This window comes from Thioalkalivibrio sp. ALE14 (assembly GCF_000376845.1).
In the GTDB taxonomy this organism is placed as follows: domain Bacteria; phylum Pseudomonadota; class Gammaproteobacteria; order Ectothiorhodospirales; family Ectothiorhodospiraceae; genus Thioalkalivibrio.
This window is the reverse complement of sequence record NZ_AQXY01000026.1, coordinates 1-115343: the sequence shown is the minus strand read 5'-3', so window position 1 is coordinate 115343 and position 115343 is coordinate 1. Positions and strand designations below refer to the sequence as shown.

Here is a 115343-nt window from a genome sequence, read left to right as displayed (position 1 = left end):
TCGCCGATGACAAGCGCCTCGATAGCGGCCTGGAAGCGCTCGACGAAGGCGTCCGCGATGGATTCCTCCACGATGAAGCGCTTGGCGGCGATACAGGTCTCGCCGTTGTTCTGGAAGCGCCCGCGGACCGCCTGCTCCACCGTGTGATCGAGATCGGCGTCCGCCAGCACAACGAAGGCATCCGAGCCACCGAGTTCCAGCACCGAGGACTTGAGCGCCTTGCCGGCGGCCGCACCCACCGCACGCCCGGCGCCCTCGGACCCGGTCAGGCTGACACCCTGCAAACGGCTATCCGAGATGATGCCTTCCACCGCCTCGGAGCCAACCGGCAGGTTGCGGAACACGCCTTCGGGAAAACCGGCCGCCATGAACACCCGCTCCAGATGCTCGGCGCAGCCGGGCACGTTGGAGGCATGCTTGAGCAGCACGGTATTGCCGGCCAGGGTGGCCGGGATCGCCTGGCGAAAGGCCTGCCAGTAGGGAAAGTTCCAGGGCATCACCAGCAGCACGGTCCCCAGTGGCTGCCAGGCAATGAACGAGCGGCTCGCATCCGAGGCGACCATGGTGTCCTGCAGAAAATCCGGGCCGTGCTCGGCGTAGTACTCGCAGGCGTTGGCGCACTTGTCGACCTCGGCGCGCGCCTCGGCCAGCCGCTTGCCCATCTCGCGGGTGGCGGTTTCCGCGAGCGCCTCTCGTTCCTTGCGCAGGACCCCTGCCAGGTCGCGCAGGCGGGCGGCGCGCTCCGCGACCGGGCGCGCGGCCCAGTCCGGGGCCGCGCTGGCGGCGCGAGCCAATGCCGCTTCCAGGGCATCCCGATCCATACGCGGATAGCGCGCGAGTGTCTCGCCGGTGGCGGGATTGATCGCGGTGAGTTCGGTCATATCGGTGCCTCGGCGTCAGGGCCCGGAATCCGGGCTTGTTTGAACAATGCAGGTCACCCGAGTATAAGACGTCCCGCACTCGCTTTCGGAAGGACCTTGCCACCATGTCGATCGATTCGATTCGCAATGTCTGCCTGCTGGGCGGCACGGGCTTCGTCGGCCATCACATCATCCGCCGACTGATTGACCGCGGCCTGAAGGTCCGCGTTCTCTCCCGCCGCCCGCATCGCCACCGTGATCTCCTGGTCAACCCCGAGGTGGATCTGGTCGAGGGCAGCGCCCATGACCCCGCCACCCTGGAACGCGTGTTCGCGGGGCAGGACGCGGTGATCAACCTGGTCGGCATCCTCAACGAGCGCGGGCACAATGGAGCCGGCTTCCGTGCGGCCCATACCGAACTGACCGAAAAGGCCCTGGCCGCCGCCGAGGCGCAGGGCGTGCGCCGCTTCCTGCAGATGAGCGCGCTCAAGGCGGACATGGACGACGCCCCCAGCCACTACCTGCGCAGCAAGGGCGCGGCGGAGCAGGCGGTGTTCGCCAGCGAATCCCTGGCGGTCACGGTCTTTCGCCCATCCGTGATCTTCGGGCCCGAGGACTCCTTCCTGAACCGCTTCGCCACGCTGCTGAAGTTCTCCCCGGTCATGCCGCTCGCCCGTGCCCGGGCACGTTTTGCCCCGGTGTTCGTGGGCGACGTGGCGGAGCACTTCGTCGAGGCACTGGAAGACCATGACACTATCGGTCAGGGCTTCGAGCTGTGCGGGCCGAAGACCTACACCCTGGCCGAGCTGGTGCGCTATGTCGGGCGCGCCTCCGGTCACCGGCGCCCGGTGATCGGCCTGCCCGACTGGGCCGGCAAGCTCCAGGCCAGCCTGCTCGAGTTCGTGCCCGGCAAGCCGCTGTCGCGCGACAACTTCGCCTCGCTGACCATCGACTCCGTCTGCGACGGCGAGCAGCAGCTGCCCTGCCCGACCCGACTCGAATCCATCGCCCCCGGCTACCTGGGTGGCGGCGGCGCCGGACGCGAGGCCCGCATGCAGGTACTGCGAACCCTCAACCGCGGATCGGGCCGCGGCTGACCCGGATCGCGAACCCGGGGCCGCCATGCAGACCTATCTCGTCGGCGGTGCGGTTCGCGACCGCCTGCTGGGGCGCCCGTTCACGGAGCGCGACTACGTCGTCGTCGGCGCCACCCCCGAGGCGATGGAGGCGGCGGGCTTTCGCCCGGTCGGGCGCGACTTTCCCGTCTTCCTGCATCCCGAGACCCACGAGGAATACGCGCTGGCGCGCACCGAGCGCAAGACCGCGCGGGGCTATCACGGCTTCCAGTTCAACGCCTCGCCCGAGGTCACCCTGGAAGACGACCTCGAACGCCGCGATCTCACCATCAACGCGATGGCCGAGGACACCGACGGCCGCCTGATCGACCCCTATGGCGGGCAGGATGACCTGGAAGCCCGCCGGCTGCGCCATGTCGCCCCCGCCTTTGCCGAGGATCCGGTGCGCCTGCTGCGGGTGGCCCGGTTCGCCGCCCAGCTCGCGCCCTGGGACTTCGAGGTGGCCCCTGACACGCTGACGCTGATGCAGGAGCTCGTCACCTCCGGCGAGGTCGACGCCCTGGTGCCCGAGCGCGTCTGGGCCGAGTGCGAGAAGGCCCTGAAGAGTCCGGCCCCGCGGCGCTTCCTCGAGGTCCTGCGCGAGGCCGGGGCGCTCGCCATCCTGTTTCCGGAGATCGCGCGGCTGTTCGGTGTCCCCCAGCCCGAGCGCTACCACCCGGAGATCGACACCGGCGTGCACACCCTGATGGTCCTGGACCAGGCGACCCGGCTGTCCGATGCACCCGAGGTCCGTTTCGCCGCGCTGGTACATGACCTCGGCAAGGGCACGACCGATCCGGCCATCCTGCCCAGTCACCACGGGCACGAGGAACGCGGGGTGGACTTGATCCGGGCCCTGGCCGAACGCCTGCGCGTGCCCAACCGCTACCGCGACCTCGCGGTGCGCGTGGCGCGCTACCACGGGCTGGTGCATCGCGTGTTCGAACTGCGCCCGAAGACGGTGATGAAGCTGGTCGACGGACTGGACGCACTGCGACGGCCCGAGAACGTCGAGCCCTTCCTGCTCGCGGTGGAGGCGGACTTCCGCGGGCGCACCGGCTGGGAAGACAAGCCGTACCCGCAGGCCGACGCGGTGCGCCACGCGGTGGCCGCCGCGCAGGCCGTACAGCCGCAGGCCCTGATGGCCGAGGGCTACAAGGGCAAGGCCCTGGGCGAGGCGTTGCAGCGCGAGCGCATCCGAGCCATTGCCGAGGCCCTCGCGGACAACCCCGAACTGTAGGAGCCCAGCCTCTGGGCGATGGGGCCTGCCCAACACCCAATCGCCGAGAGGCTCGGCTCCTACGCGGGGCCGGAGCGTGGGAGCCTGCTCGCAGGCGAAGCCCCCGCCAAAGCCGGACACGGGCAGGGGCATTCGCCTGCAAGCAGGCTCCTACGGGGACTCGGCGAGCACCGCCCCCCGTGGGCGATGGGGCCTGTCCGACATCCGATCGCTCAGAGGGCTGAGCTCCTACTTGCCTGTTTCGGCGCGCGAACGTACTCTTTCGCGGCTGTCGAGCGTACTGAGGAAACCGCGATGGATTACGCCAAGGCCCGGATCAACATGGTCGAGCAGCAGGTCCGCCCCTGGGACGTGCTGGATACTCGTGTTCTGGATGTGATGGAAACGCTGCCGCGTGAACGCTTCATGCCCGAGCCCTACCAGGCCCTGGCGTACGCCGATTCCGAGATCCCGCTGGGGCACGGCGAGAATACCCTGCCGCCGGTGGTGGTCGGCCGCCTGCTGCAGGCCGTGTCGCCGCAGCCCACCGAGACCGTGCTCGAGATCGGCACCGGTTCCGGCTACGTGACCGCCGGCCTGGCGCACCTGGCCGCCCAGGTCGACAGCATCGAGCGTATCGACGAGCTGCGCCTGGCCGCGCGCAACCGCCTGACGGACCTGGGCCTCGATAACGCCCACCTGCGTACCGCCACGGTGACCCGGGACTGGACCCCGCCGCGCCCGCGCTATGACGCGATCATCCTGACCGGCGCGATGACCGAATACGAAGATTTCCTCGAGCCGTACCTGACCCTGGGCGGTCGGCTGTTCGTGATCACCGGCGACGGCCCGATCATGGAGGCGCAGCTCATTACCCGCACCACCGAGGACGACTGCCTCCACGAGGGCCTGTTCGAGACCCGCGTGAAGCCGCTGGTCGGCTTCGAGCCCAGACCCGCCTTCGAATTCTGAGCCCGCCCGGGCATCCCACGCCCAAACCGGCTCTGATAGGATAGGCTTTTCCTAATATCCTCCGGAGCCGCGTCCATGAACCGTCTGCCGTCGCTTCTCGCCGCCGCCGGGCTGGCCCTTTCGATCTCGGCGCCCGCCGCTGCCTCCAGCCTGATGGAGGTCTACGAGCGGGCGGCCGCGGAAGACGCCGAACTGCGCACCGCCGAGGCGGAGTACCGCAGCGTGCTGGAGAATCGCCCGATCGCGCGCTCCGCCCTGCTGCCGCAGATCTCCGGCCAGGCCGAGGCGGGCGCGTTCTACCGTGACGACCGCAACCAGCCGGGCAGCCTCGATGGGCGCCAGACCAGCTTCGGCGTCAACCTCTCCCAGAGCCTCTACGACCGTCGCAACTACATCGAGCTGGCGCAGGTGGATCTCGAGATCGCGCGTGCCGAGGCCGAGCTGGATGCCGCTCGCCAGGACCTGATCCTGCGTGTCGCCCAGGCCTATTTCGACGTACTGATCGCACAGGAGACCGTCGCCTTCCGTGAAGCCGAAGTCGAGGCGATCGAGCGCCAGCTGGAACAGACCCAGCGCCGCTTCGATGTCGGCCTGGTCGCCCGTACCGACGTCACCGAAGCCCAGGCCCAGCGCGACATCGCCGAGGCCGAGCGCATCGCCGCCGCGAACCAGCTGGACCTGACCCGCGAGCAGCTCGCGGTGATCACCAACACCTACTGGGACGAGCTGGACATGCTGCGCGACGAGGCCGAGCTGACCCCGCCGGACCCGGCCGATCCGCAGGCCTGGGTCGATATCGCGCTCGCCAACAACCTGGAACTGGCCGCCCAGCGCCTGAGCACGGAAACCGCCCGCGAACAGATCCAGCGCCAGCGCGCCGAGGGCCTGCCGCGGCTCAACCTGAACGCCTCGGTGCGCGAGAACCGCTACCACGGCCTGGATGTACCAGCTGATGCCAGAGGCGCCTTCTTCGAGGGCACCGACGCCCAGGTCGGCGTGCAACTGGAGATCCCGCTCTACACCGGCGGGCGCGTCAGCGCCCTGACCCGCCAGGCCCGCGAGGACTTCCAGGCCGCGCAGGAAGGCCAGTCGCTGGTGGAGCGCCGCACCACTCAGGACACCCGCAGCGCCTACCTGTCGGTGATCTCCAACAACTCGCGGGTGCGCGCGCTGGAGCAGGCACTGGTTTCGACCCAGTCCGCGTTCGAGGCGGCCGAGGCCGGCTTCGAGGTCGGTACCCGCACCCAGGTGGACGTCCTGCTCGCCCTGCGCGAGGTCTTCCGCGCCGAACGCGACTACGCCGAGGCCCGCTACGGCTTCCTCGGCGAGTCGCTGCGCCTGCAGCGCGCGGCCGGTCGCCTGAGCGTAGCCGACCTCGAGGCCATCGACGACCTGCTGGAGTAATGTCCGCCTCCGCCACGCATAACCCACGGGCCCGCTGCGAGCGGGCGCGCTCGCGCCTGGTCCTGATCGACCTGCAGGAACGCCTGCTGGCCGCGATGCCCGAGGCGGCCCGTGCCGAGGTCGAGCGCAATGCCGCGCGCCTGATCGAGGCGGCGCGCAAGCTCGGCATCCCGATCGAGGTATCGCGCCAGTATCCCAAAGGCCTCGGCGAGGTCACCGCCCCCCTGCAGCAGGCGCTGGACGGCAAGGGCGCGGTCACCGACAAGACGGCTTTCTCCTGCTGCGCCGAACCCGACCTGCACACCCGCCTGACCCGCGGCGACCAGATCATCCTGACCGGCGCGGAGACCCACATCTGCGTGACCCAGACGGCACTGGAACTGCTGGAGGTGGGCGTGACCGTGTTCGTGGTCGAGGACGGAGTCTGCTCGCGCGACACCGGGCGCAAGCACAACGGGCTGGAGCGCCTGCGCGCCGCCGGCGCCATCATCACCAACCACGAATCGGTGCTGTTCGAATGGCTGCGCGACGCGGCCGATCCGCAGTTCCGCGAACTGAGCCAGTTGATCCGCTAATCACGAACCGGGAGACACGCAGGGATGCGCATGCTTGGAAACATTTTGCTGGGCTTGTGGTTGATCCTGTTCGGCCTGCGCGGTCTGCTGGGGCTGCAGTTCCAGTACGACCACTACGTCATCAGTGGCCTGGCGGTGATCGCCGGTATCCTGTTCATCCTGCGTCGCTAGGGAAATGCCATGCGCCTAAGCCCCGACGAATACCGCAACCAGGAGCACCGCCGCATCACCCTGCTGGGGATGTCCGGTGTCGGCAAGACGCGCCTGTCCAACATGCTTCGGCGCGAGGACTGGTTCCATTATTCGGGCGATTACCGCATCGGAACGCGCTATCTGAGCGAGCCGATCCTGGACAACATCAAGGCTCAGGCAATGGCGGTGCCGTTCCTGCGCGACCTGCTGCGCTCGGACTCGATCCAGATCATCAACAACATCACGGTGGACAACCTCCATCCGGTGGCAAGCTTCCTCGGCAAGCTTGGCAACCCGGAGCAGGGCGGCCTGCCGCTGACCGAATTCAAGCGCCGCCAGACCCTGCACCACGAGGCCGAGGTGCAGGCGATGCTCGACGTGCCGGACTTCATCCACAAGGCGCAGACGCTGTTCGGCTATCCGCACTTCGTCAACGACGCCGGCGGCTCGGTCTGCGAACTGGACAGCCCCGGCGTGCTGGAGACGCTCGCCGAGCACACCCTGATCCTGTACATCAAGGCGACCGACGAGGACGAGCGCCAGCTGATCGAGCGCGCCGAACAAGACCCCAAGCCGCTGTACTACCGCGAGGCCTTCCTCGACCAGCAGCTGGCCGAATACATGCGCGACGAGGGGCTGGACTACGTCGCCCAGATCGACCCCGACGCGTTTGTGCGCTGGGTCTTCTCGCGGCTGTTCCGTGCCCGCCTGCCACGTTACGAGGCGATCGCCGAGAGTCACGGCTACACCATCAGCACCACGGAACTGGCGCGGGTGCGCAACGCGGCCGACTTCGACGACCTGGTCTGCATGGCCCTGGAGCGGGAGGCGCGTCTGTAATGCCACTTGTCGCCTACTCAGACCTGCCCACCTTTGCCCGCCTGAAAAGCGAGGGCGAGACCGTACTGCCCAGCGACTTCGCGCAGCAGCAGGAGATCCGCGCCCTGCACATCGGGCTGCTGAACATGATGCCGGACGCGGCCCTGGCGGCCACCGAGCGCCAGTTCTTCCGCCTGATCGGCGAGAGCAACCAGATCGCACAGTTCTACATCCACCCGTTCACCCTGCCGCAGCTCAAGCGCGGGCCGAAGGGGCGCGATCACGTCAAGCAGTACTACGAGGACTTCGAGGACCTGAAGCAGGAGGGCCTCGACGCGCTGATCATCACCGGCGCCAACGTGACCCAACCGGACCTGGCACTCGAGCCCTTCTGGGAGCCGCTGGCCGAGGTGGTCGACTGGGCCTGGGAGAACGTGACCTCCACGCTGTGCTCCTGCCTGGCGACCCACGCCGTGCTGCAGGCGCGCTACGGCGAGCACCGCGTGCACATGGGCGAGAAGCTGTGGGGCGTATTCCCCCACCGGGTGGTGGACCGCGGCCATCCGCTGGTCACTGGCGTGAACACCCGCTTCGATGTGCCGCACTCGCGCTACAACGATGTCTCGCGTGAACAGTTCGAACGCCACGGCCTGCGCGTCCTGGTGGAAAGCGAGCAGTCCGGCATCCATCTGGGGGCCTCGCCGGACGGCTTTCGCATGGTCTTCTTCCAGGGCCATCCGGAGTACGACTCGATCAGCCTGCTCAAGGAGTACAAGCGCGAGGTCGTGCGCTACATCCAGGGCGAACGCGAGACCTACCCGCCGCTGCCGGAAAACTACCTGCTGCCCCAGGCCGCCGCGATCCTCGACGAGCACCGCGAACATGTGGAAACCGCAGTGGAACACTGCACCGAGATCCCGGCCCTGCCCGAAGCACTGCTGCTGGATCGCCTGGACAACACCTGGCACGACACGGCACTGGCGGTGATGAACAACTGGCTGGGCGCGGTCTACCAGCTCACTAACCTCGACCGCCGAAAGCAGTTCCGCGACAGCGTGGACCCGAGCGACCCGCTGGCCGGACGCCGGTAGAACGTCACACCGGGCCCGCCCCCGTCATTGCGGGGCCGGAGGCGCCGTGGCAATCGCCTTCCAGAACCACCGGATCCCGCCGCACTGCCAGCATCTGGAGGTTGCCACGTCGCCTTCGGCTCCTCGCAATGACGGGGGCAACGCAACGGAAGAACGCCATGACCGAGAGTGATCCGGACAAGCTGCCGCGCCCGATTATCGGACTGTACGAAACCATTGCCGGCGACGAGGACGCCCGCGTCTGCAAGGACATCCCGGAGAACGCCTGTCGCGCCCAGCCGGTCAATTTCCTTGTCCACCTGATCTCGAACACCCTAAGCAAGATTGGCGACGAGCTCGCCTCGGCCCGGCTGGTCCTGGCCTGGCTGCTGGGCGCCCTGGGGGCCCCGGCCGCCTTCGCGGGCTTCCTGGTGCCGATCCGCGAATCCGGCTCCCTTCTGCCACAACTATTCGTGGCCGCGTCCATCCGCCGCCGGGCCATCCGCAAGGGCTTCTGGGTCCTCGGCAGCGTGCTCTCGGGGCTGGCGGTGGCCGGCATGGCCATCGTCGCGCTGACCCTGGAGGGCGTCGCAGCTGGCTGGGCGATCCTCGGGCTGCTGGTGGTCTTCGCCCTGTCGCGCGGGATCAATTCGGTCGCCTCCAAGGACGTACTGGGCAAGACCATCGCCAAGCACCAGCGCGGGACCGTGATGGGCTACGCCGCATCACTGGCCGGCTTCTTCACCCTGGGCCTGGGCATCTACCTCACGCTGGCGAACCTGGAAGAAGTCGGCATCGGCGTCTTCGTCGCCCTGCTGGCCGCCTCGGCCGGGGCCTGGTGGGTGGCCGCCGCGACCTTCACGCGGCTGCGCGAGGACCCGGGCTCCACCGAGGGCGGGGGCAACGCGGTTACCGAAGCGATCCGGTCGATGCGCCTGCTGTGGACCGACCGGGCCTTCGGTCACTTCGTACTGACCCGCGCCCTGCTGATGAGCACCGCACTGGCACTGCCGTTCTACGTCCTGCTCGCGGAGGACGCCACCGCCGGCGATCTCGGCACCCTCGGGCTGCTGATCCTGGCCAGTGGCCTGGCCTCCGCGGTCAGCGCCCCGGTCTGGGGACGCCTGTCCGACCGCTCCGCGCGCTGGGTGCTGATCCTGTCCGGGCTGCTCGCCGCCGGGCTCGGCATTGCGGTCGCGCTGAGCGTCTGGTTCGCACCGGTCGATACGGACCATGCGCTGGTTCCCGGCGGCTGGGTCTATGCGGCGCTGTTCTTCCTGCTCGGGGTCAGCCATGCCGGCGTGCGCCTGGGGCGCAAGACGTACCTGGTCGACATGGCGACCCAGGAAACCCGGGCGGCGTTCACTGCGGTCAGCAACACGGTGATTGGTGGCTTGCTGCTGATCGGGGGGCTGTTCGGGCTGCTGGCGCAGCTGGCGGGCACCGAAGTCGCGATCTTCGTGCTCGCGCTGATGAGCCTGGCCGGCGCTCTGAGCGCCTGGTTCATGGGCGAGGCCTGACGCCCGTCCCTCTCTCGCCCTCGCCCCCAGCGAGGCATGCTTTGCGATTCCGTTTTTGCGTGACTCCGGCCCGTCGCCTGCCTCGTGGTGGCTGGTCCCGGTTCGTCATATGGTGTTTACGGTGGCTTCGGTCCACATACTGCCGAGCGCTGACTCGCCAGCGCGCCGCGAGGTCCTTTCTTGCTTGCCCAAGAAAGGACCCAAAGAAGGGCACCCGGATTTCGCCCGGGAACCTTGCTCCAGGGCCCTCGGGCCGGCGGCGCTGAACTCGCTACGCTGCGCTTCGCTCAGACATCCAGCGCCTTCTCCCGGCCCGAGAGCCCTTCCGCAAGGGGCTCCATACGGGAGGCGAAGTTCAAGACAGAAGGTATTCCGACCCCGCGACACCACAACGGCCCTGCCGCCTGAAAGCCCCCGGCGCCCGCACCGCGGGCGCGGCACGCAACGGCCGAAGGCCGAGCGTGCCCAAGATGCTCGAAGACCTAGCCTTCATCCACTGGCAAGACCATCGGGACGGCCGTTGTCTTGACCTTGATCCCCCCGTTGTCGTCGCGCCGAGTGGAGAGGGTTTTCGCGGGATCAGAGGCGCTGGATGTCTGAGCGGAGCCGAAGGCGCAGCGAGTTCAGCGCCGCCCGCGAAAACCCTCGGAGCGAGGGAAACCCCGGCCCGCGCAGCGGGCCGGGGTCGCGGCAGTCGGGCGTGTTTCTTGGGTACTTCTTTGCACGAGCAAAGAAGTACCTCGCGGTGCGCTCGCGAGTGAGCGCGTGGCAGGCGGCGGACCGAAGCCACCGCAAACACCGAACGGTGAACCAGGACCAGCCACCACAAGGCAGGCGGCCGGACGAAGGCACCAGCACGCCGCAACGCGCCAAGGTGATAGTCTTGGCGCCCGCTACAACACTCGCTCGCGACCGGAACTCGAATGGCACTCCTCACCCTGCGCAACATCCACCTGGCCTACGGCATGGCCGCCCTCCTCGACGGCGTCGAAATGAGCCTGGAGCCCGGCGAACGCGTCGCCATTGCCGGGCGCAACGGCGAAGGCAAATCCACGCTGCTCAAGGTCATCAACAGCGACGCCCAGGCCGATTCGGGCGAGATCACCCGCCAGGACGGCCTGACCACCGCCTACCTGACCCAGGAGCTTCCCCCCGGGATCGAGGGCACCGTGTTCGACGTCGTCGCCGAAGGCCTGGGCGAGGCCGGGCGCCTGCTGGAACGCTTCCACCACCTGAGCCAGGCCGCGGCCAGTGGTGACATGGAGGCACTGGACAAGATGGGGCCCGTGCAGTCGCAACTGGACGCGATCGATGGCTGGAGCCTGCAGAACCGGGTGGAAACCACCATCTCGCGCCTGAGCCTGGACCCCGAGGCGGAGTTCGCGGCGTTGTCGGGCGGGCTCAAACGCCGGGTCTGGCTGGCACGCGAGCTGGTGCAGCGTCCGCAACTGCTGCTGCTCGACGAGCCGACCAACCACCTGGACGTCGCCGCGATCCGCTGGCTCGAGGAATTCCTGATCGAGAGCGGCCTGACCGTGGTCTTCATCAGCCATGATCGCCAGTTCATGGAGAGTGTGGCCACGCGCATCCTGGAGCTGGATCGCGGCAAGCTGTACGAACACCCGCCGTCGATCGAGGCCTTCCGCGAGCGCCAGGCTGAACGCCTGGAGACCGAGGCGACCCAGCGTGCGGAATTCGACCGCAAGCTGGCGCAGGAAGAGGCCTGGGTTCGCCAGGGCATCAAGGCCCGGCGCACCCGCAACGAAGGGCGTGTACGGGCCTTGCAGGCCTTGCGCAAGAAGCGCGCGGAGCGGCGCGAGCGCAGCGGCCAGGTCAAGATGAAGCTGAGTCCGGAACAGCGGTCCGGGCGACTGGTGATCGAGGCGGAACACGCCGATTTCGGCTACGACCAGCCGATCGTGCGCGACGTGAACCTGCTGCTGCAGCGGGGCGACGCCCTGGGCATCGTCGGTCCCAACGGGGCCGGCAAAACGACCCTGCTGCGAGGCCTGCTCGGGCAGCTGGAACCACTGGCCGGCAGCGTGAAGCTGGGCACCCAGCTGGAGATCGCCTATTTCGACCAGGCCCGTGCGCGCCTCGACGAGGACACCACGGTGCAGGACGCGGTCGGCGAGGGCCGCGACCGGGTCATGGTCAACGGCGAGAGCCGCCATATCCTGTCCTACCTGGAAGACTTCCTGTTCCCGCCGTCGCGTTCCCGCCAGCCCGTATCGGCGCTGTCCGGAGGCGAGCGCAACCGGTTGCTGCTGGCGAAGCTGTTCCTGCGCCCGGCCAACCTGCTGGTGCTCGACGAGCCCACCAATGACCTCGACGTCGAGACCCTGGAGCTGCTGGAGCAGCTCCTGATCGAGTACACCGGGACGGTCATCGTGGTCAGCCACGACCGGTCGTTTCTGGACAACGTCGCGACCTCCACCCTGGTCCTGCCGGGCGACGGGTCGGTGGAGGAGTTCGTGGGCGGCTGGTCGGATCTGCCCGAGCGCGTGACCCGCCGGCTGCTGGAGGGCGAATCCTCCGCACCTGCGGAACGCGCGCCCGCAGCAAAGCCTGCCGCGCCCGCCGCCGAACCCGAGGCTGCATCAGCCGCCCCGCGCAAGCTCTCCTACAAGGACGCCCGCGAGCTGGAGGCCCTGCCGGCACAAATCGAATCCCTGGAACAGGAACAACAGGCCCTGACCACGTCGATGACCGAGCCGGAGGCCCTGCGCGACGGTGAACGCATGCGCGAGCTGCAGGCTCGCCTCGAGACGGTCGAGTCGGAACTGGCTCGGTGCTACCAACGCTGGGAGCAGCTGGAATCTGACTGAGCCCCGTCACGTCTACAATCCAATCGGGTTTCCGGGGATCAGGGAGACAATGTACGGATTCACGCTGGGACCCTGCGTTTTCCTGGACCTCGGGCAGTGGGCAGCGGTACTTCCGCCCGCCCCTGCTGGATTGCCGGGACGCAACGTGGAACCGGGGAACCCGGCATACCCACTCCCAAAATGATGAAACGCACGGGGCGGGCGTACGCGCGCAAATGGATCCGTGTTCCATTTGCGCTCAACTCTGCCCGAGGCTTGCCGTAACAGGGGTTGAATAGCCACCTTTCGGGCCAGCAGCACTTGTGACTGCGGCCGGTTCCAGAAGCGCCCGTCACAAGGCGCGCAGAAGGAGTCATCGCATGCTGGACAAACTCTCCATCCGGGGACTGTTGATCGCCGGCTTCGGGCTGGTCGTCGCGATCCTGATCATCAACTCCCTGCTGGCGCTGCGCGCGATGAGCACGGGCAGCCAGGGCGTCGAACAACTGACCCAGGCGGATTACCCGGCGGTCGCCCGCGTCAATGATGTCGAGCAACTGCTGCAGGAGAGTGCAGCTTTTCTCGGCTTCTATCTGATGAGCGAGGAGCAGTCGCATCGTGACGCCTGGCAGAACGCGATGCGCGACCTCGATGCCGCCACGCGGGCGCTGAACGAAGACGCGGTGATCGCGGCCGACGAGGAGCTCGCCGCCAGCGCCACCGAGGTACGCCGCCTGGTGGACCAGTTCGCCAGCTTCGAGGAGCGCCTGATCGAGGTGGCCGAGGACGCGGCCGCGAACATGCCGGCCCTCGCGATCGCCAATGCCCGGGCCAACCCCGCCAGCCGCGAGATGACCCAGCAGACCAACATGATGATCAGTGCCGAGATGGGCCTGCCGCGGTTTCAGCGCTCATGGGACCGCATCGATACGCTGCACGAGCTGCGCATGTCGGTGATCCAGGTCACCTCCAACCTGCGTGGCTTCATCGCCTTCCGTGACGCCGCCTTCCGCGAGAACGTCCGCCTGTTCTCGACCCGGACCAACGACATCACCGCACAATTGATGGACCAGTTCGACGACCTGGACTTCGAGCAGCAGATCGCGCTCGAGGACTTCCAGGGCGCACTCGACACCCAGAATTCCGCCCTGGATGACCTGATCGAGATCCACGGCAGCGAACAGGCCCTGCAGGACGCCTACCTGATCCGTACCGAGATCGGCCCGCTGCTGGTCGAGGCCCGTGACCACCTGCAGGGGCTCAGCGAGCGCATCACTGCCCGTGCCGAACGCAGCGCCGCCGCGCTGACCGCCGACATGCGCACCACCCAGACCACCCAGGGCGTACTGGCCCTGATCGGGGTGATCCTGGGCCTGGCCGGTGCGGTGTTCATCATCCTGGTCGTGCGCCGCGCCCTGGCCCACTCCACCGCGGCCCTTGAGGAGATCGCCGACGGCGATGGGGATCTGAGCCGCCGCCTGGACGAGAACGGCCTGATCGAGACCGCGCAGCTCGGCCGCGCCTTCAACCGCTTCACCGACAAGATCGCCCAGGCCATCGGCAATGCCCGAGGCAGCACCGAGACGCTGAACCGGGCCACCGAGAACCTGAACCAGGAGGCCTACGAGGCCCGCGAGGCGGTGTCGCGCCAACGTGACGAGACCGAGCGCGTCGCCACTGCGATCAACGAGCTGCAAAGCAGTGCCGAGGAGATCGCACGTAACACCGATGCAACCTCCCAGGCCGGCCAGGAGGCCGGGGATGCAGTGAACAATGGCTCCGAAGTCATGGAGAAGAACATCACCTCGATGTCGTCCCTGCTCGGCACAGTCGAACAGGCTGCCGGCACCGTGGCCAAGCTGGGCGAGGACTCCAAGCAGATCGGGACCATCCTCGAGGTGATCCGCGGCGTGGCCGAGCAGACCAATCTGCTCGCCCTGAACGCCGCCATCGAGGCCGCCCGCGCCGGCGAACACGGCCGCGGCTTCGCGGTGGTCGCCGACGAGGTGCGCAAGCTCGCGACCCGCACCCAGGAGTCCACCGACGAGATCGAGACCATGATCTCGCGCCTGCAGTCCGCCACCGACAGTGCGGTCAAGGCCATGCAGCACGGCCAGGACGAGGCCGAGACCACGATGGAACACACCGCCGAGGTGAATGGCGCCCTGCAGCAGATCCGTCAGTCCGTCACCACCATCGTGGAGATGACCGAGCAAATCGCCGTGGCGTCACGCCAGCAGAGCACCGTGGTCGAGGACATCAACCGCAACATCGTGCAGATCTCCGACGAGGCGGATCAGTCGGCGAACACCGCCGACCGCGTCAGCGCCGCCTCCGACGAACTCAAGCAGGTGGAGAAGGAGATCCAGCAGGCGCTGGCCCAGTTCCGGCTCTGATCCGGGCTACAACCCACGGACCTCCAGCCAGGCCCGGGCGGCGCGGCGCAGCCTGCGGGTGACGCCGCGCCGCCCGGACACCCCCAGCTCGCGCGCCAGCCGGTGCCAGTCGATCGGCGCGGCCAAGCAGCTCGCAAGCAACCGGCCCTCCGGATCCTCCGGCGGTGCCGCCGCCAATTGCCGAAGGAGGACCGGAAGTGCCCATTCCAGGGGCCGTGTACGGCGGGCAAAGGCGCGGACCTCCTCTCGATCCGCCACCCGATCGACCGGCGATAAAGGACCGTCCGCGCCCCCCTCTTGATGGCCGAGCCAATCGTTCACCATGGCCGCAGTGAGGTGCGGAAGAAAGCGCGGATGCCAGACCGGCCAGTCGTTCCGGAAGGCCTCCAGTATCGGTTCCAGTCGGCGCTGCAATCGGGGCGCGATCGCACGCAGCACCACCCCGCTGACCTGGCCACTGGCCGCATCCGGCTGGATACCGACGCGCACAAGACCATAGCCGGCACGCTGCCAGAGGCGCAGCAACGCCGGCTGCAGACCGAAGCTGGCACCTAGCAATCCGATGCCTTCGGTCTGCGCCCGGTCCGCCACCGCGCGCAACAGACGGCGCCCCAGGCCCAGGGCCTGCCACTGGGGGTGCACCGCAATGCGCTGGATGCGCCAGGCCCGTTCCGCCGCCAGGTCAAAGTCACCCCGGGCCGCCAGGGTGCAGGGCAGGAAGTGCCCCTGCGGCCGACGTTCGCCGGCCCATACCCCCTCGGCCACGGCCGGTTCCAGACCGGCCTCCTCCTGGATCAGGGCCACGCCGAACAGCGCCCCGTCGACCGCCCCCTCCATGCACAACACCCGCACACCCGGGTCGTCCAGCCAGCGCGCAAGATCCGAGGGCCGGGTGCGATAGTGCGCATCCGCCAGCAGGCCCATCACAGCCTCCAGGGCCTGCGGCAAATCCGCCAGGGCCGCCCCAGTCGTCCAGCGCAGGCGGACAGCCTGGGCGGCCGGGGTCGTGCTTTCCGCCTCCAGCAGGAACAGCCGATTGAGCCAGTCCTCCAGTGGATCTCCCGGCGCCCAGCGCACCGGGGTCGCCATGGCCTGCACCCGCACCTGGAAACCGGCCGCCTCCAGGGTCGGCAGGGCGCGCAGACGGAAGCCCTGCCCGCTGCCCTCGAACCCACCCGTCGTAGTCGACAACACCAGGCGGCGCGCGCGCCGAGCCAGACGCAGCAGGCGCTCCACCGGCAGATTCGCCGCCTCGTCGATGATCAGGGTATCCACGGGCTCGGGCGCTGCCAGCAGCACATCGGGTGCCCGGTAGAGGTGTTCCGGCGTGTCGATGCAGTGGCGGGCGCGCGCTAGCAGGGCGTCCACGGCCCGTGGACTCGGTGCCGTCAGCGTGATCGCGGGCCCCCCATGTCGGAGTGTCCCGCCGAGGAACTCGCCCAGGAGGGTCGACTTGCCGCGACCGCGCGGGGCGATCAGCGCCAGGCATTCGTCGGCACCAAGATGCGCGAGACGATCCAGCGCCGCAGCCTGATCCGGCGTCCACGCAAAGGCGGGCGCCGGACGGGCCGGCACCTCGGGCAATCGCTCCGTCAATGCGGGCGCCTGCACCCACGCCTCGGCCAGCGCCGTCCGCCAGCGCCGGGCGAACGCGCCAGCACCGGTGACCCCGTCGAGGAGGACCAGGGCGCCACCGCCGCGGAGCAACCCGGCCGCCGTGACCAGCGCGTCCACGTGGAGCGGGTCCCCGGCCTCGAACACCAGGGCCTGCACTTCGTGACCCAGCCAGTGCCCGGCCTGTGCCGGCGCTACGTGTGGTAGCCCCTCGGGGGCATGGCGCCCCACCCATAGTACCGGGCCCCGGACCGCGGCGGCCCGGAGCCAGGTCTCCGCGGCATGGCGAGCCCCCGGATCGGCCGGCAGGCGGTAGAGCGAACGCGCCTCCATCTCAGCCCCTCACCGAGGTCGAACTACGCATGGGGAAAGCGGGCTTGTGGGGACGATTTATTCACAATCTCCTCCAAGTACCCATAGTGGGCTTGACCGGGGTACCCGTCATCATTGCCCCCTGATTCAATCTTCGTATCTTCCTGTGCAATTGCTTTCCTGACTAGCAACGACGTTCAGCCAATCGCAGGGCCTGTTCGCGCCCGGGTCGGCCGCAACCAGCCGCGGCAGGGTGCGATCGAGCGCAGCGAAACGCACCAGGCCCGCGCCCATTGTGAACCCCTGATGCGTTTCGCTGCGCTCAACGGCACCCTACGATCAGGCAACTGGCTGAACCTCGTTGCTAATCAGTAATGCTTTTGACCTGGCCCTTCTTCGTGCCTTCGTACGCTTCGTGGTAGACAATCCAGACATTCAGAATCTCAAGGGAGAGCGATATGCAGAACGGCCATTTTGGTTCGGCACTCGTGACCGGGAACTCCAGCGGGCTGGGCCTGGGGGTGACCCGGGTGCTGCTGGAACGCGGCGCCAATGTCTATGGCATGAGCCGGCGCGGCTGCCCCGAGGCCGGGGTCAGTGGTGACGAACAGGTGGACCTGAGCGACTTCACCGCCACGCAGACCGCGATGGAACGCCTGCTCGAGGGTGTCGAGTCGCTGGACCTGGTAGTGCTCAACGCGGGACTCCTGGGCCACATGCAGCGCATGCAGGACGCGCCGATGGACGAGCTGCGCCTGCTGATGGACGTGAACACCTTTGCCAACAAGGTGATCCTCGACGCGCTGCTGAAGCACCGCGTACGCGTCGGCCAGATCATCGCCATCTCCTCCGGCGCCTCGGTATCGGGGCACGCGGGCTGGAGCGGCTATTCGCTGTCCAAGGCGGCGCTGAACATGATGATGCAGCTCTACGCCCACGAATTCCCCGAGGAGACGGCGATCAACGCCTTCGCCCCGGGCCTGGTCGACACCGCGATGCAGGACTACCTGTGCGAGGAAGCCGACCGCGAGAGCTTCCCGGTCCTCCAGCGCCTGAAGGCCGCTCGCGGCACGCAGGACATGCCCGGCCCCGAGGACGCCGCACGCGCGATCCTCGACGTCCTGCCGCGCCTGCACCAGACCACCCGCGGCAGCTTCGTCGACATCCGCCAGCTCTGACCCCCCCTTCCGGTTGCACCACGAAGCCGGTCAAGGGCGATTCACAGGAAGACGCGAAGGCAGGAAGGGTCCTTGGGTGTGGGTACTGGCATGGAATCGGGGCATGCCCGGACCGTCAGCCCCGCCCTGTACGCTCCGACCCGATCCCGCTTCGAATCTTCGCGTCTTCCTGTCACAGGCCCTTGCCCTTCTTCGTGTCTTCGTGCGCTTCGTGGTGAATCTCCCGGCATGCGGAAAATCCGCGTCGCAGCGCCAAAAAAACTTCATGGAGGGGCGTTGGATTTTGCCCGGGATGGGGCGTATAGTCGAAGTCGTGATTCGTGGTTGAGCGACAACACTAGGAAGTTTCTAGTTTCTGAACCAGTGCTCCCGTTGATCTGTTGGCAGCATGCCACGAACACATTTGTTAGTTACATGAAGAGGTTACAAGTTGTGAATACTGGTGTTGTGAAGTGGTTCAACGAGAGCAAGGGTTTCGGTTTCATCACCCCCGATGATGGCGGCAAGGACGTGTTCGTCCATTTCTCCGCGATCAACGGTTCGGGTTTCAAGACCCTGGCCGAAGGTCAGAAGGTCTCCTTTGAAATCCAGGAAACCGCCAAGGGCCTGGCCGCCGGGGAAGTGACCGCCATCTAAGGCGCCACTCTCCAGGCTGACGGCTCCTTCGTTGGACCGTCCGAAAAGGCCGCCTCCGGGCGGCCTTTTTCGTGCCCGGCGTCCTGGATTCACCACGAAGCAGATCGAAAGCCATTTACAGGAAGACGCGAAGACAGGAAGGGTTATTGGGTTCGGGTACTGGCTGAGGGCCCGCGGCATGCCCGGACCGTCAGCCCTACCCTGTACGCCCCACCCCAATCCCTCTTCCAATCTTCGCGTCTTCCTGTGAAACGCTTTTGATCTAGCCCGTGCTCGTGGTGGAGGCTGCAGTCCGGCGCGGGTGATTCAAGTACACTGCGGGGCTTTGGCTGCTCCCGCACGCGATGAACCGCCTGTTTCGCTCCACCGCCGTCGTCAGTGGCATGACCATGATCTCCCGGATCATGGGCTATCTGCGCGACATGGTGCTGGCGGTCACCTTCGGCGCCGGGCCGGCGACCGACGCCTTCTTCGTCGCCTTTCGCATCCCCAATTTCCTGCGCCGGCTGTTCGCCGAGGGGGCCTTCAACCAGGCCTTCGTGCCGGTGTTCGCGGAGTTTCGCGAGAAGCGCGGGCGCGAGGCCCTGCGGGATCTGCTGGACCACACCGCCGGCACCCTGATGACCGTCGTCACCGTGGTGACCCTGATCGGGGTCCTGGCCGCGCCGGCGCTGATCTGGGTATTCGCCCCGGGCCTGGGCACCCAGGAGGCCGGGCGCGAGGACCTGGCCGCCACCATGCTGCGGATCACCTTCCCCTACCTGCTGTTCATCTCGCTGACCGCAATGGCGGCCGGCATCCTCAACAGCATCGGGCGCTTCGCGGTGCCGGCGTTTACCCCGGTGTTCCTGAACCTGGCCCTGATCGGGGCCGCGCTGTGGCTGGCTCCGATGTTCGAGGAACCGATCATGGCCCTGGCCTGGGGCGTATTCATCGCCGGGGCGTTGCAGCTCGCCTTCCAGATCCCGTTCCTGTTGCGTGCCGGCCTGCTGCCGCGGCCGCGCTTCCGGCGCGCCCACGAGGGCGTGCGCCGCATCGTCAAGCTGATGCTGCCAGCAATCCTCGGGACCTCGGTGGTCCAGATCAACCTGCTGGTGGACACCCTGATCGCGTCGTTCCTGGTCGCCGGTTCGATCTCCTGGCTGTACTTCGGTGACCGCTTCGTGGAGCTCCCACTGGCCCTGTTCGGTATCGCCATCGGCACAGTGATCCTTCCGCGCCTGGCGCGGCAGTACAACCTGGCGGACCCGGCGGCCTTCAACCGCACCCTGGACTGGGCCCTGCGCCTGGCGATGCTGGTGGCACTGCCCTCCATGGTCGGGCTGGTCGTGCTCGCCGTGCCGATCCTCGCCACGCTGATCCAGTATCAGGCCTTCACCCAGTTCGATACCTACATGACCGCGATGGCGCTGGCCGCCTACGCCCTGGGCCTGCCCGGGTTCATCCTGATCAAGGTCCTGGCGCCCGGCTTTTTCGCCCGCCAGGATACGAAGACCCCGGTGAAGATCGCGATCATCGCCATGCTCTGGAACATGGTGCTGAACGGCGCCTTCGTGCTGCCGTGGTATCTCTCCGGCACCCCGGGGGCGCACGCCGGGCTCGCGCTGGCCACCGCGGCCTCGGCCTACATCAACGCCGGGCTGCTCTACCGCGGGCTGATCCGCGAGGGCATCTACCAGCCGGGACCCGGCCTGCGCCGGCTGCGCCTGGGGCTGCCGCTGGGGCTTGCCGCGATGATCGGCGTGCTGGTCTGGCTCTCGCCGGAGTTCGGGCAGTGGACCGAGTGGTCCATCGATACGCGCCTGCAGGCGCTCGCGGGGTTGATCCTCGCCGGAACCGCGACGCTGGCCGCCACGCTTTGGCTGGCCGGGCTGCGGCCGCACCACCTGCTGCTGCGCGAGTCCGCGGATCACGCGGATCAATGATGTCCGGGATGGCCACGGCGGGTTATACTCGCGGTTTTGCGCGGGATCGGGGCAATGCGGCTGATACGCGGCCTGGGGCCGGCCGACAGCAAGGCGTTCGAGGCGGCCGGCCTGCACGGCGCGGTGGTGACCATTGGCAACTTTGATGGTCTGCATCGTGGCCATCAGGCTGTTCTGGGGCGCCTGCTCGAGGCGGCGCAGGATCACCAGGCGCCGGCGCTCCTGATGACCTTCGAACCGCTGCCGCGCGAGTACTTCGGCGCGCACACGCAGGCCCCGGCGGCCCCCGGGCGCCTCCAGCGTCTGCGCGACCGTCTGGTGACCCTGAGCGACAGCGCCCTGGACGCTGCCTGGATCCTGCGCTTCGACGCACACCTGGCCGGGCTTTCGGCCGATGCCTTCATGGAGGAGGTCCTCTACCGGCGGCTGGGTGCCCGGCATGTGCTGGTCGGCGACGACTTCCGCTTCGGCCGCGGGCGCGAGGGGGACCAGGCCGCCCTGCAGACCGCTGGCCGACGCCTGGGCTTTACCGTGGAATCCACCCCGACGGTGCGCGATGCCGAAGGCCGCATCAGCAGCACGCGGGTGCGCTCCGCCGCCGTCGCCGGGGACTTCGCCCGGGTGACCGAGCTGCTCGGCCGGCCCTACCGCCTGCACGGCCGGGTCGCGCATGGCGACAAACGCGGGCGCACCATCGGCTTCCCCACCGCGAACCTGCGCCTGGGGCCCTGGCCGCTGGCGCTGCGCGGGGTGTACTCCGGCTGGCTGCGACGCGCCTCCGGCGAGTCCCTGCCGGCGGTCGCCAATATCGGCTGGCGCCCAACCGTGGACGGCACCGAACAGCGCCTGGAGGCCCACGTGCTCGAGGGCCAGCCCGACCTGTACGGCGAGGCCGTGTGCTTCGAGCCGGTCGCGCAGGTGCGCGGCGAACAACGCTTCGAGGGCCTGGAGGCGCTGCGCGCACAGATCGCGCGCGACGTCGACGCGGCCCGCATGCAACTCTCCGAACTCGACTGAAACCGGCCCGCAGGGCCGATCCGGAACTCGCTCATGGCACGCAAACCGGCACCGCCGAATCCCTACAAGGACACCCTCAACCTGCCCGAGACGGCCTTCCCCATGCGCGCCGGCCTGGCGACGCGGGAGCCCGAATGGCTGGAGGCCTGGAAGGCCGAGGACCGCTACCAGCGCCTGCGCGAGCACTGTGCCGGGCGGCCGCGCTTCGTGCTGGCGGACGGCCCGCCCTACGCCAACGGCTCGATCCATGTCGGCCACGCGGTCAACAAGATCCTCAAGGACGTGATCGTGAAGAGCCGCACCCTGGCCGGCTTTGATGCGCCCTACGTGCCCGGCTGGGACTGCCACGGCCTGCCGATCGAGCTGAAGGTGGAACAGAACCTGGGCAAGGCCGGGCGCGACGTGGATGCCGCGACCTTCCGCAAGGCCTGCCGGGAATACGCCCAGGAACAGGTGGACGGCCAGAGTGCGGACTTCCAGCGCCTGGGCGTGCTGGGCGACTGGGACAATCCCTACCTGACCATGAACTATCAGGTGGAGGCGGACACCGTCCGCGCGCTGGGCACCATCTTCAAGCGCGGCCACGTGCAGATGGGCGAGAAGCCGGTGCACTGGTGCGTGGACTGCGGCTCGGCCCTGGCCGAGGCCGAGGTCGAGTACGAGGACAAGATCTCGCAGGCGATCGACGTGCGCTTCCGAGTGGTCGACGACATCGACTTCCTGCGCCGCTTCGACGGCATCGACGGCTCGCGCGGCCCGATCAGCGTGGTGATCTGGACCACCACGCCGTGGACCCTGCCGGCCAACCAGGCGGTGGCCCTGCACCCGGAACTGGACTACGCGCTGGTGGAGCTGGAGCACGAGCGCATCCTGCTGGCGGAGGACCTGGTCGAGGACTGCCTCGCACGCTACTCCCTGGGCGAAGGCAAGATCGTCGCCCGGGCCAAGGGCCAGGCGCTGGAAGGCCTGATGCTGCGCCACCCGTTCCTGGAGCGCGACGTTCCCCTGATCCTGGGCGATCACGTGACCACCGAGACCGGTACCGGGGCGGTGCACACCGCCCCCGGCCACGGCCAGGAGGACTACGCGGTCGGGCTGCAGTACAGCCTGCCAGTAGAAAATCCGGTGGGCCCGGACGGCCGCTTCCTCCCGGACACCCCGCATTTCGCCGGCGAGAACGTGCATCAGGCCAACGGCCACGTGATCGACGTGCTGAAGGAACACGGCGCGCTGATCGTGGCGGTGAAGTTCGAGCACAGCTACCCGCACTGCTGGCGCCACAAGACGCCGATCATCTTCCGCGCGACCCCACAGTGGTTCATCAGCATGGATCGCGCGGAGCTGCGCGCCGACGCGCTGAAGGCGATCGCCGACACCCAATGGATGCCGAGTTGGGGCCAGGCGCGTATCCACGGCATGGTGGTGAACCGCCCGGACTGGTGCATCTCGCGCCAACGCAACTGGGGCGTGCCGATCCCGTTCTTCGTGCACAAGGAGACCAACCGCCTCCATCCCCATACCCCGGAGCTGGTCGAGAAGGTCGCGCAGCGCATCGAGCGTGACGGTATCGAGGCCTGGTTCCAGCTGGACCCGAAGGAGTTGCTGGGCGACAAGGCCGATGACTACGTGAAGCTGAACGACACCCTCGACGTCTGGTTCGACTCCGGCGTGCTCCACTCCACGGTCGTGGAGAAGCGCCCGGAGCTGGGCGAGCTTCCGGTGGACCTGTTCCTGGAGGGCTCCGACCAGCACCGCGGCTGGTTCCAGTCCAGCCTGCTGACCAGCGTGGCCATGCGCGGCGAGGCGCCCTACAAGGCGGTGCTGACCCACGGCTTCACCGTGGACGAGAAGGGCGAGAAGATGTCCAAGTCGCGCGGCAACGTGGTCGCGCCGCAGGAGGTCGTCTCCACCCTGGGCGCGGATATCCTGCGCCTGTGGGTCGCGGCCACCGACTTCTCCGGCGAGATGGCGATCTCCAAGGACATCCTCGACCGCACCGCCGATGCCTACCGCCGCATCCGCAACACCACGCGCTTCCTGCTGGGCAACCTGAACGGCTTCGAGCCGGCCGAGCACGCCCTGCCGCTGGACGAGCTGCTGCCGCTGGATCGCTGGATCGTCGCCCGCGCGCTGCAGGTGCAGGGCCAGGTGACGAAGGCCTACGACGACTACCTGTTCCACCAGATCTACCAGCGCGTGCACAACTTCTGCTCGGTGGAGCTGGGCAGCTTCTACCTGGACGTGATCAAGGATCGCCAGTACACCACGCAGGCCGACTCGCACGCCCGTCGCTCGGCACAGACCGCGCTGTACCACGTGGCGGAGGCCCTGACGCGCTGGGTCGCCCCGATCCTGACCTTCACCGCCGAGGAGATCTGGGAACTGCTGCCGGGCGAGCGCCCGGACAGCGTGCTGTTCGCGACCTGGTACGAGGGGCTGGCCCCGTTGCCGGAGGACGCGACCTTCTCCGATGGAGACTGGGACCGCATCCTGGAGGTGCGGACCCATGTCGCCCGCGCGCTGGAACTGGCACGCAACGAACAGGGGATTGGCGCCTCGCTGAACGCCGAGATCGACCTGCACCTGCCGGCCGGCTCGACCATCCGGTCCCTGCTCGAGCGCCTGGGCAATGAACTGCGCTTCGTGCTGATCACCTCGGAGGCCCGCCTGGCCGACGGCGCCGCACCGGAAGGCGCGCATGCCGCCGAGCTGAACGACGGCACGGCGCTGGGCATCGTGGTGCACAAGAGCGAACAGCCCAAGTGCGTACGCTGCTGGCACCGCCGCACGGATGTCGGCGAACACGCGCAGCATCCGGAACTGTGCGGGCGCTGCGTCAGCAACGTGGAAGGTCCGGGCGAGACCCGGCGTTTCGCCTGATGCGACTTCGCGGTTCCGGCCTCGGCCCCGGGCTGCTGATTGCCGCGATCATCGTGGTCGCGGACCAGGTCACCAAGGTCTGGGCGGAGCATGCCCTGACGCTGTTCGCGCCGGTCGAGGTGACCAGCTTTTTCAACCTGTCGCTGGTATACAACCCCGGCGCGGCCTTCAGCTTCCTGGCCGGCGCCGGGGACTGGGGCCGCTGGCTGCTGACCGGCATCGCCGTGGTGATCGGGCTGCTGATCGCCTTCTGGCTGGCCCGCCTGCCGCGCGGCGCGTGGTGGTCGGTCACAGCTCTGGGCCTGGTGCTGGGCGGCGCCATCGGCAACCTGATCGACCGCGTGCGCTACGGCGCGGTGGTGGATTTTCTCGACTTTCACTGGGCGGGCTACCACTGGCCGGCCTTCAACGTGGCGGACATGGCCATCGTGGTGGGGGCGGTCACGCTGATCGTGGCGACCTTCATCGAGGGTGACCACCGCCACCCCGAAGACAAGCACTGAATACGGGAGCACGCATGACCACGGCCACCAAGGGCGCGCACATCGAGATGCACTATCGCCTGATCCTCGAAAACGGCTATGTCGTGGACGGGACCGGCGACGAACCCATCACCCTGGAGATCGGCTCCGGCGAGATCCTGCCGGGACTGGAAGACCTGCTGGTCGGACTGGAGGCCGGCGACCACCGGGAATTTGCGATCGAGGCCGGCGTCATGTTCCCGTTTCGGGATCAGGCGGCGGTGCAGCAGATGCCGCGCTCGCAGTTCCCGGATGACCTGCCGCTGGAAGTGGACTACATCTACGAGTTCAACAGCCCGTCCGGCGACGCCGTGCCCGGGCGCATCGAGGCGGTGGAGGACGACACCGTGACAGTGGATTTCAATCACCCGCTGGCGGGGCAGCACTTCACCTTCGAGGTGGATGTGATATCCGTACGGGAACCCCAGTAGGTCGCGACCGACCGCAGGAGAACACCATGAGCATGCAGGCCCAGCTCGCCAATCCGCGCGGTTTCTGCGCCGGTGTCGAACGCGCCATCGAGATCGTGGAACGCGCCCTGGAGATCTACGGCGCGCCGCTGTATGTGCGCCACGAGGTCGTGCACAACCGCCACGTGGTCGGGCGCCTGACCGATGCCGGCGTGAAGTTTGTCGAAGAGCTCGACGAAGTGCCCGATGGCCAGGTGGTGATCTTCTCCGCCCACGGCGTGCCGAAACGCGTGCAGCAGGAGGCCGAGGAACGCGGCCTGACGGTATTCGACGCGACCTGCCCGCTGGTCACCAAGGTGCACCTGGAGGTGGCTCGCTACGCCCGCGAGGGCCGCGAGGTGGTACTGATCGGCCACGCCGGACACCCCGAGGTCGAGGGCACCATGGGTCAGTTCGACGATTCGCAGGGCGGCTGCATGATGCTCGTGGAGACCATCGCGGACGTTGAAAGCCTGGAAGTGGCAAACCCCGACCGCCTGGCCTTCGTCTCCCAGACCACGCTGTCGATGGACGACACCGCCGGGATCATCGATGCCCTCACCGGGCGCTTCCCGAAGATCGAAGGCCCGCGCAAGATGGACATCTGCTACGCCACCCAGAACCGCCAGGACGCGGTGAAGGACCTGGCGAAGCAGTGTGACCTGCTGCTGGTGGTCGGCTCGAAAAACAGCTCGAACTCCAACCGCTTGAGCGAGATCGGTGCCCGCATGGGCGTGGCTTCCTACCTGGTGGACGGCGCCGCCGACATCGACCCGGCCTGGCTGGAAGGCAAGAACCGCATCGGCGTCACCGCCGGCGCCTCGGCCCCGGAGGTCCTGGTCAACGAGGTCCTCGACTACCTCCGCGGGCACGGCGTCGACACCATCTCCGAACTCGCCGGCCGCGAAGAGACCATCACCTTCTCCATCCCCTCCGGCCTGCGCCGCGAATCCGCCTGAAAGGGCTGCTTACAGGAAGGCCAGAAGATTTGAAGAAAAACTGGATTGGGGCGCACCGCACACACCCGCCGTTGCTGGCATATCCCCGAATGTCAGGGATTCCACACCCAAAAACCCTTCCTGTCTTCCCAACTTCCTGTTAACCGCCCTTGACCTTGCTCGGGATTATGAAACGACATGGATGATCGACCGCGTTTTCGGCTGAGCATTCGCTGCCCTGATCAGCACGGGATCGTGGCGCGCATTGCGAACGCGATCGCCAACACCGACGGCTGGATCACCGAGGCGGCACAGCACACGGATGCCGAGGCCGGCTGGTTCTTCATGCGCTGGGTGTTCTCGCTGCCCGTCGATGCCGAGCCCGCCCTGCGCGAACGCCTGGACGAACTGGCCCTCGATCTCGGCATGGACTGGTGGCTGGCCGCGGCCGAAACCCGGCCCCGGGTCGTGCTGATGGTCTCGCGCGAGCCGCACTGCCTCAGCGACCTGCTGGCGCGCTGGAGCAACGGTGAACTGCCGATGGAAATCCCGGCGATCCTCTCCAACCACCACGATCTGGAACCGCTGGCCAAGTGCTACGGCATCCCATTCGAGCACATCCCGGTGCCGCGCGAGGAACGCGAGGCGGCGTTCGCCACCCTGCAGGATCGCCTGGCCGAACTCGCACCCGATGCCATCGTGCTGGCGCGCTACATGCAGATCCTGCCGCCCACGCTCTGCGACGAATACCCCGAGCGCATCCTGAACATCCACCACAGCTTCCTGCCATCGTTCGTCGGCGCCCGGCCCTACCACCAGGCCTTCGCCCGCGGCGTGAAGCTGATCGGTGCCACATGTCACTACGTCACCGAAGACCTCGACGCCGGCCCGATCATCGAGCAGGACGTGACCCGCATCCGCCATGACGACGGCGTGCAGGACCTGATCCGCAAGGGCCGCGACGTCGAACGCTGGGTCCTCGCCCGCGGCCTGCGCTACCACCTCGAGGGCCGCGTCCTCACTCACGGCAACAAGACCATCGTCTTCAACTGAGGCGGCACCGGTTAACGCCACCGCCGTTCACCACCCTCCCCGCCTAACGCATCGCCCCCACGGCCGGAAGCGCCTGGCCTAGACTCGAATCATCGATCGGCGGGGGTGGCCCATGAACAGCACGACAAGCACGCGATCCGGCCTTTTGACCCTGCGCCGCCCGGCGCGTACCCGGCAGCGGAAAGGGAGGACGCTAAAACTGCTGGCCACAGCGAGTCTTCTGACCCTGCTGGCAGCCCAGCAGCCGGCCGCTGCCGACGGGCTCCCCGACACCATCGAGCGCATCAAGCCCTCGGTGGTCAGCATCGCGACCCACCAGCCCTCGCGTAGCCCGCGCGCCCAGTACATCGCCACCGGCTTCGCCGTTGGCGACGGGACCCTGGTCGTCACCAATCACCATGTGATCCCGGCGTCACTCGACCACGAGAACCGCGAACAGCTCGTGGTGGTCAGCGGCGAAGGTCGCAACACCTCCCTTCACAGCGCGGAAGTCGTGGCACATTCGGCGAACGACGACCTAGCCCTGTTGCGGATTGCCGGCGACCCGCTGCCCCCCTTGCAGCTGGGATCGTCGGATGCGGTGCGCGAGGGCGAACAGCTCGCGTTCACGGGCTACCCGATCGCCATGGTCCTGGGCACCTACCCGGCGTCCCATCGCGCCAGCGTGGCGGCGCGCACGCCCATGGCCATCACCGCACGCCGCTCGAGCGAACTGAGCGAGGCTCGCATCCGGCAACTGCGCGACGGCGCGCCCATGGTGTTTCAGCTGGACGCCACCGCCTACCCCGGAAACAGCGGAAGCCCCCTCTACCGCATCGACAGCGGCCAAGTCGTGGGCGTAATCAACCAGGTCTTCGTGCAGGGCGGACGCGAGGCCGCGGTCGGCCATCCGAGCGGCATCAGCTACGCCGTGCCGGCCGACCGCATTCGTCCGCTGCTGGCGAACGTCCGGGAGTAGCCCGATCCACACCCCCGCACCCCGCCAACCCGATACGGAAGAGGCCATCCCCATGGCAGTGGCCCCTTCCGACGGCACCCGCGTCTATCGTCAGATTCACATCGACGTGGCCCGCAATGCCACGGACGACTTCAACCCGTTCCATGACGGCGACAAGTGGGCGCGCATCCGTGGCAATCCGTTCGGCGGGCCGATCGTGCTTGGCTTCCAGCTGGAGTGCCTCGCCGAGGCGCTAGTCACCCGGACGCGCCTGGCCGAGGGTGAGACCGACAACGCGGAACCATTGCCGTTCCGGGACTACCAGTTCACTTTTGCTGACGCCCTGCGCGTGGACGAGCCGTTCACCACAGAGGTGAAGCCCACGAGGCGGCGGCCGGACGAGGCGGGGCGCGAGCAGCCATCCAATCGCATCGTGATGCGCAAGGACAGTGGGCTGGTGCTGCTCGGCCACGTGCGCGACACGTTCGCGCCCCGGGCACTACCCGAGGAGGTACTGGCCCTTCCCGCGAATGGCGACCTCGATCAACTCGAGGATCGGTGCGTGCTGCCGGGCAACGGGTGGTTCCACAAGCGCAAGTTCATGGCCAACAGCAATGCGAAGAACCTGCTGTCGGGTTCACTGGTACGCCAGGCGGACTACTTCGACGAGCTGGAGGACCGCATCAACTTTCCGGACATGTTTCCGGCCGCGCTCATCTCCTGCGCCCTGCTTGAAAGGGCCCACGCCGACGGTCACGATTTCTACCGGGACCCGCTGGTTTACACGGCCCATCACATCAGCGTCGACCAGCGGCTCGCCCGCAGCCTGCGCAGTGCCGAGGCCCTGCACATCCTGGTGAGCCCGGCGGAACACCTCGAGACCGTGGACCGCGGGCTCGCCGGATCCGGCATGGCGCAACGGCGGTATCGCTGCTTCGGGATCCTCTCGGGCGCACGCACCCTTTTCCGCGGCGAACTACTCCTGGCCCCGCTTGCCGCTTTGGCAATGGAGCCGCCACCGGCCGCCTCGTGATACCGGCACACCCGGGTCCACCGCAATCATGCATCGGGCCTTTCCCGCTTGCCCTTGCGATGCTCCTTGATCGCCTTGCGCAGCAGATGCGGCACCAGCAGGTGCAAGGGCATGCGCAGATAGTGCGAGCGGACGTACAACAGCCAGCGCGCAACGCCCGACAGGCCTCCATCACAGCTCCAGTGGTGCGGTTTCAGACCACGGCGGAAGAGGGCATCCATCAAGGCGAGCAGAGGCAACGCCGGGCGCGCCGGCGCCAGGGCCCGGATCACCGAATCCGGAACCGGGGTTTGCAGGAACTCGTGCCCGTACCGAAGGGCGTAAAAGAGGGGGCGTGCCAGGTCCATCTCGAAGGCCCGTGCCGTCAGTCGCTCCCAGAAGGCCGGATCTTCATTCGCGAAATGACGCAGCAGTGCATCCAGATCCGCCAGATCGCGCAACCCGTTCTCCAGCTCGCCGTCGTGAAACAGGTGCGTCGCGCTGTGCAGGACCATGTCGACCGGAGCCGGAATGTACACACCGGGGTAACCCTCCAGCGGCAGCGCCGCCTGCCACAATAGGGCCGGATCGGGGTGCAACCGCGCCGTCGGCGGCAGGATCGTGTGGTGTACGTCCAGCACGCTTTTGCGCCGCATGTGCGTCAGCGGCGGCAGTTCATGCATCCACTGGCGGTAATATCGCTGGTCATAGGCATCGTATCCCTCGCAGACCCACCCCTGGACGAACAGGTGCTGTTCCGCCTGCTGGATCTGCGCCTTCGGGACCATGATGTCGACATCCGAGAACTGCCGCCCCCGTGCACAGGGCAGCCCGGCCATCACGTAGGCGGCCCCCTTCAGCAACATCACCGGGATCTGTTCCGGGGCCAGGGCCTCGTGGATCCGTGCCACTTCCCAGCGGACCATGACATGCTGGCGATCCGCCAGTACGCGGGCCGCATGCAGGTGCCGCCGCGGCGCCGGGGGCACGTCCGGCAAGGCCCCGGCATCCTCGATCAGGGCCTGCAACCGCCCCTCCAGGGAGGCGACCCGCGCCACCCGGACCAGCAAGTCCCAGTCCGCCGGCGACCGCTCACTGACCCCGGCCGGCTCGCGCAGAGTCGCGAGCATTTGTGCAAGCGCGGGGCGGGTCACGCGCCACCCTCCGGCAACCCGTTCAGCAGGCCCAGGGTGGCGTCCAGGTCCGCGTACTCCAGATTCAGGCACGCACTTTGTTCGATCAGGTCGGCCGCAGCCTCGAAGCCCGCCGCCCCCACCACGCTGTAGTTGAACGACGAGCCGACCAGCCGCTGCAACGCCTCGGCCGGGGCCAGCGGCTCCAGATGGTCACGCCCCCCGACGGCAAAGCGCGGAAACACCAGCCAGGCCGGCCGGGCCTGCTCGTCCATCCGCTCGATGCTTGGGTCCGGCGGCTTCAGGTGGGCCACCGTCCCCTTGCTGGTGTCGTACGAGGAGGGCCCGATGATTGCCTGCGGGTAGCGCTCGCGGATCAGATCAATGGCGGCATTCTTCAGACTGACCGGACGCGGCAACGCCACGAGCCGGCCGGTCTCCAGGGACAGCAGGGCGAACTCGTCCGACAACAACCGCCACCCCGAAAGCGCCAGCGCGGCGGTCAGGGTGCTCTTGCCCGCCCCGGGCTCGCCCGGCATCACCAGCGCCTGACCGTCGCGTTCCAGCACCGCCGCATGGATCATCAGGAAGTCATGGGCATGCTGGGCGATGCACCAGTTGAGGCCCCACTCGAACAGCGGGTAGGCATGGGCCAGCGGCAATGGCCGGAAGGGCGAACGCCCGTCAAGGAAGAAACGCGCCTGCGGTCGCCAGACCGCATGCAGGCCGGAGGAACGCGCGAGGGTGATGTGGAAGTCCGCAAACGGGGTGCCATCCGCCGGCAGCAGCTGGCGGTCATAGAACAAGGCCACGGAACGCTCGATGCGGTCCAGCCGCGAACGCAACCGCACCACGAACGGGCCCACCTGGATGGGAAGGCCGGCACCCCGCAACCCTGCCTTCAGGGTTTCCTGGCCCGTCACGCGCTCCGCGACTCCGGGGCGACCTGGATCAGGTAGTGCTGCCGCAACTGGGTCAGTCCCGCGTGCATCGCATCCTCCAGCTCCCCCTCGGCGGCTTCGTAACGCTGTTCAAGGTACTCGAACAGGGCCGTCGGCGTCATCGGCCCCTCTTGCAGGGCCTGGAAGAGCTCGGTGAGGGGCGGTTGCAGCACGTGTGTCTCGCCACAGCGCTGATCATAGACGACCACGGATTCGCCCCACGCCCGCACGTGAGCGACCGACAGCGAAATCAGTTCGAGGGGTTCTTCGAAAACGGACAAGTGCGCCTCGTGTACCGTGCGGTCAGGCGTATCCGGGGCAGCAGCGCCCCGGAGGTCAGCGAATGCCCTACTGGTTGGATGTGGTGGTCCGCACTTCCACGCATACGCCCAGTTCGTTGCGCGAGTAGCCATCCTCGCAATCGCCCTGGCTGTTGATCGGACAGAAGCGCTCGTTCATGTAGACGAAGACATTCTTCACCGCCGCGTACTTGTCCGCATCCTCGCGGGCCATGGAATAGGCCTTGATCACTTCGTCCACCGAGGCACCAAAGTCGATCGAGGTGCAGGCCGCGTTCAGGACCGCGCCCACCGCATGCCAGTCCAGCGAGCCACTGCACACGCCACTGGCCTGCAGCACCTCCATCAGCGACGGCGAGCCACTCAGGCATTCCGGCTTGTAGCCGAACACCGACTCGAAGGAGGTCGCGCCACCGGGATGCACCGTGGCATCGAAGCGGCGACACTGGTTGCCCGGCGGATTGGTCTCATGGCAGGTCCCCGGGGAGTAGCCGGTGCAGTCCCAGGCGAACCAGTTGTTCTTCCAGAAGCCCGGCGTGCAGCCATCGCCCTCGGTGCACTCGTGGTCGATATTGGAGACGTTGGCGGAGAAGATATTGCCCGACAGCGAACACTGCCCCTGTGCACCCCAGACCGACTTGGCGGGGAGGGACACCAGCATCGCGCCACCCAGACCGGCTGCGGTCAGGCGGCGCCGGCTCCGGCTACGGGGGGCCGACGACTCCGAGCCATGGTCCGCAGGGGTTCCGGACGCGTTTTCGCCCTTGCCCTTGAGGCCCTTGCCATCGTTGTGCTCGTGTTCGTCACTCATGCTTGACTGCTCCAGATCCGTACTCGGCGTTGCGCCATTCGCGCCGGAAAACCCGAAACCACCGCGACCGGCGAATTCTCGGGGGCACAATGCAATCAGACGCTTTCTACCAAGACTTAGCAAGCGTAATGCCACCGCTTCGAATAACGGGTAACTCACTGATATCGAGGGGCCGCCCGCCACACGAAACATCCAACGCGGATCCAGGCACCGACAAGTGCAAAATTTTCCGACAGCTCACGGCACGGGCGGCGCGTCACTCCTTGCGCATACGCAGGATGAACGAATGGCTTAGCCATGCCCCGGCGATCGGTAATGCCTGCAGGAACCCCCGGGTGCCCCGGTTCTCCAGGAGTGGCTGCAGGCGAGCCAGCCGACCGGGGGCCAGTGGCAGCCAGTACAGGTCACCGGGTACAAGACCCACGGACTCCGCGGTAGACCGGAGCGCGGCGGGATCGTCGTAGCGCAAATGCGGTGGGCGGCCCTGGCGATGGCGATGCCATTCGCGAGCCGCAGTGGGCAGACAGCGCAGGTTCAAGGCATCAACCCAGGCCTCGCCACCGGGACGCAGAACCCGGCGGATCTCGGCGAGCGCGGGTGCGGGATCGGACAACGCCTGCATGACACCGAAGCAGAGCACCCCGTCGAACGCCGCATCCGCCAATGGAAGATGGTTGATATCCGCCGCCAGCCAGGGGATCGCGGCATCGCTTCGAGCGCGCGCCTTCTGCAGGGATGGGGTTGAATAGTCGAGGCCCCACACCGCGTGACCCTGCGCCTGCAGCATCCGCGTGTAGGTGCCTGCGCCACAGCCGATATCCAGCCAGCGCCCGGGCGCCAGATCGGCGCTTCGCCACAGACGTTCGAACTGCCGCACGCGACTGTTCAGGCCGCTGTGCGTCCAGCCCGCGATGTCGGCATCATCCTCCAGGCTTGCCCCACGCTCGAGAAAGCGCTGGCGCCAGCGGCGCTCGAAGCCGGTGTCTTTCATGGCACAGCTCCAAGTGCTGTCGACACGCTCGGGCACCCTCTCATTCCTGGTCCTCGCTCACCTGGCCGATGAGTTCGGTCGCTGCGGTCAGTACATGATCGCGGGAAAACCCGGCGCGACTCATCTCGTCGTACAACGTGCGCGCCAGCAACCGGGCCACCCGCTCCGGGGCATGGGTAATCGGGCCCGTGGCCGCCCCCGGCTGACGCGCCAGCGCCAGCTGGGTAAAGCTGGTGCGCAACAGCCCCTTCAGGCGATGGACCAGAACCGACTGGGCCACAACCAGTGCCAGGATCGACGCCATGCGGAGGTCCTCCTGCGTCAGCCGCCGTCTCCCCTTGGGCGAGTCGATATTGATCACCCCCACCACTTCGGCCTCCAGCACGATCGGCACCGCGATGATGTCGACCGGGTCACCCCCGTTTTCACGCCACGCCATGCCGGCAAATTCGGATCGGTGAAGGTCGCGGATCAAGAACCCCTTGCCGGCACTCGCCACCCGGCCGGCAATGCCGCGCCCCAGAGGCTGGCGTTCGCCATAGGCCTGGCCGGGGAGCTGCCCGTGATGCGCCTGCACCCGCAGACGCGGTTCACCGGTCTCCGGGTCCTGCTTCAACAGCATGATCGAGCAGTGTTGGCAGCCCATGGCATGTCCCACCAGCGTGGCCAGCCCGGACAGCCCCTTTTCCAGGGACTCGGCCTCCTCCACAAAATGAGCCAGCTCCAGGAGCCGCTCGTCGAATGCATTAAAGGCCTCTTCCATCCCCCGGCCCCATGGCGGTGTCGTACCGCGAGGTTAACAGCCCGCCCCGGCACGGAATCCGGCCAGCGTTAGCCACGCAAGCAGCCGACCCTAACGCCACCGGGGGCCACTTGATGGTGGCAACTTGCGAGCCGCCACCCCCATAAACAGTACGAGATAGAACAACAGCGCGATCCGTGGCGAGAAGAACAGTGTGCTGAACAGACCAATGGACAGCGCCCCCGCCAGGGCAGCGGCCGAGGCCAGGGCCACCGCATCGCCGCGGAGGCCGCGGCGCAACAGGAACGCGAGGGCGGCCAGCGTCAGCCAGACAAAGGCGGCCACACCCAGCCAGCCCTGGTCGAAATAGAGCTCCAGCCACTGATTCTCGACGCGCCAGGGCCAGAGGTGATCCGTGGTGAAGTACCAGTGGCGGCCCAGGTGCCGGAAATCGCCATTGGCCACATATTCGCGACCGGCCGAACCCCGGATCTGCACCCTGTAAAATTCGACGACAGACTGCTGACGTGCGTCGACTGCCAGCGACAGCACGAGGCCGCGCTGGAATGGCCAGGGACGCGTCTCCATGGGATCCAGATCGAAGGCCCACTGGAAGCTCTGACGCCCACCATCGTCCAGCCGCATCCCCTCACTGCGACAGACGAAGGAATGGCGGATGGGCTTCTCGCAGATGAACACCCGGAATCCCGCAGGCCGGTCGCTGGCCGCCTCCACCGTTACGGTAAGGCGCCCGTCACGGGGCAGGCTCACGCGCTGATTCACGAACAGCGAATCGCCACCCCCGATCTGCAGGCGCGGCACATCACCCTCGTGGGTGAACGCCAGGTTCCCGGGTACGCGCCCGTCGCGGTTACCCGTGCGATAGTGCTCGGGGAAACGGCCGACACCCCGGCCCAGCAGTGGCGCCAGCGGCCCGGCACCGGGTAACTCGAGCGCGGCCCGCCAGTGATCCAGGCGACTGCCGAAGTCGCGTTCGATCTGACCCAGGCGCTGTTCGGCAAACCCGCCCAGCGTCGTGCCCGCGATCAGCGCAATCGCCACGACCGGCAACAGCACACCGGCCACCACGGCCCCGGCCGACCGCATGCGCCCATGCATTGCCGCCAGCAGCATCCCGGCCGCCAGCACCGCAACCGCCACCGCGAGTCCCAGATACCCGCCGCGCGAATAGGTCATCGCGACCGCATAGGCGGTCCCGACCGCCAGCACGGCCGATCCGGCGAGCAGTACGCCGGGGCGCTGCCGCCAGCACCAGACCAGGGCGAGCGGGAAGGCCAGCACCAGGAAGGTCTCGATGCTGGGGCCGCCCGCCTGCATCTCGGAGAACAGACCGGACAGGCGGTAGCCGCTGTCGAAATCCAGCAGCCCGGGATAGGTGATCCGCTCGCGCACCACGAAGGCCAGCTGCGCCAGCAGGGCGAGCCCCACGCCCGGGAGAAACCAGCGTGTCACCTGCTCCCGAACCGGAATGGGCGCCACGCGCAACACTGCCAGCAGCACCACCGCCCACAGCAGGCCCTTGGCGACCCGCAGGGCATTCCAGTCGTGGGCAAAGTGCACCGCTGCGCCGGGGTTCCAGCCTCCGGGCGGCCACAGGGCCAGCCCCAGGCCGATCAGGGTGGAGACGACCAGCAGCCCCAGTGGCCAGCGGATCCCGCGCGGCAGCAGCGATGCGCCCACATGCAGCGCATGGGGCCCTCGCCACAGGGCCACGGCCAGGGTCATCAACAGGAACAGATCCAGCTCGGAGACAAACAGACGCCCGTGGTAGAGGGTCAAGTCCAGCGTGGCCAGCACAACCGGGATCACGACCAGCCAGACCTGCAGACGCCAGGCCAGCAAGACGGCGTAGGCCAGCAACCCCGCGGCCAGCGCGACCGGCGCCACCGGCCAGGTCACCGCCGCCAGCACGGCCACCAGGGCCAGGAGACCGCCAAGGGCCTGGCGCAACCGTTGCAGAGAGCCCACGACCGAGCCTGGATCGCTTGGTCCCGGGGCAGCATTGCGGGGCTCGTCTCGCGACGCCATGGCCGGTTGCGCGACACCCGCCACGCTCGCGCGTTCCAACCACTGCAGCGAGGCGACCATGAACCCGGCCGCCAGCCCGGCCAGGACCAGGCTGGCCGGGTCCGGGCGGGCACCGTCCACAAACAGCTTGGCGGCCTCGACCGCCAGCGCCAGCGCAACCCCCGTGAGGACCGCCAGCAGGTTCAACGCGGCCGGTTGCAGTGGATGGCGCAACTGCCAGAGCCAGACCAGCCCCCCCAGGGGCGCGTACATGGCCAGGTGCAGCGCGGTACTGCGCAGGGCGTGGATCTCGTCCACGTGGTAGTGGTAATAGAAAGGCCACAGGTTCAGGTCGGCCCACTGCGCCCGGGCCGCCTCCCCGTCGGCGTGAAACGCACCGAAGCCGTGGTTGAGCGCGACCAGCAGCAAGGCGTAGGCAACGGTACCCGTCACAAGCAACGGCGTGGCGAACTGCTGCAGCGTTCGGATCACGCCATGGGGATGCGCGGGCAGGCGCCGGAACAGGACGAGGCCGATCCCCATCCCCAGCGCCCGCAGCAGCACGGAACGTCCTTCGGCAATCCCCGACAGGGTCACCAGGTTCAGCAGCTCCAGCAGGCCCGCCAGCAGCAGGACCAGGGGGATCCCGACCCCCAGCAGCGATGTCCCGCGCCGCTGCAGCCACAGCGCCAGGAGCAAACCGACCGGCACACTGACCACCACCTCCAGCGTCAGCCAGCTGATACAGCGAACGCCGCCAGTGCAGGCGCCGGCCGCCACCCACCAGCCCCAGGCATCCGATGCCAACCGGGCCCGCAACTCGTCCGCGGCCAGTACAAAGTCAAAGGGGACGAAGCCAACCAGCACGTAGACTGCGGCATAGACCACCAGACCGGCGGTCAAGGTCTGCGCGCCCGCGCCTTCCAGCACCTGCCGCCAGCGAACGAGCGGGTCTCGCAGGACCAGCCAGGCGAGCGAACCGGCCACGGCCCCGGAAAAATTACCGGCAATATCAGCGCCCGCAGGGTGGCGGTAGGGCAACCAGACCTGGAGGAATTCCACACTGGCCGTGACGGCCAGCCCCAACGCGGCCACGAAGACGAATGCGCCGCCGGCCAGCAGCCGGTTGCGGCGCCCGTGCGTCATCCATGCGGTCCAGAAGAATCCCAGCGGCAGGAACATCAGGGCATTGGCCATGAACTGCTGGCGGCCGCTGGTCCCGGGGCCGGTCAGGCTCATGGCGCGGTAGATCTCCCAGGCACGCTCCAGACTCATCGAGCCGAACTCGAACGGCAACAGCGTCAGATAGACCGCCGCCCCCAGCGACAACCAGGCCCACAGCGCACACGTGCGCAGGGACAGGGGTTCAGCTGCATTCACCATCGCATTCATGAGGGGCTCGGGGCGGAGGCCGGTTCATCACTGTATACCCGCCGGAACTCGCGAAGCAGTAGCATGCAGGGATCGCGAAACGCGTCACAAACCTTTACACCGACTCGGCCTGACGAGGAAGGGTGTCCAATTTAATTCTTCGAATTCATAAAGTTAAAAAACGATGGCACGCTTGGTGCTTGCCCACGGTCAGCCATGTCAACAAGGGAGTTACAGCATGAAACGACCGCTCATCATTGCTTTGGTCGCCGCGGGGGCGATGCTTGCGGGGCCCTCGGCTCAAGCCGCCTTCATCACCTATTTCGGGGAAGACCTGAACAATTCGGCAAACGTCCCGCTGTCGTCGACCCCCAATGCCGACGCAGCTGAAAGTTCTTTTCTCGGCTCACTCAGCGGGGTGGGAACCGAAGACTTCGAAAGCTTTGCCACGGGGACCAGTGCCCCCCTGAACCTCACCTTCCCTGGCTTCGGTGGGAGTTCGCTTAGCGCGACACTGACGGGGGACGGCCGCATCAAGACCGTTTCCGAGGGCAGCGCCTACTTCGGCCGCTATTCCGTCTCCGGCACCAACACCTGGCGTGCCAATGCGACCGGGGATGACGGGTTCGGCGTCGACTTTGGGCAGGACATCGCCGCGTTCGGGTTTTACGGGATCGACATCGGTGATTTCGGCGGGCAACTGCTGATCAATTTCAACTTGAGCTCGGGAGGCATCCACCAGGAAACCGTCCCGCACACCGTGGGATCCGGCGGGTCTACGGACGGCTCGGTCTTCTACTTTGGTGCCATTGCCACAAGTGAGGACTTCCTGTTCACTTCGCTCGACTTTGACCTGGTCGAAGGTCCGCAGACCGACATCTTCAGCTTCGACAACATGACCATCGGGGAACTCGAGCAAGTTACGCCAGTACCGACGCCCGGCACTCTAGTATTGTTTGCCAGCGGGCTGCTGGTTGCCGGATCGATGCTCTGGCGCCGCAAGCGGTCTGATAGCGGCAACTGAAACATCCATCACGAAGGTCTTCGACGGGCGCTGCACCACCCGTCGAAGATCATTTCGTCGCAAAACCGGGGCGACACCGAACGATGGATTCGGTGCCTCCCTGCGAATACATCCCGAACCGCGGTTACAAGCGCAGATCGGTCGATTCCCGCGGGAAGACCGATTTCACGTCGAAGATGACCGACTCCGGCCGGGCCAGTTCGCGGATCGCCTCGATTCCCATCTGCAGGAACTCGCGGTGCGGCACCGCCAAAATGATCGCATCGAACTGCCCCGGGTCCGGGGTCTCGGTCACCGGGGTAATCCCGTATTCGTGCTCGGCCTCGGTCGGGTCCACCCAGGGGTCGAAGACGGTCACATCGGCGTTGTAGCCGGCCAGGGTGGCGTGGATATCGATCACCCGGGTATTGCGCAGGTCCGGGCAGTTCTCCTTGAAGGTCAGCCCCATCACCAGGATTCGCGCCCCCACCGGGTTGATGCCCTTGCGCACCAGCGCCCGCACCGTGTTGTCCGCGATGTGGGCGCCCATGGAGTCATTCACACGCCGCCCGGCCAGGATCATCTCCGGGTGATGCCCCACCGCCTGCGCCTTGTGGGTCAGGTAGTACGGGTCCACGCCGATGCAGTGGCCGCCCACCAGCCCGGGGCGGAACGGCAGGAAGTTCCACTTGGTCCCGGCCGCCTTCAGCACGGCTTCCGTATCCAGCCCCAGGCGCTCGAACAGCAACGCCAGCTCGTTGATCAGCGCGATGTTCACATCACGCTGGGTGTTCTCGATCACCTTGGCGGCCTCGGCCACGCGGATACTCTCGGCCTTGTGCGTGCCGGCCGTGATGACCCGCGCGTACAGCGCGTCGACGAAATCGGCCACCTCCGGGGTGGAGCCCGAGGTGACCTTCATGATGGAGGTGACCCCGTGTTCCTTGTCGCCCGGGTTGATGCGCTCGGGGCTGTAGCCGGTAAAGAAGTCCTGGTTGTGCACCAGCCCGGACTCCGCCTCCAGGATCGGCACACAATCCTCCTCGGTCGCCCCCGGGTAGACGGTGGACTCGTAGATCACCGTGTCACCCGGCTTGAGCACCCGCCCGACACTGCGGCTGGCGCCCAGAAGCGGGCCCAGATCGGGGCGCTTGTGCTGATCGATCGGCGTCGGCACCGTCACCACGAACACGTTGCATTGGCGCATGACCTCCAGATCCGCCGTGTACGTCAGCTTCGGCGTGGCCGCGAGCTTGTCCGACTCCACCTCGCGCGTGCGGTCCACCCCGGCCTGCAGTTGCCGCACCCGTTCCGGGTCGATGTCGAACCCGTGTGTGGGCCAGTGATGTCCGAACTCCACGGCCAGTGGCAGGCCGACGTACCCCAGACCGATTACACCGATGGTGACTTCATCCAGCGCAGGAAGCGTGTGCATAAGATGTCCGTTCTCATAGCCAATGTGAGGGAGGGCCCCGGGCCGGATGCCACTCCGTGCTTGTACGTCGCCGCCGGCGCTTGCCGCCGGATCACCGACAGGGCGCGCAGCCGGGGACGCGCGGCCCGATCCCATCCACGCGCCCGGGGTTGGATCCCGGCGGCCCGCCATAGGCACCCCAGACCACCCGCTCGCGCAGACGGCCATTGTAGTCACGATTCGCACCCGCGACCGGGGCCGAACTCACGCTGCCCGCACGCTCGGGCAGAGCACCCTCGCGGGGATACAAATCCAGCGCATCCAGCCCGGCATCCGGGGCGACCAGATACCGGGCCGCATCCTCGCGCGACGCAGTGAAATTGTCGTCACCCGCGATACCCCCGGAGAGCTGCAGCGGGTCCCCGGCAAACACGGCATTGCCCGCGACTACCTGCCGGTAGGCACGGTCCGGCTCGTCCACGCGAATCCCGAAGCCAGTGGCCAGCACCGTGTTGTTCACGATGCGGACCGCGCGCGGCACGTGGTTGTGCGGGCGGATCACCATCGCGTCACCGGCATCGTTCACGAACAGGTTGTCGTGGAGCTCGATGTGGCCTTCGCCCTGGAACAACCGCTCATGCGGATTCTGATAAAACAGATTCCCGGCAATACGATACCGGTCCTCCGACCCCGGGCCGGTGGGCGGGAAATGCCCCACCAGCAGGTTGGGCCGTGCCCGTGCCCCGTCGCTTCCGCGCTCTACCTTGCTCAGCACGTTGTAGCAAATACGCGTCTCGTACGGTTGAGACGGCATCCCCGGGATCCCGTCGCGATCCGTCTGATGCTTGATCTGGATGTTGTACCCAAGGGTGCGGTGCACATGGTTGTGCTCGATCACGCCAGCAACAAACGGACTGGTCCCGTCCGGCTGCCCGAGATACATCCCGGTCCCCACATCGTGGATCTCGTTGTGCCGGATCACCCAGCCCCGGGCCGGTACCCGCGTGGTGATCCCCGTGTTGCCCTGCGAATGGTCGTAGTGGCGGATCGTCAGGTGCTCCAGCGTCACGTGATGGACCCCGTCGCCCCGCGCCTCCGCCACCACCCCGGCGACTGGCTCGCCCCCACCATCCAGAGTCAGATGCCGGATCACTACGTACTCGGCATCCACCAGACTGATCGTGTTCTCCCCGCGCCGCCCGTGCAGGATGGCAGGCTCCCCATCGGCCGGCCCGCTGATGACGATGGGCCGCTCCGGCGTCCCGCGCACCCCGCGCAGCCGCAGTGAACGCGGATAGTCACCCGCTTCCAGCCGCAACCAGTCGCCGGGCTCCAGCGCAGCCACCGCCGCCCGGTAATCCTCCGGCCCGGCCTGAACCACATTCCAGCCCTCATACGGCAGAGCAACGCCAGGACTCGCCGATACCGCCTCAGCGACGGTATCGGCCGCGGCCACCGGCACCCCAAGCAGCAAGACGCACGGTGCAAGCGTTGCGCAAAGCCACGGATGCGGTGCGTGCCCGAAGCGCCTCATCACCGTCCGTCACTGCCAGGAATCTGGATCAATGCAGCCCACCCCTCAATCGTCTATCAGGTCCAACGATGATCACTTCCCACCTGGTTGTCATGCACATGCCAGCATCCCGGACCTAACGAGCCATTCACGAAGGGCGCCGCGCGTTCCAGCCGAAACGATAAAGTGATTCGACAGGGATCCGGACCGGGCCGTCGAACCCGACAAGGATGCCGAGCCGCGCCCGTTGGCGTCGTCGCGAGCGGGTCCGCCCATGCGCCCACAGGATTTCTCGACAGCCCATGACTCCCCAACCGCAATGCGAAATCCTGTGCGTGGTCGGCGCACGGCCGAACTTCATGAAGATCGGCCCGGTCATGCGCGCCCTGACGGACGCCGGCATCACCGCCCAGCTCGTGCATACCGGCCAGCACTACGATCCGGCGATGAACGAGCGCTTCTTCACCGATCTGAACATCCCCTATCCGGACATCAACCTGGAGGTCGGTTCCTCCTCCCACGCCGTCCAGACCGCCGAGGTCATGAGCCGCTTCGAACCGGTACTGGACGAGCTGAATCCGCGGGCCGTTCTGGTCGTGGGCGATGTGAATTCCACCATCGCCTGCGCTCTGGTCGCAGCCAAGAAGGGCATCGGCGTCATCCACGTCGAGGCCGGCCTGCGCAGCTACGATCGACGCATGCCGGAAGAGATCAACCGGGTCCTGACCGACCAGATCTCCGATCTGCTGTTCACCACCGAAGGACACGCCATCGACAACCTCGCCCGCGAGGGGATCGATCGCGAGCGCGTCCACTTCGTCGGCAACGTGATGATCGACACCCAGCTCCACAACCTCGAGCGGGCCGTGCCCTGGGACGAATCCCTGCAATCCGCGGGTATCGACCCGGCGCGCTTCGCCCCGGATAGCGCCTACGGCGTGCTGACCCTGCACCGCCCCTCCAATGTCGACGAGCCAGCAATCCTCGAACGCCTGATCACCACCCTGGCGGGCATCGCCCGCGAGTTGCCTCTGATCTTTCCGCTGCACCCCCGTACCCGTGACCGGCTGCAGGCCTCCGGGCTGGAGCACCACCTGAACGAGTCGGCCATCGCGGTACTGCCGCCAGCGGGCTATCTGGAAATGCTCGGCCTGATGAAGGATGCGCGGGTGGTCCTCACCGACTCCGGCGGCATGCAGGAAGAAACCACCGCCCTGGGCGTGCCCTGCATCACCCTGCGGGAGAATACCGAGAGGCCCATCACCATCGACGAGGGCACCAATGTCCTGGTCGGCAACGATCCGGAACGTCTACAGGTCGCCTTCCGCGACGTCATGGATCATGGAGGCAAGAAGGGCCGCATCCCGCAGTACTGGGATGGCCGAGCCGGGGAGCGCATCGCGGCCGTCATCGCCCGGTGGCTGGGGCACGAGCCACGCGCCCGCGCCACGGGCTGACCACCATGCTACTGCGCTCGCTGCTGTCCCTGATGTCGCCCGGCGGCTCCCGCGCGCGCCTGTCCATCCTGATCTACCACCGCGTCCTGCCGGCGCCCGACCCACTGCTGCCCGGCGACCCACACGCCGATGACTTCCGCTGGCAGATGCGGCTCCTCGCGCGCTCCATGAACCCGCTTCCGCTGGAGGAAGCCGTGGACCGCCTGCGGGCCGGCACCCTGCCCGCCCGAGCGGTCAGCGTCACCTTCGACGACGGCTATGCCGACAACGCCGAGGTCGCCCTGCCCATCCTGCGTGAGGAGGGCGTCCCGGCCACCTTCTTCATCGCCACCGGGTATCTCGACGGCGGACGCATGTTCAACGACACCCTGATCGAGACCGTGCGCCACCTGCCGCCGGGACTCATCGATCTGACGCCGGAGGGCCTGGGACAGCGGCAGCTGGACACGATCGCCGACCGGCGGGAGTTGATCCGCGACCTGATCGGCCAGTTCAAGTACCAGCCCGCCGAGCAGCGCACGGCCGGCACCGAGGCACTGGCCGTGCGCTTCGGGCTGGACCTGCCAGACGACCTGATGATGACCCGCGCACAGGTCCGCGAACTGGCGGCGGCGGGCATGGGGATCGGCGGGCACACCGCCACCCACCCGATCTTGACCGAAGTGGATGCCGATACCGCGCGCACCGAGATCCAGCGCGGCAAGACCGATCTGGAAACCCTGCTGGACCGACCCCTGCGCCTGTTCGCCTACCCGAACGGCCGCCCGGACCGTGACTACGCCGCCGAACACGTCCAGATCGCGCGCGACTGCGGCTTCGATGCCGCCGTCTCCACCGCCGCCGGCGCCGCACGCACCGATTCCGACCCGTTCCAACTCCCGCGCTTCACGCCCTGGGACCGCACGCCCCTGCGCTTCGGCCTGCGCCTCGCCCGCAACCTCGCCGAACCCCGCGAGCGACGCGCCGCATGACCACCATAGCGGCCCGGATAACCACCTATTCGATCAGCTGCGCGATCGCGGCCACAAACGTTCCTAACAGGCCAAAGAACGGTGTATCGCGCCGAACGGATGGAGACAACCGAAAATGAGAATCCTTTTAGCGCTGAACCGCCTCTTCCTCCCTCAACGCTCAGGCGGGATCGAATCAAGTGTTCACGACTTAGCCAACGCACTCTATAAGCGAGGGACTCAATCGACCGTCCTTTCACGCCTTCGCGCGCTAGATGGCCATGGGATCAAGACCCTCTCGCGGCGCATCCTGCTCGGTGGTCGCCCACGTCCGGAACCGTTTGGAGCAGGATACAACGTCTTCAGGACGCCGATGATGACTCGAGACCTCCCCAACATACTAAAACAGGTGCATCCTGACATCGCACTCCTTCAAGGCACCGGACGCCTTGAATTAGGACGCGTACTCGAACACCTTGGCGTCCCAACCGCTCTCCATGTCCGCGACGTTGAATTCCGCGACTCGCACCTCCCCTTCAAGCCAGTCACAGTGATCGCCAATTCAAAATTCACTGCCTCTCGCTTTCAATATCATTTTAACCAACAATGCGTCGTGATACCGAATCTCTTCGACGCGAACGCATACCGTACACGCCGACGAGGCGAAAAAGTCGTATTCATAAACCCTGTCCAGAAAAAAGGTCTCGAAATTGCTATCGGACTCGCGAGAGATAACCCGAGCATACCTTTCCTCTTCGTTGAAGGCTGGCCTCAAAACAAACCAGCTCGCTTACAGTTGCTAGAACGCTTGAAACGACTTCCCAATGTTACTTTTTTGAAGCGGCAGAATGACATGCGGCCGGTATACGAATCTGCGCGTATAGTTTTGGTCCCAAGCCAGTGGGAAGAAGCTTGGGGGCGAGTAATCACCGAAGCGCAGTTTTCGGGTATTCCTGTTCTGGCTAGCGACACGGGGGGCATCCCAGAGGCCCTCGGACCCGGCGGCTTGCTCTTACCCCCCAGCGACCTCGACGCGTGGAATAGCGCACTCCGGAACGTCTGGGAGAACTCTCGTTACTGGGAAGCCTTGTCACTCGCTGCACTTGACTATTCGAAACGCCCCGAGCTGGATCCCGAGTTGATTACCCATAGGGTTATTGAAGTCTTAACACGTTCGATCGCGAAATAAGCGAAACATAACCTCATACCTAGTACATATAAAGACCCGCATTAGGGCCGCAAAATCGGTTTATAACTAGACAAGAGAAGAGGGCGATATGCAAGGGGACGACAGCTGGCTATACGGTTTCAGAAATCTAAGCTGGATCTTTGACGATGAGCTAGCAGAACAGCTCCCTCGCTCTTTTCAGATCATGTTGAGACTTTTTTGTTGGCAGCGCCTTTTAGGAGCCCACTATGTCCACCTAGGCCCCCTCCATTTTAATCTAGCATCGAGCATGTTTGGCCGAAAATCATTCCCATTAAGAATTGGTCAACTTAAGGTATGGCTCAATGCAGAAGACCCAAGAATGCTCGCTGTCCCGGGAGAGATTTAGAGAACTTCTATCACCGTCAAGCCCCCTTAAAAGAGAGCTTAAAATTGGCGACACATTTATCGACGTGGGAGCCAACCACGGGTCGTTCTCCCTTGCGGCGTCGGAGATAGTTGGAAAAACGGGCCTTGTTGTCGCGTTTGAACCGCAGCCAATACTCGCGGACCTGATAAAGAAGACCCTTTCGGAAAACGACTTAGCCCAAGAGAAGGTATTCCAATACGCCTGCGGGAACGCCGAAGAATGCCGTCAGATATTTGTACCAAGAGGGTCGTCAGGCCGTGCGAGTCTCTTTAAGGGGTACACCAAAGGCGAATTAGTAGAGTGCTCGGACATTAAGCTGGTGAAGCTTGACTCGGCGCTCGAAGGTTTCGATCTACCGGGCAACGTATTATTGAAGATAGACGTCGAAGGATCCGAGATGGATGCCCTTGCCGGAGCAAGGGAGACCATCGCGCGGTACCACCCCTTTATCTTAATGGAAATGAATGCGGGGGCAATAGAGGCGGCCGGAACATCTGCAGATTCGTTTATGGATTTTCTCAGTGGTTTTGGCTATACACGCTTCTACCGGTTGCAAGCGCCGCATGAGAGGTATCCTTTAGCTGAAATTAGGTCAAGAGCATCCTCGAAGAAGGATGACATTGTTGTATATTAGATTAAGGGTAAAAATGGGATGTGGTTGGATTGGCGTGCCTACGGTAAGGCTAGGAAAGTGGGCGATCATGGAGGGCCTAGAAAATCTTCAAAGGTGGGCGAACTAGCACAGGCTCCGCATGGACGCTCGACGCGTAGCCGGAAATGGTATCAGTGAGACGACAATCAACGATTATAGCGTGAAGACTGATAAGGTCGATGGCTTTTTGGCCACAATAGGCAAGGAATTAGCTTCAGTGGCGTCATCTCAATGCCTGCAATGTATTGCGCCGAACGACTGACACCTTTATTGCAGCTTGCCGCGAAGTGTAGGAGCAACCGAGAGTTTCGACGCCACATGACCACTCGAGTCCATATCACCGTCGATACGGAGTTTAGTATTGGGGGGACCTTTGCCGATCCGGAGAACCGGCGACCGGTCGGCGCTTCGTCCGTTTACTGCGAGCGCCATGGTCGCTCGGAGGGGCTGGGTTACCTGATGGAGACCCTGGAACAGCACGGCATCCGCGGCACCTTCTTTGTCGAGGCCCTGAACACCTGCTATTTCGGGGACGAGCCAATGGGGGGCATCGCACGCGAGATCGCGGCGCGCGGGCATGACGTGCAACTCCACCTGCACCCGTGCTGGACATACTTCGAACAGCCGAACTGGTCTCAACAGCTGCAGACGAATCCGCCGAACGATGACATCACCCGCCGCAGCGAGAACGAGCAGGTTCGCCTTATCGGGATGGGTCAGGAAACTTTCAACCGCTGGGGCCTTCCCACGCCCAAGGTTCTGCGTACCGGCGGGCTCAAGGTCGGGCTTGGCGTGTACGCGGCGATGCGCCGCTGTGGCATGACGATCGCCTCGAACATCGGCCTGGCAATCTACCGTCCGCACGAACGGGAGCTACAGTTGTTCGCCGGACATCACGATATCGACGGAGTCCGCGAGTTTCCCGTGACGACGTATGCGGACTTGCGCCTCCCGGGCCGGCGCCACTACAAGACCCTCACGGTCACGGGCTGCTCCTGGCCGGAGACCCGAACCGTCCTCAAAAAGGCCCGCGCGCAGGGGGTTTCGGATGTCGTGGTCCTGACCCACCCGTTCGAGTTCGTAAAGCATCAGGGGAGCGCGGCACGACCACCAAAGCTCGACCACGTCAATCGCCACCGCCTGGAACGGCTGTGCGCATTCGTCGCGGAAGAGCCCGGTCTGGAGGCGGCCTGCATGAGCACACTCGGAAACGAGCCGGCGGCCCCGCATGAAGACACGCTCGATGTCCCCGCCTACCGGGCTCTGGGGCGCATCCTCGTCAACCGCCTCAACCACGCCTCGGTCGGGGTGTGAGCATGGCCCGCTCCCCCAGCGCCACGGCGACCCACCAGAACGATCGTGCCCGCACAGCGAACTGGGTCCTGCGCCAGGCCTCGCCGGGCGAGACCTTCACGCCCCCGGCGCCGGGCACGATGATGGAGCATGACCCGGAGTGGCTGCTCGCCATACGGCACCCCGGCCACGGCAGCGTGCTGCTGGCCGAGCGGGACTCCCGCCAGTTACCCATCTATGTCCACGACGGGGCCCTCAGCTTCGTCCTCGGTGGCATGGCCCTGCGGCGCATCGAGATCCGCCGCCATGTACTCACCGGCAACCTGCCCGACTGGTCACAGAATGACCTGGTCGCCATCCTCGGCGAGTTGAGGGGCCTCCTGGACCACCGCAGCGTGGTCTTCCTGATCGGTGTGGTCGAAGGCGAACCTCTCTGGCAGGCGCTGCAATCGGCCGATCTTCGCCGCCGTTACCACGTGCTGCAAAGCGGCGAGACCGACACGCGCCGACTGGTGGACCTGCCAGAAACCTTCGATGAGTATCTCGGCTCGTTGCCACGCAAGGCCCGTCAGGACATCCGACGCAGTGAGCGGCGATTCAACGATGCCTTCGGCCAGGGAGCACGCCTGGACGTCTTCTCCGGACCGGAAGAGATCACGGCGTTCCTCGATTCCGTCGAGCCCGTATCCGCACGCACCTACCAGAGCCGTCTGCTTGGACTGGGGGTAAAACGGGGGCACTGGATTGAGCGAATGTTGCAGGCCGCCGCCGAACGCGGCTATGCGCGATGTTACGGCCTGTTTGTCGACCAGAAGCTGGTCGCCTGGCGAGTCGGTTTCGTCTTCCAGGGGACCTATTTCAGCCACCACATCGGCTACGACCCGGACTGGTCTGAATGGCACCCGGGCATTGTGCTGCAGGCTCGGACACTCCGGGACCTCTGTTCGCTGTCGCCGACCGTCCAGCGAATCGACATGCTACACGGGGACAACGCGGCGAAACGCAAACTCGCGAATCAGTCGCGCCGCGAAGGCAAGTTCTACCTGTTCCCACGAAACCTGCGGGGGACCCTCCTCTACACCTCACTGGGCAGCTTCAACAGGTTCTCTGACGCCCTCTCTGCGCTCGCCGCACGCCTGAAATTCAAGGACCGGATCCGGAGGGTTCTGCGGCGGGTTTGAGGCGCGTGACGCCGAACCCCCGCCGGCGGGTACCGGGGGTGGCGACAAGACGTCCGGACATGGTCGCGACAATGATTCCCACCGGCCGCCAACCTGCGCGCCGGAATGCCCGGCGAGAGGCAATGTTGGTGGAGCGGATATGGCAGTACGCGCGCCCGTAGCCTTCCCGAAACAGCGCCCCACAGGCATGCCGCAACAATGCCTGGGCATACCCATGGCCGCGCTCGGCATCCGGCGTGTACAGGAAGGAGACGAAGAAGGCGTCGTCTGGCAGGGAGAACCGCAACGGAATCGGCGTCGAGACATCGAACGCGCCGAATTGCACATTCAGCTGCGACACGATCCGGCCACCCATCTCCATGGCGTGGATGCGACCGCCCTCGCGCAACAAGCGCCGGGGTGACCGACCGGTGTGCCCCGCAATCACCTGGGCCTGATCCTCGGGCAGACCGTCGAAGGCGACCACATCACGAAACTGGTGATAACCCACGTCGGTTGACCCGCCGTGCGAGTTACCGTTGCCCGTGGCGTCCGCTCGCAGTTCGTAAAGCCAGTGAACCTGGATACCGGTCAGCCGTTTCAGCAACCACAGGGTGGACGCCTCGAACGTCATCGGTGACAGGCGCAGTCGGCGCACGAGCGATTACCTCTCAGCCTGTCGCGGTCGCCCGGGCGCGACGCTTGGCCCGCCCCTTGAGCCGAAGACGACTCAGGACAGCGCTGGCGAAACGCGACAGGTCCGTCACCGCCAGATGCGAGTACACAAGCGCCCGGTTGCGCCAGGACGGGCGCAACAGGTACACGTCGGCGCAATAGCGGGAGTCCTTCCCGAAAAGCGACTTGTGCGCCCCCTCACCCGGACTGAAATCGAAAAGGGCAAAGCGCCCCTCAAGGAACAATGCCTCCAGCACCAGCCACTGCAAGACCGTCCCGGGCGACAGGTCCGAGTACTCCTGCAAGTACCCGAGGAAGGCATAGCGCAGGATGCCGTCGTCAATTGGGCAGTACAGATAAGCAATGGGCTGCCCATCCAGGAACAGCAGGTAGCCCCGCACCCGCCCCTCGCGAGCGCGTTCCAACAGCTGCTTGACGAATCCCTTGCCGCCCGGCAGACCGGCGTCCAGCAATCGCTCCTGGTAGGTGCGGGCCGAGACCTCGCGGGCCAGGCGGTGAAACTCCTGGATCCCCTCCGGCGTATCGTATTGCCGCCAGTCCACGGTGCCATCGGAGGCCTCCGCCAGCTTGCGAACCTTGCGGCGCATGCTCGACCTCGACTTCGAGGAGAAACGCGACTGATAGGCCTCCCACCCGGTAGTCAGGTCAATGAAGTGGCGCTGGTACTGCCGGGGCACGAAGCGCAACCGCCCCCGAAACCGCGAGACACGAGGCAGAGGCGCCTCCACCGGCATGGAGCGGATCAGGCAGTCCTCGTCCGGTGCGGCCGCCAACACTTGCTCCGCATGCTCCGGCCGGATGTGCGTAAACGGGAGCTGCAGCACCTGCATCGTGCGCACCGGCTCCGCCAGTGTGCGATACCCGAAGCGGAAGGGCAGATACACCGTCTGCCGCGCCAGCGGCAATGCCGGGGGCTCAGCAGGTGCGGCAACGGCGCCGTTCACACCAGGATCTCCCCCGGTTCCGGATGACTCAGGAAGCGCGTCGGGCTGGCGGTATAGCCGTAGGCACCCGACTGGAAGACCACGACCAGATCCCCCACGTCGGCGCGGGCCAGCTCCATCTGCTGGGCCAGTACGTCCAGCGGCGTGCACAGCGGGCCCACCACGTTCACGACCTCGCGTTCGGTGCCTTGCACGCGATTGCCCACCACCACCGGATAATTCTTGCGAATCACCTGGCCAAAGTTGCCGGATGCAGCCAGGTGGTGGTGCAGGCCGCCATTAGTGACAAGAAAAACCTGGCCGCGCGACTCCTTGCGGTCCAGTACCTCGGCCACATAGATACCCGCCTCGCCCACCAGGTAGCGCCCCAGTTCGAGAATAATCTCCGCGTCCGGAAGCGCATCCCGTACCGCCGGCAAGCGCTCCGCCAGGTGTTCCGCGATGGGGCCGAGATCCAGCGACGGGTCACCCGGGAAATAGGGGATACCGAAGCCGCCGCCGATATTCAGCATCTCGACCGGCCCCGGCGCGGATTCGGCCAGGCGCAGGGCAAGCTCGAACGTCTGCCCTTGCGCCTCGACCAGCGTTTCGGGTCGCAGGTTCTGGGAACCCGAGAAGATGTGAAAGCCCCGGAAGTGCAGCCCCAGTTCGCCAATACGGGCCAGCAGATCGGGGACCCGTTCGGCATCGACGCCGAAGGCCTTCGGCCCACCACTCATGCGCATACCGGAGCTCTTCAGCTCGAAATCCGGGTTCACGCGGACGGCCACCTGCGGCAACCGGCCCGTGCGTTCGGCGATCAATCCGAGGCGCTCCAGTTCCGTCTCCGACTCCAGGTTGATCGTGATGCCGGACGCTACCGCCGCCTCCAGCTCCGGCACCGACTTGCCCGGCCCGGCAAAGCTGATCTCGTCCGGCGCAGTGCCCGTATCCAGAGCCACCTGCATCTCCCGCTGCGAGGCCACGTCGAGCCCGTCCACCAGACCCGCCATATGCTGCACCACAGCCGGCATCGGGTTGGCCTTGATCGCGTAATGGAGGGAGAGGCCGTCCGGCAGGTTGCTGCGCAGGTGCTCGACCCGGCGCCTCATCACGGCACGGTCGTAGGCATAAAAGGGGGTCTGGCCGACACGCGCGGCCAGATCGGGCAGCGAAATACCGCCGATCTGCAGACAGTCGTCCACTGTCGTGAACTGCTCCATCGCGCTGTGACCGGGACGGCTATCGTTCATGCCGGCACCCCCTCCCGAAACAGATCGCCGAATTCTTCAGCAAGCGCCTTGCGGTCGATCTTGCCGTTGGCGTTACGCGGCAGCGGCTCGGTGCGCAGCCCCACGTGCGCCGGCAGCATGAAGCCCGGCAGATGGGGACGAAGGGCGTTGAGCAAGTCGCCCTCACTCAAGCCCGGGGCCTGGGGCAGGGCCGCCAGCACGATGGCCTGACCCAGATCCGGGTGCTCCACCCCCAGCGCCGCGGCTTCCGCCACCAACCCCGTCGCATAGACCGCCTCTTCCACCTCGTTGGGACTCACGCGGTACCCCGAGGTCTTGATCATCTCGTCGCGGCGGCCCACGAAATACAGAAAACCGTCCTCGTCCATGCGCACGGTGTCGCCGGACCAAACCGCGACCTCGGGCAATGAGACACCGGACGGCTGGCCCGGCGCGGGACGGAAACGCCCCGCCGTGCGCTCCGGGTCGTTCCAGTACCCCATGGCGACCAGGGCGCCGCGATGGACCAGTTCGCCCGGCTCGCCGGGGGCGCAGGGGGTGCCGTCCTCGCGCACCACCTGGATCTCCGCATTGGGGATTGCCCGGCCCATGGAGCCGGGGCGCCTGTCGAGCTCCTCGGGCGGCAGATAGGTGGAACGAAATGCCTCGGTCAGACCGTACATCAGGTAGCAATCGGTGCGCGGAAGGCGCTCGCGCAGTGCGGCCAGCGTCTCCTTCGGCATCGCACCGCCGGAGTTGGTGAGATAGCGCAAGGAATGCTGCGCCTCCTCCGGCCAGTCAAGACGCGCAAGCTGAATCCAGAGCGGCGGGACGGCCGCCAAACCCGTGATGCCGTAGCGCGCCACCGCCCGGACCACATCGCGCGGCAGCAGATAGGTCAGCAATACGGCCTCGGCTCCGGTCCGGAAGGCGGTGGTCAGCTGGCTCAGTCCGTAGTCGAAGCTGAACGGCAGCACGGCGAGGATTCGATCGTCCGGCCGATTCTCCAGATAGGTCGACACACTCTGTGCGCCCGCAACCATGTTGCGGTGCGAGAGCACGACCCCCTTGGGGCGGCCGGTACTCCCGGAGGTGTAGAGGATCGCGGCCATGTCAGTATCGATCACCCGGTGCCCGGTCACTCCATCGCGATCCGGCGCGGCATCCCAGGCATCCACTCGGACATGCCCGACCTCGGCATCGCCCGAGTCCTGGCTCGGCTCCGGGCCCACCACCAGCACCGTATGCAGATCGGGGCACCCGGCGAGTGCCGCACGCAGTGCCGACAACCGATCCGTGGAGGTCACAAGGATGCGCACATTGCAGTCGCGCAGGATGTGCGCCACCTGCTCGGCCTTGAGCAACGGATTGACCGGCACGAAGACCCCGCCGGCTCGGGCAGCACCGAACAGGGCATGCACCGTCTCCGGACGCTTGTCCAGATAGACCGCCACGCGTTCCTGGCGCTCCAGGCCACAAGCCAGCAGGCGCGCCGCCGCATGGCCGATATTGGCCGCCAGCATCGCGTAGTCCTCCACGGTATCCCGATGACGCAGGGCCGGAGCGGCCGCCGCACGTTCGGCTTGCATCCATACGGAATCGTGCAGGAGAAAGGACATCTCGGCGCCCGGGGGTATCGGAATCTGACGGCTCGATCATACCTCAGGCACCTGCCGCTTCCGGCCGCGGCCCGGGCGCACCGTTAGTAGCCCGTTCGTCGGCCCGGGGTTACACCGGAGCGGCCGCGTGTAACATGCGACGAAACGGGCCATGAGCCAGCCCCTATCGCCTGACCCAGCCACAGCGGCGCGAGGTTCGAACTGCATGCGTGACTACCTGCTCGCCCTGATCGTCGTCGTGCTCGTGCCCCTGATCGTGCGCTACGCGTGGATCGGCATCCTGGCCTGGTTCTGGGTCGGACTCTTTGCGCCCCAGTGGCACACCTGGACGTTCATGCGCGGGGCGCCCCTGGCCACCTACTTCGGCGGGGCGACCCTGATCGCACTGTTCCTGGCCAAGGACCGGCAACCGTTCCCGTTCACCCGCGAGACGGTCATGCTGTTCGCGCTGGCGGCCTATTTCGCGATGACCAGCCACTTCGCGGTCAACTCGAGCGGGGCGTGGGACTTCTGGATCCACTTCATGAAGATCCTGCTGATCACTTTCATTACCCCGCTACTAATCTACGGCGAGCGCCGCATCGTGTGGCTATTGCTGGTCATCACCGCCTCGCTCGCCTTCTACGGGTTCAAGGGCGGCATCTTCGCCATCCAGACGGGCGGGGCCCACATGGTCCTCGGCCCCACCGGCTCGTACCTCTCCGGCAACACCTATATCGGGCTGGCCATGCTCATGGTCCTGCCCCTCATCCTGGCCTCCGCCCGGATGTTCCACCAGCGCTGGTCGGCCGACCTTGGCTTCGAGCTCCTAAGCCGCTTCTCGCGCCCGATCGGGTGGTTCCTCTACGGCGTCTTCTGGCTCACCGCCATCGCAATCCTGACCACTCACTCGCGAGGGGCATTCGTCGGCCTGCTCGCCATCGTACCCCTGCTCTTCTGGCACATGCACAAGAAGTGGCTGATGGTCCTCGTCGGTTTTTTCCTGGTGGTGGTGATGGGCGTTACCGCGCCGGAGCCACTGGTTGAACGCTGGCAAACAATCGAAACCTACGAGGAAGACCAGTCCGCCATGCAGCGCATCCAGTCCTGGGGAGTGGCCTGGAACATGGCGATGGAACGACCACTCACCGGCATGGGCTTCCGCAACACGGCCCTCGGTTATGACTGGTGGATTGGTTATGCCAATTTCGAAGGTGGCTGGCGCCACGTACTGTCCCCCCACAGCGTGTATTTTGGGCTCCTGGGTCAGCATGGATTTGGCGGCCTGGCCGTTTTTCTGCTGCTGATCGCCTTCACCTTTCACACGCTCAATCGGATCCGGCGAACGGCGCGCCAGCGGACCGGGGAGATCTGGCTGTCGGAATACGCCTGGGCCCTCCAGGTCGGGCTTGTGGGCTACCTGATATCCGGCATCTTCCTGGACGTCGCCTATTTCAACCTCCTGTACGCCTTTGTCGCCCTGGCCGTCATCATGCGCAGAGAACTGGAACAGGCCCCACAGCCCGCTACGGCTCCGGTCGCCAGCAGTCCGGTACAGCCGGAACCGTCCTCCTCCCCCGGCCCCGACCCGGTCAAGACGGGAAGCGACACGGTCATGTCGGGCACCCTCATGAGGCCGTCTTCACCCCGAAACTGATTCGGTTGTGGATGACGACATGATGGACCCCGCTCCCTCAGCCCACACGACGACCGCGCTGGAACAATGCCTCGATAGCCTGACCACTGCGCTACATGCCAACATCCAGCCTGGGGCAGGCCTCTACGATCCAGTGGACGAAACCCCTACGCCCGGGGACCACTACGGACAGACCGCGGCCGCGCTGGCACTCGCCCTCCAGGAGGGTCCCGATTCCGGGTTTTGGCGCCACCCCCTGGAGGCTTGGGAGGCCTTGCCGGCGCACCAGACAGGGCACGCCCCCTTCAACCGATTCCTCCTGAATCTGCTCGCAGAGCACCTCGAGCAATCCGGCGCACCGACAAGCGAGGCCTTGCACATTCGGCACCTGGCGCGACGGTGCAAGCTTTCACGCCGCTACCCCTCCAACAACTGGACCCTGCTGGCCCGACTCTGCGAGCTGCAGGAGGCCAGAGGAAACGCCAGAACCCGGGCACACGCCCGCCTGCGCGGGCTCCTTGACCGTTGGATAACCCCTTATGGGGCCTTCGTGGATTATCCGGCCCGCCCCGGCACACCAGCACGCGGGGCGACACCCACGGCCTATCACCACAAGGCACTGTTTGTCGCAGTCATGGCCTCCGAATACTCGGAGCCGGAAGTCTGGGAACCCCTCGTCAAGCCGTTCCTGCAGTGGAGCATGCAGAGCTGGGACGGGCACGGACACGTCGGTGGCCTAGGCCGCAGCAGCCACGCACTGTTTGGTGATGCATGCCTGGTCGCGAGCCTAATCCTGCTGGGGGCAGCACACCCGTCAGCACAATCGACCGCCGCCGGGCAGATGCTCCAGGGCATTCTGGAACGATGGATCGTCCAGACCCGCCCCAACGGCTTTATCGCACTGAACCCCGCCGATGCTGTTAACCCTGGAACCGGCTGCGACGCCTACATGCACCTCTCGGTCTACAATGCTTGGGCCGCCGCACTCGTCGCCTGGGCTCGCGCACGCGCCAGTCAGGCGGGACGCAGGCATCCAGGATTCGACCTTCAAGCCTTGAGTCCTTCTGCTTCACCCCACGATGCCAGCATTGCAGAGCAGTTCCGCGTGGGCGATCCCGACGCCACCTTTGCCCTCGTCTCCAGCCGCGGCCAGCCGCCCCAGGGGTTCAGCCGGAGCGAGGCGGAATTGCGATACGCTGGAGGCATACCGCTGCATCTCGCATGGAAGGGCCGCACCCTTTGCCCAGCGCCGGGTCGCGTGCCACGAAGCGCCCTAGAGGGGTGCCCGGCACTCGCGGGTTGGACCCCCATCTTCCAGGCCGGGGGGGCATTGTTCGCGCTGACCGACTTTGATCATTGCGAACACGAGCTACGGGACCGTACCGTGCGGATCTCGCTCTCCGGCCAGCCGCGGGCACTACTCCGCGCCCCGGCGACCGGCCTGAAGGAGCGGGCCATGGCCGCGCTGGACTGGCGCCTCCTCAATAGCGCTCTCGGCCACGGGGCGGCCCTAAACCGCCCCCGCCTGCACGACATCACGTGCCATATCTTGCTGACCATCCATCTGGACCAACCTCGCGTCGAACAACGACTAACCCTCGAACACACCGGGGACCGGCCGGTTCGGTACCTGAACCCGGGGGGTCACGCCGTCACCAGTGCGCCACTCGCGGAGTGCTCATTCCAGCACCTGGCGACAAGCGGTGCCGCGGCAGCACGCGCCGAGGAATGGCAGGAGGCCGCCATACCTTCCGCCATCCCGGACGCAACCGGTCGCTGCCAAAAACCAATGCAGCTTCCGAGCGGTGGGCATTCCACAGAGTGCGTCATCGTCTGGGAATTTGGTCCCGATCGGCGGCATGACACCACCGGCGAATGAAAACTCCACCTCCACTCTGACCGAGTGCGGCGGCCGAGAAGGCACGTCTCGAGTCAGCCGTGAAGAGGCGCCCTGAGTGAGCTTCGAGGCGACAGGCTGACCGACACTGGAATCCAGGAAGGTCCCGAACGGGATAACGGCCACGTGATCCACACCGGAATCCCGTGTCACCGCCGGCGCGGTGGCCGCCTGCGCGATAATCTGCAACCTGCCAATTCCCTGGATAGACTATTTGCGAGAATAGTCGCTTGACGGATTCAGCGTCTGCGCATGATGCGTTTGGTCAATCGCCACACCGAATTTCGCTGCCTCACGGCCCAGTCGCCGAGCCTTCCGGCTCCTGCGGCTCCTTGCCGGATAAACTCAGGTGCCTGCTGCCACCGCCGAAAACGTGGTAACACCTCATCCTCAATCAATATCAGCCAACGCTGCACGGTGGCCTCGCGGGAACCCACACGTGTGGCCGCCTCGGCACCATTGCGGACAAGCCCTTGCGCCCAATCGGGATTGTTCCGCACGTCCCGGAGGCTCTGCACAAGCTCTCCCTCGTTGCGGCAGCGCAAGAAATTCCGGCCTTCGACCCCTGCCTGCGTGTAGGCGGAGTCACAGCCCCCCACAAACACCGCGCCCGCAAGCCAAGCATTGAACATCTTAGTCGGGGGTTTCTCGTGATGTCTGCGGCAAGAGAAGTCCCGCAAGGCCACCGCGACGTCAATGTCACTGTAGTCGTGCCATTCCGAGCTGTCTTTCAGGCGAAACTCCAGCCCATGGGCCATGCATAACTGTTCCCACCATTCAGGTGGTCTGCAGAGATTTCGCGCAAGGCCAAAGAAACCGACGGTCCGAAAGCCGGTTCTTTGCGGGTCACGCGGGACCAGGCCCGGTTGAGGCCAGTGCGGCACCCAAAAGGCCCACCGACCGGCCTGTTTCTGGTTCTGCACCAAGGCTAGATTGGCCCACCGCGGGCGTAGTTGATCCGCATCGATGCTCACCTTGAATACATCCGGCCGGGGTGGCAGACAACGAATGTCCGCAGCCAGGCCGAAATTGACCACCCCTGCCCGATAATCACTCCCTGCACTGACGTCAATCCCGCATTGCCGAAGCTCGACCGCCGTTTGGGCAATCCAGGCCCATGAGCTGTTCCGGAACAGGTAGGGCTGGGCGTCAATGGATGCGCTGGCCGGCGAGTCGAGAAATTCCGATATTTCCCGAGGCCCCAGGAAGTGAACAGTATCAGGGTTCGCCCTTTCAGCGCCGCCGTTCATCGACCGTTCTGCGCAGAAGGATCCTGCCGTAAATACTGCGAGATGCCAAGGCTCGAGCAAACCTCTTCCAGGTCATAGTTATAGGTGAGGTCCTTGCTCAGATCGCGCCGTGCGTCATTGGGAGACTGCCTCTTGTAACGCGGATTGCCAATCCGAGTGCAGTGCCCTTCATGCAAGGGGCGTGCTTTGAGGGGAACGACATCGCCGCCATGCATTTCCTCCCAGATCAGAATGCCGACACCATGGTCCTGCATATATCGGTTTCGCTTGTTTCCCGGATCATCGGCTGGCGCATTGGGATGCTCGGCCGGGTGGCGCCACCACCCGCAACCGGCGTCATACTGCTGCTGACTGGCGACACGGGTCGTACACCCAATCAATTCCCAGTACCGACCGTAATGTCCCCGCATACGGCGAAGCCAACCCAACCGCAGGTCTACAGCCGCAGTCTGCCCGTCTCGGAGCACCTTGAACTGCTCAGCAAGCAACCGGAAAAGCGGCTCGCGGACCAAGAGATCCGAATGCCAGAAGGCCAGCCTGGGCGCAAAAAGCCAGGCGAACTCGAGCGGAAACATCATCGACATGCTCGGAAGATTCAAACCATCATTAAAATCGATCAATCGCGCGCCGTCGACCAGGGGCGGCGCGCCAACGCGCGGATCAAAACCTACGATGGGTGTCCATCCGACCGATGCCACCATCCGCTGCTGCACCAGGCACCACTCATCATCGACATTCCAGCAGAGCCAGGGATATTCGATATCGGCCAGCACCCGAGCCCATTCGGTGGATGCGAGTTCGGAGGCATGTTGCGCCTGCTCCTCCGTAATCCAGTGCCAACTCCCCTTGCCAACGTAAAACTTCCGGAGGGTTTCATCATCCATTTCACCGTTTCCCTCACCCATTTGATCGGGCATACCCCAACCCTCCCCGGCTTGTCACCACCCTGCGCCTCAAGAGCCTTGGAAAGAAACCAAAAGGCAGGAACTCAGGACCTTCCCCGCGACCATTGCGCGAGCAAGATACAGGACAAAGGGCTGATTAGCGGTTGCCGGATAGCCGGGTATTGGACCAGCACCTGTCACGAACTGCCCGCCCTTTCTCTTTTGATTTCCTGATACTCGCCAGACAGCTCATCCAGCAGTGGAGGCCAGTTCTCCTCAACCAGGCTGACACCTGTTCGATCAATCCACCGCAAGGGCCTGCTCTGCAAAAGGCGTGCAGGCGCGATCCCCAACCGTCTGAGCCAATATTTATTAAGGTGAGGCACCCAGTCGCGCGTACCCATACCCATATTAAAGGCGGCGCGATTTACCGCGCGAAGTATTCGGGCACCATTCCTTTTGAGACTCACGTTGGTGGCACTCCCGAGTGATTGCGATGGGGCCTCGTACTCCCAGTCATCAAAGACCTCGAGAACCTGCTCTGGCCGCTTGTCGTCTCCAAAGAGGTCTTCAAAAAAGGATACCGCCACTCTATTAAACGAATAACGCTCCATCTCTTCCAAAAACGGGGCATATCTGAATGCCGATACATCCACCTTCTCGTCGAAGAACTCGTCGAATGGCCTGCTGCCTCCCCGCTTCACGTACTGGAAGTAAAGACTGGGGATCATCGTTGCCGGATCCCTCAGTACGACCATGACGGAAGAACCCGGAAACGAATCGGAAAGGTGTTTAATCATCGCGTTCCTTCGCGAAGCATAGTCCTGTCCATAGGGGACTCCCGAGAAATCCTCGGAGGTCAGCAGCAAGCGGCCTCCGCGGACCCGGGCCCGCAACATCGCCAGGAGACTCGGATTCCACAGGACCTCAACATTGGTCAGCCGCGGGAACACGTATTTCTGGAGATAGGTGGAACCGGTCTTCCAGGGTCCCACATGAAATACCATCTGGCTGTTGTCTGTACTCATTCAGTGGCCCCGGTGTCCGAAGGGTCGTTTCTCGACGCGTTTACTACACGAAATGATGCGGCTGTCAGCATCAGGGATGAAGAGTCGAGCCGACAGCCGGGGCTGACAAAAGCGGACGCCGGTTCACGGCGCCCCAGCCTTCGCGCAGTGGTGTGCCGGAAGCGTTGAGCTGCCCGCTCACGCGGCACCGGCTGCCAACCTTTGAAACGAGTCACTCCTATTTGCAAGGTCTTCCCAACTCCCTGCGTCCACGAGTTGCCCCTGTTCGAGCACGAAGATACGGGCACAAGGCCGCACCGTACTTAGACGGTGGGCCACCAATAGGATTGTCTTTTGCCCCGACAAATTGTGCAGTGCATCCATTACCGCGCGTTCGGTGGCGTTATCCAGCGCACTGGTGGCCTCGTCGAAAAACAGCACCTCGGGATCGCGATAAAGCGCTCTGGCGATACCGATTCTCTGGCGCTGGCCGCCGGAGAGCCGGGTGCCCCGCTCGCCGATGATGGTGGCGTAACCCTTCGGGAGTTCCTGTACGACAAATTCATGCAGATTCGCCAGCCGGGCAGCTCGCTCGACGGCGTCCTGATCGATCCGGTGTTCCGGAACCCCCAGGGCGATGTTTGCAGCCACACTCTGATCTGCCAGAAAAATGTGCTGTGGCACGTAGCCCAGTGCCGCCTGCCACCGGCGGATGTTGGAACGTGTCAGCGGCTCGCCGTCGACAAGGATGCTTCCCTGGTTGGGTTCCAATAGCCCCAGCAGGAGGTCGACGAGCGTGCTCTTGCCCGCCCCGGAGGAACCCACAAATCCCACGGTGGTTCGTGCGGGGATCTCCAGCGAAACATCCTCGAGAGCCGGTTGTTCATGACCTGGGTAGTGATAGGAAAGGCCCTTCACCTCGATGGACCTGGCCGGAGCCAGTGGCTCCGGCCGATCATTACGACCGATCATGGGTGTGCTGTCGGGGCGGCTACCCAAGTCTTTCAAAATGTTGTCCAACGCCGCGGTATTGAAGCGAAGTGATGCGATCTGCTGGAAAATTTTCTGGAATGCGGGAATGAGTTGCCGGCCGGCAAGGGCGTAGAGACCGATCAGCGGCAGTGCCTGGGCCAACCCACCATCACCCGCCATCAGGTACAGCACCAGCAAAAGCACCCCGCCGAAGGCAATGGCCTCGATCGCATACTGAGGAAGATTTTGCAGCAGGGCTGCGTTCGCCTGGTGACTGGCAAAGCGCTTGGATGGATGGCGGTAGCGTTCCAGATAGTCGCGTTCCCGTCCCAGCAGGCGGATTTCCTTTGCGCCCGCAAAGGCCTCCGCCGCGGCCGTAAAGCGTTCGCGGTTCGCCTCCACGCGGTCCTCACCGATGCGGTTCAGCCAGGTGCGCGCCAGAACGTAAATGCCCCCGTAGACGCCGCCAAGGCTAACGGCCACGATCAGGGCCAGCCAGGGTTGCGCCGCGACCAACAGGCCGATGATGAAAAGAGCCAGCAGGCCCTGGCTGACCAATCGCAGCATCGGCAGTAAAGCGCCATTGATGGCCTGGGTCGTCTCCTGCAGGACAGTCTTGGCCAGGTCGCCGGAGTTGCGGTTGAGGAAGAACGTGAACGGTCGGCTGAGGTAGTCGCCCATCAGTCGCCGCGAAAGCTCGTACTGCTGCATGTGGGTGAACCGAGTGATGGCCCACTGGTTCAGAGCCTGGAGCGCGGTTCCGGTCACGAAGAGCACAAACGCCGCCACCCCCAGAAAGTACAGGAAGCTACTGGTGGACTCGAACCCCAGCCACTCGTACGCCATGCGCAGCATGTCGTTGTCATGGACCATGTTCGGGTCGGACAGTACTGCCAGAAACGGCATGACCGAGGCAATGCCCGCGGTCTGCATGAAGGCCGTGACGATCATGAGAATCACCAGAAGCCCGACCTTCCCGCGATCGCGGGGGTCCAGCAGGGCGTTCAGCTTTCGCAGGGTTTGAAGCATGGTTTCGCCGACCCGGATCCTTCATGCGAGGGGCCTTGGCGACCCACGGGGGAACCGCCATCAGGCAGCCGTTAGCCAAGCCTTGAGGCTGGCTTCTCGTTTCGATTGTACGAGATGAGGTGATCGCCGATGCTCTCGTTGAAGGCACCGTGGACGCGCGAGCAGACAACGGCGCGAATGGATGCTCAACGCGTGCCGACCGGAAGGTCCTGGAAGCCGCGTCGGCAAAGGGTTTTGAAGCAGAACGAGGGCCACAGCCATGCCAAACGCCGGGCTAACGAGGGGCGCGCTGACCGGCTTCCTGCGTTCGGTAGAACGATTCCCCGACCGCCCTGCGCTGGACGTGGAGGGCCGCGTGTTCACCTACCGCGAGCTATTCGAAGCGGGGGCGGATGTTGCTCATGCGCTGCAACAGGCCCTGAGTGCAGGCATACCGGCTCGGGTCGGTGTACTGGCGCAGCGCTCGCTGCCAATGTACCAGGGCATCCTGGGGGCCCTGATGGCCGGCCATACACTGGTCCCGCTGAATCCGGGCTTTCCCGCGGAACGCACGATCGCCATGGCCGAACAGGCCGAGCTGGCGGGCTTGCTGGTAGATCACCAGGGGCTGGAACGGCTCGATGAACTGCTGAGGGGCCTTTCCCGTCCACTCGCGATACTGCTGCCCGATGCGGAGCGGCTGGATGAGCTGAAAATGCGTTGGCCCCGGCACGACTTCCGGGTGATCGAGGATTCCCTCCGGCCAACGGAATGGGCGCCAGCGACCATATCTCCGGATGATCTGGCCTGCCTGTTCTTCACCTCCGGCAGCACCGGCGTTCCCAAGGGCGTGGGTGTCCTGCAAAGCAATGTGACGCGTTTTGTAGAGATGTCGCAGGAGCGCTACCGCGACTTCGGCATCAACGAGACGGACCGCTTCTCGCAGTTCTACGACATCACCTTCGATTCCTCAATGTTCGACCTCTACGTGTCGTGGGCGTTTGGTGCCTGCCTTTGCTGCCCCTCCGCGAAGGAATGGTTCAACCCCAACCGCTACATTGCGGACAAGGCTCTCACGGTGATCGACATCACCCCCTCGGCCGGGCACGGGATGAACCGTCGCAACGGATGGGCACCGGGACGCTTTCCGGACCTGCGCCTGTGCCGCTTTGGCGGCGAGGCCCTCTCGGCGGAGCTGGCCGAGGCGATGGCCGCCGCCGCACCCAATGCCTGGATCGACAATGCCTACGGGCCCACCGAGTGCACGGTGGATGCCTGCTTTTACCGCTGGGAGCCGGAGCAATCACCGACGGAATGCGAGCACGGAATGGCCCCGATCGGCTATCCGGGCAACCAGGTTGGACTGCGCGTGGCGGACGAGACCCTGCAGGAGGTGGCCATCGGCGCCGAGGGCGAGTTGTTGATCAGCGGGCCACAGGTGACCCCCGGCTACTGGAAGGACCCAGAGCGCACGGCGCAGGCCTTCGTGCATCTGGACGACGGGCGCGTGCACTACCGCACGGGGGACCTGGTGCGCCGACCGCCCCCAGGCGAACCGATCATCTTTCTCGGGCGCCTGGATCACCAGATCAAGATTGGCGGGGTGCGCATCGAACTCGGAGAAGTGGAAGCCGAACTACGCGAGGCCGCCGGCACGGACCAGGCCGTGGCCATTGGATGGCCACGAACGGAAAGCGGCGCCTCCGGCATCGTGGCCTTTGTGGTCGCGGAAGGAGTCGACGAGGCAGCCCTGCGCGACCGGCTCCGCCAGCGCCTGCCCGCCGTAATGGTCCCGCGAACCATCCACTCGCTGGACAACCTGCCGCTAAATGCGAACGGCAAGGTCGACCGCAAGGCGCTGATTTCGGACCTCGAAGAAACTGCAACACAGTAAGGGCACGCTACGACGGAGTCACCACGCCCGGCACCGCCAGGTATGTATGCCGCAAATGCGAGACCTCGAAGCCCTTGCGGAGGTGGTTTTGATAGGACGGGTCCGGTTTGTCCGGTGCACCCACGGCGGTATCGGTAATCACCGACGTACATCCATGCCGCGCCGCGTCCCTGAGGCAGGCGGAGAGGAGGGCCCCATGCAATCCACGGCCCCGATAGTCCGGGCGGGTTGCTTCCCAGCCGGCCCAGGCCGCGCCATTCCCGAGATACAACAGGCCGGTTGCCACAACCGTTCCATCGTCGAGCGCCAGCCACTGACGCCACTTGGGTGAACGCGGCAGCTCCGCCAGAAGCGCCTTTGCTTCCTGCGGCACTGAGAACGCATCCACCGCCAGCGCGGCGCCGGCATCCTGGTCTTCTGGCCGCCAGGGGCGAATCTCGAGATCGGTCTTCCCCTCGGGAACGTCGCTGCTGGACCGCGTCAGGACTGCAGATGCCGCTGCCCGGCGAATCTTGCGATCGCGTAACCATTGGGGGATGGGCTCGGGGCGGGCATGAGGGCTGAGTTCAATTGCCCAGGGAAGGTCATGCTCGGCGTACAGGGCGGCTAGTTCATCAATATGGCCCTCGGTTGCCGGGCCTGAAACGCCCAATCCCAACACCCGGTTAAAGACCAGCATCTTCTTCAGGGCCGGAGCGATCAGGGCAACATGCGTCCCGCAGCGGACCGCTCGAAAGCCCGGGATCCCCGCGCTTTCAGCTAGCTGCATCATGCTCTCGTAGGCTTCGGCCTCGACCAGCTCGGCCTGGGCGGAAGATGGATCTTCAGTCACGGAGCCTCCTCCTGTCTCCGGCTTGGGTCTTGCCGATGGCCCTTAATGCCGGGCCCGGCCCAATGCCTCACCGCGCCTTGCGTCTCCCTGTCAGACTCTTCCCGGCACTCAGGACCAGATAGGCCCAGGTGGACACGGACCAGGGGTCTCGAAGCGTCGATTGCAGGAACGACCGTGCCGCCAGCCTCGGGTCCCCCTCCCAGTAATGGTGATAGCCGAAACTGAAGCAGGTCTCGGCAAGGCGCCTGCGAATCGCGCCGCGTGACGTCTGCTCTCCGCCCGGGCCAACCCGACCCCAGCGGCCGAGCGTCTTGCGGACGACCTCGAATTCATAGTTCGTGTCGGGGTACTTGGTGATACAGCCCTCGCCATGAAGCCGGTAGAGAGCGGTCACGAGGTTCAGTTGGTGGATCTCGGTCAAGCGGGAAGCCCGCAGCCAGTAATCGTAGTCCTGGCCTCTCTTGAGTTCAGGGTCGAACTGCCCAACGCGTTCGACCAGATCGCGTCGCATCATGACCGTGATGGTGTGAGGCAGCGAACCGAAAAGCAGACGGTTGTACAGCCAGCCGGAACCGCGATCCAGAAGCGGTTTTCCGTCAGGGTTCATCGGGTGCGCTCCCTTGGCCGCATCGGGTTTCTGGAACGTGCCGGACGGATCAGGCTTCCAGTTATGCCAGGCCGTGAAGGTCATCCCGATCTCGGGATGCCGGTCCATGTGCTCCACCTGGGCCGCGACTTTGCCCGGGAGCCAGACATCATCGGAATCAATAAAGGCGATGTAGTCGCCCTGCGACTGTGCGATGCCGGCATTGCGGGCCACGGCCGCGCCCTGGTTCTGCTGGGTCAGCAACCTCAGGCGGTCGCCATACTCGCGCAGGATCTCGATCGTCCCGTCGGTCGAGCCATCATCCACCACGATCAACTCGACGTTGGGGTAGTCCTGGTCGAGGACACTGTCCACGGACTCGGCGATGTATGCGGCCGTGTTGTAGGCCGGCATGACGACCGACACCAGCGGCTTGTCGTCGTCCCGCGCCGTCATGACTCTGTGCCTTCCACCGGAAGACCCTGTACCCAGTCATGGGTCCAGTTCGCCACCTGATCGCGCCACTCGCGTCGGGAGAAGGTGTGGTTGGCAGCCGGTAGTTCCTGCAGGGTTACCCGCGGCTCCTGCAGCAGCCCGCTCCATGCCGGCGCATTGGTCGCCACATCGCGAAACTCGGCCGCGGTCAGGTCGTCGCCACTCAGGATCACGAGGATCGGTCCTTGAAAGCGCTTCCAGCCCGCGGCCATCCGCTCCGGCAGGGGGCCATGGTCCGTATCGGGGCCCATGTCCCGCAAATCCGAATTGGGGGCTTGGGGACGCAGGGCGGCCTTGGTCATGCCCGCGAGGGATTTCACCGAGTTCCACGGGTTCAGTCGCCCGCGCAGGGCCCCGTTCCAGAAGTCGCGACTGGCCAGGCGCTGAAGGTAGTAAGTCTTCAGGTAGGCTCGTGCCAGCCCGTCACTGGTTCGAACCCAGGGGTTTACCAGGACCAGGCCCGCCACCCGGTCATCGCGCCAGGCATAGAACAGGCCGGCGGAAGCAGCGCCACAAAGCCCCCAGATCACCACCTCGTGCATCCCCGACATCTCGGCCGAGAAAGTCTCCATGGCTGTCCGCAGGTCATCGTGGACCTCCTCGTAATCGCGCTGGGCGCCGGACGAATCCCCCATGCCGCGAAAATCGAAGCGGAACACGGGTATCCCCTGCGCCGCCAGGTGTCGAGCCAGGAGCAGGAACTGGCGGTGGCTGCCCACGCGGTACTGCGGCCCGCCCACGGCAATCAGCACACCACGCCGGGCGCCCTCCGCGCCGGGGTGCAGGATACCCAGCAGTTCCTCCTCCCCCACCCGGAAGACAACGGCACGCTCGCTCACGCCAGGGCCTCCAGGCACTGCGTGGTCGCCTCCAGCAATTGCGGCACCTCGATGATGTCCTGGGTGGACCAGAAGGCGTCGCCGCCCACGACCGTTGCGGTTACGGCCGCCCCCTCTTCGCGCCAGCGCTCGATCAGGCGTTCGGCCGCCGGCGGTAGCGGGGCATCATCCTGTGCCGCGATGTCGAACCAGGCAATGGATGCCGCGCGGGGCTGCTCCAGGCGGGCGGTGGCAAGGCGCTCGGCCAGGGTGGGCGCAAGCGTGTAGCCCGCCACTTCCAGTGCTTCGCCATCCCGCAGCCGCGAACGCAGATCACCTGTGGATTCCTTCTGCCCGCCCATCATGCCGGCGGCCATGCGCAGGCGGAGAAACTGGGTCAGGTGCTGTTCGCCATTGGTGACGGGCGCCCAGTAGATCGCGGCTGCGGCTTGTTCGGTCCGCGCGGCCAGGAAATCGCCTGCCAGCAGACATCCCGCGCGCAACCCCCAGACCACAAGCGGCGCCGGGCAGCAGGCTTCGAGGTGGTCGCTGCAGCGGGCGAGGTCGTCCAGCCAGAGATCCCAGTCGGCGTCGCCGAAGTCGCCGCCGCTGTCGCCGCATCCGTAGAGATCCGGGATCAGCACCGCGTACCCAGCCTGCGCCATGCGGCGGGCCTGCAGGTTCACCATGCGGCGGGACTTGTTGAGTTCTTCGGCCAGGGGCGGGACAAACAGGATCGCGCCCCGAACGGACGGACCATCCGGCCGATGCAGCACATGGAACACCGGCCCGGCCTTGCCTTCCAGGAACCCGGCTTCCATGACCGAGCTAGTCCAGCTTGGCGTCGATGAAATCGGCGAGGGTGCCGACCGTCTCGAAGGTCTCGGCGCTGACATCGTCGTCATCGATCACGATGTCGAAGTGGCTCTCGATCGCGGTGATCAGCGATACGACCGCCATGGAGTCCAGCTCGGGGACGCCGCCCAGCAGCGTGGTGTTGCGATCGAATTGCTGAGCGCGTCCATTCAGGCTCAGGGCACTGTCCAGCAGATTCCGGGTGTGATCGAGGGTCGACATATAAGGGTTCCTGAAGGCGGGTATCCGTGCCCGGCCGGGGATGCGGGTTAGCAGGCAGGTTACCGCATCTGCACAGGCTGTCCAGATCATCGCCGAGACGCCACGACTCCCGCGTGATCGGCTCGTTAACCCCCCGGATCCCGCACCCCCTCGAACACCCGACCCCGGACGTAGAATAACGACCAAAGACGGCACGGATCGCCGGGCCCACGCCCGGGTGCATACATCAACCAGCGTTTCCCTGGACCGACCAGGCAACAGGCGGACGGATGGCGGGACTTTGTGGATGGTTCGCGGTGAATGCCGCATCCCCGGGCGACGCCCTCGAGGCCCAGGGGGCGGCCCTTCCGGGGCTCGCCGGGGCGCCTGAATCCCGGTGTACGAACCGCCTGGGTGGCTGCCTGGTTCGGGGCGGCTCGACCGCACAGGAAGGGGACGTCATCGCCGCAATCGCCGGCCATCCGCAATGGCGCAAACCCTCACTGGCGGAACGCGCACGCGAACGCGACCCCGCGCAGGCCCTGCTGGAGGCCTGGCGACAACACGGCACCGGCCTGTTCGAACAGGTCAGCGGCGACTATGCGCTGGTCATCTTGGATGCCGGCCGGGGCCGGCTGGTGGCCGGCACCGATCGCCTGGGCCAGACACCGCTCCACTATGCACGGCTGAATGGCGGCGTGGCGTTTGGCACCAGTGCCGGGTGTGTGGCTGCCCACCCGGCAGTCGCTACCGAGGTGACCCGCGAGGGCCTCTACCACTACTGCTTCTTCCACATGCTTCCGGCCCCGGTCAGCCTGTTCGCCGGGCTGGAGAAACTGCCGGCCGCCCACTGCCTGACCCACAACGGCGACCGGGCCGAAGTAACCCGCTACTGGAGCCCGCGCTTCGAGGAAGACCGCAGCGCCACGCCCGAGGCCCTGGAAAAGGCCCTGCGCGAACACGTGCAAGCGGCAGTGGACCGCCGAGCGGACACGCCACACCCCGGCGCCTTCCTGAGCGGCGGCCTGGACAGTTCGACCGTCGCCGGAATGCTCGCCGGCAAACACCCCGGGGCGGACAGCTTCAGCATCGGCTTCGATGCCCCCGGTTACGACGAGATGGAGTATGCGCGCATCGCCGCACAGCACTTCGGCACCGAGGCCCACGAGTATTACGTGACGCCGGAGGACGTGGTCGAGGCCGTACCCCGGATCGCTCGCAGCTACGACGAGCCCTTCGGCAACTCCTCGGCGCTGCCGGCCTATTTCTGCGCGCGCATGGCGGCCGACGCCGGCATCACCCGGCTACTGGCTGGTGATGGCGGTGACGAACTCTTCGCCGGCAATGCGCGCTACGCCAAGCAAGGGGTGTTCGAACACTGGGGCCGGATTCCCGCGCCGCTGCGCCACCACCTGCTCGATCCATTGTTTACCCGGTTGCCGCGTGGACTGCCGCTGGCTGGCAAGGCCCGCAGCTACGTGGAGCAGGCCCGCATCCCGCTGCCGGACCGACTGCAGACCTACAACTACCTGCACCGCCTGGCGCCGGAGGCGATGTTCGAGCCGGAGTTTCTCGCGGCGGTGGACACCGAAGCACCCTGGGAACTCATGCGCCGGATCTATTCGGAGCCGGAATCGGCGTCGTCACTCAACCGCATGATGTACCTGGACTGGCAGCAGACCCTGGCCGACAACGACCTGCGCAAGGTCGCGGAGATGTGCCAGCTGGCCGGGGTGGACGTCGCCTTCCCGATGCTGGACGACGACCTGGTGGAGTTCTCCTGTCGCGTGCCGTCGGACCTCAAGCTGAAAAACGGCCGGCTGCGCCACTTCTACAAGGAGGCGCTCACCGGCTTTCTGCCCGACGCCATCATCGACAAGAAGAAACACGGCTTCGGCCTGCCATTCGGCGTCTGGATGCAGGAGCACGCCCCATTACAGGAACTCGCCTACGACAGCCTGCTGCGCCTGAAGGGCCGCGATTTCCTGCGCGACGACTTCATCGACGAGCTGATCCGCCTGCACCGCGAGGGGCATGCGGCCTATTACGGCGATTTCGTCTGGATCCTGATGATGCTCGACCTCTGGCTCGAGTCCCACCCTGCCGCGCGCTAGCCGCCTACGCTCGCTATTTGTTCACCACGAAGGGCACGAAGACACGAAGGAAGGGCAAGGGCGATTGCACCACGGAGGGCACAGAGGTCACGGAGAAAGGCAGGTCAAGGGCGGGCAACAGGAAGGCGGGAAGCGCGCGAAGGCTCAGGATGAAATAACTCGGGATCGACTGCTTGCGGCTCTCCCGGAAGTGGCGGATGCCATACCCCCGTCATCCGGGCCGTAGCGCCCCACACCTTCGTCCCGGCCGCAGCGAAGCAGGGAGCCGGGATCTCCCGCATAGAGGCCGACCCAAGCGCCCGACGCGCCCCCGTACCACCATCACGAATCTTCCCTTCTTCGTCGCTTCCTGTGAATTCGCCCTTCTTCGTGTCTTCGGGCGCTTCGTGGTCAATTGGTCCTTCCCTTCTCCGTGTCCTCTGTGCCCTCTGTGGTGCAAAAAATCCACTTCGGCACGGGGACCCGACATCACCCGGGGCGATCGGGGGCGGGGGCGCGGCACACGACGTGGCGGTGCTTGCCGTTGGGCTCCGGCGGGATGGCATCCACGACGTGGACCTCCACGTGGATCGTCTGGCCCAGTGCGGCGACGATCGCGTGGCGCAGTCGCGCCTCCGCCTCGGTCGGCAATGGGGCGACCAGGTTCAGCAGAACCTCCACACGATTTCGGTCGTGCTGAATGATCTTGTAGGCGCGCAGCCCGGGCAGGTCGCGCATCAGGTAGTTGAAACGGCTGCCGTGGACCCACGAGCCATCCGCCGCGATCAAGCCGTCGTTGGCGCGGCCGTCGATATCGCGTAGCAGCGGCAGGCCACGTCCGCAGGGGCAGGGCCGCGGGTCCAGCGCACCCCGGTCCCCGGTGCGATAGCGGATGAACGGGAACTCCGGCCCCGTCAGGTTGGTGACGACAATGTTCCCGGTCTCGCCGGCTGACACCGGTCGATCATCGTCGTCCAGGATTTCGACGATCAGGGCCTCGGCCGTGATGTGCATCCCGCCCGCCGGACACTCGCGGGCGATGAATCCCGCGTCGCGCGCGCCGTATTCGTTCGCTACCCCGCAGCCCATCACCTCGCCGATCACCTCGCGCCATTCCGGTCGCAACACCTCCGAGGTCGTGAACGCGACACGGATCCCGAGATCGTCCAGTCGTTGCCCCTGCTCGCGCGCCCGCCAGGCCACTCGGGACAGCGCCGACGGATAGCCGAACAGCATGCGCGGGCGGCGCTGGCGTATTTGCTCGATGATCCGGTCGAGCCGGTCCGGATTCAGGTCTCGCGCAGGGACCAGGTACGAACGGAACAGGCGATCGCGCCAGGCCCGTACGCGATTCTGGGCCTCGTTCTCGACGGCGGATCCCCACAGCACCAGTTCGCGGTCGCCCACATCCAGGCCCCACCAGCGCGTCGCCCGCCAGCGCGCGGCGATGTCCGTCCCGATGCGATCGGGGCCCAGCCAGAAGCTCAGCGGCTCGCCGGATGAACCGCTGGTGTGCTGCGATTCAAGGTGCCTCGCACCCTCCGCGCGCCACGCCGAACCCTGCTCGCGGATCAGTGCCTTGTCGGTGACCGGGAGGCGCTGGAGATCCGCGATGCCGGAGAAGTCCGAAGGGAATAAACCCCGTTGCGCAAACAACTCCCGGTAGAACGGCACCTGCCGCGCGACATTTTCCAGAAGCGCCTGCAAACGCTGCGCCTGCAGGACCCGCAGGGCCTCCGGGCTCCACCACTGGCTGGCCTCCAGGGCCCGCAAGTGGCGCACGGTCGGATGGCCCTTGAGCCGCTCCTGCAGGGGGAACAGGCCATGCGCTACCCATTGCGTATACAGCCCCATGTATCCGCCGATCAGTCGGACCGGGCGGCCCCGTGGGCCGTCGCGGCATCCGCGTCCGCGATCTGTTCGAAGGCCGCGACCAGCTCCGGGATCCGTGTCTCCCAGGCATTCGCCCGCGCATGCGCCAGGATGGCCTCGCGATCCCAGTCGCGTTCAAGCGCATCCTTGAGGGCATCGCGCAGTGCGTCATGGTCACCGTAGGGGACCACGATGCCGACCCGATCGGAGTTCACCACCTCCGCATTCCCCCCGACACGGGTCGTCACGATGGGCAGCCCGCAGGCGGAAGCCTCCAGGAAGACATTGGCCCAGCCCTCGAACCGGGTGGCCAGGACGAACACATCGCCCGACGAATAGACGTAGCGCAGATCGTCGGGCGCCACCTGCCCCAGGAACCACACCCGGTCCTCCAGACCCAGCGCCCGTACCTGCTCGCGCAACTCCGCCTCGTTGTTGCCCTCGGGGGTCGCGCCACCGGCAATCACCAGATGCAGGTCGGGCTCCGTTTGCAGTAATTCGGGCAGGGTCGCGATCACCCGGTGAAAACCCTTGCGCTCGGTCAGTCCGCCCACCGACACCAGGAAACGGCCTTCCTGCGGCAACCCCAGACGCCGCCGGGCCACAGCCCGGTCCTCGGGGTGGAAACGCGCCAGGTCCGCGCCGTTGCCGACCACCTGGACATGCCCCGGGGCCTGCCCCCAGGCAATGGCATCCTGGCGCAGCGAGTCCGCCACCGAGAACACTCGGGCGGCCCCGCTCATCGCCCGGGAGATCTGGCGCCGATGCAGGGCGCTGCCGGCGAAACGGGTCAGGCTGCCGCGCAGGGTGATGGTGTAGGGGCAGCGCAGCCAGCGCGCCAGCCAGCGGGCGGCCACGCCGTCGGGATACACAAAGTGCGCGTCGATTACGTCGAATCCGAAGTCACGCCGCAACCGCCGCATCAACCGGAAACTGCCCAGCGCCAGGAAGAGCCCGTCGGTCCACTTGAGCACGCCGGGGAAACAAAAAAACCGGGGGTGGTAGACCGCAATGCCGTCCTGCTCCTCGTAGCGCGGCAGCGGGGGGCGCGAATGCGGCCTGAGACGCCCGAGCAATCCCTGGAACGGAAACCACGGGGCCGGTGCCACGACGACCAGATCCAGGTGTCCGGCCACCCGCCGCATGCGTTCGCGCACGAACAGACCGAGGTTCGGCTGCGCGGCGTTCGGATAGACACGGGTGAAGACCACGAGCCGTGGACGTCGGCCCGGATGACGCCAATCACCGGGCATGGGCGGGCTCCACGACACCCCGCAGACGTTCGTAGATCGCCTGGTAGCGGGCCACACTCCTCGCCCAGGTGCGTTCCTGCTCGACAAAGCGGCGCCCCGCGGCGCGCACCGCATCCCATTCGGGCTCGCGGGCCAGGGTGTCCAGTACGGTGTTCGCCAGTGCCTCGGGATCATCGGCCGGAAACAGCCAGCCGGTCTCGCCGTTCCGGATCAGTTCCTGGTGGCCGCCCACGTCCGAGGCCACCAGCAGTCGCCCCTGGGCCATCGCCTCCAGCGGCTTGAGCGGGGTGACCAGTTCGGTCAGCCGCATCGAGTGCCGGGGGTACACGAGCAGGTCGACCAGGTCGTAGTAGCGCTGTACCTGGTCATGCGGCACACGGCCCGCAAAGACAACCTGATCTGCGATGCCCAGGCGCCGGGCCTGCTCCTGCAGGCGTTCCGCCTGCGGGCCGCCACCCACCAGCAGGATGCGCACATCGGGCGCCTGCTCGCGGATGCGCGGATACGCCTCCAGCAGCAGGTCCAGCCCCTCGTAGGCATAGAACGAGCCGATAAAGCCCAGCACCCGGGCATCGGCCAGCCCCAGTTGCGCCTTCAACTCCGCGTCCGGGGACCCGCCCAGACGGAAGGCCTCGGCATCCACGGCATTCGGGATCACGGTCACCCGGTCCTGCGGGATACCCCGGGCGACGATGTCCTGGCGCAGGCCTTCACAGATGGTGGTCACGTGATCCGCCCGGCGGAACACGTGCGTCTCGAAGCCGCGCGTCATGCGGTAACGCAGGCCGTGTTCGCGGCTGGTCCCGTGATCGACCGCGGCATCCTCCCAGAAGGCCCGGACTTCGTAGACCACCGGGATGCCGAGACGCCGGCCAACCCGCAGCGCCGGCAGCGCGTTGAGGACCGGGGAATGGGCATGAAGCACATCCGGCTGCACCTGCCGCGCCACGGCATCGAGGCGCCGGGTCAGGGCGCGCATCAACCCCCACTCGCCAAGTCCGGGGAGCTTTCCGGGGCGGTAGCGCGTGCGGTAGAAGTGCAGGCCGTCGACATCCTCCTCGTCCGCGTCCACCGCACCCTGCTTGGGGCTGGTCAGGTGAAACGTCTCCCAGCCGAGCCGGTGCTGCTCGCGCAGGATGGCGGCCGTGCGAAAGGTATACCCGCTGTGCAGCGGTATGGAGTGATCGAGCACGTGCAGGATCTTCATCATTACCCCCGCATCAGGCCGTTGATCGGGCCAGGAAGCCCTCGAACATCAGCAATGACCAAAGCGCCGGGCTGTGGTCGCGGGCGCCACTGGTGTGCTGGTCCACCAGGGTCTTGAGGTAGTCCATGTCGAAGATGCCGGAGTCGGCGATGCGCGGCCCCAGCACCTGCGCCTGCATGCGTTCGCGCAATGGGCCACGGAACCATTCGGCCACCGGCACGGCAAACCCCTTCTTGCGACGATAGAGGATCTCTTCCGGCAGGTAGGGCTCCATGGCCTTCTTGAAGACGTACTTGCCCTCCGCCCCATGCAACTTGAGCTCCGGCGGCAAGCCCGAGATCCACTCGACCAGCTGGTGGTCGAGGATCGGGACGCGCACCTCCAGCGCATGCGCCATGCTCGCGCGGTCGACCTTGGTCAGGATGTCGCCCGGCAGGTAGGTCTTCATGTCCAGGTACTGCACCAGCGACAACGGATGCTCGGTAGGCGCGCGCGCCGCATGCCGACGCAGGACCTCCACCGCGCTGTAGCCCTGAAGCGAGCGCCGGAATGCCGGCGAAAACAGATGCGCGCGCAGGTCGTCGCGCAGGATGGATACGCCCTGGAAATAGCCCTCCACCGAGTCCCGCGCCAGCGCCTGGAAGGTCGCCTTGGCGCGCAGCGGACGCGGGGCCCAGTCGGCCTTCGGATAGAGTTTCGCAAGGGTGCCGAACAGTGGTCGCCGCAGCCCGAGGGACAGGGGCGACCGCAGGCGTTCCTCGGCCAGGTGGTGGCGGTAGCGGCGGTACCCGGCGAGGTTCTCGTCGCCGCCGTCCCCGGAAAGCGCCACCACCACCTGCTGGCGCGCCTGTTCGCAGACGCGATAGGTCGGCAGCGCGGAACTGTCGGCAAACGGTTCGTCGTACAGCCCGCTCAGCCGATCCAGTAGCGCGAAGTCGTCGGGATCGACTTCCTGCGTGTGGTGATCGGTGTGGTAACGCTCGGCGACCATCCGCGCGTAGCGGGATTCGTCGTAGGCGGGATCGGCAAAGCCGATAGAACTGGTCCGGACCGGATCATCGGACAGCCCCGCCATCATCGCGACCACCGCGCTGGAGTCCACTCCGCCGGACAAAAACGCCCCCAGCGGAACATCGGCCACCATGCGGATATCCACCGCCTCCCGCAGGCGGGCGGTGAGTTCCTCGGCGGCGGTGTCGGCATCCGCCACCCCGTTGTCCGCGAAGGGCACATCCCAGTATTCGCGTGGCTCGGTCAGGTTGCCCTGGCCACGGCGCAGGGTCAGCGTATGGCCCGGCGGCAGCTTGTGCACGCCGCGGAAGATGCTGCGCGGCTCCGGCACATAGCCAAAGGCGAAATAGTCCTCCACCGCATGCGGATCCATCTCTCGCGGCATCCCTGGGTGCGCCATCAGCGCCTTGAGCTCCGAGCCGAAGATCAGGTGCCCGTCCGCCAGCGCGCTGTAGTACAGGGGCTTGATCCCCAGCCGGTCACGGGCCAGGAACAGGGTGTCGCGATTGCGATCCCAGACGGCGAAGGCAAACATGCCGCGAAAGCGCTGCACGCAGGCCTCGCCCCACTCTTCCCAGGCGTGCACGATCACCTCGGTATCACAATGGGAGCGGAACTGGTGCCCCGCCTGCTGCAGCTCGGTGGTCAGCTCGGGAAAGTTGTAGATCTCCCCGTTGTAGGTCACGACGACGGTTTCGTCCTCGTTGAACAGCGGCTGCTGCCCACTCGCGAGGTCGATGATCGAAAGGCGACGATGCGCCAGCCCCACGCCCGGCTCCAGGTGTACGCCACCCTCGTCCGGACCCCGGTGAAACTGGGTCTCGTTCATCGCCTCCAGCAGGGACCGGTTTACCGGTCGCCGGTCGCGCAGATCGAAGATGCCGGTGATGCCGCACATGTAGGGATCCTGATTGCTTCCTTGCCTGGGCTTCGATCGGATTCGGGCGAACTACGGCCCGGTCGACGCTGGGCGGCGCCGGCGGGCGGGCACCGGTTCGGGCCGGGACCCCTCACTCCATCACGGAAAATCCAGAATAAACGACAACCCCGCCACCGAGCGCCCGCGATTCGCGCCGTGGGGCCGCTGGCGTTAGCGCCACAACTAACGCCGGGCCAGTACCCGGTCGTATACCGCCATGTAGCCCGTGACCATCGCCTCCATGCTGAAGGCCGCCTCGGCCCGGGCACGGGCGGCCTGCCCCTCGCGCGCGGTGCGCGAGGCATCGCCGGGGTAGGCCATCAGCGCGCGGGCCATCGCGTCGGGGTCCCCGGCCGGCACCAGCGCCCCGGTCTCGCCGGGCTGCACCAGATCGGGGTTGCCCCCGACATCCGTCGCGACCACCGGCAGGCCGGTCGCCATCGCCTCGAGGATGGTGTTGCAGATCCCCTCGGCCAGCGACGGCAGAACGAACAGGTCCAGCGCCCGCAGGCAGTCGGCGACGTCTTCCCGGGCGCCGGGGAGCCACACCTGGTCCGCGACCCCGGCCTGCTCGAGGAACTCGCGGACCTCCGCGCGCAGCGGACCGTCCCCGATCATCACCAGGCGCAGGCGCGGGAACACCTCCGGCATGCGCTCGCGCAACGCGACAAAGGCGCGCGCCAGATCCAGCGGCGCCTTGACGGCCTGCATGCGCATGACCGAACCGATCACGAATGTGCCGGGGCTGCGGAAACCGTCCGGGGCCGGGGAAACGAACCCACCAGACGCAGGCGCGAAACGGTCGATATCCACGCCGTTGAAGATATGCGACAGCCGCGACGGGGACACGCCGATCGCGTCCCGAAGGTAGCCCTTCTGATGCTGCGACAGCGCAATGTAGTGACCGACCAGCGGCCGTACCAGGCGGCGCAGGCGACGGTTGCGATCACGCGTGCCATCGAGGTCCCCGACATCCCAGCCGTGCTCGCCATGCACCCGCGCGCGCACGCCGGCGAGCGCGGCCGTCACCTGCGCTTCCAGGGTGCCGAAGTTCCGGGTATGGACGACGTCCGGCCGCAGGGCACGCAGCACCTGCCACAGTCGGACATGGACCCGCGGGTCCTTGCCTTCGCGCTTGTGCAGGGCATGCAGGCTGACATCGTCGCGCCGGATGCGCAGGCGGAAGTCGGTGTAGTCCGTCATGCAAATGATGGCGTGGCGAAAGCGATCCGCCGGCATATGGTTGATCAGGTTGACCAGCCCGTTCTCCATCCCGCCAATGTCCAGGCGGTGGATCACGTGCGCGACGCAGGGCCGGGGATCCCCCTCCCGGACCGCTTTGGCAACGGGTCCCGTCACTGTCGCGTGACGGTGGCAAGCCGTTCGAGGATGCCCGGGAGGGCGTCGGCTGCATAGGCCTGAAGGGCCGCCTCGACCTCGTCAGACTCAAGGTCATAGGGCGCGTAGAACACCACCAGCGCGGCGTCGTCCCGACCGCCCACCAGCCGGTTCAGCGCCTCCCGAGCCTTGACCGTGTGCGGCAGCGTCGTCAGCTGGCCACCCGCCCAGTACCAGCGCCAGACGAGAAGCTGCTGCCCGGGCCCGTTCAGCAGGAAACGGTCCGGATCGGGATAGCCGTCGACCGCGGTCCGCCCGCGATGCGATTGCGACCAGACCCCCGCGCGATGACGCCCGGCCAGGGTGTTGCTCCAGCCCACCATGGTCCCGTACTGGTGCTGCTTGCGGTAGAACAATACGTGCATGCCCACCGGCGGCCCGCCTTCTTCCGCGACGACCAGACCGCCGCGGCCGTCCCGGGCGCCCCGGTAGCCCGGCTCCCACGCGTTGGACTGATCCTCCAGCGCCCGCCAGCCGGGTGGCGTCAGCGGCCCGGCACCCAGCCCCGCCACCGGACCCAGATCCCGCTGGTTCATCCACTCCGCATACAGCGGCGCCGCGCTGGCCAGCACCACCGCCAGCACGGCCGCTACAGCGAACGACCCGGCATGCGGCGAACGTCCCGGCGCCACGCTGCGCACCGGCGCGCCGGGCGCATCCATGTCCTCGCGCCAGAAGGCCCCGATCCCGAACATCAGCGCGATCACCACGCCGAAGAAGATCCAGCCATAGATCAGGTGATCGACCCCGGCCGCATACTCCATGTCGCTCAGATGCCCGATCATCACGATCATGTAGGCCCGCAGCCCGTTGGCCACGATCGGGACCACGATGGAAACGCCCACAAACACGAGCCTGCGCCAGGTACTGCGGTACATGAGATAGGCATACAGCGTCCCGAGTGCGACCGACGCAATCAGATAGCGCACACCGCTGCAGGCCTCGATGACCGACCAGCGACTGGTGGGCAAATCGAAATACAGCCCGTCGCGATAGACCGGGATCCCGGTCAGCTGCACCGCCGCCACGGTGAAATCCGCGGTGAAGTCCATCAGCGGCGGGACCAGGAATTCGCCAAACGGAACCGCGAACAGCAAATACGCTAGGGGGAACTGCAAGCGCCAGGTAATCGCATTGCCTAGCACCAGCCAGAACAGAGCGGGGATCATCAGCACGGCCGCGAACTGGCGCACTGACACGACATCCACCAGCTCTCCTGCCACCCAGACCAGGGAAAAACCCGCCAGGGGTACCAGCGCCCACCACGATGGCTGCGGCTCCAGGGCCAGCACCTCCTGACGCTTCAGAAACAGCAGGAACAGGACGATCGGAACGATCAGGAAGCCATGGGCAAAGGTATCCGACCGGTTCCAGACATCCACGATTGACGCGAATGTCGGGTAGAACATCCACCCCAGCACAGCCAGCCCCAGCACCAGTACCGGGCCGGCCAGCCACCAGGACGAACCGCTTGCACGCGTCCGGGTATCGAGTGCGTCAGCGGCCATGCGCGGCCTCCACGGTCGGTTCGGCTCCAGGCGCAGGGCCCGGGCGACGGCGAAGGATCTCGCCCAGGTACGAGAGGTTGCGCGCCCAGTCGTAATCCGCCAATACTCGGGCCCGCGCCGCGTGCCCGAGCGCCGGATCCGGCGCGCGCAGATACCCGGAAACGGCCTCCAGGAAGGCGCGGGGGTCGGCCTCGGCCTGGATGACCTCGCTCCCGATACGCGCCGTCAGGCCCTCCAGGGCCTGCGGGCTGGCCACGACCGGGCGCCCCAGGGCCATCGCCTCCAGCACCTTGTTCTGCACCCCGCGGGCAATGCGTAACGGCGCGACCGCAACCGTCGCGTGCGCGATCCACGGGCGCACGTCGTCCACGAACCCGGTTACCGTCACACCGGGCCGGGCCGCCAGGGCCGCTACCTCGGGGGCGGGTCGGCTGCCGACGATGCAGAACTCCACATCCGGGTGTTCGGCGCGCAACGCGGGCAGGACGTGGTCGGCGAACCAGACCACCGCGTCGACATTGGGCCAGTAATCCATCGCGCCGGAGAAGACGATGGCGCGCACCCCGTCGGGATAGGGATCCAGACCCGCAACCGCGTCGGGCGAGAAACGGCCGGCATCCACGCCGTTGTTCAGCGCGTGCACCCGGCCGGCGACCTCCGGTGCCCGCTCACGAAAGGCCTCCGCCTCGGCCGGCGAGACGAACAGGCTCGCGTTGCTGGCCTGCGCCACTTGCCGCTCGTAGGCCAGCAGCCGACGCCCTTCCCGCCGATACACCGCGCTCATGGGCCAGCGCCGGGTGGGGGCGTACTGGGTCCACTTGTCCGAATCCACGTCCACGAAATCGACCACTCGGGTCCGCCCACTGCCCTCCGGCAGGTACTGGGCCATCGCCGAAGAGAAGGCCACCGCATGGGCCACTGGCTGGCGGATCAACGTCGCACGAACCCAGCGCGCCAGCTCCCTGTCGCGATACCACGGCACGGTCAGCGGCTCGCCGGTGAAGAAGCCGGTCAGCGCGCGCAACTGCGCACGCCGACGCGGGAGCGGTCGGGCGCAGACGCTGGTACACAACTTCTTGAGCTCCGGCAGGTAGACGGCATCCGCCGGGTCGTCAATAAAGGTACCCAGGTGTACGCGGTAGTGCCGCGCCAGATAGCGCAGGATGTGGTGCGAGCGAATCTTGTCGCCCTTGTTCGGCGGCCACGGAATCCGATGCACCAAATACAAAAGATCATCCATCAGGCATCTGCCAACTGCAGTTGATCACAGGAAGGTTTGAAGACGGGAAGGCTCATGGAATGAGTTTCAAAAACCAGCTGAAACGCCCCGCCGCACAAGACGGCGGATACCATCCTTGAGGACGGGGGCGTTGAAGTTGATCAAGAGTCCCGTGTCGACTCGCGCAAGTTTCATGTACGTCAGAAGCTGCGCCTTGTGCAGGCCACTGAGCTCATCCACGCTCTTCAGTTCAATCATCAGGCAATCCTCGACGAGAACGTCAATGCGGTACCCCGCATCAATGGTTTCGCCCTTGTAGGCAACGGGCATCGAAACCTGCGTGGCGCAACAGATCCTTCGTTCACGAAGTTCATGGGCAAGGCACTTCTCGTAGACGGACTCCATCAGTCCTGGGCCCAGCTCCCGATGAACTTCGATCGCGGCGCCAATCACTTCCTTCGAAAGCGGGTCGAATTCCATTTCGCTCCCGTCCCTTCAACATTGTTCGGTTCGATACAGCTCTCACATAGCTTCGGCTAAAGAGCGGTTCACAGGAAGGTTAGAAGGTGAGAAGAGTTCTGGGGCGCCTACGGTAAAGACCAACGCCAAAGGCTGCCCCAACCCAAGCTTTTCCCCGAACGCCACACCATAAATCTTCGTTTCTTCCCTTCTTCCTGTTAAACGTACTTGACCTTGACCTTCCATTCGCTCAGCCGAGGGAGCGGGAGATTTTGGGGCCGAGCCAGTTGGCGACCGGCAGGGGCAGGCGCTGCCAGGCCTTGATGAAGTACTGGTACTTGGGATTGAGGGGATTGACGTCCGGCATCTCGCGGGCCCGGACCAGGTCGTATTCGTAGTACAGCGGCTGCGGCTCGAAACCCCAGTTCTTCTTGAAGCTGAAGGAACCGGTATCGCGCTTGCTCCGGCCGAAGTCGAACACGCGGTAGCCTGCCTCGCAGGCACGGCGCATCAGCTCCCAGTAAAGGAAGTCGTAGCCCGCGACTTCGCGGGCCCGCGGGGTTCCCGCGCCGTAGTAGGGCAGCACCTCGTTGCGGAACCAGAAGCTCACCACGCTGGCAACCGCTTCGCCCTCGTGCGTCACCGTCAGCACGTCGCAATCCTCGCCAAACACCTCCAGCAGCAGGCGGAAGTATTTTTGCGCGAAGACCGGGGTCCCCATGCGCCGGACATTGGCCGCGTAGATCGGATAGAAGCGGTCGAGATCCGCGTCGACCTCGCTGACCAGCCCCGCCTTGATGCCCTTGCGCACCATCCGGCGCTGCTTGCGCGGGATCGCGTTCATGTTCGCCTCGACATCGGGATCCAGCAGGCGGCGGAAGGTCACGTAGAGCTCGCTCTTGGTCGGCCAGTCCGGGTGCCGGGGTTCGAGGTTCCGGTATTCGAGGTAGTCGACATTCAAACTGCGCGCGAGGGCCTGCGCCCGGGCATCCAGCGCTGCGGCCGCGGCGTCGGTGACCGCGGCAACACCGCCGTAAACACAGAACGGCAGCGAGGAAAGCGAGTGCCCGAACAGTCGGGACTGGATGCGCGCCAGTGGCAACACGCCCTGGATGGCGCCATCCGCCTCGGCGTAGAGGAAATAGGTCTCGTGCCCGAACGCCTCGCGCAGCACCGTCGACCAGCCGGCCCGATGGAAAAAGGTTGCCTGGGGACAGCTCTCCACGAACCGGTCCCAGCGCGCATGATCGGTTGCGGCCAGGGTCCGTACCTGGAGGGCACCGGTGCCGCTGGCGCGCTGATCAGGCGGTTCGTACATGGCCGTCCCCATTTGCCCGTACCGGGTCTTCGGGTGTCGCCAGTTCCGCGGCGAATACGCGATCCATTCGGCCCCAGCGAAAGTCCTGTAGCAAACGCTCCAGGCGCGACTCCATCCGGTGCAGGTTCACGTAATGCCGGAACCGGCTGCGCGCGCCCAGCCCGGGGACTCGCGGCTGCCCGGGATCGATCTCCCAGGGGTGGAAGTAGAAAACCGCCGGCATCGCATCCACCGCCCCGATTCGCCGGAGTGCCCGGCGTGACAGGGCGTACGGCAGCAGCCGGAAATACCCGCCGCCCGCGGCTGGCAGGTTGCGCCCGCCCATGCGCAGGGTCGCCGGCGGCAGTTCCAGCACCCCGGCGGACACCGGACGATGCGGATGCCGCGGGGCCCCCGGCATACCGTAGTGATCGTGATGCACGGGATAGATGCTCGAGCTGTATTCCAGCCCGACCTCGCGCAGAATCTCGAGCGCCCAGAGGTTGCCCTCCCCGATGGAGAAGCTGGGCGCGCGATAACCTCGAACCGGGGCCCCGGACAGGTCCTCGATGATGCGCTGGGCGCGCTCGATATCGGACCGGAAGGCGGCGGGCGTCAGGTCCGTGACCCGCTCGTGGCCGTAGCCATGGCTTGCCAGCTCGTGGCCGGCGTCGACGATGCGGCGGATCGCGTGCGGATAGCGCTCGGCGATCCAGCCGAGGGTAAAGAAGGTTGCCTGCGCACCGTTCTGATCGAACAGTTCAAGGATGCGCTCGAGGTTCCGCTCGATCCGGCATTCGCGCGCATCCCAGGTATCGCGCGGGATGCACGGGGCCAGCGCCGAGACCTGGAAGTAGTCCTCGACATCGACGGTCAGGGCGTTGGGACGCTGGGCGCTTTGCGACTGCATGGCAGGGGCCCGTGGCTACGAGCGCGCGGCGCTGGGAACCGGCGCCAGAGACTCCGGCTCGTAGCCCTCGTCACGCACGATCTTCAGCACCTCCTGGGTCACCCGAAAGTTGACCAGGAGATTGCGCTCGATCCGTTGCAGGCGTTCTTCCAGCGCCTCGATGTCCTGTTCGATGCGCAGCATGGAGACCTGGCTCGCAATGGCCTGGTCATCGGCGCGGGCGACGTCCTCCGGCTCCGAGCGGCGTTCGGAAGACTGCGCGGCGGCTGGACCTTCGTCCAGCAGGACCCCTTCGAGGTCTTCCTCGATCTCGTCGATGACCTGCTGCGCCCGCGCCGCATCCAGATCGGCGCACTCTTCCAGGTACCCCATCAGCAACAGGCGGTCGCAGAAGGTATTCACCTTGCGCGGGATGCCGCTGGTGTAGTCGTGGATACGCGGCCAGATATCGTCGTCGAAATGCGGCCGCCCGCTCCACCCGACCCGGGCGAGCCGGTGCTCGACGTAGGCGCGTGTATCGTCCTCGTCCATCGGCCCCAGGTGGTAGGTCGCAATCACGCGCTGCCGCAGCTGCTGCATGTTTTCGCTGCGCAGCAGGCGCCGAAACTCCGGCTGCCCGAGCAGGAAGCTCTGCAGCAGCGGCCCGTCCTCGCCCTGGAAGTTGGACAGCATGCGCAGTTCTTCCACGGCGTCGGGCCCCAGGTTCTGCGCCTCGTCGACCACCAGCAGCGCCCGCTGCCCCCGCGCACGCGTGTCATGCAGGAAGGTCTCGAGACGCCGCAGCTGGCCGGCCTTGTGATTCGGGGCATCCTCCAGACCGAAGGCGAGGCAGACCGAGCGCAGCAGGTCCTCGGCATCCAGCTGGGTACTGACCAGCTGGGCCGCCACCAGGGGCTTGTCGGTCAGGGTCTCGAACAGGCTGCGCACCAGGGTCGTCTTGCCCGCCCCGACCTCGCCGGTGATGACGATGAAGCCCTCCTCCAGCTGCACGCCGTATTCGAGATAGGCCATCGCCCGGCTGTGGCCCTTGCTCGCGTAAAAGAAACGCGGATCGGGGCTCAGCGCGAAGGGCCGGCCGGTGAACCCGTAGAATTCCTCGTACATGACTCAGAACTCCTTGGTCAGCGTGCCGATGACCGCGTTCTCGCGGTACTCGTTGGCCGCACTGGTCGAATCGCGGCGCTGGTGGCGGACGGCGAGGCTCGCGCTGGTGTCCGGGGTCAACTGACGGGTGACGCTGGCCCGCAGGAACCAGAGGTCATCCTCGCGATCGCTGTCGGCGAACTCGGTCCGGCTGATGCCGGTGCTCAGCAGGGAGGTGGTGCGCGGGCCGACCTGCCGTTGCCAGAAGGCGTTGGCCCCGCGCTGGGTCCGGTTGTCCTCGAACAGGCCAATGTTGGTCTGGGTCTCGGATTCGCGTTCGGTCTGGATCAGATTGACGCCGAACACGCTGCGGCCGGTGTCGTAGCTCCAGCCCGCACGCCAGGTGCGGGTCAGGTAGAAGCCCTCGATGAACGCCTCGTCAGCCAGTGCCGGGTTATCGAGGAACAACAAAATCTCGTCAAAACTGTAATTTTCCAGAAGCTCGCCGAAGGTCATGAACTGAATATCCTCCGCCAACTGGGCAAAGGGCCCCTCGCGGCGCTGCCGGGTCGAGTTCACCCCTTCGGTGTAGCTGAGGCGGTAGGTGGCGCGGCGGCTGCGATGGTCCACCGACAGCGCGCGGTTCTTGCCGAAGTAGCGCTCGCCGTAGCGCGCCTCGATGTTGGTCACCCGGGTGGGGGCCCAGCCTGCGCCGACCTGCCAGAAGCTTCCGTCGTCGTCCTCGCGGGTCGTGGCGTAGTCGTTGAAGTCCTCCCCGACCACGCCGAACAGGCGCAGAGAGCGACCGAAGCGGTAGCCGAGCGTCCCGCTGACCTGCCCGAACTCGCCCTCCAGGCCGTCCTCGAAGCGTTCCTTCTCGTAGAACCCGGCGAGCTGCCAGAAGGGCCGGTTGAACGCGGCCCCGCTGTCGAGGACGTATTCACCCCGGTGGTAGTCGCTGTCCTGGCGGTTGCTGCGGTGGTAGAGATTCTCGCCGTAGGTGTAGCGGATCTCCTGCGTGGCGAAACTGCCGTAGCGGGTGCGCAGCATCGGCGAGACGCTGTAGGTGGTGGTCTCCTGCAGGTTCTCGCGCGGGGTACTGCCCCCGATCCCGACCGGCCCGAGGATCGAGGCCGCCTGCTCGGTACGCGAGGCCCCGGCATCGACGAAAAAGGTGTCGTCCACCAGCTCCCAGTTCGTGCGGCCGCGCAGGGTGTGGGTCGTGCGGTCCTGGCGTGTATCGTCGGCATAAAAGCGCGAATTCATGCGGTAGTCAATGCGGGTGTCGCTGCGCGCACCCTCCCCGCGCAACGTGAAGCCGGGGCTCACCGTGCCGATCAGGTCCGCCTCCTCCTGCCCCCGCGGGGCCAGGCGGGCGTTGTCGGTCACCTCCGCGGATACCGTGACCCGCGGGGTGAACGTCCAGTCGACGGCCTGCGCACTACCGGGCACCGCCAGCACGACCGCGGCCGCGCCGATCCACCACCGACGGGCCACCGCCGGGCCCCGGGGCCTAGCGGGACGGGGCGCCGGCGACATGATCACGCTCGCTGCCATAGTAGCTGCCCCCGTAGTACTGCCCCCCCATGCCGATACCGGGCGTCGCGCGGTTGAGAGAGGTGAGCACGACCCCGCAGGAATCGAGTTGATGCATGGCCCGCTCCACCGTGCTGGCCGGCGTGCGATCGGCCTCGACCACCATCACCACCTGACCCATGTGGGTCGCCAGCACGCCCGGCTCGCTGGTCGCCAGCAGGGGCGGGGAGTCGAACAGGATGATCCGGTCCTCGTAGCGATCGTGCAGGTCATCGACCAGATCCCGCATCACGTCGCTCGCCAGGATCTCGGTCGAACGCCCGTGCGGACGGCCCGCGGGCAGAACGGTCAGGTTCTCCACGTTGGTGCGCAACAGGACATCGGGGATCTGGATATCCGGCTCGCTGAGGACATCCATCAGTCCTAGGTCGGCCTTGAAACCCAGCGTGCGGGGGATCGCCGGTCGCGCCACGTCGGCATCCACCAGCAGCACCGTGCGCTCCAGCTCCATCGCCATGCTCAGGGCCAGGTTCACACTGGTGAAGGTCTTGCCTTCCCCTGGCAGGGCACTGGTGATCATGATCAGCCGACCGCGGGGCACGCGCATTGCCGCGTGGCGCCCGAAGGCGTTGTTCAGCAGCGGGCGCTTCATCATGCGGAACTCTTCCGCGACGCTGGAACGCTGGTCCCCGGGTACGATGATCCCCTGCTTGCGCAACCAGGCGAAATCGATGCTGACTTCCTGTGATACCGGTGCCCGTTGAGGTTCGGGGTCGGGTTTCGCGGTTTCGGGGGCCGGCGCCTGTTCCGCCCTTGCTTCAGCGATCGGCTGACGCGCCCGGTTCTTGTCCAGTGCCTTCTCGATAATGCTCATCGCGCTGTCAGCCCCCTGTCGGCAACCGGCTTCGGCGAGCCGGCCCGTTTCCTGAAAGATAGTCCGCCCGCGCGTTGATTACCGGGCCAGTGCCCGGCGAACCCGATCGGCGCCGTCATCGAACCAATCCCATGAGTTCGTCCAGAAGGAACTCGGACCCGGTCGCATAGAGCCCCATCACCACGGCATATACCAGCACCAGCGTTCCCAGGGCAGCCGCGAACACCGCCAGTTCGGACAGGCGCCGATGCCGGGTCATTGGCGTGCGCACGCGCGATACACTACCCAGGACCGGCCGGCCGGTCACCGCCGCCAGTTGCTGGCTGCTGCTGATCGTCCGCCGCAGTTGCGAGAGCAGGAAGGCGAAGCCGGTACCCGCTCCGAGGCCGACCAGGAGTACCGCCGTCGCCAGCATGGGACGATCCGGCGAAGCCGGCGCCGTGGGCTGACGCGGCGGCTCGAGCACGCGGAAATCGACCGCATCGGTCTGGCTCTCGACGGCGCCGGACATGACGGCCTGCTCGCGGCGGTCCTGTAGCTGGCGGAACGAGTTGCGCATGACGTCGTAATTGCGTGTCAGAGAAGTCAGTTCGGATTCCACTGCCGGGGCGCGATCCACGTCGCCCTCCAGCCGCGCCACCCGGTCCTCGAATTCGGCAATGCGCGTGTTCAGCGAAGCAACCTCGCTTTCGGTTTCGCTGATGGCGTTTTGCAGGGCCTCGTTACTGCTGCCCGGACGCTGGATGGCCTGCGGGTTCTGTGCGAACTCCCGCGCTTCCTGTTCCCGGCGTTCTTCCAGCTCGGCCAGGATACGACGGGACGACACCACGTCCGGGTGCTCGTCGGTGTAGCTCAACCGCATCGCATCGATGTTTTGCTGCAGGTCACTAATGCGCCGATCCAGCTCCGAGTTCTCGTAGCCCCCCAGGCCATTGGCCCGGCCTTCACGCGCACGCCGCTGCAGGGTCTGCAGCCGGCTCTGGGCCTCGCGCTGCTGCAGGCGCGCCTGTTGCAGCTGATCGCGGGTCCGCTCCAGGCGTGAATAGAAGTTTCCGTCACCACTGAGGAAGCGCGCGTTGTCGCGCTTGAACTGTTCGATCTCGGCTTCCTTCTCCTGCAGCTGTTGCTCGTAGTTCTCGAGCTGACGCTCGATGAACTGCTGCGAGGTGGTGAGATCAAGGCGCGAATCGCCCATGCCACGGGCCATGAACAGGTCGACCGTCTCGCGCACCACCCGGTAGGCCACCTCCGGGTTGCTGTGGCGGAAGCGTACGCTGTAGATGTTGTCGCGCTCGCCACCTTCCAGGGTCAGGCGGGAACGCAGCAATGCCACCTGGGCATCCAGACTGGAATTGCCCGTCAGGACGTCGAGATCGCTCTCGCGGGCAATCTCCTCGAGGTTATCCCGGCTGAGCAGGGTGCGGGTGATCATGCGCAGGCGCTGCTCGGTGTTCGGACGCACCGTCATGCCGCGCAGCAACGGATCGAGAACCGACTGGGTGTTCACGTAGACCCGGGCATCCGCCTGATAGGTATCCGGCAGGTTGTGGGCGTAGGCCCAGCCACCCAGACAGACCAGCCAGGCGATGGGCAGGATCCACCAGCGCTTGCGCCAGGTGGCCCGGACATGCTGCCAGAGCTCTTGAACGATCTTTTCCATTACGACCCAGCTTCCCGCCGACCGCACCGGCGCAGGGAGCGCCGACGGGCCGATCTGCAGCGAATACCTGTCCCCCGGACGCACCTGCGTGGCACCGGGACCACCCGGGCCCGGCGCCACGCAGGTGCCGCCCGGGTTGGGAAAAATCCCAGGTTCATTGAAGTGGGTTTGGGAAGGCCTGTCCACAGATGTCGGGATTGTTTACATCCCGCTAACTGACGCGCGGATCACGGAGCCGCCAATCGCGCGAAGATGAATGAATCCCGGTCACTTCTGTGAACTGGTACAGGGTTTGCTTCAGCGCCAATGGGTAGAGTCTCAAGCCTGCAGCGGCCCCTGCACCGACCATCAAGGATCGCTGATGAGTCACGAAAAGTTGGCACTGGAGCTCGCGGACTTCTGGTTCCCGGCCATCGCGAACGAGACGTGGGCGGAACGCCTCCGCCTCCTCGACGAGATCCATGGCCAGCTTTATCAGGATCTGGAAACCGCGGAGGAGTACGAACAGGTCTCCGCCAGCTTCGTCGCCGCATTGATCGACCGCCTGGGCTCGCCACCCGTCACTGACCCGGCACAGGCCGAGGTTTATGCCGGTTCCGCGGAAGAGCGCCACTGGGGGGCGGCGATGGTATGGCAATTCGGCGAGGGGCAGGAGGCCGGCGAGGCCGCACCGGCGCGCGAGGAACGGCGGCGCTGGCCGCGCAGGATGGTCAACCTGTTCACGGAGATGTGGGTTCAGGGGCACCCGGCACGCTGCCGGCTGGTGGACATCTCGCGTTTCGGCGCGCGGGTCATGCCACTGCGCTACCAGCCGCGGCTGCCCCCTGGCACCGCCATTCGCGTGGCGATCCCGGATGGCGGCGTGCGCGACGGCGTCGTTGTCTTTTCCAGTCCAAGGGGGGTCGGGCTGCAGTTCGCGAACGCCGCGGCCTGAAGCATGCCCCCCGCCCCAACCATGGGAGCAGGAACATGCATCATCCAGTGGCCGTATTGGCCTTGAACCCTGGCGCCATTGCGCCTCCACGATCATTCACTGCATGCGGTACCGGGCGGGCCCCGTCGCGTGCATAGCCCCGGCCGTTTGCGCACCTATCTCGCCCGCTCCGAGGCCGCCCGACGCATCCACTTCCGGCTGCGCTACGAGGTGTACTGCCGCGAGACCGGCTTTGAACCGCCGGAACAGCACCCGGACGGCGTCGAGCGCGATGTCTTCGACGAGCACGCCGAACATTTCCTGGTCGGCCACGAGGGCCGCCCTCCGGAAACGCGTTGGGTGGGCACCATGCGCCTGATCCTGCCGGGACAGCGCCCCCTGCCCACCACCGCAAACTGCCGACTCTTCCCGGAAGTGGCGGACGAAGCCGATGCCGCGGCACTGGAAGTGTCGCGGTTGATCGTACGCGGGGCTTCGTCCGAGATCCTTTATTACCTCTGCCAGGCCGCGCAGGAATACGCGCGACGCCACGCATACTCGCGCATGTTCTTTCTGGTGCGTCCGGCCCTCGCACGGCTGCTGCAGCGTCACGGCCTGCCCATCGAGGTGTGCGGCTCACCCCACCGACATCGCGGCACGCGCATCCCGTGCCTGGCATACACGGATGCGGCGGGAACCGCACTGCTGGCCTGGCGGCAGCGATTGCAGCTTCCGGCACCATCGGACGTTCCCCACTACACTGCATGGGAGGATCCCGGATCGGAACATCCGCCGCACCCGGCGGGCCTTCCCGACCGCGGGGGCCCGCCCTCCGGCGTTCCGGGGCTTGCAGCAGGAGGAAACTAGTCGTGGAAAACGACTCGGTGGTCAGCGCATTCAAACGGTACTTCGAGCTCTCCAAGCGCGTGGGGCAGGACCTGGAGGATATCCAGCACCTTCGCTATCAGGTGTACTGCAAGGAGTTCGGCTTCGAACGCGAGGAAGACTGCCCGGGCCACAAGGAGGTCGACGAATACGACACCCAGGCCTGGCATTGTCTGCTGGAACACAAGCCCAGCGGTATGGCCGCCGGCTGCGTGCGGGTGGTGCATGTCGACACCCATGACCCGATCGGCGAGTTGCCCATGGAACGCCACTGCGCCGACAGCTTCTTCGACAGTGCCTGGCGCCCCGACCGCCTGGACCGCGACAGCATCTGCGAGGTCTCCCGGCTGGCCGTGCACGGCATGTTCCGGCGACGGAATGGCGAGGCCGCCACGCCGATCGGCGACATCGAGGCCCTGAAGCTCTCGCAGGACCAGATTCGCGTATTCCCGATCCTGGCGGTCAGCCTGTTCGTGGCCGCAACCCTGCTTTGCGTGCATTATCGCAAGCAACACGCCTTCGCGATGATGGAGCCGGCCCTTGCCCGGATCCTGCGACACACCGGGCTGGAGTTCACCCAGGTCGGCGAGGTCGTGCACTATCATGGCAAGCGCGCCGCGTTCTACATCGACTCCGGCGAGGCACACGAAAGCATCCGGCGGTCGAGCGCCCTGAGCGAGCTGTGCGGATACGTGGAGTCGACCCTGTTGCGCGGACCGCTTCCGCAACCCGCCGTCATGCCAGCGAAGACGGCCTGGCCACGTGGCGTCGTGATGCCTGCCACGGGCTTGCCGGCCGGCCGGACCCGCATACCGCCACCAACAGCACCTGAAAATGGATACCACGGGTTGATGCGTTGAGTTCGGGCTTCGACTACCAAACCGCCTTCGCCCGCACGGTTGGCTGGGTCACGACCGGTGAGCTGCAGCAGCTACGCGGGGCGCGGGTCGCAATCGCCGGCCTTGGCGGCGTCGGCGGGGCGCACCTGCTCACGCTCGTCCGCCTCGGGATCGGCCGCTTCCGCATTGCCGATCCGGATATCTTCGAACTGCACAACATGAACCGCCAGGTTGGCGCGGCACTCTCGCGCCTGGACCGCCCCAAGGTCGAGGTGCTGGAGGAGATGGCGCGCGACATCAATCCGGAGCTCGAGATCGACGCCTTCCCGCAGGGTGTCCAGCCGGACAACCTGGACACCTTTCTCGCGGGCGTGGATGTGTATGTCGATGGCCTCGATTTCTTCGCCTTCGACATTCGCCGCCAGGTATTCGCGGCCTGCGCGGAGCGCGGCATACCCGCCGTCACGGTCGCGCCGCTCGGAATGGGGGCGGCGCTCCTGAATTTCCGCCCCGGCGGGATGAGCTTCGATGCCTACTTCGACCTGCACGACGACCTCGACGACGAAGAACTGGCCCTCCGCTTCATGATCGGCCTCGCGCCCGCCATGTTGCAGATGGGCTACCTGGCCGACCCGACGGCCGTCGACCTGGCCGCGCGGCGCGGCCCCTCCACCCCCATGGCCTGCGACCTGTGCGCCGGGGTCATGGGGACCGAGGTGCTCAAGCTTCTACTGGGCCGTGGCTCGATCACCTGGGCCCCGCGGGGTGTGCACTTCGACGCCTACCGCCAGCGCCTCGCGCGAACGTGGCGCCCCGGGGGCAACCGCAATCCGCTCCATCGCCTCCTGATCCGCATCGCCCGCAAACGGCTGCATGCCCAGCGCGCCCGGCAGCGGGCCGCGAACCCCGGAGTACAATGACGCCATGATCAGCCGGATCGCCATGTTCGTCGGTACCGTCGCCCTGCTGCTGTCGGGCGGCACGCTGCCCCCCGCGGCCCTGGCCGAGGAATCCACCGCACGCGACCTGGCGCGCGCCGTACACGAGCGCCCGGAAGGCGACGATGCCGTCACCCGGGGGATCATGACGCTCACCGGCGGCGGACGCCGCGAGCGCGTGCGCGAAAGCTACGAGTACCGCCTGGAAGGCGAGGAGCCCGGCGCCAGCCGCAACCTCATCCGCTTCACGTCGCCACGCAACATCGCCGACACGGCCATCCTGATCCACAACCACCCCGGCGGGGATGTCGACCAGTGGCTCTATCTCCCCGCCATCCAGCGCGAACGCCGCATCAGCAGCGAAAACCGCGGCGGCAGCTTTGTGCAGTCCGAGCTCTACTTCGAGGACCTGGAAGACCGCGAGCCGCACAAGGACCACCATCGCATCCTGGGTGAGGACACCTACGAAGGGACCCCCGTCACCGTCCTCGAGAGCATCCCGGTGGACAGCGGCAACTCCGTCTACAGCAAGCGCGTCAGCTGGATCCACGAGGAGACCCGGTTGCCGTTGCGGATCGACCTCTACGAGGGGGGCGACGAGCCAGCGAAACGCCTGGAGGTGCAACGGATCGAGGACATCCAGGGCTACTGGACGGTCACCCGCAGCTCCATGACCCATCTCGCCAGCGGCCGCACCACCATCCTCGAGGTCGAGGACGTGACCTACAACAGCGGTCTCCCGGACGAACTGTTCACCCTCCGCGGCCTGTCGGACCCGAGCCTTGCGCGCCCCCATCGTCCATGACGCCGGCGGCCTTCTGCCCGGGGGCTACCGCGTAGCGGTGCTCGCCGGGCTGCTGGTGCTGGCGCCGCTGCCGCTGGCCACCGCGTCGCCGGCCCCCTACACGGTGCAGCCGGGCGACACCCTCTGGAGCATCGCCCGCGACCTGCGCCCCGACCCGTCCGTCCGCATCCAGGCCATGGCGCAGGCACTGTATGCCCGCAACCCGGATGCCTTTGACGGCGGACCCGAGGGCCTGAAGGCCGGGGCCACGCTCCTGCCGCCCGCGCCGGAGCAGCTTGCGCGCACCGAACCCTCGCCCATCCCGAACGCCGGCAACCACTACACAGTGCGCGCCAGCGACACCCTGTGGAGCGTGGCCGAGCGCCTGCGCCCGGACCCGAGCATCCCCACCCGGGAGATGGTCCAGCGCCTGTTCGAGCACAATCCGCACGCCTTCGACGGCGACGTGCATACCCTGCGCGCCGGCGCGGTGCTGCAGGTCCCGGACATGCCCACGGCTGGGCCTGGGCCCACCGCTGAGCCCGTGGCCGTCGCGGAGGCATCCCCCGCCCCCGCGGGCGACGCCGCGCCCGACACCCCGGCGCCGGAGCGCGACGGCGCCAGGAACGATGCCGAAGACGAAGCGCAACGCACGTTCGTGTTTGGCGAGGAGTCGGCCGAGGATGCGGACGCGGACACCCAGACCGGCGCCGCCGCCTGGGACCTGCGGGTAGAGGACGCCCGCATCGAACTGGGCATGCTGGGCACATCCGGGCGCCCCGTGGACCATGTGCAGCACGGCCGCGGCGTGGTCAGTGCCCGCCGCGACCTGAACGAGGCCTGGGAGCTGCGCCTGGGCGCGCGCGCGGACATCCAGGCCCAGCAGGGCGGCGACTACCCGAGCACCACCCGCGCACGCGCCGACTACGACGAAAACTTCCTGCGCTACCGCGGCGATCGTACGCGCGTCACCGTGGGCACCCAGCGCATCCTGTGGGGACGGGTGGACGAGATCCCGCCCACCGACCGGCTCAGCACCAAGGACCTGACCCGCTTCGGGCTGGACCCCTACGCCGATCGCCGCCGCGCGAACCCAGCCATTCGCGCGGAATTCTTCGAAGGGCCCTGGCACGCCGACCTGGTGTTCCTGCCCATCTTTCGCCCGGCGGAGCTCCCCGACCGTGACAGCCTCTGGCACCCGGTGGACCGCAACCGCGGACGCCTGCTGGGACTGCCGCAGGACCCGGCGCTGGCGCCGGTGATCGAACAGGCCGCGCTCGACGACGACGTCTCCGGCAACGGCGGCGCCGGGGTACGGCTGGGGCGTTCCGGGCGGGGTGCCGACTTCGCCGTCACCGTTCAGCGTGCCCGGCACTCGCAGCCCTACTACCGCTTCGATACCGACACCCGACAGGCCATCCTGACCGGCCAGCCGGCCGACAACCCGACGCTGGAGGCCGTACACCCGCGCACCTGGGTCGTCGGCGGTGACACCGCCTTTGCGGCGGGGGCCTGGACCTGGCGCGCCGAGGCCGCCTGGCTGGGCGATGTACCGGTCACCCGCGCGGACGACCTGCGCCAGACAACGGTGGAAGGCGTCGACTGGGTGATCGGCGCCGAGGGCTTCCCCGGCGACGGGGACTTCCGCATGACGACCCAGCTGGCCGGCCAGCACCTGATCGATGCCGGCGACATGCTGGACGCCCGCGAAAGCTACTTCCTCACCGGAGAACTGGAAAGCCCGTTTGCCGCCTACAACTGGCGGGCTCGCCTGCGCTATTCGTTCGGCCTGAACCGGCGCGACATCTACCTGAACCCGGAGTTGACCTGGATTGCCCGCGAACCCATGGAGTTCTATATCGGCCTGCACTGGCTGGACGGGGCCGAGGGCACAACCGGGGGCTTCTACCGCGATAACCGCATGCTCGTGACCGGCTGGCGGGGGCAGTTCTGATGCGCTGGTTCCTGGGGCACCCCCTCCTGGCCCTGGGCATCCTGGCCCTGCTGATCCTGCTGCCCGGCCCGGTCCTGCTACAGGTCAATCTGGACAACGCACCCGAGTCGTACTTCCCCGAGGACGCCCCGGCCGTCACCTTCGATCGCGAACTGCGCGAGCGCTTCCCCCAGGACCAGGTGCTGGTCGGCCTGTTTACCGGAAGTCACCTGTTCGAGACCGATTTCCTGCAACGCATCGACGCGCTGGTACAGGACATGGAGTCCGACCCGAGCGTCGAACGGGTGCTGTCGGTCACCACCCTGGACCACATCCGGGCGACGACGGACGGCTTTACCGTGGACCGCCTGGTGGACGGTCGCGCGCTGGACGAGCGCACCCCGGAACAATGGCGCGAGCGGGTGCTGCGCGATCGCTTCGCGCCCGGCCTGGTGGCCGGTCCCGGGGGCGAGGCCCTGGCCGTGGTGGTGCGGCCGCACGCGCTGGACAACAGCCTGCAACGCCTGCAGCTGGAACGCCTGCTGCGCGACCGGATCCGGGAACACGAACTGGAAGGCGAGCTGGCCGCCATCGCCGGCCATATTGCCCTGGATGTCGCCCAGCTCCGGGCGATGGTCAAGGACCTCGCCTTCCTGGTTCCGGGCACTATGACCGTGAGCCTCCTGCTCCTGTGGTGGCTGTTCCGGCGCCCGCTGGTGGTCGTGCTGTCCGCGGCCACCATCAGCGCGGTCACCGGGCCCGCGATCGCCCTGCTGATCCTGCTCGACCGGCCGTTCACGCTGATCTCCGCCATCCTGCCGCCACTACTGACCGCGCTCACCGTGGCGATGCTGATGCACTTCTTCAACGCCATGCTGCACGCCGCGCAACGTGGCCACCGGGGGCGCGCGCGAGTGGAAGCGGCGCTTTCCGCCGTGGCCCGGCCCACGTGGTTCATGGCGCTGACCACGGCGGCGGGGCTCGCCTCGCTGCAGGTCAGCAGCATCCGGCCGATCGAGACCTTCGGCCTGATCGGGGCCTTTGGCGTCCTCGTCGCGGCAGCGGTCGTGCTGCTGATCCTGCCGGCGATCATGGTGCGCTGGGACCGTGGCAACTGGCTCGCGCCCCGGCGCGGGCTGCGCCTGCTGGACCGCGTGACGGCGCTGGCGGCACACCTGGCGATCCGCCGGGCCGGCTGGGTCCTGCTGGCCACGGCCATCCTGCTGGCGCTGGCCATCCCGCAGATCCGGCATGTCGAGGTCGAAACCGATCTCTACGCCTTCTTCGACGACGACCACTCGATCACCCAGGCGACCCGTGCGGTGGAGAACGAACTCTCCGGGGTGATGGCACTGGAGGTGGTGTTCGACGGCCCGGAGTGGGACAGCCTCCAGGACCCGGAACGCCTGCAGGCCATCCAGCGGGTGCAGCACTGGCTGGACCAGCGCCCCGAAGTCGACTACAGCCTGTCCCTGCCGGATCTCGTCGCCGAGATGCACTGGGCCTTCAACGAGGAAGACCCGGCATACCGGCGGATCCCGGACGACCCCAACCTGGTCGCCCAGTACCTGTTCATCTACGACGGCCGCGATCTGTTCGATGCCGTCGACCGGGACTTCGAACGCAGCCGCATCCTGCTCAATCTGAACGCCCACGGCGCCCGCGCCATCAACGTGCTGATGAACGACCTGCGCGCCCATCTGGACGCCAATCCACCGGCCGACCTCGAGTGGGACATGGCCGGCATGGCCCGACTGTTCGCGGACCAGGAGCGCCTGCTGATCGAGGGGCAACTCCACAGCCTGTATGCCGTGGCCGCGATGATCACGCTGCTGATGCTGCTGATGTGGCGCTCGATCCCCCTGACCCTCCTCAGCATGATCCCCAACCTGGCACCGGTGGCGATGATCTTCGCCCTGATGGGCCTGCTGGGGATCTGGCTGGACATGGCCACGGCCATGATTGCCAGTGTCGCCATCGGGATCGCCGTGGACGACACCATCCACATCCTGCACAACTATCGCCAGCGCCGCGGGCGTGGCAGCCCGGTCGCCTGGGCCCTCGCCCGCAGCTTCCGCCGCAGCGGGCGCGCGATCACCGCCACCACCATCGTGCTGGTGGGCCAGTTCCTGCTGCTGGCCCTGTCCGACTTCCAGCCCACGGCCGCCTTTGGCTGGTTGACCGCCTTCGGGCTGATCGCGGCGCTACTGTTCGACCTGCTGGTACTACCGGCCCTGCTGGTCGTCGGGCACCGGCTCGCGCGGGCCCGCACGGCCTGACCGAGCCCCGGCCGCGCCTCTGGCGACCGGGCTGTCGAGATGCTTTACAAGCCAAGTAATCCGCACAACCCTATGTTTTTGCACATTCTTTACCGGTTTCTCCGGTTTCGGGCGTCCTGACGGCCTCATCCAGCCGGCCCGCTCGTCGACACCCTTTACAGTTCCCCGGCCACAAGACCCTCCTGCGATCACGCGGCCCATGGCCCAGCACATGACCCCCACTTTCCTCCTTTATTTTCAATGTCTTGAGAGGCCTCCACCCCGAGCCGGGAAATTGGCACGGAGCCTGCTTTGTATTCAACCGAAAGCAACAGACACGGCCACCAGGCCAGACCCCGGCGATGGTTGAATCGCTGTAAATTGAGCATCAGGAGAGCCCCATGAACGCGAAAAAAGTACTTCTCGCTTCGCTCTTTGTCGGCATGTTCGCCGCCGGCGCGAGCACGGCGACAGCGGCAGAGATCATCGACTTCGACATCAACCTCGACGCCACCGCGGACTACAGCGGTTCGGTCGAAAACGTCCGCCGCATCCAGTTCGACCTGAACACCCAGACCTTCCAGTACGTTCAGAACCCCGGCAACCCGGTTCAGGTCGGCGATGTCTTCTATGACCGTGGCTACGGCGATGCCTCGTCCTACCGCACCTCGGGTGGTGGGTCAGCACCCCAGTCCGGGCCCGACTTCATTGGCGCCACATATTCCATGGGGCTCCTCTGGGATGAACTGCGCGGGGTGGTCACCGGGACCGATACTGTCGGCGGCAACTACGTGGTCAACGCCAACTACACCTCGGTGGGCACCGACAACTTCCAGCTCTTCATGTCCGACTCGACGAGTCCCGGTTTCGGTCAGGACTATGAAGCGGCGCAGGCCCACTACAGTGCCGGCGAACAGGTGATGGAGCTGGCCCTGAAGTCCGGGAACAGCATCCTGGAGTTTGAAAGCGCGGGCGGCGCCTTCATCGAAGGGGCCTTCACCTTCGAATTTCAGGTCGTGAACGTCCTGCCGGGCTTCTGGTTCACCTCTGACGGCATCGACTTCGCCGATCTGCTCGAGGACGAGGAAGGCGCCCCGACGTTCATCGTCTCGGCCTTCGCCAGCGCCGGCACGATCCAAACACCGCCCCCCGAGACCTTCTTCGGCGAAGACGCCAACAACGTCTACGGCGACGAGCGCGAAGGGCAAACCCTCTTCAGCGAAACTCAGTCCACCCACGACGGCAGCCTGCGCTTCGCGGTGCCGGAGCCGGGTACCCTGGCGCTGATGGGCCTGTCCCTGCTGATCCTGGCGGGCTTCATCGGGGTCGGTGGCATGCGCCGCCGCTCCGGCAACGCCTCCCGCCAGGCAGCCTGACCGATAACAAAACGACAACCTTGGCGGCCCTCCCCCCTGGGGGCCAACGAGTTAAGGGCTCCCTCCGTGGAGCCCTTTTTTGTGCCCGCCCTCCGGCTCATACCGCAGACCAAAACCCTGGATGCCTCCCCCCAAGGCTCCCCCCGGTCATCCCGGCCGGTGCGCAGCGAAGAGCCGCGATCTCCCAACGCTGCCACCGACGCCGCGCCAGCCCCGGAGATCCCGGATAGCCACAACGCGGTTTCCAGGATGACGACAGGGGGTGCGCGGTGGAAGCATCCTTGTGGGAGCCTGCTTGCAGGCGAAGCCCCTGCCAGAGCCGGACGCGGGCAGGAGCATTCGCCTGCAAGCAGGCTCCTACAGGGGTCGGATCAGGACATCCGGATTCCCGGCCTCATACTCACACACACCGTCATCCCGGCCGCAGCGCAGCGGAGAGTCGGGGTCTCCCGACTCTGCCACCACCGCCGCACAAGCCCCGAATATCCCGGAGAACCGCTGCGCGGTTTCCAGGATGACGACAGGGGGGGTGCGCGGTGGACACATCCTTGTAGGAGCCTGCTTGCAGGCGAAGCCCCTGCCAGAGCCGGACGCGGGCCGGAGCATTCGCCTGCAAGCAGGCTCCTACAGAGGTCGGATCAGGACATCCGGATTCCCGACCACATAACCGCCACACAGTCCGTCATCCCGGCCGTAGCGAAACGGAGAGCCGGGATCTCCCGATGCTGCCACCGACGCCGCGCCAGCCCCGGAGATCCCGGATAACCACAACGCGGTTTCCAGGATGACGACAAGGGGGGGTGCGCGGTGGAAACAGCCTTGTGGGAGCCTGCTCGCAGGCGAAGCCCCTGCCAGGGCCGGACGCGGGCAGGAGCATTCGCCTGCAAGCAGGCTCCCACAGGGGTCGGATCAGGACATCCGGATTCCCGGCCACATACTCACACACACCGTCATCCCGGCCGTAGCGAAACGGAGAGCCGGGATCTCCCGACGCTGCCACCGGCGTCGGGCCAGCCCCCGGGTGATCCCGGATAACCGCTGCGCGGTCTCCGGGATGACGACAGAGGGGGTGCGCGGTGGAAGCATTCTTGTAGGAGCCTGCTTGCAGGCGAAGCCCCTGCCAGAGCCGGACGTGGGCAGGAGCATTCGCCTGCGAGCAGGCTCCCACAGGGGTCGGATCAGGACATCCGGATTCCCGGCCGCATACTCACACACACCGTCATCCCGGCCGTAGCGAAGCGGAGAGCCGGGGTCTCCCGACGCTGCCACCGACGCCGCGCAAGCCCCCGGGCGTGCGGGCGTGCAGGGCCGGTATACAAAAGAGGGGCTGCCACAGGCAGCCCCTCGGAGCACGGCCTCTTCGGGCCTACAGGCGCTCGAGCAATGCCTCGGCGTCGGCCCGTTGCGGGAAGGCGTCGTGCGCGTCCAGCAGTTGCCGCAGGCGGTCGGCGGCGGCGTCGCGTGCGCCCTGTTCGCTTTCCGCCCAGGCCAGGTGGTACTGGATGCCGGGATCGTCCGGTGCCAGCTCGCCGGCACGCTCCAGGATGTCCACGGCCTCCGCCGGCTCGCCCGCATGGATCAGCACCACCGCGAGGGTATCCAGTACCGGCGGGGCCTCCGGAGCCAGCTCCGCGGCCCGGCGGGCGTGCCCCAGCGCCTCTTCGGTTTCACTCTCGCGCAGCGACCATGCGAGGTTGTTGAGCGCGATCACGTCGTCCGCATCCTGCTCGACGATCCGGCGGTACGAAGCCACCGCCCCGGACGGGTCGCCCGTTGCCATTTGCTGCGCCGCATAGATGTGCCGGGTGGCCAGGTCCTGCGGGTTCTGGTCCAGCCAGTCGGCCAGCGTGGCCTGTCCGGCCTCGACATCGCCTGAATCCCGCTGAGCGCGGGCCAGTTCATGCACCCAGTCCCGACGCTGGGCGTCCGGATCCGCCAGGGCGGCCCGGTAGTGCGCCACGGCGGATCCGGGATCCTCCCGCTGCAGGGCCGCCCGGCCCAGCAGGGCCTGGACCTCGCTGCGATCCTCGTACCGTTCCTCCAGCCGCTGCAGATGGGGCCGGGCATCCTCCGGGCGGTCCTGGTTGAGCAGACCCCGGGCCAGCAGCACGCGGGCCCGATAATGGTCCGGCTGCTGGTCCAGGAGCTCGCGAAGCGTGGCCTCGGTCGCGCCCTCGTCGCCCGCCTGCGCATGCGCGCGGGCCAGGGCCAGGCGCAGGTTCACGTTGTCCGGCGCCTGTTCGACGGCCTCTGCGAGGCTCGCGACTGCGGCACCGGGACGATTAAGCGTCTGCTGGACATCCGCCAGCGCATACAGCAGGTCCGGATTGCGCGGGTGGTGTTCGCGCGCTGCCTGGAGCGTCTCCAGCGCCTGCTCCGGCTGACCACCCTGGAGCTGGATCTGGGCCAGCGCAAGATGCGGAGGCAGCATTTCCGGCTGCGCGTCGATCGCCACCCGAAACCAGCGAGCCGCTCCCTGCTGATCGCCGTCCTGCAGGCTCAGGCTGGCCAGGCGCTGCGCGGACCGGGCATGCCCGGGGTGGCGTTCCTGGATCCCTTCCAGGACCTCGCGTGCCGCCCCGCGATTGCCCACCTGAAGCTCCAGTCCGGCGAGGTTCATCGCCACGGAGACGTCATCCGGATCCAGCGCGACACCCTCGCGGAAGGCCGCGCGGGCCTCGTCGATTCGCCCCAGGCCCATCAGGGCGGCACCCTGCAGACTCAGCGGGCCCGCCGCTTCGGGCTGCGACTCCTGCAGCCGCTGCGCGCGTTCCAGCGCCTCGTCATAGCGCCCCTGCTGCAACAAGTACAACACCATGGTGGTATCCACCTGCTGGACGCCGGCCTCGCCCCCTCCCGCGGCACGCAGGGTATCCAGACCCTCTTCAGTCTCGCCGCCCCGGAGCAGTGCGACCGCCAGGAGTTCCTGCAGACCCTGCGATCCCGGGCTCGAGGCCGCGGCGTCACGCAAGGCCTCGATCCCGGCATCGGAATCGCCAGCGACCAGCAACAGTCGCCCGCGCAGTTCAGCCATGTCGGCCGGATCGCCGGTGTATTCGCGGCTGACCCGCTCCACGAACTGCAGGGCATCCTCCACGCGATCCTGTTCCAGGTAGATCGCCGTCAGCGTCCGGATGCCCTGCAGCGATCCCGGGCTCTCCTGAACATGACGGTTGAGGTTGTGCTCGGCCTGCTCCAGGTTGCCCAGGCTGCGATGCGCCAGCCCGAGGCCCAGCAGCGCCGGACTGTAGGCACGATTGGCCGCCACGGCCTGCTCGAAACTCGCCCGCGCCTCGCCATAACGCTCCTGCTCCATCAGGAGCATGCCATCCAGATAATGCACGCCCGGATGGGACGAGCCGCCTTGCTTCAGGCCGTCAACATCCGCCCGTGCGCCCTCGTAATCCCCCTGGTTCAGGCGCACCATCGCTCGCGCCATGTGGTCGCGTCCGGAAGCCGGACGCACCTCGATGGCCCGGCTGAAGGCCTCTTCTGCACCATCCGCGTCACCGGTGATGCGGCGATACTCGCCCAGAAGGCTCCACGCCTGTCCCAGTCCGGGTTCCAGATCGATGGCCTTTTCCAGGGATTCGATCGCCTCGTCGGCAGCCCCCTCCGCCATCGACAGATGGGCATGTGCCAGGGCCTGCAGAGGCGCCTGTTCGCCCGCCTCGATCTGTGCCAGCTCGCCTTCCGCCGCGGCGCGATCCCCCACGGCCGCGAAGGCAACCGCCCGCAACGCATGCAGCCGCGGCCGCTCTTCGACGGGCAGACCTTCCGGCACCTCCTGCTCGCGGATACGGGCAAACCGATCGAGGGCGAACCAGGCCTCGGCCAGTGGCAGCGCCACCTCGGCCTCCGGGATCCCGAGCGATTGCGCCCGCTCCAGCTGGCGGCGGGCCTCCTCGGGGTTTTCCAGTTCCAGGTACACCTTCCCGAGGCTGCGCCGAGTGGCGGGGGCATCGGTGTTCAGCTGCAGGGCATTGCGGTATTCGATACGCGCGCCACGGTAGTCACCCTGCTCCTGCAGGGCCTGGGCACGTTCGAGATAGTCCTGTTCGCTGGCCGAGCCGATCTGGTCGCAACCCGCCAGGCCCACGCCCGTGGCCAGCACCACCGCCAGCGCCAGCGGCTTCAACCGTCCATTCGGCATGCGGCTGTGACGGGGCCGGGAGAACCCGGGGCCTTGTGTCGTGTATCGAGTAGTCACCATGATGCTCCTCATCTAAGGCCGTACTTGTCGAGCAGGCCGTAGAGCGTTGGACGGGTAATGCCGAGGGTGTCGGCTGCCTGGGCGATGTTGCCGTTGCAACGGCCCATCGCCTTGATTACGGATTGATATTCGGCGCGGTCGCGGGCCTCGCGCAGACGCTCGGGGGACGCCTCCTGGTCCCGGTCCTGGAGGCCGAGGTCCTCCGCCGTCACCAGATTGCCGTCGGCCATGATCACGGCGCGCCGGATGAGGTTTTCCATCTCGCGCACGTTGCCGGGCCAGCTGTGGCCTTCGATCGCCCGCAGCGCGTCGGCGGTAAAGCCACGCCGCGGCTTGCCCTGCTCGCGCGCAAAGCGTTCCAGCAGCGCGTGCGCGAGCAGGGTGGCGTCGCCCTGACGCTCTCGGACCGGCGGGATCTCGATCGCGATCTCGCTGATGCGGTAGAACAGGTCCTCGCGAAAATCCCCCGACTGGATCAATGCCTGGAGATCCTGATTGGTCGCACCGATGATGCGCACGTCCACCGGGATCTCGTTGCGCCCGCCGAGGCGCTCGACCGTGCGCTCCTGCAGGAAGCGCAGCAGCTTGGCCTGCAGGCTCTGCGGCAGGTCGCCGATCTCGTCGAGGAACAGCGTGCCCTTGTCGGCATGCTCGATCTTGCCGATGGTCTGGCGCGTCGCGCCGGTGAAGGCGCCCTTCTCGTAGCCGAACAGTTCGCTTTCCAGGAGGTTTTCCGGGATCGCGGCGCAGTTGATCGCGACGAACCGTTCTTTTGCGCGGTTGCTCAGGTCATGGACGGCGCGCGCCAGGACCTCCTTGCCGGTGCCACTGTCGCCCAGCAACAGGACCGTCGCGTCGGAGGGCGCCACGCGCTCCACCATGCGGCAGACCTGCAGCATGCCCGGGTCCGAGGTAATGATCCCGGACAGCGACGAGGTGCTGCCCCGCGCCAGGCGACGATTCTCTTCCTCGAGTTCGTACAGGCGTGCGGCGCGATCCACGATCAGCCGCAGCAGTTCAGCGTCCACGGGCTTGATGTAAAAGTCGTAGGCCCCGAGTGCGACGGCTTTCAGCGCGTTCTCTCGATCATCGTTCCCCGTGACCACGATTACCTTGGTGCCGGGATTGAACGCGAGGATCTCCTCCAGAAGCGCCAGGCCCTCGGTGGCATTGGCGGGGTCGGGGGGCAGTCCCAGGTCCAGCGTGACCAGCTCGGGCTCGTGCCGACGCATGTGAGCCATCGCGCTCGCGCGATCCTGCGCCTGGAGGATCTCGTAGCCGTCCAGGCACCAGCGCAACTGGCTTTGCAGGCCGGCGTCATCCTCGACAATCAGAAGCTTGAGCATCGACTCCATTACTTTGCACCGGCCCCCGCGAGGACATGATGGTGAACGGCACGAAGAGACTTCATGTGCCGTATTGCGGAAGGCGCAGCGTGAAGGCGGTCCCCTCGCCAACGCGGCTGGATACATCGATCCGGCCACCCATCCGGACCACCAGATCCCGGGCCTCGTACAGGCCGATGCCCATGCCGGCATTTCCCTTGGTGGTCTGGAAAGGGCGGAACAGCCGCCGACGCACGAAATCCTCGTCCATGCCCGCGCCGTTATCCTCGATTTCGATGATGGCCCATTGATCCCGGGTTTTCAGGGTCATGGTTATATCGCCGTTATCCGGTGTGGCCTCCTGCGCATTCCGCACTAGATGGAGCAGCACATTCCGCAGTGCGTCGCGGTTTCCGAGGACACCGGCGGGCGCCGCGATCGCCACCCGAGGCACCGGCTGGACCTCGCGGCTGTCGCGCGCGACTTCGTGCAGCAGGGCATCCAGATCGATGGCCTGACGGGGGCTGTCGGCACTCGGCTGCGCCTTGCGCAACTGGGCCAGGGTGCGTTCCAGGCGCTCGCGGGCATTGCCGACGGTGCGGAAGGCATCCGCCACGAACTCGGGGTTGTCGCGGTGGCGCTCGGCGTTGGCACTGATCAGGGACAGCTGGGCCGAGACGTTCTTGAGATCGTGGACGAGGAACGCGGCCAGGCGGTGGAAGGTCTCGAACTGGCGCGCCTCCAGCAGGGCCTCGTCGGTCTGAACAAGTGCCACGTACACCGCCAGCTGACGGCCCGCGGTCTTCAGCAGGTCGCGCTCCTCCCAGTCGATGCGATGCCGAGCGCGCGGCTGGGCGAGCACGACGAACCCCTCCAGGCCATCGCTTTTCAGCAGCGGCACCACCGCCCAGTGACGCGGGTTATCCACCAGCCACGCCGGCAACTCCAGTCCCTGGTAGAACGCCGGGTCACGGCGGAACTCTTCGATGTCGATGACCCAGCCGGACTGCATCAGAAACACCACCAGAGCGTCGTCCGGTTCCAGCGGCGGGTAATCCGGTTCGCCCAGATTCAGCACACCATCAAGGGCGAAGGTGCCATCGTCCCGGTGGACCCAGAGCAGCCCCCCGGGGCTCTCGACCAGTTCGCCGATGGCCTGTATCGCCCGCTGCCGAAACGGGGTTTCATGGTCCGTCTGCGCCAGGGTTCCGGTGAACCGCAGCCATTCCTGGCGGTAGTCGTAGCGGTAGTTGAAGAAATGCTTCGCCAGCCAGACGCGCAACTGGGCGCGCACACTGCCGGAAAAGAGCACAATCGCCAGCAACAGCACGGCCCCGAACAGCAGGGTGACCTGCAGCAATGCGCCCAGCTCGCCCCCGTGGTGGCGCAGGTAGTACCCCGCACCCCCCACCGCGAGCAGATAGAGGCCGGCCCCGAACAGTGACGCGGTGTGGAACAGGAGATGCCGGGAGACCGTGGGACCCTCGCGCTGCGGCAGGCGCCGGCTCACCGCAACCGCCAGCAATGGCACCACCAGTGCATTGACGAACCCGCGGGCCTGCCACGACGGGCTGTCGACCGTCTGGAACAGGACCAGATCCGCGAACAGGAACAGGTCGAACGCGAACAGGCCGCCCAGCCCCAGGCACAGGAACTTGATCTCCCAGCGATTCTGCGGCGGCGTGTTGCGGTACACCTGCTCCACCAGCACAAGGCCGGCGATCGCCATCAACAGGGTGGCCAGCCCCGGCCAGACAGCACCCAGCAACTGCGGCCACAGCATCGGCACCAGGATGAACAACAAAAAGGCCGCCACGGCACTGGCCCACCAGCGCAGCGCACGCGGATCGACACCCGGACGACTGTTGCTGCCGGCGAGCAGCGCCAGCAGCACCGCAAACCATCCGGCATTGCGCGCCACTTCCATTACGCCGCCGGAGATTGCCGCACTGGTTCCGTACTGCCAGGCGAGAAAGGCCAGATAGCCGGCCCAGCCCACCGACAACAGGGAGGCCAGCACCACCCAGAGGCCCGAAGGCCGGTTGCGCCAGCGCACCAGCGTGACGACCGCGAGGATCAGGAACGCAAGCGCCGCCGTCAGATAGCTGGTCGCGGCCAGGGGCATCGTCATCGCGGTTTCAGCGCGCGCCGCGTCCGAACAGTACGACCTTGACGGTCTCGAACAGGACCAGGATGTCCAGGAACAGGGTGTGATTCTTCACGTAGTAGAGGTCGTACTGCAGCTTCTGACGCGCATCCTCGACCGAGGCCCCGTAGGGATAGCGCACCTGGGCCCACCCCGTAATGCCCGGGCGAATGGTGTGACGCGCCGGGAAATAGGGGATCTGCTCGGTCAGCTGCTCGACGAACACGGGCCGCTCCGGGCGCGGCCCGACGAACGACATGCTGCCCTGGAACACGTTGATCACCTGCGGCAGCTCGTCGATGCGCAGCTTGCGGATGATGCGCCCGACGCGGGTAATGCGGTCGTCATCCCGCACCGCCCAGCGCGCCACACCATCGACTTCGGCGTCCTCGCGCATGCTGCGGAACTTGCAGACCTCGAACGGTACGTTCCGCAGGCCGACGCGCGTCTGCCAGTAGAACACCGGGCCGCGGCTCTCCAGCTTGATCGCCAGGGCCGTCGCCAGCATCACCGGCAGGGTGATCAGCAGCAGCGTCGAACTGGCCAGCACATCGAACGTCCGCTTGATGGCGTTGCGGGTCCAGTGCTGGCGGAACCCCTCGCCAAAGATCAGCCAGCTGGCATTCAGCGAGTCCAGTTGCACCCGTTGCTGTTCGCGCTCGAAGAAACTGGACACATCGGTGACAGCCACCCCGTTCAGCTTGCACTCCAGCAACTGCCGGACGGGCAGGTTGCCCCGTCGGTCGCGGATGGCGACCACGATCTCGTGGGCCCGAAAGTCGCGCGCCATCTCCAGCAGGCTCGCGTCGCAGCCCAGCTGCAACTGGCGCGCCGGATCCTGCGGACAGTCCTTCTCGCCCTCGGTGGCGATGTAGCCCAGCACCCGGAACGGCAGGTCGTCCGGGGCCTTGTCCGGGTGGACCGTCTCGATCGCGCGGGCCCGGCTTCCGGTACCCAGCACCAGGATGCGGCGCTTGAAGGCGTCGGCGTCGGAGAAATTGCACCAGAGGGTGCGCTCGGCAACCAGCCCGGTCAGCAACAGCAGCACCCCGCCGCCGACCGCCGTTGGCGAAAACAGCGCCGCCGGCACCAGGGCCCCATACAGGAGCAGCAGTCCGCCCACGAACAACAGCGCCGGCACCAGGCGCAACAGGGAGCGCAGCGTGCTGCGGGTGGCCAGATAGTCCGACTCGTACAGGCCCGCCAGGGTGAGCACCAGCAGGACAACCAGCGTCGCCGCCACCAGCTCCGGGTCCAGCAGGCTGAGGGCCTCCGGCTGGAAGGGTGGCAAGGTCAGCACCAGGTACAGGCACAGATACGCCACCAGCAGTTCCGCGGTCGCGAGCATCAGCACGCGGCGGCGTATGTAGTGACCGAAGATGCGCACAACTAGCCCTCTCGCCGAGGCGCTTGCGCAGCGGGGTTGTGCGTCCTTGTCAGGGGGTCCATGTCTACCGTCCCCGATCCCGCAGCGTGGCGGCGACGGTTCCCCGGCGGCGCCTCAGCGCCGCGCGCCCGGAAGCCGCCCGTCGCGCCCCGGGCTCGTCAGAAGCGTCGTTCCGGAATGATCAGCGTGTCGCCGGGCAGCATGTCCACGTTGGCCGAGATGTCGCCGCCATTGACGAGGTCATCGAGGCGCACGCGATATTGCCGGCGCTCGCCGTTCTCGTTGCGCACGATCACCGCGCGGTTGCCCGCCGCGAAGTCCGTGATCCCGCCCACGGCGATCATCACGTCCATCACGCTCATCTCCTCGCGGTACTGCAGGGCCTGCGGCTCCGCAGCCTGCCCGATCACACGGACCTGACGGCTGTAGGGCCCGGCAAAGCCGGTCACCATGACGGTCACGATCGGATCGCGCAGGAAACGGGACAGCTCTTCCTCCATCGCGCGGGCCAGTTCCGTGGGCGTCTGGCCGCTGGCCTGGACATCCTCGACCAGCGGGGTCGTGATCTGCCCGTCGGGGCGTACGGCCACGCCGGTGGATAGATCCGGGTTACCGCGCACGGCCACCTGCAGGGAATCGCCGGGACCGATGATGTACTGCTCGATCACCGTGCGCTCGATGGAGGTCGGGGCCTCCGGATAATCCGTCGTGGCACAGCCAGCCATCAGCAGAGCCGGCAGCAGGATGACGAAGCCGAACCTCGGCCCGGCCTTCCGCCCGACCTTTGAAGCATTGATCAGGGACATCGCGACTCCCCCTTGGACGTTCTCGCGGTTATTGGAGGCTTCACCCGACCGGGAACCGGGCCCGCACCGCGTCCCGAAGGCTGCGGCAACTGGCTACGCTTACCGGGAATACCGGATTCCACAAGTGACTTGATGTTAGGCCCCGGTTGTGAACAGAGTCCACGTAAGGTCTTCATTCCCGGCGCCTCCGGACTAACGTTCTCGTTACGGCGCAGCCGGGCCGTCCGTCTGCCGCCAACAAGGGTGCCCCGTGGATTTTCTTTCGCTTCGTGTTCTGGCTGACTGGCTGCTGCTCCCGCCCAGCGGGCCACTCCTGATGGCCCTGGCAGGCCTGCTGCTGTATCGCACCCTGACGGGCAAGGCCCTGCTGACCGGCGGGCTGCTACTGACCTACGCCTTCAGCCTCCCGCCGGTCAGCCACGCCCTGATGGCCCCGCTGCAGGCGCCCTGGTCGCCACCCGACGCCCCAGCGCTGGAACGCGCCGAGGCGATCGTCGTGCTCGGTGCCGGCTATCGCAGCGGGGCGGTGGAATTCTCCGGCGAGACGGTCAACGACCTGGCCCTGGTGCGCCTGCGCTATGCCGCCGCCCTGCATCGGCGCACCGGGCTCCCGGTCGTCGCCACCGGCGGCGGCCCGGAGGACCGGGAACCGGAGGCCCGCTGGATGGCCGAGGTCCTCGAGGAGTTCGGCGTCACCCCGGTATGGCAGGAAACCCGGGCATGCGACACCGAGGGCAACGCCCGCCACTCCGCCGCGCTGCTGCACGAACGGGGCATGCAGCGCGTGCTGCTGGTTACCCATGCCCACCACCTCCCGCGCGCCATGGCCGCGTTCGAGCGCGCCGGGCTGGAGCCCATCCCGGCCCCCACCGGTGCCTTCGTGGCCCACGACACGCGCCTGTCGTTAGGCGCCTTCAAACCCCAGGCTAACGCCATGCGCACCAGCTGGCTCGCCATGCACGAGTACCTCGGTATTCTGTGGTATCGCTGGCAATACGGCCGTCACCCGGCATCACCGGGCACCTGACGCGCCCCGCCAGCCCCAACCCATCACCACCGGGGGCGGCGGATGAAAATGCTCGTAACAGGCGGCGCCGGCTACATCGGAAGCCACGTGACGCGGCACCTGCGCGAGGCGGGGCACGACGTCACCGTGTACGACAACCTCAGCACCGGGCACGCATGGGCCGTGGGGGATGCCGAGCTGGTGGTCGGCGACCTGGCGGATACCGGCCGCCTGCGAGAAACGCTCGAACGCGGCTTCGACGGCGTACTCCACTTTGCCGCGCACATCATCGTGCCGGAATCGGTCACCGACCCGATCAAGTACTACGGCAACAACACCCGCAACACCTTCAACCTCCTGGAGGCCTGTGCCGCCACCGGCGTGCGCTACTTCGTGTTCTCCTCCACCGCCGCCGTCTACGGCATCCCCGACACCGTCTCGGTCGCGGAGGACGCACCGCTACAACCGATCAACCCCTACGGCGCCTCCAAGATGATGTCCGAACGGATGCTGATGGACCTGGGCGCCGCCTCCGACCTGCGCTACGTCAGCCTGCGCTACTTCAACGTCGCCGGCGCCGACCCCGAAGGCCGGCTGGGCCAGGCCACCCCGGACGCCACCCACCTGATCAAGGTCGCCTGCCAGGCCGCCACCGGCCAGCGTGACGGCATGACCGTATTCGGCACCGACTACGCCACCCGCGACGGCACCTGCGAACGCGATTACATCCACGTCGAGGACCTCGCCGCCGCCCACGTTCGCGCCCTGGAACACCTCGACGGCGGCGGCGACTCCCAGGTACTCAACTGCGGCTACGGCCACGCCTACAGCGTGCTCGAGGTCATCGACGCCGTGAAACGCGCCAGCGGCGTGGACTTCCCCGTCACCCTCGGCCCGCGACGCGAAGGCGACCCGCCCGCCCTGATGGCCGACGCCCGCCTCATCCGCCAGACCCTCGCCTGGGAACCGCAATACGCCGACCTCGACCTCATCGTCCGCCACGCCCTCGCCTGGGAACAGAAGACCGCACTAGAGACCGCCTGAGCACTAACCTCTCCCTGAGGATCGCGGCCCCGTCCGATAACGGCCGGGGCAAAGGCAAGGTCTGAAGATTCGCGGGTAGACCCCGACGCTCTCGCCACCGGTGCAACACCAATCCATCACTCCACGCCGGGAAACATCCCGTTCCTCACCGCACAAACAATCCGGACTTTGATTTTTGTTCCATTTAAGCCTATGTTCAACCGTATTGAACACAGACTAGTACTGAACGAATGCGCCCGACCGACGAAACCCTCGCGGCACCTCCGCTTCTGCAGCAGGCATCCGAACGCCTGGAGCGCGAGACGGGACTACGGCCGCAAATGGAACGCGCACCCGCCCGCGGAAGCACGGCTCGGGCGGGAGAGCCGTCCGCATTCCTGCGCGTCGCCCCGGAACACACTAACCATTGCTTTGAAGTCCACGTCCTGCCCCGACTCACTCCAGTCGAACTGGGGCTGACCGCCAACCGGCTCGATCCCGAATGGCCCGCACTGATCATCAGCGAATACGTGAACCCGAAGATGGCCGACCGCCTGCGTGACATGGACATCGGCTTTCTGGACCTCGCCGGCAACGCGTACATCAACGCCCCGCCAGTCTATGTCTTCATCAAGGGCAACAAGCGTGCGGCCATGGAATATCCGGACCCCAGACCCGCGGCGCACGCCGCCTTTCAGGGCGCCGGGCTGCGCATCGTGTTCGCCCTGCTTTGCGCTCCACATCTCGTGAACTCCACCTATCGGGAAATCGCCGAGGCGGCCGGCGTGTCACTGGGGAGCGCCAGCCGAACGCTGCATGCACTGCGGGATCAGGGCTTTCTCCTGGAAACCGGCCGACGCACACGGCGACTGCATAACGTGCGGGCCCTGATCGACCGCTGGACCCTTGCCTACCCCGAACAACTGCGGCCGAAAACCTTCCTCGGGCGTTACCGCGCGGCCGACCCGGAGTGGTGGCAGGACGCCGCGCTGGAGCCCGACCGTGCGGCCTGGGGCGGTGAAGTGGCGGCCGCGCGGCTCACCAGCTACCTGGTCCCGGAACGCATCTCCATTCACACGCGAATGGCCCCAGCCCCTCTGCTGGCCACCTTCGGCCTGCGCAAGGACCCGACAGGAAATATCGAGCTCCACAAGAGCTTCTGGCCCCCGGAGTGCAACACAGACGCACCGGACCTGGCGCCCCGCCTGCTCGTCTATGCCGAATTACTGGCGAGCGGACACGAACGGAACATCGAAACCGCAAGGATGCTTGATGAACAGGGTCTGGCTGGACATCTCGAACCGGATTGACCCGTTATTGGCCGAAGCGCTGGGCGAGATCGATCGCCTGGCCGCCGATCTCCGCATCCCGTTTATAGTGGTCGGTGCGACCGCACGGGATATGGTGCTTCACCATGGTTTCGGCCTCGAGGTGCGGCGGGCCACCCGGGATATCGACCTCGGGCTGGAGATCGCACATTGGGATACGTTCCAGGATCTCGAGAACAGCCTGCTGGCAACCGGGCGTTTCGTCGCCGATCGTGCCGCCCAGCGGCTGATTTTCACCGATGGCGACCAACGCCTGCCTGTCGACTTGATCCCGTACGGCAAAATCGAGGACTCGGACCACGAGATCACCTGGCCACCCGACCACACGGTTCGCATGAACGTCCTGGGTTTCGGCGACGCTTTCAAGACGGCTCGCCTGGTGCGGGTCCGGAGCGACCCACCGTCCGACGTTCGCTGCGTCTCTCCTGCAGGCCTGGCCCTGCTCAAGCTCATTGCCTGGGACGATGGTCGGCTGGACGGCCGCCGCCGACGTGACGCGGAAGACTTTCGGCACCTTGTGGAGACGTACCTGGATGCCGGCAATCGTGATCGCCTATTCGAGGAGCATGCCAACCTGCTTGATCGCGAAGACTTCGACTATCGAGAAGCCGGGGCGCATATGCTCGGAGCAGACTTGGCCTCCCTCATGGCGCCGACGCCCCGGGCCAGTCTCGTCGAAATCCTGGAACGGGAGACAGCGCCGGACGGGCGGCTTCAGCTTGTTGGCGACATGATCGCCACCTCACCACATGATCCTGAGGACGCCACCGGCATCCTTCGAATGCTGGAAGAAGTGCTTGACGGCATCCGGGCTTCCGAAACCTGAAAGCCCCGCGCTGGATGATTCCAACGGTGAGGGCCGCGAAGGCGACCCGCCCGCCCTGATGGCCGACGCCGGCCGCATCCGCCAGACCCTCGCCTGGGAACAGAAGACCGCGCTGCAGACCGCCTGATCCGCGCCTCCCAGGCATTGAGGGCCGAATGCTATAGTCAAACCAAAGTCCCAGGCGGTCCGAAACATGGCATCGACCCTCCACGCCAGCACCGGCAACACGGCAGAAGTACTCCCGCCCCGCGAACGCGTGACCAACCTCGCGCATGCGGCCGCGGAACTCGTGCGCGAAGAGTTCGGCAACGACGCACAGGTGTTCTGGTGCGGGTCCTGGCCGCGCGGCACCGCACGGTGGAACTCGGACATCGACCTCGCCGTACTCCCCGCCAGAGAGGTTTCCATCAGCGACTGGGGCCGACTCCGCGGGCACATCGAGGACCTGCGCACCCTCTACACCTTCGACCTGGTGGATATGACCGAGGTCAGCGATGAATTGCGCAAGGAAATCGAAAGCGAGGGAATCCCGCTTTGACCACCGTCCGCGACAGTTTCGGCAAGGCCCTCGGCCGGCTTGAAGAAGCCCTGCAGGCGCCCACCAGCGACCTGGCCCGGGATGCCAGCATTCAGCGGTTCGAATTCACCTTCGAACTGGCGTGGAAATCCGTAAAGGCAGCCGCGGTGCCCGAAGGGCTGGAGTGCGCGTCGCCACGATCCTGCCTGCGATTGGCTCTGAGCCAGAGCTGGATATCGGATGAGGCCATCTGGCTCGCCATGCTGGATGACCGCAACCGCGCCTCGCACACCTACGACGAGAAGCTGGCCGAGCAACTCTACTCCCGGCTGCCGGGATATCTGCCCGCCTTGCGGCAGCTCCAGGCCGCGCTACCCACCTGAGAGCAAATCCCCAGGCAACCAGCACTCAAGCAAGCCTGTACTTCTTCCTTTACAGGACCGTCCGACGGGCGAGGTGCAGGAGCCGGGCGGGCAGTTCGTAATCCAGCTCCCAGACGATGCTCATCGGCTTGCTGCCTTCGTGGTGCTGGTAGCGCACCGGGCCGCAGAAGGTGAATGGCTCACTGAGGCCCGTCGCATCACGCTTGGCCCGGCGAATGAACAGCATGGGGGTGTAGCCACACGCCTCGTGGTGGATGTAACGCTGCCCGGTTTCCGAGGTGGGGGAGGTGCCGGACTGTGACTGCCAGTGGAACCGCCGCTCGTTGAGGGCGTAGTCCTCGTACATGGTGGTGGGCGAGAACTCCTGCTCGGATTTCTCCAGGGTCACGAACAACGCATCGACCCGCCGCTCCGATACGTGCCGCACACCCTCCTGCTGGGTGATCGGCTTCTCCAGGCTGCCAAGTCCCAGCGCCAGCAGGATCTGCTCGCGGGTGTAGGACGCGTGCAGTTCCAGCGGCCCCGTCTGCTCCGGGAAGGTGATGCCGCTGGCGGGGACGATACGCTCGTGTCGCCAGGCGGCGACTTCCTGGAGATCCCGGTACAGGGGGCGCTGTTCGCGGACGAAGGCATCCACGGCGGTTAGGTCCCCGTCCCCCGGCCGCGTCTTGCCCCATAGGGTGCTGTGGACGAGGGCCAGCCGGAGCCGATCTTCTTCGGCAAGCTGCTCCACGTTCGCGGCCGGCTGCGCCAGATGGGTCTGCAGGGTTTCCAGCAACTGGTAATCGTCACACCGCGCCAAGCGCTGCAGCCCGCGTTTGAGGCCGCTGGCATAGGGCCCCAGCGCCTCCGTCGATTCCCCTCCGCAGTCCGCGCGCAGCCGGGAGGGAAGGTCCTTGCGCAGCAGGTCTTCCGCATCATCCATATGCAGGCAGTCGAGCATCTTGGGTAGGGTGGCGGAGTCGATGTCCTCCCGGAAACAGTCCTTCAGCTCGCGCACGATCTGCGGGCGCTGGCGGTTGATCTGTGCGCGGATGTTGTCGAGGACGCGCTGGGTGGCCAGGCGGTCGAGGTGGATCAGGCAGCCGCTGGGCAACCACGGGAAGCCCTCCTGGATCTGGTGATCCACCCGCTTCTCCGGCCGCGCGCTCAAGGCCCGGAACCGATCGGCATAACGAAAACGCCGATCCTGCGGCGCGACGAGATCCAGCACGGTTAGGTGCGGCTTGCCCTCGTGCAACCGCAGGCCGCGACCCATCTGCTGCAGGTAGACCGTCAGGCTCTCGGTCGGGCGCAGCAGCAAAACGGTGTCCACCTCCGGCAGGTCCACACCCTCGTTGTAGAGGTCCACCGTGAAGATGAAGCGGATGCGCCCCTCGCGCAGGTCGCGCTGTACCGACTGCCGCTCGTGATCCGAGCTGTCGCCAGTCAGCACCGCGCTAGGCACCTGCTTGGCTGAGAAATGTTCGGCCATGAATCGCGCATGGGCACGACTGATGCAGAAACCCAAGCCCCTGACCGAACCGAGATCCGTGGCGTGTTCATGGGCCTGCTGCAGGACCCAATCGGCGCGTGCCCTGTTGCCGGTGAACACCCCTTCTAGTTCGTCGGCGTCATAGCCCCCGCGCCGCCAGCCCACCCGGCTCAGATCCACCGACTCATGGTCGGCCACACCAAAGTAATGGAACGGCACCAGCAGGCGCCGTTCAATCGCATCCGGCAGGCGGATCTCATGGGTGTAGCGCTGGCCGAAGTGCTGGCGGATATCGTCGGCATCCGTGCGCTCCGGCGTCGCCGTCAGGCCCAGCAGGCACTTGGGCCGCACATGCTCGAGGATTCGTTGGTAGCTGCCGGCGGTACTGTGGTGCGCCTCATCCAGCACCACGTAATCGAAATGCTCCGGGGCCAGCCGGTCGAGGTCCCGTGCATTCCAGCTCGCCACCGTACAGAACAGATGGCGGTCCTGACTCGGGCGCGCCCCGCCCACCAGCAAGTCACCAAACTCGTGGTCCTGTAGTACCTGCCGGAAGCTCGCCATCGCCTGACGCAGGATCTCCTCGCGGTGAGCGATGAACAGCAACGACGGACGCCCTTTATCCGCCTGCTCACGCGCAAAGCGCCGATAGTCGAACGCGGCGATCATCGTCTTGCCGGTCCCGGTGGCGGCGATCACCAGGTGGCGGTCGATCCCCGAACGGCGCTCGCGCTGGATGTCCTCCAGGATCTCCTGCTGAAAAGCATACGGCCGCAGGTCGAAGAACGCGGTGGCGTCTTTCTGCGCCCCGGGCCCCGAGCTGGATTCCGACTCCAAGGCCTGTCCTGATTAGCGACGAGAGTCAGCCAGGCTCACTGGGTGAGCCACCCCCGGGCGTACGCTGAGGCTACACAGCGAGCGGAGGGTGCCACCATGGCGCAGAATCGGATTCAGTTTCAGCCGGGGATGTCGTTGCCGGCATTCATCGCCCAGTACGGCACCGAGGCCCAGTGCGAGGCGGCGCTGGAACGGGCCCGATGGCCGGACGGCTTCCGCTGCCCGCGTTGCGGGTGCCAAGCCCACTGCGTCCTGCACGGCAGCCCGCGCAAGATGTTTCAGTGCAACGCCTGTCGGCATCAGGCCT

92 protein-coding genes and 2 pseudogenes (1 of these 94 running past the window's edge) are annotated in these 115343 nt (G+C 66.4%); 49 read left to right on the top strand and 45 right to left on the bottom strand.

Annotated features, from left to right (window positions below; genetic code table 11):
• Positions 1-881, bottom strand: partial view of an NAD-dependent succinate-semialdehyde dehydrogenase gene (locus tag F572_RS0106405; protein ID WP_017940907.1) — the 5' portion only. The gene continues 487 nt to the left of window position 1, outside the view; 881 of the gene's 1368 nt are visible here — the first part of the coding sequence; its start codon is at positions 879-881; the stop codon falls past the left edge of the window.
• 104 nt (positions 882-985) lie between these two features.
• Here F572_RS0106405 and F572_RS0106400 point away from each other — a divergent pair, with 104 nt between their 5' ends.
• From F572_RS0106400 to F572_RS0106360, 9 genes are all read left to right on the top strand, one after another.
• A complete protein-coding gene (locus F572_RS0106400) occupies positions 986-1957 on the top strand; it encodes a complex I NDUFA9 subunit family protein (RefSeq protein ID WP_017940906.1) in 972 nt (323 codons plus the stop codon).
• A 25-nt stretch (positions 1958-1982) separates the two neighbouring features.
• Positions 1983-3215, top strand: coding sequence for a multifunctional CCA addition/repair protein (locus tag F572_RS0106395; protein WP_017940905.1), 1233 nt, complete (start codon positions 1983-1985; stop codon positions 3213-3215).
• A 294-nt stretch (positions 3216-3509) separates the two neighbouring features.
• Positions 3510-4166 carry a protein-L-isoaspartate O-methyltransferase gene (locus F572_RS0106390; protein ID WP_017940904.1) on the top strand — a complete coding sequence of 219 codons (657 nt, stop codon included), beginning with the start codon at positions 3510-3512 and terminating at the stop codon, positions 4164-4166.
• A gap of 75 nt (positions 4167-4241) precedes the next feature.
• Positions 4242-5570, top strand: a complete 1329-nt coding sequence (locus F572_RS0106385; RefSeq protein ID WP_017940903.1) for a TolC family outer membrane protein — start codon at positions 4242-4244, stop codon at positions 5568-5570.
• Positions 5570-6145 (top strand): isochorismatase family protein, encoded by a 576-nt coding sequence (locus F572_RS0106380; protein WP_017940902.1) that lies wholly within the window; start codon positions 5570-5572, stop codon positions 6143-6145. The genes F572_RS0106385 and F572_RS0106380 overlap by 1 nt, the downstream gene beginning before the upstream one ends.
• A gap of 30 nt (positions 6146-6175) precedes the next feature.
• The gene (locus F572_RS15780; RefSeq protein ID WP_019625837.1) at positions 6176-6316 is read left to right on the top strand and encodes a hypothetical protein; all 141 of its coding nucleotides are present in this window, start codon (positions 6176-6178) and stop codon (positions 6314-6316) included.
• A gap of 9 nt (positions 6317-6325) precedes the next feature.
• Complete coding sequence (locus F572_RS0106370) at positions 6326-7177, top strand: hypothetical protein (RefSeq protein ID WP_017940900.1); 852 nt, start codon at positions 6326-6328, stop codon at positions 7175-7177.
• Complete coding sequence (locus tag F572_RS0106365; protein ID WP_017940899.1) at positions 7177-8247, top strand: homoserine O-succinyltransferase; 1071 nt, start codon at positions 7177-7179, stop codon at positions 8245-8247. The genes F572_RS0106370 and F572_RS0106365 overlap by 1 nt, the downstream gene beginning before the upstream one ends.
• Positions 8248-8405: 158 nt before the next feature.
• Positions 8406-9746: an MFS transporter gene (locus F572_RS0106360; protein WP_017940898.1), complete on the top strand. Its 1341-nt coding sequence runs from the start codon at positions 8406-8408 to the stop codon at positions 9744-9746.
• Between the two features lie 287 nt (positions 9747-10033).
• Here F572_RS0106360 and F572_RS16070 read toward each other — a convergent pair.
• A pseudogene (locus F572_RS16070) lies at positions 10034-10239 on the bottom strand (hypothetical protein).
• 430 nt (positions 10240-10669) lie between these two features.
• Between F572_RS16070 and F572_RS0106355 the strand changes: the two are divergent.
• A complete protein-coding gene (locus F572_RS0106355; protein ID WP_017942001.1) occupies positions 10670-12574 on the top strand; it encodes an ATP-binding cassette domain-containing protein in 1905 nt (634 codons plus the stop codon).
• Positions 12575-12933: 359 nt separating this feature from the next.
• Positions 12934-14949 (top strand): methyl-accepting chemotaxis protein, encoded by a 2016-nt coding sequence (locus F572_RS0106350; RefSeq protein ID WP_017942000.1) that lies wholly within the window; start codon positions 12934-12936, stop codon positions 14947-14949.
• Positions 14950-14955: 6 nt separating this feature from the next.
• On the opposite strand, the gene F572_RS0106345 is transcribed toward F572_RS0106350, so the two are convergent.
• Complete coding sequence (locus tag F572_RS0106345) at positions 14956-16896, bottom strand: GNAT family N-acetyltransferase (RefSeq protein WP_017941999.1); 1941 nt, start codon at positions 16894-16896, stop codon at positions 14956-14958.
• A 437-nt stretch (positions 16897-17333) separates the two neighbouring features.
• On the opposite strand from F572_RS0106345, the gene F572_RS0106340 reads away from it, so the two are divergent.
• From F572_RS0106340 to F572_RS0106290, 11 genes are all read left to right on the top strand, one after another.
• Positions 17334-18053 (top strand): SDR family NAD(P)-dependent oxidoreductase, encoded by a 720-nt coding sequence (locus F572_RS0106340; RefSeq protein WP_017941998.1) that lies wholly within the window; start codon positions 17334-17336, stop codon positions 18051-18053.
• 432 nt (positions 18054-18485) lie between these two features.
• Positions 18486-18689 (top strand): cold-shock protein, encoded by a 204-nt coding sequence (locus F572_RS0106335; protein ID WP_018873518.1) that lies wholly within the window; start codon positions 18486-18488, stop codon positions 18687-18689.
• 344 nt (positions 18690-19033) lie between these two features.
• On the top strand, positions 19034-20614 hold the full coding sequence (gene murJ / locus F572_RS0106330; RefSeq protein WP_017941996.1) for a murein biosynthesis integral membrane protein MurJ: 1581 nt from the start codon (positions 19034-19036) through the stop codon (positions 20612-20614).
• 54 nt (positions 20615-20668) lie between these two features.
• Positions 20669-21631 carry a bifunctional riboflavin kinase/FAD synthetase gene (locus F572_RS0106325; protein WP_017941995.1) on the top strand — a complete coding sequence of 321 codons (963 nt, stop codon included), beginning with the start codon at positions 20669-20671 and terminating at the stop codon, positions 21629-21631.
• A gap of 33 nt (positions 21632-21664) precedes the next feature.
• On the top strand, positions 21665-24511 hold the full coding sequence (ileS, locus tag F572_RS0106320) for an isoleucine--tRNA ligase (protein WP_017941994.1): 2847 nt from the start codon (positions 21665-21667) through the stop codon (positions 24509-24511).
• Positions 24511-25014 (top strand): signal peptidase II, encoded by a 504-nt coding sequence (gene lspA / locus F572_RS0106315; RefSeq protein WP_017941993.1) that lies wholly within the window; start codon positions 24511-24513, stop codon positions 25012-25014. Before ileS ends, lspA begins: the two co-directional genes overlap by 1 nt.
• A gap of 14 nt (positions 25015-25028) precedes the next feature.
• Positions 25029-25463, top strand: coding sequence for a peptidylprolyl isomerase (locus F572_RS0106310; RefSeq protein WP_017941992.1), 435 nt, complete (start codon positions 25029-25031; stop codon positions 25461-25463).
• A 26-nt stretch (positions 25464-25489) separates the two neighbouring features.
• On the top strand, positions 25490-26440 hold the full coding sequence (gene ispH, locus F572_RS0106305; protein WP_017941991.1) for a 4-hydroxy-3-methylbut-2-enyl diphosphate reductase: 951 nt from the start codon (positions 25490-25492) through the stop codon (positions 26438-26440).
• Between the two features lie 177 nt (positions 26441-26617).
• Positions 26618-27472, top strand: a complete 855-nt coding sequence (purU, locus tag F572_RS0106300) for a formyltetrahydrofolate deformylase (RefSeq protein WP_017941990.1) — start codon at positions 26618-26620, stop codon at positions 27470-27472.
• A 112-nt stretch (positions 27473-27584) separates the two neighbouring features.
• The gene (locus tag F572_RS0106295) at positions 27585-28430 is read left to right on the top strand and encodes a S1C family serine protease (protein ID WP_038034151.1); all 846 of its coding nucleotides are present in this window, start codon (positions 27585-27587) and stop codon (positions 28428-28430) included.
• A gap of 52 nt (positions 28431-28482) precedes the next feature.
• Positions 28483-29442, top strand: a complete 960-nt coding sequence (locus tag F572_RS0106290; RefSeq protein WP_017941988.1) for a hypothetical protein — start codon at positions 28483-28485, stop codon at positions 29440-29442.
• A 26-nt stretch (positions 29443-29468) separates the two neighbouring features.
• Here the strand turns inward: F572_RS0106290 and F572_RS0106285 are convergent, their stop codons facing one another.
• From F572_RS0106285 to F572_RS0106255, 7 genes are all read right to left on the bottom strand, one after another.
• A complete protein-coding gene (locus tag F572_RS0106285) occupies positions 29469-30575 on the bottom strand; it encodes a nucleotidyltransferase family protein (RefSeq protein ID WP_026143026.1) in 1107 nt (368 codons plus the stop codon).
• A complete protein-coding gene (locus tag F572_RS0106280) occupies positions 30572-31477 on the bottom strand; it encodes an HprK-related kinase A (RefSeq protein WP_017941986.1) in 906 nt (301 codons plus the stop codon). The genes F572_RS0106285 and F572_RS0106280 overlap by 4 nt, the downstream gene beginning before the upstream one ends.
• Positions 31474-31776: an HPr-rel-A system PqqD family peptide chaperone gene (locus F572_RS0106275; protein ID WP_017941985.1), complete on the bottom strand. Its 303-nt coding sequence runs from the start codon at positions 31774-31776 to the stop codon at positions 31474-31476. Before F572_RS0106275 ends, F572_RS0106280 begins: the two co-directional genes overlap by 4 nt.
• Positions 31777-31843: 67 nt before the next feature.
• On the bottom strand, positions 31844-32605 hold the full coding sequence (locus F572_RS0106270; RefSeq protein WP_017941984.1) for a hypothetical protein: 762 nt from the start codon (positions 32603-32605) through the stop codon (positions 31844-31846).
• Between the two features lie 256 nt (positions 32606-32861).
• Positions 32862-33596, bottom strand: a complete 735-nt coding sequence (locus F572_RS0106265; protein WP_017941983.1) for a class I SAM-dependent methyltransferase — start codon at positions 33594-33596, stop codon at positions 32862-32864.
• 40 nt (positions 33597-33636) lie between these two features.
• On the bottom strand, positions 33637-34359 hold the full coding sequence (locus F572_RS0106260) for a GAF domain-containing protein (RefSeq protein WP_017941982.1): 723 nt from the start codon (positions 34357-34359) through the stop codon (positions 33637-33639).
• Positions 34360-34449: 90 nt separating this feature from the next.
• On the bottom strand, positions 34450-37758 hold the full coding sequence (locus F572_RS0106255) for a VanZ family protein (protein ID WP_017941981.1): 3309 nt from the start codon (positions 37756-37758) through the stop codon (positions 34450-34452).
• A gap of 217 nt (positions 37759-37975) precedes the next feature.
• On the opposite strand from F572_RS0106255, the gene F572_RS0106250 reads away from it, so the two are divergent.
• A complete protein-coding gene (locus F572_RS0106250; protein WP_017941980.1) occupies positions 37976-38761 on the top strand; it encodes a hypothetical protein in 786 nt (261 codons plus the stop codon).
• Between the two features lie 124 nt (positions 38762-38885).
• On the opposite strand, the gene F572_RS0106245 is transcribed toward F572_RS0106250, so the two are convergent.
• The gene (locus F572_RS0106245) at positions 38886-40175 is read right to left on the bottom strand and encodes a nucleotide sugar dehydrogenase (protein WP_017941979.1); all 1290 of its coding nucleotides are present in this window, start codon (positions 40173-40175) and stop codon (positions 38886-38888) included.
• Positions 40176-40266: 91 nt separating this feature from the next.
• Complete coding sequence (locus F572_RS0106240; protein WP_017941978.1) at positions 40267-41535, bottom strand: hypothetical protein; 1269 nt, start codon at positions 41533-41535, stop codon at positions 40267-40269.
• Between the two features lie 434 nt (positions 41536-41969).
• On the opposite strand from F572_RS0106240, the gene wecB reads away from it, so the two are divergent.
• From wecB to F572_RS0106220, 6 genes are all read left to right on the top strand, one after another.
• A complete protein-coding gene (gene wecB, locus F572_RS0106235; protein ID WP_017941977.1) occupies positions 41970-43124 on the top strand; it encodes a non-hydrolyzing UDP-N-acetylglucosamine 2-epimerase in 1155 nt (384 codons plus the stop codon).
• A 5-nt stretch (positions 43125-43129) separates the two neighbouring features.
• Positions 43130-44095 carry a polysaccharide deacetylase family protein gene (locus F572_RS0106230; RefSeq protein WP_017941976.1) on the top strand — a complete coding sequence of 322 codons (966 nt, stop codon included), beginning with the start codon at positions 43130-43132 and terminating at the stop codon, positions 44093-44095.
• Positions 44096-44210: 115 nt separating this feature from the next.
• Positions 44211-45263: a glycosyltransferase gene (locus tag F572_RS15175; protein ID WP_081602020.1), complete on the top strand. Its 1053-nt coding sequence runs from the start codon at positions 44211-44213 to the stop codon at positions 45261-45263.
• A gap of 323 nt (positions 45264-45586) precedes the next feature.
• Positions 45587-46285 carry an FkbM family methyltransferase gene (locus tag F572_RS15170; RefSeq protein ID WP_081611952.1) on the top strand — a complete coding sequence of 233 codons (699 nt, stop codon included), beginning with the start codon at positions 45587-45589 and terminating at the stop codon, positions 46283-46285.
• Between the two features lie 336 nt (positions 46286-46621).
• Positions 46622-47617 (top strand): hypothetical protein, encoded by a 996-nt coding sequence (locus F572_RS0106225; protein ID WP_017941975.1) that lies wholly within the window; start codon positions 46622-46624, stop codon positions 47615-47617.
• Between the two features lie 2 nt (positions 47618-47619).
• Positions 47620-48777: a GNAT family N-acetyltransferase gene (locus tag F572_RS0106220; RefSeq protein WP_017941974.1), complete on the top strand. Its 1158-nt coding sequence runs from the start codon at positions 47620-47622 to the stop codon at positions 48775-48777.
• Here the strand turns inward: F572_RS0106220 and F572_RS0106215 are convergent.
• Genes F572_RS0106215 through F572_RS0106200 form a run of 4 tightly spaced genes read right to left on the bottom strand, consistent with a single transcriptional unit; the run spans position 48740 to position 53226 of the window.
• Positions 48740-49390 carry a GNAT family N-acetyltransferase gene (locus tag F572_RS0106215; protein ID WP_017941973.1) on the bottom strand — a complete coding sequence of 217 codons (651 nt, stop codon included), beginning with the start codon at positions 49388-49390 and terminating at the stop codon, positions 48740-48742. The two genes, F572_RS0106220 and F572_RS0106215, sit on opposite strands and share 38 nt — an antisense overlap.
• Positions 49391-49427: 37 nt before the next feature.
• Entirely contained in the window at positions 49428-50396 is a 969-nt protein-coding gene (locus F572_RS0106210) for a GNAT family N-acetyltransferase (protein ID WP_017941972.1), read from the bottom strand.
• A complete protein-coding gene (locus F572_RS0106205) occupies positions 50393-51628 on the bottom strand; it encodes a pyridoxal-dependent decarboxylase, exosortase A system-associated (RefSeq protein WP_026143024.1) in 1236 nt (411 codons plus the stop codon). Before F572_RS0106205 ends, F572_RS0106210 begins: the two co-directional genes overlap by 4 nt.
• A complete protein-coding gene (locus tag F572_RS0106200; RefSeq protein WP_017941970.1) occupies positions 51625-53226 on the bottom strand; it encodes an acyl-CoA ligase (AMP-forming), exosortase A system-associated in 1602 nt (533 codons plus the stop codon). Before F572_RS0106200 ends, F572_RS0106205 begins: the two co-directional genes overlap by 4 nt.
• Positions 53227-53431: 205 nt before the next feature.
• Between F572_RS0106200 and F572_RS0106195 the strand changes: the two genes are divergently transcribed.
• Together F572_RS0106195 and F572_RS0106190 are read left to right on the top strand one after the other, a co-directional pair.
• The gene (locus tag F572_RS0106195; RefSeq protein ID WP_017941969.1) at positions 53432-54862 is read left to right on the top strand and encodes a putative O-glycosylation ligase, exosortase A system-associated; all 1431 of its coding nucleotides are present in this window, start codon (positions 53432-53434) and stop codon (positions 54860-54862) included.
• A gap of 19 nt (positions 54863-54881) precedes the next feature.
• On the top strand, positions 54882-56720 hold the full coding sequence (locus F572_RS0106190; RefSeq protein ID WP_196794001.1) for a hypothetical protein: 1839 nt from the start codon (positions 54882-54884) through the stop codon (positions 56718-56720).
• Positions 56721-56977: 257 nt separating this feature from the next.
• Here F572_RS0106190 and F572_RS15915 read toward each other — a convergent pair whose 3' ends face one another.
• The 4 genes from F572_RS15915 to F572_RS0106170 all read right to left on the bottom strand — a co-directional run bounded on the left by F572_RS15915 (position 56978) and on the right by F572_RS0106170 (position 61880).
• Positions 56978-57988, bottom strand: a complete 1011-nt coding sequence (locus F572_RS15915) for a hypothetical protein (RefSeq protein WP_231291112.1) — start codon at positions 57986-57988, stop codon at positions 56978-56980.
• The gene (locus tag F572_RS0106180; RefSeq protein WP_017941966.1) at positions 57985-58872 is read right to left on the bottom strand and encodes a hypothetical protein; all 888 of its coding nucleotides are present in this window, start codon (positions 58870-58872) and stop codon (positions 57985-57987) included. Before F572_RS0106180 ends, F572_RS15915 begins: the two co-directional genes overlap by 4 nt.
• A 197-nt stretch (positions 58873-59069) precedes the next feature.
• On the bottom strand, positions 59070-59900 hold the full coding sequence (locus tag F572_RS0106175) for a hypothetical protein (protein WP_231291111.1): 831 nt from the start codon (positions 59898-59900) through the stop codon (positions 59070-59072).
• 177 nt (positions 59901-60077) lie between these two features.
• Entirely contained in the window at positions 60078-61880 is a 1803-nt protein-coding gene (locus F572_RS0106170; RefSeq protein ID WP_017941964.1) for an ABC transporter ATP-binding protein, read from the bottom strand.
• A gap of 259 nt (positions 61881-62139) precedes the next feature.
• Here F572_RS0106170 and F572_RS0106165 point away from each other — a divergent pair, with 259 nt between their 5' ends.
• The gene (locus tag F572_RS0106165) at positions 62140-63753 is read left to right on the top strand and encodes an amino acid adenylation domain-containing protein (RefSeq protein ID WP_017941963.1); all 1614 of its coding nucleotides are present in this window, start codon (positions 62140-62142) and stop codon (positions 63751-63753) included.
• 7 nt (positions 63754-63760) lie between these two features.
• Here F572_RS0106165 and F572_RS0106160 read toward each other — a convergent pair whose 3' ends face one another.
• From F572_RS0106160 to F572_RS0106140, 5 genes are all read right to left on the bottom strand, one after another.
• Positions 63761-64585, bottom strand: a complete 825-nt coding sequence (locus F572_RS0106160) for a GNAT family N-acetyltransferase (RefSeq protein WP_017941962.1) — start codon at positions 64583-64585, stop codon at positions 63761-63763.
• Between the two features lie 67 nt (positions 64586-64652).
• Complete coding sequence (locus tag F572_RS0106155) at positions 64653-65627, bottom strand: glycosyltransferase (RefSeq protein WP_017941961.1); 975 nt, start codon at positions 65625-65627, stop codon at positions 64653-64655.
• On the bottom strand, positions 65624-66505 hold the full coding sequence (locus tag F572_RS0106150; RefSeq protein ID WP_017941960.1) for a hydrolase 1, exosortase A system-associated: 882 nt from the start codon (positions 66503-66505) through the stop codon (positions 65624-65626). Before F572_RS0106150 ends, F572_RS0106155 begins: the two co-directional genes overlap by 4 nt.
• Complete coding sequence (locus F572_RS0106145; RefSeq protein WP_017941959.1) at positions 66502-67305, bottom strand: hydrolase 2, exosortase A system-associated; 804 nt, start codon at positions 67303-67305, stop codon at positions 66502-66504. The genes F572_RS0106150 and F572_RS0106145 overlap by 4 nt, the downstream gene beginning before the upstream one ends.
• Positions 67306-67312: 7 nt before the next feature.
• The gene (locus F572_RS0106140) at positions 67313-67561 is read right to left on the bottom strand and encodes a phosphopantetheine-binding protein (RefSeq protein ID WP_017941958.1); all 249 of its coding nucleotides are present in this window, start codon (positions 67559-67561) and stop codon (positions 67313-67315) included.
• Positions 67562-67830: 269 nt separating this feature from the next.
• On the opposite strand from F572_RS0106140, the gene F572_RS0106135 reads away from it, so the two are divergent.
• Positions 67831-69654: an asparagine synthetase B gene (locus F572_RS0106135; RefSeq protein WP_026143022.1), complete on the top strand. Its 1824-nt coding sequence runs from the start codon at positions 67831-67833 to the stop codon at positions 69652-69654.
• 468 nt (positions 69655-70122) lie between these two features.
• Here the strand turns inward: F572_RS0106135 and F572_RS0106130 are convergent, their stop codons facing one another.
• The 14 genes from F572_RS0106130 to F572_RS0106065 all read right to left on the bottom strand — a co-directional run bounded on the left by F572_RS0106130 (position 70123) and on the right by F572_RS0106065 (position 87839).
• Positions 70123-71487 carry a phenylacetate--CoA ligase family protein gene (locus F572_RS0106130; RefSeq protein ID WP_017941956.1) on the bottom strand — a complete coding sequence of 455 codons (1365 nt, stop codon included), beginning with the start codon at positions 71485-71487 and terminating at the stop codon, positions 70123-70125.
• An 11-nt stretch (positions 71488-71498) separates the two neighbouring features.
• Positions 71499-72758 carry a glycosyltransferase gene (locus F572_RS0106125; RefSeq protein WP_017941955.1) on the bottom strand — a complete coding sequence of 420 codons (1260 nt, stop codon included), beginning with the start codon at positions 72756-72758 and terminating at the stop codon, positions 71499-71501.
• Positions 72748-73965, bottom strand: coding sequence for a TIGR04063 family PEP-CTERM/XrtA system glycosyltransferase (locus F572_RS0106120; RefSeq protein WP_026143021.1), 1218 nt, complete (start codon positions 73963-73965; stop codon positions 72748-72750). Before F572_RS0106120 ends, F572_RS0106125 begins: the two co-directional genes overlap by 11 nt.
• Before the next feature lie 13 nt (positions 73966-73978).
• A complete protein-coding gene (locus tag F572_RS0106115) occupies positions 73979-75874 on the bottom strand; it encodes an XrtA/PEP-CTERM system amidotransferase (protein WP_017941953.1) in 1896 nt (631 codons plus the stop codon).
• A gap of 204 nt (positions 75875-76078) precedes the next feature.
• Complete coding sequence (locus F572_RS0106110; RefSeq protein ID WP_081602018.1) at positions 76079-77254, bottom strand: TIGR03088 family PEP-CTERM/XrtA system glycosyltransferase; 1176 nt, start codon at positions 77252-77254, stop codon at positions 76079-76081.
• A complete protein-coding gene (gene xrtA / locus F572_RS0106105; RefSeq protein ID WP_017941951.1) occupies positions 77251-78801 on the bottom strand; it encodes an exosortase A in 1551 nt (516 codons plus the stop codon). Before xrtA ends, F572_RS0106110 begins: the two co-directional genes overlap by 4 nt.
• Positions 78791-80041 (bottom strand): TIGR03087 family PEP-CTERM/XrtA system glycosyltransferase, encoded by a 1251-nt coding sequence (locus tag F572_RS0106100; protein ID WP_026143020.1) that lies wholly within the window; start codon positions 80039-80041, stop codon positions 78791-78793. Before F572_RS0106100 ends, xrtA begins: the two co-directional genes overlap by 11 nt.
• A gap of 66 nt (positions 80042-80107) precedes the next feature.
• A complete protein-coding gene (locus F572_RS0106095; RefSeq protein WP_017941949.1) occupies positions 80108-80500 on the bottom strand; it encodes a GxxExxY protein in 393 nt (130 codons plus the stop codon).
• Positions 80501-80729: 229 nt separating this feature from the next.
• Complete coding sequence (locus tag F572_RS0106090) at positions 80730-81797, bottom strand: FemAB family XrtA/PEP-CTERM system-associated protein (protein WP_017941948.1); 1068 nt, start codon at positions 81795-81797, stop codon at positions 80730-80732.
• Complete coding sequence (locus F572_RS0106085; RefSeq protein WP_017941947.1) at positions 81781-82686, bottom strand: XrtA system polysaccharide deacetylase; 906 nt, start codon at positions 82684-82686, stop codon at positions 81781-81783. The genes F572_RS0106090 and F572_RS0106085 overlap by 17 nt, the downstream gene beginning before the upstream one ends.
• Before the next feature lie 15 nt (positions 82687-82701).
• Positions 82702-83790: an XrtA/PEP-CTERM system-associated ATPase gene (locus F572_RS0106080; RefSeq protein WP_017941946.1), complete on the bottom strand. Its 1089-nt coding sequence runs from the start codon at positions 83788-83790 to the stop codon at positions 82702-82704.
• A gap of 3 nt (positions 83791-83793) precedes the next feature.
• Positions 83794-85266, bottom strand: coding sequence for a TIGR03016 family PEP-CTERM system-associated outer membrane protein (locus F572_RS0106075; protein WP_017941945.1), 1473 nt, complete (start codon positions 85264-85266; stop codon positions 83794-83796).
• 16 nt (positions 85267-85282) lie between these two features.
• Positions 85283-86179, bottom strand: a complete 897-nt coding sequence (locus F572_RS0106070; RefSeq protein WP_017941944.1) for an XrtA-associated tyrosine autokinase — start codon at positions 86177-86179, stop codon at positions 85283-85285.
• A gap of 115 nt (positions 86180-86294) precedes the next feature.
• On the bottom strand, positions 86295-87839 hold the full coding sequence (locus F572_RS0106065) for an XrtA system polysaccharide chain length determinant (RefSeq protein WP_017941943.1): 1545 nt from the start codon (positions 87837-87839) through the stop codon (positions 86295-86297).
• 361 nt (positions 87840-88200) lie between these two features.
• Here F572_RS0106065 and F572_RS0106060 point away from each other — a divergent pair, with 361 nt between their 5' ends.
• The 8 genes from F572_RS0106060 to F572_RS0106025 all read left to right on the top strand — a co-directional run bounded on the left by F572_RS0106060 (position 88201) and on the right by F572_RS0106025 (position 97765).
• Positions 88201-88773 carry a PilZ domain-containing protein gene (locus F572_RS0106060; protein ID WP_017941942.1) on the top strand — a complete coding sequence of 191 codons (573 nt, stop codon included), beginning with the start codon at positions 88201-88203 and terminating at the stop codon, positions 88771-88773.
• A gap of 129 nt (positions 88774-88902) precedes the next feature.
• Positions 88903-89619, top strand: a complete 717-nt coding sequence (locus F572_RS0106055; protein ID WP_026143019.1) for an acyl-homoserine-lactone synthase — start codon at positions 88903-88905, stop codon at positions 89617-89619.
• A 2-nt stretch (positions 89620-89621) separates the two neighbouring features.
• Positions 89622-90497 (top strand): PEP-CTERM/exosortase system-associated acyltransferase, encoded by an 876-nt coding sequence (locus tag F572_RS0106050; RefSeq protein WP_017941940.1) that lies wholly within the window; start codon positions 89622-89624, stop codon positions 90495-90497.
• Positions 90494-91396, top strand: a complete 903-nt coding sequence (locus tag F572_RS0106045; RefSeq protein ID WP_017941939.1) for a ThiF family adenylyltransferase — start codon at positions 90494-90496, stop codon at positions 91394-91396. Before F572_RS0106050 ends, F572_RS0106045 begins: the two co-directional genes overlap by 4 nt.
• 4 nt (positions 91397-91400) lie before the next feature.
• Positions 91401-92219, top strand: coding sequence for an outer membrane lipoprotein-sorting protein (locus tag F572_RS0106040; protein WP_017941938.1), 819 nt, complete (start codon positions 91401-91403; stop codon positions 92217-92219).
• A 37-nt stretch (positions 92220-92256) separates the two neighbouring features.
• On the top strand, positions 92257-94152 hold the full coding sequence (locus F572_RS0106035; protein ID WP_026143018.1) for a LysM peptidoglycan-binding domain-containing protein: 1896 nt from the start codon (positions 92257-92259) through the stop codon (positions 94150-94152).
• Positions 94152-96410: an RND family transporter gene (locus F572_RS0106030; protein WP_017941936.1), complete on the top strand. Its 2259-nt coding sequence runs from the start codon at positions 94152-94154 to the stop codon at positions 96408-96410. Before F572_RS0106035 ends, F572_RS0106030 begins: the two co-directional genes overlap by 1 nt.
• A 380-nt stretch (positions 96411-96790) precedes the next feature.
• Positions 96791-97765: a PEP-CTERM sorting domain-containing protein gene (locus F572_RS0106025; protein WP_017941935.1), complete on the top strand. Its 975-nt coding sequence runs from the start codon at positions 96791-96793 to the stop codon at positions 97763-97765.
• Between the two features lie 1366 nt (positions 97766-99131).
• Here the strand turns inward: F572_RS0106025 and prsT are convergent.
• The 5 genes from prsT to F572_RS0106000 all read right to left on the bottom strand — a co-directional run bounded on the left by prsT (position 99132) and on the right by F572_RS0106000 (position 107642).
• Complete coding sequence (prsT, locus tag F572_RS0106020) at positions 99132-101978, bottom strand: XrtA/PEP-CTERM system TPR-repeat protein PrsT (RefSeq protein WP_231410892.1); 2847 nt, start codon at positions 101976-101978, stop codon at positions 99132-99134.
• An 8-nt stretch (positions 101979-101986) separates the two neighbouring features.
• Positions 101987-103324, bottom strand: a complete 1338-nt coding sequence (prsR, locus tag F572_RS0106015; RefSeq protein WP_017941932.1) for a PEP-CTERM-box response regulator transcription factor — start codon at positions 103322-103324, stop codon at positions 101987-101989.
• 61 nt (positions 103325-103385) lie between these two features.
• Positions 103386-105434, bottom strand: coding sequence for an XrtA/PEP-CTERM system histidine kinase PrsK (prsK, locus tag F572_RS0106010; protein WP_017941931.1), 2049 nt, complete (start codon positions 105432-105434; stop codon positions 103386-103388).
• A 7-nt stretch (positions 105435-105441) separates the two neighbouring features.
• Positions 105442-106836, bottom strand: a complete 1395-nt coding sequence (locus tag F572_RS0106005) for a TIGR03013 family XrtA/PEP-CTERM system glycosyltransferase (protein ID WP_017941930.1) — start codon at positions 106834-106836, stop codon at positions 105442-105444.
• 158 nt (positions 106837-106994) lie between these two features.
• Positions 106995-107642, bottom strand: a complete 648-nt coding sequence (locus tag F572_RS0106000; protein ID WP_017941929.1) for an XrtA/PEP-CTERM system exopolysaccharide export protein — start codon at positions 107640-107642, stop codon at positions 106995-106997.
• Positions 107643-107892: 250 nt separating this feature from the next.
• Between F572_RS0106000 and F572_RS0105995 the strand changes: the two genes are divergently transcribed.
• From F572_RS0105995 to F572_RS0105965, 7 genes are all read left to right on the top strand, one after another.
• Positions 107893-108669 (top strand): YdcF family protein, encoded by a 777-nt coding sequence (locus F572_RS0105995; RefSeq protein ID WP_017941928.1) that lies wholly within the window; start codon positions 107893-107895, stop codon positions 108667-108669.
• 42 nt (positions 108670-108711) lie between these two features.
• Entirely contained in the window at positions 108712-109692 is a 981-nt protein-coding gene (galE, locus tag F572_RS0105990) for a UDP-glucose 4-epimerase GalE (protein WP_018158419.1), read from the top strand.
• A gap of 230 nt (positions 109693-109922) precedes the next feature.
• Positions 109923-110981, top strand: coding sequence for a type IV toxin-antitoxin system AbiEi family antitoxin (locus F572_RS0105985; RefSeq protein WP_017941926.1), 1059 nt, complete (start codon positions 109923-109925; stop codon positions 110979-110981).
• Complete coding sequence (locus tag F572_RS0105980) at positions 110944-111825, top strand: nucleotidyl transferase AbiEii/AbiGii toxin family protein (protein ID WP_026143015.1); 882 nt, start codon at positions 110944-110946, stop codon at positions 111823-111825. The genes F572_RS0105985 and F572_RS0105980 overlap by 38 nt, the downstream gene beginning before the upstream one ends.
• Complete coding sequence (locus F572_RS15775) at positions 111797-111952, top strand: hypothetical protein (protein WP_017941924.1); 156 nt, start codon at positions 111797-111799, stop codon at positions 111950-111952. Before F572_RS0105980 ends, F572_RS15775 begins: the two co-directional genes overlap by 29 nt.
• 66 nt (positions 111953-112018) lie before the next feature.
• On the top strand, positions 112019-112363 hold the full coding sequence (locus F572_RS0105970) for a nucleotidyltransferase family protein (protein ID WP_017941923.1): 345 nt from the start codon (positions 112019-112021) through the stop codon (positions 112361-112363).
• Positions 112360-112725: a nucleotidyltransferase substrate binding protein gene (locus F572_RS0105965; protein WP_017941922.1), complete on the top strand. Its 366-nt coding sequence runs from the start codon at positions 112360-112362 to the stop codon at positions 112723-112725. The genes F572_RS0105970 and F572_RS0105965 overlap by 4 nt, the downstream gene beginning before the upstream one ends.
• Before the next feature lie 49 nt (positions 112726-112774).
• On the opposite strand, the pseudogene F572_RS14760 reads toward F572_RS0105965, so the two are convergent.
• Positions 112775-115042: pseudogene (locus F572_RS14760) on the bottom strand (DUF3427 domain-containing protein); the annotation flags it as partial.
• A gap of 90 nt (positions 115043-115132) precedes the next feature.
• Between F572_RS14760 and F572_RS14755 the strand changes: the two are divergent.
• Positions 115133-115343, top strand: a 211-nt coding sequence (locus tag F572_RS14755; RefSeq protein WP_038033888.1) for a transposase, incomplete at its 3' end; no start/stop codon positions are given.

Bases quoted from the DNA above. Each gene is read 5' to 3' on its own strand.
- F572_RS0106295 (WP_038034151.1), top strand. From the start codon at position 27,585: ATGAACAGCACGACAAGCACGCGATCCGGCCTTTTGACCCTGCGCCGC.
- F572_RS0106080 (WP_017941946.1), bottom strand. From the start codon at position 83,790: ATGTACGAGGAATTCTACGGGTTCACCGGCCGGCCCTTCGCGCTGAGC.
- F572_RS0106155 (WP_017941961.1), bottom strand. From the start codon at position 65,627: ATGACGGCGCGGGACGACGACAAGCCGCTGGTGTCGGTCGTCATGCCG.
- F572_RS0106390 (WP_017940904.1), top strand. From the start codon at position 3,510: ATGGATTACGCCAAGGCCCGGATCAACATGGTCGAGCAGCAGGTCCGC.
- F572_RS0106100 (WP_026143020.1), bottom strand. From the start codon at position 80,041: ATGGATGATCTTTTGTATTTGGTGCATCGGATTCCGTGGCCGCCGAAC.
- F572_RS0106220 (WP_017941974.1), top strand. From the start codon at position 47,620: ATGGCCCGCTCCCCCAGCGCCACGGCGACCCACCAGAACGATCGTGCC.
- murJ (WP_017941996.1), top strand. From the start codon at position 19,034: ATGAACCGCCTGTTTCGCTCCACCGCCGTCGTCAGTGGCATGACCATG.
- lspA (WP_017941993.1), top strand. From the start codon at position 24,511: ATGCGACTTCGCGGTTCCGGCCTCGGCCCCGGGCTGCTGATTGCCGCG.
- F572_RS0106360 (WP_017940898.1), top strand. From the start codon at position 8,406: ATGACCGAGAGTGATCCGGACAAGCTGCCGCGCCCGATTATCGGACTG.
- F572_RS0106175 (WP_231291111.1), bottom strand. From the start codon at position 59,900: ATGAGTACAGACAACAGCCAGATGGTATTTCATGTGGGACCCTGGAAG.
- F572_RS0106130 (WP_017941956.1), bottom strand. From the start codon at position 71,487: ATGGGGCTGTATACGCAATGGGTAGCGCATGGCCTGTTCCCCCTGCAG.
- F572_RS0106260 (WP_017941982.1), bottom strand. From the start codon at position 34,359: ATGGAAGAGGCCTTTAATGCATTCGACGAGCGGCTCCTGGAGCTGGCT.
- F572_RS0106065 (WP_017941943.1), bottom strand. From the start codon at position 87,839: ATGGAAAAGATCGTTCAAGAGCTCTGGCAGCATGTCCGGGCCACCTGG.
- F572_RS0106270 (WP_017941984.1), bottom strand. From the start codon at position 32,605: ATGAGTGACGAACACGAGCACAACGATGGCAAGGGCCTCAAGGGCAAG.
- F572_RS0106255 (WP_017941981.1), bottom strand. From the start codon at position 37,758: ATGAATGCGATGGTGAATGCAGCTGAACCCCTGTCCCTGCGCACGTGT.
- F572_RS0106025 (WP_017941935.1), top strand. From the start codon at position 96,791: ATGAACGCGAAAAAAGTACTTCTCGCTTCGCTCTTTGTCGGCATGTTC.
- galE (WP_018158419.1), top strand. From the start codon at position 108,712: ATGAAAATGCTCGTAACAGGCGGCGCCGGCTACATCGGAAGCCACGTG.
- F572_RS0106070 (WP_017941944.1), bottom strand. From the start codon at position 86,179: ATGAGCATTATCGAGAAGGCACTGGACAAGAACCGGGCGCGTCAGCCG.
- F572_RS0106350 (WP_017942000.1), top strand. From the start codon at position 12,934: ATGCTGGACAAACTCTCCATCCGGGGACTGTTGATCGCCGGCTTCGGG.
- F572_RS0106250 (WP_017941980.1), top strand. From the start codon at position 37,976: ATGAAACGACCGCTCATCATTGCTTTGGTCGCCGCGGGGGCGATGCTT.
- prsK (WP_017941931.1), bottom strand. From the start codon at position 105,434: ATGACGATGCCCCTGGCCGCGACCAGCTATCTGACGGCGGCGCTTGCG.
- F572_RS0105970 (WP_017941923.1), top strand. From the start codon at position 112,019: ATGGCATCGACCCTCCACGCCAGCACCGGCAACACGGCAGAAGTACTC.
- F572_RS0106225 (WP_017941975.1), top strand. From the start codon at position 46,622: ATGACCACTCGAGTCCATATCACCGTCGATACGGAGTTTAGTATTGGG.
- F572_RS0106085 (WP_017941947.1), bottom strand. From the start codon at position 82,686: ATGCAGTCGCAAAGCGCCCAGCGTCCCAACGCCCTGACCGTCGATGTC.
- F572_RS0106265 (WP_017941983.1), bottom strand. From the start codon at position 33,596: ATGAAAGACACCGGCTTCGAGCGCCGCTGGCGCCAGCGCTTTCTCGAG.
- F572_RS0106205 (WP_026143024.1), bottom strand. From the start codon at position 51,628: ATGAACGATAGCCGTCCCGGTCACAGCGCGATGGAGCAGTTCACGACA.
- F572_RS0106380 (WP_017940902.1), top strand. From the start codon at position 5,570: ATGTCCGCCTCCGCCACGCATAACCCACGGGCCCGCTGCGAGCGGGCG.
- F572_RS0106200 (WP_017941970.1), bottom strand. From the start codon at position 53,226: ATGTCCTTTCTCCTGCACGATTCCGTATGGATGCAAGCCGAACGTGCG.
- F572_RS0106135 (WP_026143022.1), top strand. From the start codon at position 67,831: ATGGCGGGACTTTGTGGATGGTTCGCGGTGAATGCCGCATCCCCGGGC.
- F572_RS0106365 (WP_017940899.1), top strand. From the start codon at position 7,177: ATGCCACTTGTCGCCTACTCAGACCTGCCCACCTTTGCCCGCCTGAAA.
- F572_RS0106125 (WP_017941955.1), bottom strand. From the start codon at position 72,758: ATGCCCGGTGATTGGCGTCATCCGGGCCGACGTCCACGGCTCGTGGTC.
- F572_RS0106165 (WP_017941963.1), top strand. From the start codon at position 62,140: ATGCCAAACGCCGGGCTAACGAGGGGCGCGCTGACCGGCTTCCTGCGT.
- F572_RS0106060 (WP_017941942.1), top strand. From the start codon at position 88,201: ATGAGTCACGAAAAGTTGGCACTGGAGCTCGCGGACTTCTGGTTCCCG.
- F572_RS0106245 (WP_017941979.1), bottom strand. From the start codon at position 40,175: ATGCACACGCTTCCTGCGCTGGATGAAGTCACCATCGGTGTAATCGGT.
- purU (WP_017941990.1), top strand. From the start codon at position 26,618: ATGGATGATCGACCGCGTTTTCGGCTGAGCATTCGCTGCCCTGATCAG.
- F572_RS0106340 (WP_017941998.1), top strand. From the start codon at position 17,334: ATGCAGAACGGCCATTTTGGTTCGGCACTCGTGACCGGGAACTCCAGC.
- F572_RS0106170 (WP_017941964.1), bottom strand. From the start codon at position 61,880: ATGCTTCAAACCCTGCGAAAGCTGAACGCCCTGCTGGACCCCCGCGAT.
- F572_RS0106215 (WP_017941973.1), bottom strand. From the start codon at position 49,390: ATGACGTTCGAGGCGTCCACCCTGTGGTTGCTGAAACGGCTGACCGGT.
- F572_RS0106345 (WP_017941999.1), bottom strand. From the start codon at position 16,896: ATGGAGGCGCGTTCGCTCTACCGCCTGCCGGCCGATCCGGGGGCTCGC.
- xrtA (WP_017941951.1), bottom strand. From the start codon at position 78,801: ATGGCCGCTGACGCACTCGATACCCGGACGCGTGCAAGCGGTTCGTCC.
- F572_RS0106145 (WP_017941959.1), bottom strand. From the start codon at position 67,305: ATGGAAGCCGGGTTCCTGGAAGGCAAGGCCGGGCCGGTGTTCCATGTG.
- F572_RS15175 (WP_081602020.1), top strand. From the start codon at position 44,211: ATGAGAATCCTTTTAGCGCTGAACCGCCTCTTCCTCCCTCAACGCTCA.
- F572_RS0106030 (WP_017941936.1), top strand. From the start codon at position 94,152: ATGCGCTGGTTCCTGGGGCACCCCCTCCTGGCCCTGGGCATCCTGGCC.
- wecB (WP_017941977.1), top strand. From the start codon at position 41,970: ATGACTCCCCAACCGCAATGCGAAATCCTGTGCGTGGTCGGCGCACGG.
- F572_RS0106140 (WP_017941958.1), bottom strand. From the start codon at position 67,561: ATGTCGACCCTCGATCACACCCGGAATCTGCTGGACAGTGCCCTGAGC.
- F572_RS0106000 (WP_017941929.1), bottom strand. From the start codon at position 107,642: ATGTCCCTGATCAATGCTTCAAAGGTCGGGCGGAAGGCCGGGCCGAGG.
- prsT (WP_231410892.1), bottom strand. From the start codon at position 101,978: ATGGTGACTACTCGATACACGACACAAGGCCCCGGGTTCTCCCGGCCC.
- F572_RS0106120 (WP_026143021.1), bottom strand. From the start codon at position 73,965: ATGAAGATCCTGCACGTGCTCGATCACTCCATACCGCTGCACAGCGGG.
- F572_RS0106385 (WP_017940903.1), top strand. From the start codon at position 4,242: ATGAACCGTCTGCCGTCGCTTCTCGCCGCCGCCGGGCTGGCCCTTTCG.
- F572_RS0106095 (WP_017941949.1), bottom strand. From the start codon at position 80,500: ATGGAATTCGACCCGCTTTCGAAGGAAGTGATTGGCGCCGCGATCGAA.
- F572_RS0106195 (WP_017941969.1), top strand. From the start codon at position 53,432: ATGCGTGACTACCTGCTCGCCCTGATCGTCGTCGTGCTCGTGCCCCTG.
- F572_RS0106190 (WP_196794001.1), top strand. From the start codon at position 54,882: ATGATGGACCCCGCTCCCTCAGCCCACACGACGACCGCGCTGGAACAA.
- F572_RS0105980 (WP_026143015.1), top strand. From the start codon at position 110,944: ATGAACAGGGTCTGGCTGGACATCTCGAACCGGATTGACCCGTTATTG.
- F572_RS0106310 (WP_017941992.1), top strand. From the start codon at position 25,029: ATGACCACGGCCACCAAGGGCGCGCACATCGAGATGCACTATCGCCTG.
- F572_RS0105985 (WP_017941926.1), top strand. From the start codon at position 109,923: ATGCGCCCGACCGACGAAACCCTCGCGGCACCTCCGCTTCTGCAGCAG.
- F572_RS0106040 (WP_017941938.1), top strand. From the start codon at position 91,401: ATGATCAGCCGGATCGCCATGTTCGTCGGTACCGTCGCCCTGCTGCTG.
- F572_RS0106115 (WP_017941953.1), bottom strand. From the start codon at position 75,874: ATGTGCGGCATCACCGGCATCTTCGATCTGCGCGACCGGCGACCGGTA.
- F572_RS0106355 (WP_017942001.1), top strand. From the start codon at position 10,670: ATGGCACTCCTCACCCTGCGCAACATCCACCTGGCCTACGGCATGGCC.
- F572_RS0106230 (WP_017941976.1), top strand. From the start codon at position 43,130: ATGCTACTGCGCTCGCTGCTGTCCCTGATGTCGCCCGGCGGCTCCCGC.
- F572_RS15170 (WP_081611952.1), top strand. From the start codon at position 45,587: ATGCAGAAGACCCAAGAATGCTCGCTGTCCCGGGAGAGATTTAGAGAA.
- ispH (WP_017941991.1), top strand. From the start codon at position 25,490: ATGAGCATGCAGGCCCAGCTCGCCAATCCGCGCGGTTTCTGCGCCGGT.
- F572_RS0106290 (WP_017941988.1), top strand. From the start codon at position 28,483: ATGGCAGTGGCCCCTTCCGACGGCACCCGCGTCTATCGTCAGATTCAC.
- F572_RS0106325 (WP_017941995.1), top strand. From the start codon at position 20,669: ATGCGGCTGATACGCGGCCTGGGGCCGGCCGACAGCAAGGCGTTCGAG.
- F572_RS0106090 (WP_017941948.1), bottom strand. From the start codon at position 81,797: ATGTACGAACCGCCTGATCAGCGCGCCAGCGGCACCGGTGCCCTCCAG.
- prsR (WP_017941932.1), bottom strand. From the start codon at position 103,324: ATGCTCAAGCTTCTGATTGTCGAGGATGACGCCGGCCTGCAAAGCCAG.
- F572_RS0106400 (WP_017940906.1), top strand. From the start codon at position 986: ATGTCGATCGATTCGATTCGCAATGTCTGCCTGCTGGGCGGCACGGGC.
- F572_RS0106370 (WP_017940900.1), top strand. From the start codon at position 6,326: ATGCGCCTAAGCCCCGACGAATACCGCAACCAGGAGCACCGCCGCATC.
- F572_RS15780 (WP_019625837.1), top strand. From the start codon at position 6,176: ATGCTTGGAAACATTTTGCTGGGCTTGTGGTTGATCCTGTTCGGCCTG.
- F572_RS15915 (WP_231291112.1), bottom strand. From the start codon at position 57,988: ATGAACGGCGGCGCTGAAAGGGCGAACCCTGATACTGTTCACTTCCTG.
- F572_RS0106180 (WP_017941966.1), bottom strand. From the start codon at position 58,872: ATGGATGATGAAACCCTCCGGAAGTTTTACGTTGGCAAGGGGAGTTGG.
- F572_RS0106395 (WP_017940905.1), top strand. From the start codon at position 1,983: ATGCAGACCTATCTCGTCGGCGGTGCGGTTCGCGACCGCCTGCTGGGG.
- ileS (WP_017941994.1), top strand. From the start codon at position 21,665: ATGGCACGCAAACCGGCACCGCCGAATCCCTACAAGGACACCCTCAAC.